Origin of the sequence: Paenibacillus macquariensis (assembly GCF_900156375.1) — a bacterium.
Lineage (GTDB): Bacteria > Bacillota > Bacilli > Paenibacillales > Paenibacillaceae > Paenibacillus_AQ > Paenibacillus_AQ macquariensis.
This window is the reverse complement of sequence record NZ_FTNK01000011.1, coordinates 57,672-173,014: the sequence shown is the minus strand read 5'-3', so window position 1 is coordinate 173,014 and position 115,343 is coordinate 57,672. Positions and strand designations below refer to the sequence as shown.

At 41.7% G+C, this 115,343-nt stretch carries 100 protein-coding genes and 1 riboswitch (2 of these 101 cut by a window edge); of the genes, 99 read left to right on the top strand and 1 reads right to left on the bottom strand.

Annotation, left to right across the window (positions count from 1 at the left end; genetic code table 11):
* From ychF to BW961_RS30645, 94 genes are all read left to right on the top strand, one after another.
* A protein-coding gene (ychF, locus tag BW961_RS19140; RefSeq protein ID WP_068583989.1) for a redox-regulated ATPase YchF crosses the window boundary here: on the top strand, positions 1-1,083 show its 3' portion. 18 nt of this gene lie to the left of the window's left edge; only the last 1,083 of its 1,101 coding nucleotides appear in the window; the start codon falls outside the window, past its left edge; the stop codon is at positions 1,081-1,083.
* A gap of 379 nt (positions 1,084-1,462) precedes the next feature.
* A complete protein-coding gene (prfA, locus tag BW961_RS19135) occupies positions 1,463-2,530 on the top strand; it encodes a peptide chain release factor 1 (protein WP_068583992.1) in 1,068 nt (355 codons plus the stop codon).
* Between the two features lie 25 nt (positions 2,531-2,555).
* A complete protein-coding gene (gene prmC, locus BW961_RS19130; protein WP_068584419.1) occupies positions 2,556-3,482 on the top strand; it encodes a peptide chain release factor N(5)-glutamine methyltransferase in 927 nt (308 codons plus the stop codon).
* Positions 3,483-3,562: 80 nt separating this feature from the next.
* Positions 3,563-4,750, top strand: a complete 1,188-nt coding sequence (locus tag BW961_RS19125; RefSeq protein ID WP_068583996.1) for an FtsW/RodA/SpoVE family cell cycle protein — start codon at positions 3,563-3,565, stop codon at positions 4,748-4,750.
* 253 nt (positions 4,751-5,003) lie between these two features.
* Positions 5,004-5,633 carry a stage II sporulation protein R gene (spoIIR, locus tag BW961_RS19120; protein WP_394327612.1) on the top strand — a complete coding sequence of 210 codons (630 nt, stop codon included), beginning with the start codon at positions 5,004-5,006 and terminating at the stop codon, positions 5,631-5,633.
* A gap of 178 nt (positions 5,634-5,811) precedes the next feature.
* Positions 5,812-7,023 carry an L-threonylcarbamoyladenylate synthase gene (locus BW961_RS19115; RefSeq protein WP_068584002.1) on the top strand — a complete coding sequence of 404 codons (1,212 nt, stop codon included), beginning with the start codon at positions 5,812-5,814 and terminating at the stop codon, positions 7,021-7,023.
* 155 nt (positions 7,024-7,178) lie between these two features.
* Positions 7,179-7,739, top strand: a complete 561-nt coding sequence (locus BW961_RS19110) for a manganese efflux pump MntP (protein WP_068584003.1) — start codon at positions 7,179-7,181, stop codon at positions 7,737-7,739.
* Positions 7,740-7,778: 39 nt separating this feature from the next.
* Entirely contained in the window at positions 7,779-8,357 is a 579-nt protein-coding gene (locus BW961_RS19105) for a low molecular weight protein arginine phosphatase (RefSeq protein WP_076576952.1), read from the top strand.
* A gap of 50 nt (positions 8,358-8,407) precedes the next feature.
* Positions 8,408-8,488, top strand: a riboswitch (ZMP/ZTP riboswitch).
* A 102-nt stretch (positions 8,489-8,590) separates the two neighbouring features.
* On the top strand, positions 8,591-9,046 hold the full coding sequence (rpiB, locus tag BW961_RS19100; protein WP_068584006.1) for a ribose 5-phosphate isomerase B: 456 nt from the start codon (positions 8,591-8,593) through the stop codon (positions 9,044-9,046).
* 13 nt (positions 9,047-9,059) lie between these two features.
* Positions 9,060-9,674 carry a TIGR01440 family protein gene (locus tag BW961_RS19095; RefSeq protein WP_068584009.1) on the top strand — a complete coding sequence of 205 codons (615 nt, stop codon included), beginning with the start codon at positions 9,060-9,062 and terminating at the stop codon, positions 9,672-9,674.
* Positions 9,675-9,960: 286 nt separating this feature from the next.
* Entirely contained in the window at positions 9,961-11,211 is a 1,251-nt protein-coding gene (locus BW961_RS19090; RefSeq protein WP_068584012.1) for a serine hydroxymethyltransferase, read from the top strand.
* Positions 11,212-11,628: 417 nt separating this feature from the next.
* Positions 11,629-12,264: a uracil phosphoribosyltransferase gene (upp, locus tag BW961_RS19085; protein ID WP_068584015.1), complete on the top strand. Its 636-nt coding sequence runs from the start codon at positions 11,629-11,631 to the stop codon at positions 12,262-12,264.
* Positions 12,265-12,285: 21 nt separating this feature from the next.
* Positions 12,286-13,443, top strand: a complete 1,158-nt coding sequence (wecB, locus tag BW961_RS19080) for a non-hydrolyzing UDP-N-acetylglucosamine 2-epimerase (RefSeq protein WP_068584017.1) — start codon at positions 12,286-12,288, stop codon at positions 13,441-13,443.
* 171 nt (positions 13,444-13,614) lie between these two features.
* Complete coding sequence (locus BW961_RS19075) at positions 13,615-13,848, top strand: ATPase F0F1 (protein WP_068584020.1); 234 nt, start codon at positions 13,615-13,617, stop codon at positions 13,846-13,848.
* Positions 13,841-14,218 carry an ATP synthase subunit I gene (locus BW961_RS19070; protein ID WP_068584025.1) on the top strand — a complete coding sequence of 126 codons (378 nt, stop codon included), beginning with the start codon at positions 13,841-13,843 and terminating at the stop codon, positions 14,216-14,218. The genes BW961_RS19075 and BW961_RS19070 overlap by 8 nt, the downstream gene beginning before the upstream one ends.
* Before the next feature lie 31 nt (positions 14,219-14,249).
* Positions 14,250-15,011, top strand: coding sequence for a F0F1 ATP synthase subunit A (atpB, locus tag BW961_RS19065; RefSeq protein WP_068584028.1), 762 nt, complete (start codon positions 14,250-14,252; stop codon positions 15,009-15,011).
* Between the two features lie 98 nt (positions 15,012-15,109).
* Positions 15,110-15,322 carry a F0F1 ATP synthase subunit C gene (atpE, locus tag BW961_RS19060; protein WP_036699216.1) on the top strand — a complete coding sequence of 71 codons (213 nt, stop codon included), beginning with the start codon at positions 15,110-15,112 and terminating at the stop codon, positions 15,320-15,322.
* Positions 15,323-15,490: 168 nt separating this feature from the next.
* A complete protein-coding gene (gene atpF, locus BW961_RS19055) occupies positions 15,491-15,979 on the top strand; it encodes a F0F1 ATP synthase subunit B (RefSeq protein ID WP_068584031.1) in 489 nt (162 codons plus the stop codon).
* Positions 15,976-16,527 (top strand): F0F1 ATP synthase subunit delta, encoded by a 552-nt coding sequence (locus BW961_RS19050; protein WP_068584033.1) that lies wholly within the window; start codon positions 15,976-15,978, stop codon positions 16,525-16,527. The genes atpF and BW961_RS19050 overlap by 4 nt, the downstream gene beginning before the upstream one ends.
* A gap of 11 nt (positions 16,528-16,538) precedes the next feature.
* Complete coding sequence (atpA, locus tag BW961_RS19045; RefSeq protein ID WP_068584036.1) at positions 16,539-18,053, top strand: F0F1 ATP synthase subunit alpha; 1,515 nt, start codon at positions 16,539-16,541, stop codon at positions 18,051-18,053.
* A 221-nt stretch (positions 18,054-18,274) separates the two neighbouring features.
* Complete coding sequence (gene atpG, locus BW961_RS19040) at positions 18,275-19,138, top strand: ATP synthase F1 subunit gamma (RefSeq protein WP_068584039.1); 864 nt, start codon at positions 18,275-18,277, stop codon at positions 19,136-19,138.
* A 102-nt stretch (positions 19,139-19,240) separates the two neighbouring features.
* On the top strand, positions 19,241-20,641 hold the full coding sequence (gene atpD / locus BW961_RS19035; protein WP_068584042.1) for a F0F1 ATP synthase subunit beta: 1,401 nt from the start codon (positions 19,241-19,243) through the stop codon (positions 20,639-20,641).
* Between the two features lie 91 nt (positions 20,642-20,732).
* On the top strand, positions 20,733-21,143 hold the full coding sequence (locus BW961_RS19030) for a F0F1 ATP synthase subunit epsilon (protein WP_068584044.1): 411 nt from the start codon (positions 20,733-20,735) through the stop codon (positions 21,141-21,143).
* 258 nt (positions 21,144-21,401) lie between these two features.
* Complete coding sequence (locus BW961_RS19025; RefSeq protein ID WP_068584048.1) at positions 21,402-21,659, top strand: DUF1146 family protein; 258 nt, start codon at positions 21,402-21,404, stop codon at positions 21,657-21,659.
* A gap of 323 nt (positions 21,660-21,982) precedes the next feature.
* Positions 21,983-23,335: a UDP-N-acetylglucosamine 1-carboxyvinyltransferase gene (murA, locus tag BW961_RS19020; RefSeq protein WP_068584051.1), complete on the top strand. Its 1,353-nt coding sequence runs from the start codon at positions 21,983-21,985 to the stop codon at positions 23,333-23,335.
* 199 nt (positions 23,336-23,534) lie between these two features.
* A complete protein-coding gene (gene spoIID / locus BW961_RS19015) occupies positions 23,535-24,998 on the top strand; it encodes a stage II sporulation protein D (protein WP_244555998.1) in 1,464 nt (487 codons plus the stop codon).
* Positions 24,999-25,057: 59 nt separating this feature from the next.
* Positions 25,058-25,795: a M23 family metallopeptidase gene (locus BW961_RS19010; RefSeq protein ID WP_068584054.1), complete on the top strand. Its 738-nt coding sequence runs from the start codon at positions 25,058-25,060 to the stop codon at positions 25,793-25,795.
* A gap of 216 nt (positions 25,796-26,011) precedes the next feature.
* Positions 26,012-26,299 carry a sporulation transcriptional regulator SpoIIID gene (spoIIID, locus tag BW961_RS19005; protein WP_068584057.1) on the top strand — a complete coding sequence of 96 codons (288 nt, stop codon included), beginning with the start codon at positions 26,012-26,014 and terminating at the stop codon, positions 26,297-26,299.
* 122 nt (positions 26,300-26,421) lie between these two features.
* A complete protein-coding gene (gene mreB / locus BW961_RS19000; RefSeq protein ID WP_068584433.1) occupies positions 26,422-27,420 on the top strand; it encodes a rod shape-determining protein in 999 nt (332 codons plus the stop codon).
* A gap of 74 nt (positions 27,421-27,494) precedes the next feature.
* Positions 27,495-28,379: a flagellar hook-basal body protein gene (locus BW961_RS18995; protein WP_068584059.1), complete on the top strand. Its 885-nt coding sequence runs from the start codon at positions 27,495-27,497 to the stop codon at positions 28,377-28,379.
* Positions 28,380-28,421: 42 nt separating this feature from the next.
* The gene (locus BW961_RS18990) at positions 28,422-29,243 is read left to right on the top strand and encodes a flagellar hook-basal body protein (RefSeq protein ID WP_068584062.1); all 822 of its coding nucleotides are present in this window, start codon (positions 28,422-28,424) and stop codon (positions 29,241-29,243) included.
* 13 nt (positions 29,244-29,256) lie between these two features.
* Positions 29,257-29,460 carry a DNA-directed RNA polymerase subunit beta gene (locus tag BW961_RS18985; RefSeq protein ID WP_068584065.1) on the top strand — a complete coding sequence of 68 codons (204 nt, stop codon included), beginning with the start codon at positions 29,257-29,259 and terminating at the stop codon, positions 29,458-29,460.
* 255 nt (positions 29,461-29,715) lie between these two features.
* Complete coding sequence (fabZ, locus tag BW961_RS18980; protein ID WP_068584068.1) at positions 29,716-30,147, top strand: 3-hydroxyacyl-ACP dehydratase FabZ; 432 nt, start codon at positions 29,716-29,718, stop codon at positions 30,145-30,147.
* 66 nt (positions 30,148-30,213) lie between these two features.
* A complete protein-coding gene (locus BW961_RS18975; protein ID WP_068584071.1) occupies positions 30,214-31,932 on the top strand; it encodes a phospho-sugar mutase in 1,719 nt (572 codons plus the stop codon).
* Positions 31,933-32,019: 87 nt separating this feature from the next.
* Entirely contained in the window at positions 32,020-34,035 is a 2,016-nt protein-coding gene (locus tag BW961_RS18970) for a DUF5693 family protein (protein ID WP_139331692.1), read from the top strand.
* The gene (gene csaB, locus BW961_RS18965; protein WP_068584077.1) at positions 34,011-35,156 is read left to right on the top strand and encodes a polysaccharide pyruvyl transferase CsaB; all 1,146 of its coding nucleotides are present in this window, start codon (positions 34,011-34,013) and stop codon (positions 35,154-35,156) included. The genes BW961_RS18970 and csaB overlap by 25 nt, the downstream gene beginning before the upstream one ends.
* Positions 35,153-35,917 (top strand): WecB/TagA/CpsF family glycosyltransferase, encoded by a 765-nt coding sequence (locus BW961_RS18960; RefSeq protein WP_068584080.1) that lies wholly within the window; start codon positions 35,153-35,155, stop codon positions 35,915-35,917. Before csaB ends, BW961_RS18960 begins: the two co-directional genes overlap by 4 nt.
* A gap of 115 nt (positions 35,918-36,032) precedes the next feature.
* On the top strand, positions 36,033-37,160 hold the full coding sequence (locus BW961_RS18955) for a glycosyltransferase family 4 protein (protein WP_068584083.1): 1,128 nt from the start codon (positions 36,033-36,035) through the stop codon (positions 37,158-37,160).
* 253 nt (positions 37,161-37,413) lie between these two features.
* Positions 37,414-41,523, top strand: coding sequence for an S-layer homology domain-containing protein (locus BW961_RS18950; protein WP_068584086.1), 4,110 nt, complete (start codon positions 37,414-37,416; stop codon positions 41,521-41,523).
* A gap of 135 nt (positions 41,524-41,658) precedes the next feature.
* Positions 41,659-42,000, top strand: a complete 342-nt coding sequence (locus tag BW961_RS18945) for a hypothetical protein (protein ID WP_068584089.1) — start codon at positions 41,659-41,661, stop codon at positions 41,998-42,000.
* Positions 42,001-42,415: 415 nt separating this feature from the next.
* On the top strand, positions 42,416-46,183 hold the full coding sequence (locus BW961_RS18940; RefSeq protein WP_068584091.1) for an autotransporter outer membrane beta-barrel domain-containing protein: 3,768 nt from the start codon (positions 42,416-42,418) through the stop codon (positions 46,181-46,183).
* Positions 46,184-46,513: 330 nt separating this feature from the next.
* Positions 46,514-46,726, top strand: a complete 213-nt coding sequence (locus BW961_RS18935) for a small, acid-soluble spore protein, alpha/beta type (protein WP_076576949.1) — start codon at positions 46,514-46,516, stop codon at positions 46,724-46,726.
* A gap of 245 nt (positions 46,727-46,971) precedes the next feature.
* Positions 46,972-47,382: a JAB domain-containing protein gene (locus tag BW961_RS18930; RefSeq protein ID WP_068584437.1), complete on the top strand. Its 411-nt coding sequence runs from the start codon at positions 46,972-46,974 to the stop codon at positions 47,380-47,382.
* Positions 47,383-47,659: 277 nt separating this feature from the next.
* On the top strand, positions 47,660-48,196 hold the full coding sequence (locus BW961_RS18925) for a hypothetical protein (RefSeq protein WP_068584093.1): 537 nt from the start codon (positions 47,660-47,662) through the stop codon (positions 48,194-48,196).
* 108 nt (positions 48,197-48,304) lie between these two features.
* Complete coding sequence (locus tag BW961_RS18920; RefSeq protein WP_068584097.1) at positions 48,305-48,577, top strand: alpha/beta-type small acid-soluble spore protein; 273 nt, start codon at positions 48,305-48,307, stop codon at positions 48,575-48,577.
* Between the two features lie 174 nt (positions 48,578-48,751).
* The gene (metK, locus tag BW961_RS18915) at positions 48,752-49,954 is read left to right on the top strand and encodes a methionine adenosyltransferase (protein ID WP_068584100.1); all 1,203 of its coding nucleotides are present in this window, start codon (positions 48,752-48,754) and stop codon (positions 49,952-49,954) included.
* 294 nt (positions 49,955-50,248) lie between these two features.
* Positions 50,249-54,235, top strand: coding sequence for an Ig-like domain-containing protein (locus BW961_RS18910; protein WP_068584103.1), 3,987 nt, complete (start codon positions 50,249-50,251; stop codon positions 54,233-54,235).
* Positions 54,236-54,467: 232 nt separating this feature from the next.
* Entirely contained in the window at positions 54,468-57,185 is a 2,718-nt protein-coding gene (locus BW961_RS18905) for a stalk domain-containing protein (protein ID WP_068584106.1), read from the top strand.
* Between the two features lie 58 nt (positions 57,186-57,243).
* Positions 57,244-58,398, top strand: coding sequence for a sensor histidine kinase (locus BW961_RS18900; RefSeq protein WP_068584109.1), 1,155 nt, complete (start codon positions 57,244-57,246; stop codon positions 58,396-58,398).
* A 4-nt stretch (positions 58,399-58,402) separates the two neighbouring features.
* Complete coding sequence (locus tag BW961_RS18895; protein WP_068595460.1) at positions 58,403-59,125, top strand: response regulator transcription factor; 723 nt, start codon at positions 58,403-58,405, stop codon at positions 59,123-59,125.
* A 118-nt stretch (positions 59,126-59,243) separates the two neighbouring features.
* Positions 59,244-59,675 carry a glycosyltransferase family A protein gene (locus BW961_RS18890; RefSeq protein ID WP_068584114.1) on the top strand — a complete coding sequence of 144 codons (432 nt, stop codon included), beginning with the start codon at positions 59,244-59,246 and terminating at the stop codon, positions 59,673-59,675.
* Between the two features lie 346 nt (positions 59,676-60,021).
* Positions 60,022-62,283, top strand: a complete 2,262-nt coding sequence (locus BW961_RS18885; protein ID WP_068584117.1) for an ATP-dependent helicase ComFA — start codon at positions 60,022-60,024, stop codon at positions 62,281-62,283.
* 65 nt (positions 62,284-62,348) lie between these two features.
* A complete protein-coding gene (locus BW961_RS18880) occupies positions 62,349-63,146 on the top strand; it encodes a ComFC family protein (protein ID WP_076576946.1) in 798 nt (265 codons plus the stop codon).
* Positions 63,147-63,290: 144 nt separating this feature from the next.
* Complete coding sequence (locus BW961_RS18875) at positions 63,291-63,701, top strand: TIGR03826 family flagellar region protein (RefSeq protein ID WP_068584123.1); 411 nt, start codon at positions 63,291-63,293, stop codon at positions 63,699-63,701.
* A gap of 130 nt (positions 63,702-63,831) precedes the next feature.
* Entirely contained in the window at positions 63,832-64,116 is a 285-nt protein-coding gene (gene flgM, locus BW961_RS18870; protein ID WP_068584126.1) for a flagellar biosynthesis anti-sigma factor FlgM, read from the top strand.
* Positions 64,117-64,125: 9 nt separating this feature from the next.
* Positions 64,126-64,626 (top strand): flagellar protein FlgN, encoded by a 501-nt coding sequence (locus BW961_RS18865; protein ID WP_068584129.1) that lies wholly within the window; start codon positions 64,126-64,128, stop codon positions 64,624-64,626.
* Between the two features lie 14 nt (positions 64,627-64,640).
* Entirely contained in the window at positions 64,641-66,203 is a 1,563-nt protein-coding gene (gene flgK, locus BW961_RS18860) for a flagellar hook-associated protein FlgK (protein WP_068584132.1), read from the top strand.
* Positions 66,204-66,222: 19 nt separating this feature from the next.
* On the top strand, positions 66,223-67,131 hold the full coding sequence (gene flgL / locus BW961_RS18855) for a flagellar hook-associated protein FlgL (RefSeq protein ID WP_068584135.1): 909 nt from the start codon (positions 66,223-66,225) through the stop codon (positions 67,129-67,131).
* Between the two features lie 90 nt (positions 67,132-67,221).
* On the top strand, positions 67,222-67,638 hold the full coding sequence (locus BW961_RS18850; protein WP_244555997.1) for a flagellar assembly protein FliW: 417 nt from the start codon (positions 67,222-67,224) through the stop codon (positions 67,636-67,638).
* Complete coding sequence (csrA, locus tag BW961_RS18845) at positions 67,638-67,862, top strand: carbon storage regulator CsrA (protein ID WP_068584142.1); 225 nt, start codon at positions 67,638-67,640, stop codon at positions 67,860-67,862. The genes BW961_RS18850 and csrA overlap by 1 nt, the downstream gene beginning before the upstream one ends.
* A 160-nt stretch (positions 67,863-68,022) precedes the next feature.
* Positions 68,023-68,790, top strand: a complete 768-nt coding sequence (locus tag BW961_RS18840) for a flagellin N-terminal helical domain-containing protein (protein WP_068584144.1) — start codon at positions 68,023-68,025, stop codon at positions 68,788-68,790.
* Between the two features lie 151 nt (positions 68,791-68,941).
* Entirely contained in the window at positions 68,942-69,313 is a 372-nt protein-coding gene (locus tag BW961_RS18835) for a flagellar protein FlaG (RefSeq protein WP_169810274.1), read from the top strand.
* A gap of 14 nt (positions 69,314-69,327) precedes the next feature.
* Positions 69,328-70,809 carry a flagellar filament capping protein FliD gene (gene fliD / locus BW961_RS18830; RefSeq protein ID WP_068584147.1) on the top strand — a complete coding sequence of 494 codons (1,482 nt, stop codon included), beginning with the start codon at positions 69,328-69,330 and terminating at the stop codon, positions 70,807-70,809.
* Between the two features lie 19 nt (positions 70,810-70,828).
* On the top strand, positions 70,829-71,218 hold the full coding sequence (gene fliS / locus BW961_RS18825; protein ID WP_068584150.1) for a flagellar export chaperone FliS: 390 nt from the start codon (positions 70,829-70,831) through the stop codon (positions 71,216-71,218).
* A complete protein-coding gene (locus BW961_RS18820; RefSeq protein ID WP_068584153.1) occupies positions 71,215-71,553 on the top strand; it encodes a hypothetical protein in 339 nt (112 codons plus the stop codon). Before fliS ends, BW961_RS18820 begins: the two co-directional genes overlap by 4 nt.
* A 22-nt stretch (positions 71,554-71,575) precedes the next feature.
* Complete coding sequence (locus BW961_RS18815; protein ID WP_068584156.1) at positions 71,576-73,555, top strand: glycosyltransferase; 1,980 nt, start codon at positions 71,576-71,578, stop codon at positions 73,553-73,555.
* A gap of 188 nt (positions 73,556-73,743) precedes the next feature.
* Positions 73,744-76,332, top strand: coding sequence for a methyltransferase domain-containing protein (locus tag BW961_RS18810; RefSeq protein WP_068584160.1), 2,589 nt, complete (start codon positions 73,744-73,746; stop codon positions 76,330-76,332).
* A 119-nt stretch (positions 76,333-76,451) separates the two neighbouring features.
* Positions 76,452-77,519 (top strand): tetratricopeptide repeat-containing glycosyltransferase family 2 protein, encoded by a 1,068-nt coding sequence (locus tag BW961_RS18805; RefSeq protein ID WP_082867423.1) that lies wholly within the window; start codon positions 76,452-76,454, stop codon positions 77,517-77,519.
* A 229-nt stretch (positions 77,520-77,748) separates the two neighbouring features.
* Positions 77,749-77,946, top strand: a complete 198-nt coding sequence (locus BW961_RS18800) for a cold shock domain-containing protein (RefSeq protein ID WP_068584163.1) — start codon at positions 77,749-77,751, stop codon at positions 77,944-77,946.
* A gap of 337 nt (positions 77,947-78,283) precedes the next feature.
* Positions 78,284-78,835 carry a ribosome hibernation-promoting factor, HPF/YfiA family gene (gene hpf, locus BW961_RS18795; protein ID WP_068584166.1) on the top strand — a complete coding sequence of 184 codons (552 nt, stop codon included), beginning with the start codon at positions 78,284-78,286 and terminating at the stop codon, positions 78,833-78,835.
* A gap of 332 nt (positions 78,836-79,167) precedes the next feature.
* Positions 79,168-81,675, top strand: coding sequence for a preprotein translocase subunit SecA (secA, locus tag BW961_RS18790; protein ID WP_068584170.1), 2,508 nt, complete (start codon positions 79,168-79,170; stop codon positions 81,673-81,675).
* Positions 81,676-81,871: 196 nt separating this feature from the next.
* Positions 81,872-82,991 (top strand): peptide chain release factor 2 gene (prfB, locus tag BW961_RS18785; protein WP_244555995.1). Its coding sequence is split into 2 segments (ribosomal slippage): positions 81,872-81,943 and positions 81,945-82,991, totalling 1,119 coding nucleotides; the frame shifts between segments, so codons are not numbered across the junction.
* 116 nt (positions 82,992-83,107) lie between these two features.
* Positions 83,108-83,995 (top strand): YitT family protein, encoded by an 888-nt coding sequence (locus BW961_RS18780; RefSeq protein WP_068584173.1) that lies wholly within the window; start codon positions 83,108-83,110, stop codon positions 83,993-83,995.
* A gap of 133 nt (positions 83,996-84,128) precedes the next feature.
* Positions 84,129-85,184: an N-acetyl-gamma-glutamyl-phosphate reductase gene (gene argC / locus BW961_RS18775; protein WP_068584176.1), complete on the top strand. Its 1,056-nt coding sequence runs from the start codon at positions 84,129-84,131 to the stop codon at positions 85,182-85,184.
* 16 nt (positions 85,185-85,200) lie between these two features.
* A complete protein-coding gene (gene argJ, locus BW961_RS18770; RefSeq protein WP_068584179.1) occupies positions 85,201-86,427 on the top strand; it encodes a bifunctional glutamate N-acetyltransferase/amino-acid acetyltransferase ArgJ in 1,227 nt (408 codons plus the stop codon).
* Positions 86,428-86,510: 83 nt separating this feature from the next.
* On the top strand, positions 86,511-87,350 hold the full coding sequence (gene argB / locus BW961_RS18765; RefSeq protein WP_068584182.1) for an acetylglutamate kinase: 840 nt from the start codon (positions 86,511-86,513) through the stop codon (positions 87,348-87,350).
* A 47-nt stretch (positions 87,351-87,397) separates the two neighbouring features.
* Positions 87,398-88,645, top strand: a complete 1,248-nt coding sequence (locus BW961_RS18760) for an acetylornithine transaminase (RefSeq protein ID WP_068584183.1) — start codon at positions 87,398-87,400, stop codon at positions 88,643-88,645.
* 53 nt (positions 88,646-88,698) lie between these two features.
* Complete coding sequence (argF, locus tag BW961_RS18755) at positions 88,699-89,661, top strand: ornithine carbamoyltransferase (RefSeq protein WP_068584187.1); 963 nt, start codon at positions 88,699-88,701, stop codon at positions 89,659-89,661.
* 89 nt (positions 89,662-89,750) lie between these two features.
* Complete coding sequence (locus BW961_RS18750; protein ID WP_068584189.1) at positions 89,751-90,983, top strand: argininosuccinate synthase; 1,233 nt, start codon at positions 89,751-89,753, stop codon at positions 90,981-90,983.
* Positions 90,984-91,087: 104 nt separating this feature from the next.
* Positions 91,088-92,509 carry an argininosuccinate lyase gene (argH, locus tag BW961_RS18745; protein ID WP_068584191.1) on the top strand — a complete coding sequence of 474 codons (1,422 nt, stop codon included), beginning with the start codon at positions 91,088-91,090 and terminating at the stop codon, positions 92,507-92,509.
* Positions 92,510-92,741: 232 nt separating this feature from the next.
* Entirely contained in the window at positions 92,742-94,073 is a 1,332-nt protein-coding gene (locus BW961_RS18740) for a sugar phosphate nucleotidyltransferase (RefSeq protein WP_068584194.1), read from the top strand.
* On the top strand, positions 94,070-94,315 hold the full coding sequence (locus BW961_RS18735; protein ID WP_068584197.1) for a hypothetical protein: 246 nt from the start codon (positions 94,070-94,072) through the stop codon (positions 94,313-94,315). Before BW961_RS18740 ends, BW961_RS18735 begins: the two co-directional genes overlap by 4 nt.
* On the top strand, positions 94,312-96,618 hold the full coding sequence (locus BW961_RS18730) for a cyclic di-GMP-binding domain-containing protein, MshE-related (RefSeq protein WP_068584200.1): 2,307 nt from the start codon (positions 94,312-94,314) through the stop codon (positions 96,616-96,618). Before BW961_RS18735 ends, BW961_RS18730 begins: the two co-directional genes overlap by 4 nt.
* 69 nt (positions 96,619-96,687) lie before the next feature.
* Entirely contained in the window at positions 96,688-97,677 is a 990-nt protein-coding gene (locus tag BW961_RS18725) for a glycosyltransferase family 2 protein (RefSeq protein ID WP_068584202.1), read from the top strand.
* 567 nt (positions 97,678-98,244) lie between these two features.
* A complete protein-coding gene (locus tag BW961_RS18720) occupies positions 98,245-99,570 on the top strand; it encodes a sugar phosphate nucleotidyltransferase (RefSeq protein WP_068584205.1) in 1,326 nt (441 codons plus the stop codon).
* Positions 99,567-99,812, top strand: a complete 246-nt coding sequence (locus tag BW961_RS18715) for a hypothetical protein (RefSeq protein ID WP_068584208.1) — start codon at positions 99,567-99,569, stop codon at positions 99,810-99,812. Before BW961_RS18720 ends, BW961_RS18715 begins: the two co-directional genes overlap by 4 nt.
* Positions 99,809-102,106 carry a cyclic di-GMP-binding domain-containing protein, MshE-related gene (locus tag BW961_RS18710; RefSeq protein ID WP_068584212.1) on the top strand — a complete coding sequence of 766 codons (2,298 nt, stop codon included), beginning with the start codon at positions 99,809-99,811 and terminating at the stop codon, positions 102,104-102,106. The genes BW961_RS18715 and BW961_RS18710 overlap by 4 nt, the downstream gene beginning before the upstream one ends.
* Before the next feature lie 56 nt (positions 102,107-102,162).
* Positions 102,163-103,167 (top strand): glycosyltransferase family 2 protein, encoded by a 1,005-nt coding sequence (locus BW961_RS18705; protein WP_068584215.1) that lies wholly within the window; start codon positions 102,163-102,165, stop codon positions 103,165-103,167.
* Positions 103,130-103,564 carry a GtrA family protein gene (locus BW961_RS18700; protein ID WP_068584218.1) on the top strand — a complete coding sequence of 145 codons (435 nt, stop codon included), beginning with the start codon at positions 103,130-103,132 and terminating at the stop codon, positions 103,562-103,564. The genes BW961_RS18705 and BW961_RS18700 overlap by 38 nt, the downstream gene beginning before the upstream one ends.
* A gap of 4 nt (positions 103,565-103,568) precedes the next feature.
* Positions 103,569-105,158: an ArnT family glycosyltransferase gene (locus BW961_RS18695; RefSeq protein WP_068584221.1), complete on the top strand. Its 1,590-nt coding sequence runs from the start codon at positions 103,569-103,571 to the stop codon at positions 105,156-105,158.
* Between the two features lie 153 nt (positions 105,159-105,311).
* On the top strand, positions 105,312-105,950 hold the full coding sequence (locus BW961_RS18690) for a YhbD family protein (RefSeq protein WP_068584224.1): 639 nt from the start codon (positions 105,312-105,314) through the stop codon (positions 105,948-105,950).
* A complete protein-coding gene (locus BW961_RS18685; protein WP_068584228.1) occupies positions 105,951-106,679 on the top strand; it encodes a hypothetical protein in 729 nt (242 codons plus the stop codon).
* Between the two features lie 28 nt (positions 106,680-106,707).
* Positions 106,708-107,451, top strand: coding sequence for a hypothetical protein (locus BW961_RS18680; protein ID WP_068584231.1), 744 nt, complete (start codon positions 106,708-106,710; stop codon positions 107,449-107,451).
* Positions 107,452-107,485: 34 nt separating this feature from the next.
* Positions 107,486-107,641: a hypothetical protein gene (locus BW961_RS30645; RefSeq protein WP_169810275.1), complete on the top strand. Its 156-nt coding sequence runs from the start codon at positions 107,486-107,488 to the stop codon at positions 107,639-107,641.
* Between the two features lie 279 nt (positions 107,642-107,920).
* Here the strand turns inward: BW961_RS30645 and BW961_RS18675 are convergent, their stop codons facing one another.
* The gene (locus tag BW961_RS18675; protein ID WP_068584235.1) at positions 107,921-109,360 is read right to left on the bottom strand and encodes a VanW family protein; all 1,440 of its coding nucleotides are present in this window, start codon (positions 109,358-109,360) and stop codon (positions 107,921-107,923) included.
* Positions 109,361-109,565: 205 nt separating this feature from the next.
* On the opposite strand from BW961_RS18675, the gene ftsE reads away from it, so the two are divergent.
* The 5 genes from ftsE to BW961_RS18650 all read left to right on the top strand — a co-directional run.
* A complete protein-coding gene (ftsE, locus tag BW961_RS18670) occupies positions 109,566-110,252 on the top strand; it encodes a cell division ATP-binding protein FtsE (RefSeq protein ID WP_068584449.1) in 687 nt (228 codons plus the stop codon).
* Complete coding sequence (gene ftsX / locus BW961_RS18665; protein WP_068584237.1) at positions 110,242-111,156, top strand: permease-like cell division protein FtsX; 915 nt, start codon at positions 110,242-110,244, stop codon at positions 111,154-111,156. The genes ftsE and ftsX overlap by 11 nt, the downstream gene beginning before the upstream one ends.
* Before the next feature lie 82 nt (positions 111,157-111,238).
* Positions 111,239-112,522, top strand: coding sequence for a murein hydrolase activator EnvC family protein (locus BW961_RS18660; RefSeq protein ID WP_068584240.1), 1,284 nt, complete (start codon positions 111,239-111,241; stop codon positions 112,520-112,522).
* Positions 112,523-112,627: 105 nt separating this feature from the next.
* A complete protein-coding gene (locus BW961_RS18655) occupies positions 112,628-114,100 on the top strand; it encodes a S41 family peptidase (RefSeq protein ID WP_068584243.1) in 1,473 nt (490 codons plus the stop codon).
* 160 nt (positions 114,101-114,260) lie between these two features.
* Positions 114,261-115,343, top strand: partial view of a PDZ domain-containing protein gene (locus BW961_RS18650; RefSeq protein ID WP_068584246.1) — the 5' portion only. The gene runs 306 nt beyond the window's last position; the window shows 1,083 of its 1,389 coding nt (coding positions 1-1,083); the start codon lies at positions 114,261-114,263; its stop codon lies off the right edge, out of view.

Here is a 115,343-nt window from a genome sequence, read left to right as displayed (position 1 = left end):
ATCGTCGGATTACCGAACGTAGGTAAGTCCACGTTGTTTAATGCAATCACACAAGCAGGAGCAGAAGCTGCGAACTATCCTTTCTGTACGATCGACCCGAACGTTGGGGTTGTTGAGGTACCGGATGAGCGTTTAGATAAACTAACTGAATTGGTCGTTCCTGATAAGACCGTACCTACAGCATTTGAATTTATAGACATTGCTGGAATTGTTCGTGGTGCGAGTAAGGGTGAAGGCCTAGGTAACAAATTTCTAGCACACATCCGTGAAGTGGATGCGATTGTTCACGTTGTTAGATGTTTTGAAGATGAGAACGTGACACATGTTGATGGAAAAGTGAATCCTGTCAGCGATATCCAGACGATTAACCTAGAGCTTATTTTGGCGGATATTGATAGTGTTGAGAAGCGTATTGATCGTTCGCGTAAAAATATTAAGAACGGTGACAAGAAGTATCTTCAAGAAGTTGAAGTGCTTGAACGTGTGAAGGAAGCTCTTTATAACGATATGCCAGCACGTAGCATAGAGTTAAGTGAAGACGATAAGTTGATCGTTCGCGATCTTCATCTGCTTACACTTAAGCCAGTATTATATGCAGCTAATGTTAGTGAAGATGGTGTTGCTGATGCTGATAGCAATCCATTTGTACAACAAGTGCGGGATTTCGCTGCTGCGGAGAATTCAGCAGTTGTGCCGATCAGTGCGAAGGTAGAAGCGGAAATTGCAGAATTAGAAGGCGAAGATAAAGCGATGTTCTTGGAAGAGTTAGGACTAGAAGAGTCTGGCCTAAATCGTCTGATCAAAGCTGCATATAGTCTACTTGGTTTGTACACTTACTTTACAGCTGGTGTTCAAGAAGTTCGTGCTTGGACGATTCGTAAAGGAATGAAGGCACCTCAGGCAGCTGGTGTTATTCATACGGATTTCGAACGTGGATTTATTCGTGCTGAAGTCGTGTCCTACGATGATCTAGTTGCAGCCGGTTCTATGGGTATTGCTAAAGAGCGTGGACAAGTGCGTTTAGAAGGTAAAGAATATCTCGTGAAAGACGGAGACGTTATGCATTTCCGTTTCAACGTTTAGAGTACTACCTTAAAGCACATGAATGAGTTTGCCTTGTATGGCAGGCTTGTTCATGTGATTTTAATTCATAGGGATACGTAATCTTCCCCATCTCAACATGAGGAGTATTACCATCATCCCTCCCACCTTTGCTCTAATCCTCGAATGATAGAATAAATAACCCAATTTATAGTTGTAATGGAACCAGGAACAGGACCCCAATAGGCGGATGCACGTGTAGATTAAGCGAAGCTTGGCATACTGTATGTACTAAGATAATCCATAATAGAATGACAAGCCGTGGAAAATATGATTCTTTATATTGAATATTATTAAAATGTGATATAATAAAGAGTCGAAATTGTATTGGTTTGATCTTGAATAGGAGAGGTGACCCCCAATGTTGGACAGATTACAATCCTTGGCGGACCGCTATGAAAAACTGAGCGAACTGCTCTGTGACCCTGACGTTGTCAGTGATAACACAAAGTTACGGGAGTATTCTAAAGAACAATCGGATTTGCAGCCTGCGTTTGAGGCTTTTACTGAATATAGAACGGTTATAGAAGAGTTAGATGCTGCAAAAGCAATGCAAGCTGAGAAGTTAGATGATGACATGCGTGAGATGGTTAAGATGGAAATTGATGAATTGACATCTCGTCACGAAGAGCTGGATAGTAAGATTCGGTTACTTCTTTTACCGAAGGATCCTAATGATGATAAGAACGTCATCGTTGAAATTCGTGGTGCAGCAGGTGGGGATGAAGCCGCTCTATTTGCAGCTGACCTTTATCGTATGTACACGCGTTATGCCGATGCACAGGGTTGGAAAGTAGAAATTATGGATATGAACAGCAATGACCTAGGTGGATTTAAAGAGGTGATCTTCTCCATTAACGGTCGTGGTGCTTATAGCAAAATGAAATTTGAAAGTGGTGCACATCGTGTGCAACGCATTCCAACGACAGAATCGGGCGGACGGATTCATACGTCAACGTCGACAGTGGCAGTTATGCCAGAAGCAGAAGAATTCGAGATTGAAATTCATGACAAAGATATTCGTGTGGATACATTCTGTTCTAGTGGTGCAGGTGGACAATCCGTTAATACAACGAAATCTGCTGTGCGCGTGACTCACATTCCTACGGGTATTGTGGCAACTTGCCAAGATGGTAAATCACAGAATAAGAATAAAGATTCAGCACTTAAAGTACTTCGTACGCGTATCTCGGATATGACGCGTCTAGAAGAAGAAGCTAAATACGCTGGTGAACGTAAAAGTAAAGTGGGTACAGGCGATCGCAGTGAACGGATTCGTACGTATAACTTTCCACAGAGCCGCGTAACTGATCACCGTATCGGTCTAACTATACACAAGCTAGAACAGATCATGAATGGTGATATGGAAGATATTATTTCAGCTTTAAGTATTGCTGAGCAAACAGATTTGATGGATAAAGGGGAATAATGCTTTGAATAACGTGGATTTTGTTATGAAACCAAAGCAAAGTATACGGGGAGCCTTTGTTGAGGCTTCCTCTTTTTTAACTCAATGCGGCGTAATGGAGCCGCAAAGGAATGCTCAGCTGTTGCTTGAGCATGTACTGGGCTTGTCTAGCACCGCCTATTATATGGCGTTGCCAGAACCCTTCCCAGAAGCAGCAGTCGCTGCTTGGGTAGACGCGGTCACCCGCAAAGCAGCGGGTGAACCTGCGCAGTACATTATTGGAGAGCAGGAGTTCTACGGCCTGCTCTTTACTGTAACGCCGTCCGTGTTAATCCCACGGCCAGAGACCGAACTGCTAGTCGAAGCCATTCTGCAGCAGGCTGAACGGCTATGGCCGGACCGCACAGTCGCATCTGCTAATGGCGACGCTACCTCTGCCACCAGTACGACTGAGCCGCTTGTGGTCGCCGACATCGGCACAGGCAGCGGGGCTATTGCCGTGACGCTCGCGTCGGAGGCACCGTACTTGCGCGTATACGCGAGCGACATCTCGCCGGAGGCGCTTCACGTAGCTGAGCGTAATGCGGCCAGCCATGCGGCAGCCGTTACCTTTCGTGAAGGCAACCTGCTGGCGCCGTTTGCCGACATGGCGTTGGACATTGTTGTGTCCAACCCACCGTATATACCGGCGGATACCATCGCCGGTCTGCAGCGTGAAGTGCGCGACTTCGAGCCGCGCTTGGCGCTAGATGGCGGTGAGGATGGTCTGTGGCCCTATCGCATCATGATTGAACAGATGGATCTGCTCATTGCCCCTCCACGAATCATTGGTTTTGAACTCGGAATGGGCCAAGCTATGGACGTTGCTGATATGTTACGTCAAGCGGGGCATTGGAATGAGATCATCATTGTGCCAGATTTAGCAGGGATAGATCGTCATGTTATTGGTGTAGATAGTTTATTTGAATTATGAAGTGATATTCCTATACAATAGAGCTTAAGTGCTCTAAGGGAGCACAAGAGGCAGAAAGCCTCAGCACTGGAGGGCGGCACATGCTTCGTAAGTTAAAAAAAATAGATTTAATTATAGTTGTTACACTATTTGCGCTTATGGCAATCAGTATACTATCTATATATAGCGTAACTAATGGAAGAGCCGGATATGATGGACATCACATTAAGATGTTGAAGTACTATGCCGTATCCTTTGTAGCTTTCTTTGCATTAGTCATGATCGACTATAGGATATTGATTAAATACTCCTTGTATATTTATTTATCTGGGATGGGGTTGCTTGGGGTTGTAAGTTTTATGGGAGAGTCTAAGAATGGTGCATCAGGATGGTTGAATTTTGGTGGACTATCATTGCAGCCTGCAGAACTTTTCAAACTTTGTTTAATCCTCTTCCTAACCTTTGTTCTTGTTCGCAAGAATAAGAATCAGCTAACCTTTTGGCGAGATGTTGTTCCGGTGGGTATGATAGCCTTTATTCCGTTTGCCTTGGTTATTCTGCAGAACGATCTTGGGAACTCAGGTAGTTATGTCGTCATTCTGATTGGATTAATTTGGATTGGTAATATTAAATTTACCCATGCGATGATTGCTGTAGTCATTATGATTGGATCTCTCATTGGCGGAATTCAAGCGTATACTCATTATCATGACAATATCAAAACAACGTTGGAATCTATCGGTAAGGATCACTGGATCGAAAGACTTGATCCGTGGCTTGTTCCTGATAAGGCGACAGCTAAAGCGAAGTACCATACCGAGAATGCGAAGCTTGCTATTGCTTCTGGAGGTATGGGTGGCGAAGGGTATATGAAGGGGACTTCTGTTCAATCAGAGCGTGTACCTTATACGTATTCTGACTCTATCTTTGTGCAGATCGCCGAGGAGTTTGGATTTGTTGGGGCATCGGTGTTGCTTCTACTGTACTTTATAATGATCCATCGCATGATTCTGATTGCATTAGAGTGTAAAGATCGAGCGGGGCCCTATCTCATTGTGGGTGTAGTTGCTATGATGTTGTATCAAATTTTTGAGAATATCGGTGCGTTTATCGGAATTATGCCTTTAACAGGGATCACCCTTCCTTTTATAAGTTATGGTGGAACGTCGTTACTTATTAATATGGCTAGTATTGGTATCGTTATGAGCGTACGAGTTCATAGTGAGGATGAAGAAGATGATTTCGTGGTTCAACCCGCGAACTATTCTAATACTGGGAATCAGAACTAATACTTATGTAATGTTTGGATGATTGGAACCACGCTTGTAAACCTGTTAGGTTTATGGGAGTGGTTTTTTTATTTTTACAATATTACTAGATTAATAGGTTTGGACTCTCTCAGAAACGGACATACTGACAAGTATGATTCGATAGAGTGGAGTGGTTAATATGAAATGGAATATTATAAAGTGGGACGAGCATAGATCAGACATATTACGCGTCGTAGTGAAGAAAGTAGCTATCATATTTAGTTTATTGTTTATGCTTGTGATGTCTTGGGATACGCAGCGGACAGATGCATCTGTTGTGGGTGGACCTATTCCGAAGGAATCCATTCGATTACGTATTCTAGCAAATTCTGATAATGTGGGAGACCAACTTGTCAAAAGAGAGATTAGAGACGCGATAGTAGCAGAAATGAATGGATGGGTAGGCGAACTTGCAGATCCACAAAATCTAGATCAGGCCAGAGAAACGATTCGTAATCATATGGAAGATTTAAATCAATTGGTGGGAAGAGAACTGAGAGATCGAGGGATCAGCTATTCTTATGCTGTAGAGCTAAGTGTAGTCCCTTTCCCAACGAAGTTATATGGTGGGACGGTATATCCAGCGGGGGATTATGAAGCCCTTCGTGTTACCTTAGGTGAAGGGAAAGGTCAGAACTGGTGGTGTGTACTATTTCCTCCCCTATGTTTTATTGATGCGGGAAGTGGAGATGCGGTAGCTACAACGGCTGAAGCAAAGGTACAAGCAATTGGAACGAACGATTCTAAAGAATTGGCAATCAAGCAGGTTTCTAGCGTGTCTACTCAAGAACCTGAAGTACGTTTCTTCCTATGGGATCTCCTTAGTGGAATTTTGGATTGGGTCACAGGATTGTTCTGGTAAGTCAGAATTTAATTACATTAGATTTTATGCTAACATAGAAAAGAAATTGATAGCTTAAGTGCTTCAGCCGGGAGGCTTTTGATATTACCCCGGTTTGGTCGCGCTTTTTCGCTATGTAATGAATATCAAATGCAAAGTAACAACACTGAAATTTATATAGAAAGCCTGGGATATAACAATGACGCATAGTCTTGATAAGGGAATGGATAACAGAGCAGAGCGGATAGGAATGACAACGGCCTATTGGAATGTGCAGTCTTTATCTGAAGAAGGTATAGAGTCTGCTAAACAAGATAGTACTACTCGACAAGCTATGGGTGAAGCAGCCGCACTTTTACGTAAGGGTGGGATCGTGGCTTTCCCCACTGAAACTGTATATGGTCTAGGGGCGGATGCTCGGAGTACAGCGGCAGTAGAAGCGGTATTTGCTGCTAAAGGACGCCCTTCTGACAACCCATTGATCGTTCATATTGCTGAGCGTTCGCAATTAGAGGAGCTTGTTACAGACATTCCTCCTGTCGCACTCACGTTAATGGACATGTATTGGCCGGGGCCACTTACGATCGTACTCCCTCTACGTCCCAATGTGCTCTCGACTCGTGTGACCGCAGGGTTGGATACAGTGGGAATACGTATGCCTGACCATAGGGTTGCATTGGCCTTGATTAAAGGGGCAGATTGTCCCATTGCTGCCCCTAGTGCGAATCGCTCAGGACGTCCAAGCCCTACACTTGCGTCACATGTACAAGAAGACCTGAACGGTCGGATTGATGGGATTCTTGATGGTGGTCCAGCCGGTGTAGGTCTTGAATCTACAGTAGTAAGAGTATTCTCAAATGGGGATATACAAGTGTTAAGACCCGGAGGTATTACGATAGAACAACTTGGGAAAGTGAAGGGTGCTAACGTTATTGTTGTAGGGGGAGCCGACGAAGAAGCACAGACTGCGATTTCTCCAGGGTTAATGACTGGGAGTGCGCACGTAAAGACTGTTGATTCTGAGGCTCCACGTTCTCCAGGGGTGAAGTACACGCACTATGCACCACAGGGCGAGCTGAGTATTGTAAGGGGTTCTTCACCGCAAGCTGTTGCGACTTCGATTAAATTGTTGTTAGACAAGGCTAGCCATGTTGGAACTGTGACGGGTTTACTTGCATTTGAAGAACATATGCCATTCTATGGCTTGAATCCTGCGAATGTAGTTATTTCTCTCGGATCGATAGATACTCCTGCTGAAGCGGCTCATAAGTTATATACATCACTGCGACTTTTTGATGAGATGGGTGTGGCTTATATGCTGTCTGAGGCTTGTCCGGAAGAAGGGCTTGGCGAGGCGATTATGAACCGACTTGTGAAAGCTGCGGGTGGGCGGATCATCGATATTGAATAGTAATTATCTATGAGACTTCCTTGCTAGTATGACCCCAGTTCGGGATACTTTTTCTTGCAGTGAGCGTAGGCGTTGTGCTGTTTCTAGACATGTTTCACTTCTTGTCCGCATATGGTTGTACAAAAGAAAGTACAAACGGACATGGAGGAATACTCATGCTAGAGAACTCTGCCGGATTGGGGCAGCTCATTACAATTTTTATTATGGCGGCAGCGTTGGGGATGGATGCCTTTTCGCTTGGTGTGGGTATTGGTATGAGAGGAATTCGACTGGTACACGTTCTTAGAATCAGCACAATGATCGGTGTCTTTCATATCATCATGCCCCTATTAGGAATGTTCACGGGTCAATACGTGGGCTCGCTACTGGGAAAAGTTACAGGATATGTCGCTGGTGGGTTACTAGTCTTACTTGGAGGCCATATGATTCTCAATGCTTTTCGTGGAGGATTTGCCAAACCTGTCAATCATCGTTCATGGGGAGGGATGATACTCTTCTCACTCAGTGTCAGTATTGATTCCTTTTCGGTAGGCGTTTCTTTGGGCATGTTTAAAAGTGATCTGATGTTGACCATTCTAACCTTCGGGTTCTTCGGTGGGTTAATGTCCATTATGGGTCTTCTCCTGGGGCGGAAAGTGAGTAGTAATCTTGGAGATTATGGTGAGGCGCTCGGGGGCGTGGTATTACTAGCATTTGGACTCATGTTTATCATTTGATACAATAGAGAGAAGATTTATATATGGAGGTGGAGATACGTGTTGCGTATTTTGTTTGTATGTACAGGGAATACATGCCGCAGCCCGATGGCGGAAGCTATTCTCCGGAAATTAGCTAAAGAGCGTGGTTTGCAACTTGAGGTGCAGTCTGCGGGTGTTGCTGCTAGCCAAGGGGCGCCTATCTCTCGACATGCCGAAGCGGTGTTGCGTGATCATAATATAGATGACAAGATAACTTCACAGTCATTGAGACTAGATATCGTACGTGAAAGTGATCTAATTCTTACATTAACGCAAGCTCATAAACAACATGTAATTAGAAATTTCCCGGAAATTGTGGGTAAAATCTATACATTGAAGGAATATGCTGAGGATGATCAACAGGTACTTCAAGATGTTGCAGAGATGGATACCCTATATGCGGCTTGGGCTATGGACAACGCATTGGGTAAACCTATGGAGAATAGGGAACGGATGATCGAGCTCCAACAGCGCATTCCAAGTTTCGATATATCAGATCCATTTGGTGGATCGCGAGAAGACTATGAATTGGCAGCGGCGGAAATACGTACAGCGATTGATCGCTTCTTAGTGAAGTTAGAAGTGAATCCTAGCTAAATGACCGTTGCATTTCATCGTCGTTTGTTTTATCATGAATTTAGAAGAATCGGTTCCGATGTAACTGGCGACGCTGTGGATTAACCACGATGGAGCATCGGGATATACGGCCGGTCGCCTGGGCACAAGAGCAATTCTACGGAGTACCGTAGACTGCTCTTTTTTCGTCTTTTGGCCATTTGAGGTATAATGGTACAAGGCAAAAGAGGAATAATTAGGAGGTTTTTCGACAGATGAGGATTGCTTTAGGAACAGATCATGGTGGTATTCGTTTGAAACAAGACATCATGAAGGTTATTGAGGAATTGGGGCATGTCGTTGTGGATGTTGGGTGCGATTGTTCGGATGCTGTTGACTACCCGGATTATGCTCTTCCTGTTTGTGAACAGGTGATATCGGGTGAAGCAGACCGAGGAATATTAGTGTGCGGGACGGGTATCGGGATGAGTATTGCCGCTAATAAGGTAAAAGGCATTCGATGTGCACTGGTTCACGATACATTCTCAGCTAAGGCGACAAGAGAACATAATGATACGAATGTACTTGCACTTGGAGAACGTGTCATTGGGCCTGGCTTAGCTTGTGAAATCGTCAAAGAATGGCTTGTTACAGAGTTCAGTGGAGAAGAGCGTCATGTCAACCGTGTGAACAAAATCAAGCGAATCGAAGATCGGTATACGCAAGTCTAAGGAGGGGTTCTGCATGGAACTGGAACAAAGCTCGATAGCAGCAGGTACTTCACTTAAACAACAAGTAGCCATTGTACTTCGTGAAATTGCTGAGGTTGCTCATCTCGGAGCGGGGAAATTACTCGTAGTAGGTACGAGCACCAGTGAAGTAGCGGGTAGCCGTATAGGCACAGCAGGGGCATTAGAAGTAGCTAACGAATTGCTTCTTGGTATCGAAGAGGTTCGAGAAGAGTTTGGCTTTCATGTTGTGTTTCAATGCTGCGAGCATTTGAACAGGTCGTTAGTGATGGAACGAACACTTTTGGAAGAACTACGTTTGACCGAAGTAGCCGCGATTCCTTATCCTACAGCAGGAGGTTCAATGGCTTCTGCTGCGTATCGGAATATGCTGGATCCTTGCCTTGCAGAAAGCGTGGATGCACACGCCGGAATCGACATCGGTGAGACCATGATTGGCATGCATTTACGGCATGTAGCAGTACCCTTTCGCCCGAGCATTCGTTATATAGGCCAGGCACGCGTGAATGCAGCCTATACTCGTCCGAAGCTGATTGGCGGCGAGCGGGCGCAATATCGATTGGAAGAGAACTCTTCTATTCAGCAAGGCAATTCTCATTCTTGTGATTAACTATAAAAAATGCAGTGACGAGTAAAAAATGGGTTAAAACTATTATCAGTACTTACCGAAAATAATGGAGTATGCATGAAGTAGCGAAGATGACGAAATTGTCCTGGAGAAGTGACAACGTTCGCCTTTGTCCTCTGATTTCTACCGCTATAGCGGTATATAATCAAGAAATCAGAGGGCAACAGCGATCGGAAGGACAATTCGTCATCGTAGCGGTCATCCTATACGAATGTTTTTCAGGTAAGGATTATAGTAATAAGCCAAAAAAACTTTTAGGAGGAACATTATCATGGAACAATTACGTAATTATGACCCAGCAGTACTAGAGGCTATGAACTTAGAACTTAAGCGTCAACGCAATAATATCGAACTTATCGCTTCAGAGAATATTGTAAGTGAAGCAGTTATGGAAGCAATGGGATCCGTACTAACAAACAAATATGCAGAAGGATACCCAGGTAAAAGATATTATGGCGGTTGTGAACACGTCGATATCGTAGAAGACATCGCTCGTGATCGCGCGAAAGAATTGTTTGGCGCTGAGCATGTTAACTTACAGCCGCATTCCGGTGCACAGGCAAATATGGCAGTCTATCTTGCAGCGCTTAAACCTGGTGATACTGTCCTTGGTATGAACCTTGCGCATGGTGGTCACTTAACACACGGAAGTCCTGTTAATGCTTCGGGTCTACTTTATAACTTTGTTCCTTATGGTGTTCAAGAAGATACTTTCCTAATTGATTATGATGAAGTTCGTAAATTAGCATTCAAACACCGTCCTCGTTTACTTGTAGCGGGTGCAAGTGCATACCCACGTACGATTGACTTTGAAGCTCTTGCTTCCATTGCTAATGACGTAGGCGCGCTATTCATGGTAGATATGGCTCATATCGCGGGATTAGTTGCTGGAGGTGTTCATCCAAGTCCAGTGCCACACGCACACTTTGTAACAACGACAACGCACAAAACACTTCGTGGTCCTCGTGGAGGAATGATTATCTGTAAGCAACCGTGGGCACAAGCCATTGACAAGGCTGTATTCCCAGGATCACAGGGTGGACCATTAATGCATGTTATCGCTTCTAAAGCTGTAGCTCTTAAGGAAGCTTTGGATCCATCATTTAAGATTTATGCACAGAACGTAGTTAAGAATGCTCAAGTGTTGGCTGAGACGCTAATTAGTGAAGGATTGAATATCGTATCAGGTGGTACAGATAACCACTTGATGTTAATTGATACACGTAGTGTGAATATTACGGGTAAATTGGCAGAGAAGGTACTAGATTCAATCGGTATTACTGTAAATAAGAATGCGATTCCGTTTGACCCAACAAGCCCGTTCGTAACGAGTGGTATCCGTCTAGGTACTCCGGCAGCAACATCACGTGGCATGGATGAGAAGGCTATGGTTGAAATTGGGAAGATCATTGCTCTAACGCTTAAGAGCCCAGAAGATGAAGCGGTGCTAGCGCAAGCTGCTGCACGTGTAACTGAGTTAACAGATCAATACCCGCTATATTCCGATTTGAAATACTAGGCGCTACAAAGGATTATTCTAAGAACTGGAGAATTTATTCCAGTTCTTTTTTTCTTGCACAACATTATTGAAAAAATATTCAACTCAGCATGCTTAACTTTATGTGAATAGGATGAAACTATGAGGAAAGTAGAACGTAGTTATTAGAATCTGTTTTGAAGTAAGTTGGGAACTATATGTGGGTATATTATAACGGAAGTGTATGAATATCCAATTTTAAGAAAATATGGTGACAACAATAATGCTTAATGTTACGTTAAGTCAGTGTAAGTACATCATTATTCTGAGGTTTTCTCGCCGGTAATTCGTTACTTCGATCTATGTGGGTGCAAATTGTTTTTACAGAATGCTATAATAGACAAGGTTTGAAAGCCAATAACAACAATAAGACATATGAATTAACCGGAGGGACTTACCATGGGACAAGGGAAATTGGTGATCTGTGATCACCCATTGATTCAACACAAGCTTACTTTTATTCGTGATGTAGAGACTAACACTAAGGACTTTCGAGAACTTGTTGATGAAGTAGCTACTTTAATGGCATATGAAATTACACGAGATATTCCGCTAGAGACCGTTACAGTACAGACACCAGTGGCTACAACAGAAAGTCGCGTTATTTCTGGGCGCATGTTAGGACTTGTTCCTATTCTGAGAGCTGGACTTGGCATGTTAGATGGCGTACTTAAGTTGCTTCCAGCAGCTAAGGTAGGCCACGTTGGATTGTTCCGCGATCCGGAGACACTTCAACCAGTAGAATACTATACGAAGTTGCCAACAGATGTTACGGAACGTGAATTGATTGTTATCGATCCGATGCTTGCAACAGGTGGTTCAGCTATTGCTGCTATTGATGTGCTGAAGAAGCGTGGTTGCACTCAGATTAAGATGATGAATCTCATTGCAGCACCAGAAGGTGTTAAGGCTGTGCAGGATGCTCATCCTGATGTAGATATTTATGTTGCGGCATTGGACGAACGCTTGGATGAACATGGTTATATTATCCCTGGATTAGGGGATGCGGGAGATCGTCTATACGGAACGAAGTAAGAAAAGAGGGGGAGTCAATTTATGTCAAAGATAAAAGTAATGACGATCTTCGGAGTTCGACCTGAAGCAATCAAGATGGCTCCACTCATCCTTGAATTGCAGAAGCACTCGGACAGAATTGAATCGGTTGTTTGTGTAACAGCGCAACATCGTCAAATGTTAGATCAGGTACTAGAGGTATTTAAGATCAAGCCCGACTACGATCTAGATATTATGAAGGAAAGTCAGACACTGAACGAAATATCAATTCGTGTATTGGCAGGTCTTGAACCTGTGCTCCGCGAAGCTAAGCCTGATATTGTACTCGTTCATGGAGATACATTGACGACCTTTCTCGCTAGTTATGCGGCATTCATGCAGCAGATTAAAGTGGGTCACGTAGAAGCAGGATTAAGAACGTGGAATAAGCAATCTCCATTCCCTGAAGAGATGAATCGTCAGCTAACTGGAGTCATTGCGGACCTACATTTTTCGCCTACGGATATGTCTGCAAACAATTTACTTTCTGAAAACAAATCAAAGACAAGCATATATATCACAGGCAATACCGTTACAGATGTGTTTCAATATACTGTACAGCCAGATTATCAACATCCAGTATTGGACTGGGCGTCAGGAAAAAGACTCATTTTGATGACAGCGCATCGCAGAGAATCACAGGGTGAACCACATCGTAATATTTTCAATGCTGTTAAACGAATTGCTGATGAATTTGAGGATGTAGCTATTGTATATCCGGTTCATCCGAGTCCAGCGGTTAAGGATCCAGCGCATGAGATTCTAGGTAATCATCCTCGAATTAAACTCATAGAACCGTTGGATGTCGTTGATTTGCATAATTTCTATCCTCATACTCATTTGATTTTGACTGATTCTGGGGGGCTGCAGGAAGAGGCGCCGTCCTATGGTATACCTGTACTTGTGCTTCGGGATACGACAGAACGTCCTGAGGGAATCGAAGCAGGAACACTAGAATTGATAGGTACGGATGAAGAGAAAGTATATGAATGGACTAAGCGTTTATTAACTGATTCTGCGGTGTATGATTCTATGAGTAAGGCTGCTAATCCATACGGTGATGGAAGAGCGTCAGAAAGAATTGTCAATGCGATTCTTCACAATTTTGGATTAGAAAAAGAACGTCCTGAAGAGTTTCACAGAATGTTCACAAAAAAATGAGATCATGCTATATTTTAATCAATAGAATAGTGTACAGTTATACTGTACGGTTTTCTTGTATTTGCTGAATATGCGACATGGTTTTCATCGCATTTTCACGCTTTAATGCGATGAAAACGTTTGATTGACAAACTCTTCAGTCATTCAGTAAAATAAGTTGGGATTAATGCTATGGACAACCCACAACGCAATGATAATCCTTGGTTTATGGCTCTTTATATTGGAGGAGCTGGAGGCATCCTAGCTACCTACATTCTCATTGGTTTTTTTGCAGCGAGATGGTTGGTTGGTATGGTGGAAGGACCAAGATATTGGATCGCAATTGGTACCATTTCAGGGCTAGTGTTAGGTTCCTTTCATATTGTTATGTTGATCAAAAAGATGATGGGAGAACAAGATGGATGATATAGCTTCCATTGTGAAGGGTGTCACCAGACTGTCGTTGGTCATTATGGCAGGATTACTATTGGGATGGGCCCTTCATCCGGAAACCAGGATTTATACGCTGGGAATGGTTTTAGGATTGGTTGGAGGTTTGGTAAGTGTTCGCCATCTAGGGTCGAAAACCCGGAAGGTTGCACATGCCGTAGCGACTGGGGAGTCGAGGGCTTTTAGCCTAGGCTTTATAAGCAGAATTTGTTTCGCTATTCTAGTTGTGATGTTCTCAGTGAGGATCGAACATTTCTCACTTGAACTAACCATAGCTGGAGTCTTCTTACCGCAGATCTTGACTATTCCTGTAGGCATATATTTGAGTGTGACAAAGAAGATTTAATATATTAAGTGAAAGGAGGAAATACATTTCAATGCATGAACATCCGATTATCCATGTGGGTGGGCTGAGTCTCGATCTATCCGCTATTTTTATGCTGTTGGTGAGTATGATTGTTGTATTCGTGTTCGTTAGGGTCTGCGTTAGTAATTTATCAGTAGAAAACCCTTCCAAACTACAGAATTTCATGGAATGGGTTGTGGAATTTGTTCAGAGCCTGATTGGAAGCGCAATGGACTTGAAGAAGGGTAAGCAATATATTTCACTAGGACTTACGCTAATTCTTTTCATTTTTGTTTCTAACTTGTTGGGACTACCGTTTTCTATCATTACTGAAGCAAGCGGTCCTACAGAAATCTTTGGTTATACGATTGAAGCTACAAGAAATTTAGTGGCTGGCGAGCATGCTGAGATTCTTTGGTGGAAATCACCAACTGCAGACATTAACATGACTGCTGGTCTTGCAATCGTTATTTTCATCTTAATGAACTATCTTGGGCTTAAGAACAACCGTAAACACTACTTGAAACACTATATCGAACCGTTTCCGATTTTCCTTCCATTGAATATTATTGAGAACTTAGCTAAGCCAGTTGCGCTTGCAATCCGGTTATTCGCTAACATATTCGCTGGGGAAGTACTGATTACCGTTATCCTGAAGTTAGGTATTATAGGGATTCCGTTTCTCGCGGTTTGGCAAGGGTTCAGTATATTTGTAGGTGCATTACAAGCCTTCATATTTGTAATTCTGAGTATGGTATACATCGCTCAAACAACGATTCATGAAGAACATTAATTAACTTCAGCGAACAGATTCGGTAATTACTGAATTCTTACGTAGAAGATATTATATTACACAAAATAATAAGAAGATTCAGAGGAGGATATTTTATAATGGAATTTTTAGCAGCAGCTATCGCAGTAGGTTTAGGGGCACTTGGTGCAGGTCTTGGTAACGGTATGATCGTAAGTAAGACAGTTGAATCTATCGCTCGTCAACCAGAAGCTCGTAACGCACTACAAACAACGATGTTTATCGGTGTAGGTATCGTCGAAGTTATTCCGTTGGCTGCAACAGTTATCGCTTTCTTGATCATGTTCACGTAAATAATATTGGTTGGCGGGGATGGCCGATGCCATCCACGCCTTCGTTTTGTTCAAATCATCAGTTGATATAAATGTAATTTATATTAACTCTAGTTTCATTAAGTAAACGCAAGAACGCGTTTATGCTTGGTAATTCGCACTTCGTGCTAACAGAAAGGAGTGACTTCATTGGATCTTCATTTGGAAACTATAATCATATCTATTGTCTCATTTCTAGTTCTTTATTGGGCGCTTAGTAGATATGCTTTTGACAAGTTATTTAGCATTATGGAGCAACGCCGTGTACTCGTTCTAAAACAATTAGAAGATGCTAAGAAAACACAGGAACAAGCAACTCAATATGTTGAAGATCAGAAGGCTGCGTTGAATGAAGCTCGTAAAGAAGCTTATGAAATCGTAGAGCGCTCTAAACAGACAAGTAGTAAGCAAGCTGAACAGATTCTTGAAGAAGCTAGCAATGCTGTGGTACGTCTCAAGTCTGAGGCTGTACGCGATATTGAAAGCGAAAAGAACAAGGCTGTCGAAGCATTGCGCAGCGAAATTGGTACGGTTTCTGTAAAAATCGCATCCAAATTGCTTGAGAAAGAAGTCAATATGGATAATACGCAAGAGCAACTTGTTGACCAATACCTCAAAGAGGTAGGGGGCAAATCATGAGTCGCGATACGGTAGTCGCTAAACGGTATGCTAAAGCACTGTTTGAAGTGGCCTCACAGGAGCAGGTAACGCTTGAAGTTGAACAGGATTTGAAGGCAGTTGTAGAAGCGGTTCAGTCGAACAAAGAGATTGAATTTTTCTTAACTACACCTAATATTTCCGATTCCAATAAATTGAATGCGCTCAATGGAGCTCTTCAGGGCAAGCTGTCACAGTCTGTGATCAATACCGTGGATCTACTTGTGAAACGGCGTAGAACTGATATATTGCCTGATCTTCTAGAAAGCTACATTAAGTTCAGAGGTGAAAGCCTAGGGATGGCGGATGCTGTTGTTTACTCAACGTATGCGTTAGATGAAGCAGCAAAAGAAGCAGTTGCGGCTGAATTTGGCCAAGTTACGCACAAAACGATTCGTGTAAATAACGTTATCGATAAGAGCTTACTTGGAGGATTAAAGGTTGTAATCGGTGATACGCTGTACGATGGTAGTATTTCCGGTAAGCTTGCGCGTCTTGAAAAATCTTTTAATGACAAGCACAGTAGATAGGGGTGAAAATATTGAGTATCAAACCTGAAGAAATCAGTACACTTATTAAAAGTCAAATTGAACAATATAAATCTGACATTGAAGTCGCTGAAGTAGGTACTGTCATTCAAGTAAGTGATGGTATTGCACGCGTGCACGGAATTGAGAACGCGATGTCCGGGGAACTATTGGAATTCTCCAATGGTGTTGTCGGATTGGTACTCAACTTAGAAGAAAGCAACGTAGGTGTTGTTATTCTAGGTCGTTATACCGAGATTAAAGAAGGTGACCAAGTTAAACGTACAGGTCAGATCATGCAGGTTCCCGTTGGTGAAGCCTTGCTTGGACGTGTCGTTAATGCTCTTGGTGAACCAGTAGATGGTAAGGGTCCAATTGCTGCTACAGAATTCCGTCCGGTAGAGAGTGGTGCTCCAGGCGTTATTGATCGTAAATCAGTACATGAGCCAATGCAAACAGGGATCAAAGCGATTGATGCAATGGTACCAATCGGTCGTGGACAACGCCAGTTGATGATTGGTGACCGTCAGACAGGTAAAACTTCGATTGCAATTGACACAATTATCAACCAAAAAGGTAATGGTGTGAAATGTATTTATGTCGCTATCGGTCAGAAACAATCTACCGTAGCACAAGTCGTAGAAACACTTCGTCGTCATGGCGCATTGGAATATACAATCATCGTTACTGCAGCGGCTTCAGATCCATCACCGTTGCTTTATATTGCACCATATGCAGGTTGTGCAATGGGTGAGTACTTCATGTATAAAGGTGAGCATGCGCTCATTATTTATGATGACTTAACGAAACAAGCTTCTGCTTATCGTGAACTTTCCTTGCTACTTCGTCGTCCGCCAGGTCGCGAAGCTTATCCAGGGGATGTATTCTATCTTCACTCCCGCTTGCTGGAACGTGCAGCTAAATTAAGCGATGCAATGGGTGGAGGTTCCTTAACGGCGATACCGTTTATTGAGACACAAGCATCTGACGTAGCTGCTTATATCCCAACGAACGTGATCTCGATTACAGATGGTCAGATCTTCTTGGAATCTGAATTGTTCTATTCAGGCCAACGTCCGGCTATCAACGTTGGGGTTTCCGTATCACGTGTAGGGGGTTCAGCTCAGATCAAAGCGATGAAAAAAGTCGCAGGTGGTTTGAAACTTGACCTTGCTCAATATCGTGAACTTCAAGCGTTCTCCCAATTTGGATCCGATTTGGATAAATCAACATTAGCACGTCTAAATCGTGGTGCAAGATTGATGGAGATTCTTAAACAAGGTGTTAACCAACCGATGCAGGTAGAACAACAAGTAATTAGCTTGTATTCAGCTGTTAAGGGTCATTTGGATGATATTCCTGTAGCAGATATCCGCCGTTTCGAGAAAGAATTCGTTGCTTTCGTAGAAAGTAATCATCCTGAAATCCCTCAATCTATTCGGGATACGAAGGATTTGATTGCTGACAACGAGGCTGCTTTGAAAGAAGCTATCGCGACTTTCAAAAAAGGATTTTCAGTATCGGCATAGACATATAACCGGGCCGTGAGGCTCGGTATCACTTTTTTATAAATGAACGAACGTTTACGATACTAGTGTGACTTCGTCAAAACTAAGTTAACGCTTACGATGCTAGTATGACTTCGTCAAAACCAAGTTAACGCTTACGATGCTAGTATGACTTCGTCAAAACCAAGTTAACGCTTACGATGCTAGTTTTGACTTCGTCAAAACTTTGAGGTGGTGAAAATATGGCAAAAGGTTTACGTGATATTAAACGTCAGATCAAGAGTGTACAGAGTACCAAACAGATCACTAAAGCAATGGAAATGGTAGCTGCTTCCAAGCTTAGAAGAGCACAAGAGAAGGCTGCTGCAGCCCGACCTTACTCAGATAAACTTAAAGAAGTGGTGTTCAGCATTGCGTCTGCTACGAAGGACATCACTCATCCGATGTTTGAGAAGCGACCTGTGAAGAAAACAGGTTACTTGGTTATTACTTCTGACCGTGGTCTTGCTGGCGGATATAATACAAATATTTTGAAAAAGGTAATGGTTACCATTGCTGAACGTCATCAGTCTAAAGACGAATATGAAATCTTCGTAATTGGTCGTAAGGGCCGTGAATATTTCCGTCGCAGAGAGCTTCCAGTCGTTGAAGACCTGACAGACTTGTCTGACACGCCTTCGTTTGCAGATATCAAATCCATCGCTTATGCAGCAGTTCAACGTTTTGAATTGAGTCATATCGATGAATTGCATATTTGCTATAACCGGTTCGTGAATGCTTTGACACAGATTCCTGAAGTGGATCAGTTGTTGCCAATGATAACGCCAGAGAAGAGTTCTGCTGTGAGCGCGTCTTATGAATATGAACCTTCCGCAAGTGCTGTATTGGAAGTGCTTTTGCCGAAATATGCAGAGACACTCATCTTTACTGCCCTGTTAGATGGTAAAGCTAGTGAATTGGGGTCGAAGATGACTGCCATGGGTAGTGCAACTAAGAACGCTACGAAGATGATCGGTGATCTACAGTTGACCTATAACCGTGCTCGTCAAGCGGCAATTACACAAGAAATTTCAGAGATTGTGGCTGGAGCAGATTCACAGTCCTAAGATTCATTATCTATATAAATTTCGTACCAAGGCCATATAGGGTATTTTAAGATATAACTTAAAGACGATGGCTGAAGCAAACTTGTAGGAGGGAAACAAAAGATGAATAAAGGACGCGTTGTCAGCATTATGGGTGCGGTTGTCGACATCGAATTTCAAAGAGGTCAACTTCCGGAAATCTACAATGCGATTAAAATTCAGGCTGTCTTGCCAAACGGAAGAGAGATTAACCTGACTTTGGAAGTTTCGAATCATTTGGGCGACAACCGTGTGCGTTGTATTGCTATGTCCAGTACAGACGGATTGGTTCGCGGAATGGAAGTTGTGGATTTAGGAGTTGCTATTACGGTTCCTGTTGGTCCAGCTACGCTAGGCCGTGTATTTAACGTATTGGGAGAGCCAATTGACCAAGCGGGTGAAGTTGTTTCTGAGAAATCAAGACCAATTCACCGTGATGCACCTAGTTATGATGAACTGTCAACGCAAGCTGAGATGCTTGAGACAGGGATTAAAGTTATCGATCTTCTAGCTCCATACCAAAAGGGTGGTAAAATCGGACTCTTCGGTGGTGCTGGTGTTGGTAAAACAGTAGCAATTCAAGAGTTGATTCATAATATCGCGCAAGAGCATGGTGGTATTTCTGTGTTCGCGGGTGTTGGTGAACGTACTCGTGAAGGTAATGACTTACTTCATGAAATGACGGACTCTGGCGTTATTAAGAAAACGGCAATGGTGTTCGGTCAAATGAACGAGCCTCCAGGCGCACGTCTTCGTGTAGCACTTACAGGTCTTACAATGGCGGAATATTTCCGTGATGAAGAAGGTAAGGACGTACTATTGTTTGTTGATAACATCTTCCGTTTCACACAAGCTGGTTCTGAAGTATCCGCATTGCTTGGCCGTATGCCATCAGCAGTAGGTTACCAACCAACATTGGCAACGGAAATGGGTCAATTGCAAGAGCGTATTACTTCCACTAAAAATGGTTCAGTTACTTCCATTCAAGCAATCTATGTACCAGCCGATGACTATACGGATCCGGCTCCGGCTACTACGTTTGCTCACTTGGATGCAACAACGAACTTGGAACGTAAAATTTCTGAAATGGGTATCTACCCAGCTGTGGATCCATTGGCTTCCAGTTCACGTATCCTTGCTCCAGAAATCGTTGGTGAAGAACACTATAACGTTGCTCAAGGTGTTAAACAAATCTTGGCTCGTTACAATGAACTTCAAGATATTATCGCGATTCTTGGTATGGACGAGTTGAGTGAAGATGATAGATTAGTGGTTGGTCGTGCACGCAGAATTCAACGTTTCTTGTCTCAACCATTCCACGTGGCTGAACAGTTCAACGGATTCCCAGGTAAATATGTTCCAGTTAAAGATACAATCCGCAGTTTCAGAGAGATTTTGGACGGTAAGCATGACAATCTTCCAGAAGCGGCATTCCTATTTGTTGGAGCTATTGAAGAAGCTGTTGAGAAAGCGAAGACACTTTAAACTGTCTATGTTATTCTAATGCTTTTGAATAGCTAAGGATATGCTTTCGAAGTAGCTATTCACAGAATAGCTTTTAAGGAGGGGAATAGATATGAACACTTTTTTATTAGAAATCGTAACGCCGGATCATTCAGCTTACTCTAATGAAGTTAATGGCGTGAGCGTACGTGGAATTGAAGGCGAACTAGGTATATTACCTGGTCACATCCCATTCATAACTCCTCTACAGGTAGCTCCGGTTAGAATTAAAATAGGTAATGAATATACCTCTATTGCAGTAAGTGGAGGTTTTGTGGAAGTACGCAAAGATAAAGTGGTTATTTTGGCGGAAAGTGCAGAGCTTGAGACTGATATTGATATTGAACGTGCAATTGCTGCGAAAGAACGTGCAGAACGTCGCATAGTTGCTGTAAAAAGTAACCAAGCAGATATCGATTTTAAGCGTGCTGAACTTTCCCTGAAAAAAGCTATGAATCGGATTGACGTACATTCCAAGAAATAAGATATTGTTAAAGAAACAGACAGGCTAATTCTTAGCTTGTCTTTTTTTTTATTACAAGAGATTTTGGAGTAATAATAGGTGGAAGAGGGCCCTAATGGAAGCCGGCATGCCCTTATTACCAATTATTTATCATAAATAAATTAAAAAGTTACAAATAAAGCGTTTGCAAAAGTGGATTCTTTTGTTCTGGGCAAGTATGATGGAAGAGTCGTATAAATAGCTTAAGAACTGGAATTCGGAAAGGATAAGATTACCGGTATGAATGAAGGGTTAGCAAATACGGTTTCTAGTGCAGTAAGCGTTAGTGGATTGGTATCGATTGTTGTATCTCTATTTTGTATTTGGCTGTCATGGTGGGCTTTGCAGAATCTGAAGTTAGATCTTGTCATTCGCAACCCCCAAGGAACTCAAGGTAAATTACTGCAGGTTCTTTTGGCCATCGTTCTAGGTCATTTTGTTGCTGGATTTCTGTTGGACTATTTGACGTGGAGTCAAATGATTCGTTATATGTTTTAAAGAGAACAGGATCGGTTATATAATCTTAGGATAAATTTTTGAACGAGGTATTATTCTTTCTTATAACAATCATTTTTGTCGAATAATATCTTTTTTTATGTCAACAATGGAAATAAGTAAATATTTTTCTTCGAACCTTTTATGAACTTACAACATAATGATAACTAACTGTTAACGGAGATATCAGGAGATATCAATCTGTAACTTTAAAAAACGCTTGTACAGCTGAAATAATCAATGCTATGATGGAAGTTGGGAAAATAAGAGTGTATATTCAGAAAGTTAGCATAAAAAGGAAAATTACGGACGCGGAGGGAATCAAGATGAGCAAATTTATCGTCCGCGGTGGCAATAGATTGATCGGAAATGTAAAAGTTAGTGGGGCTAAAAACTCAGTTCTTCCGATCATCGCTGCCTCTCTATTAGGGGGAGAAGGGGAAAGCACGATTTATGACGCCCCCCCTCTAGACGATGTGATTACGATTACCAAAGTATTGGAATCGTTAGGTGTAAGTGTAAGCTACGACAACGAAATATTACGCGTGAACGCGGAGCAAATCACAACTTGTGAGGCACCCTATGAGTATGTTCGCAAGATGCGGGCTTCTTTTCTAGTCATGGGACCATTATTAACTCGCATGGGTCATACTCGAATTTCTTTACCAGGTGGGTGTGCCATTGGTTCACGACCGATTGATCAGCACCTTAAGGGATTTGAAGCTCTTGGAGCAGAAATCAATCTTGGGCAAGGTTTTATTGAAGCCAAAAGTAACGGTAGACTACGTGGCGCTAAGATTTATTTGGATGTCGCAAGCGTAGGAGCCACTGAAAATATTATGATGGCAGCTACGATGGCAGAAGGAACAACAGTTATCGAGAATGCAGCAAAAGAACCTGAGATTGTTGATTTAGCGAATTACTTGAACAGTATGGGTGCCAAAGTTCGTGGTGCTGGTACTGGAGAGATTCGTATCGAAGGTGTCGAAAAAATGTTTGGTGTGAAACATACTGTCATTCCTGACCGTGTTGAAGCAGGTACATATATGGTAGCTGCTGCGATTACTGGTGGGGATGTATATGTTGAAGGTGCGATTGCGGATCATTTAGGTCCAGTCATCTCCAAGATGGAAGAGATGGGTGTGAAGATTGAACCAGACGAGAATGGTATTCGTGTTACTGCGAATCATCCTTTACGTTCGGTGGATATCAAGACACTTCCTTATCCAGGGTTCCCTACAGATATGCAGTCACAGATGATGTCACTTTTACTTGTCTCGGAAGGCACTAGTGTCGTGACGGAGACAGTATTTGAGAATCGCTTCATGCATGTGGACGAATTTCAACATATGAATGCAGAAATCAAGGTAGAAGGCCGGTCAGCAATTATTACGGGTCGCGCGAAATTGAATGGTGCAAAAGTATGTGCAACAGATCTGCGTGCAGGTGCAGCATTAATCTTGCTTGGACTTGTAGCAAATGGTACGACTGAGGTCAGTGGTGTACATCATATTGACCGCGGATATGTCCATATTGCAGAGAAGTTATCAGCGTTGGGTGCTGATATTTGGCGTATTTCGTTAGATGAGCCTGTATTGGAGCCTGTTTTAGAACATGCGGTTCAGCCGAAAGTGAAAGACGAAGTAAAACATTTTTCAGCTCAACCAACTTGGGTATAATATATTAGGAATTCGTATAAAGATTACTAAACCAAAAATCGAGCCTTTAAGGCTTGGTTTTTTGGTTTTTTTGCGTTGTAATCGTAAATCTCTTTCTCTCTCAAAATGGTTCTATCATATCTTCCAAATTCATAAGTATAAGGTAGATAGAACAGAAAATCATAGACATGTGATGTGAGTGAATGGAGGGTACCGTATTATGAAGGATCCGCGTCAGCAAATAAAAATTTCGATAGAGCCATTACGTAAAGAGAGGTTGCCCCAAGAAGTGACGCCATCGGCTTCACATGATCACCTCTCCTTAGTGCCACCTAAACTAACTGAGCCACCTATGAGACCTCCTTCGCGTAATACACCAGAGCAACCTCATAAAGGCTCTTCAAAGGAAAGCATGCTTATAAATGAACATCCATATCGAGCTCCAATGGAAGATACACGGATATCGACAACACCTAGGCAAGATTATCCTCAAGGGCATGAACAACACCTCGAGGATCAGGGTGAACTCGAAACAACGACAGACAAGGTAGCGTCCAATGTAGCTCGATTCAACGTGCGTAACAAGCGTCTTGTTTTCGGTTGGCGGATCCGAAGGCGCCCTATCAAGCCGTCTAAGCGACGTGTACCCACCGCAATTTGGGCTATGGCGGGGTTACTTGTGCTCGCACTCCTGTTACCGGCGTTAGTGGTGTTATTACGCCATCAGCCTGCGCCCCTTCCGACACCGGGGCAACCGATAGTTGTACCATCTCCATTACCTTCGTCGGTAGCGGAGGAAGAACCTCAGGTATCTGTTTATTTGTCCAAGCTTGGTCAAATAGAGACACTTCCACTTGAAGACTACGTGATCGGCGTTGTCGCAGCAGAGATGCCAGCGGAATTTGAGAGTAGCGCACTTACAGCTCAGGCCATTGCTGCTCGAACATTTATTGTGCAACGACTATTAGCTAAAGATAAGAGTGGCGTTCCCATAGAAGGCGCGGATGTAACGGATACGGTTGCTCATCAAGCTTATATATCTAAAGAAGTACTAGAGAAAGAGTGGAAGAATAATGGGAAGTCAATCGAATTAGCTAAATTGCAGCGTGCCGTGCAGGATAGTCGCAATATTGTTATGACGTATAAAGGGAAGCCGATCACTGCATCTTTTTTCTCTACTAGTAATGGATATACTGAGAATTCAGAAGATTACTGGAAGACGTCGATTCCTTACTTGCGTAGTGTATCGAGCCCTTGGGATAAGGAAATAGCTCCAGGTTATAAAGAGACGCTCACGATAAGTAAGAAGCAATTTCTAAGTGACTTAGGACTATCAAATATCGCTATACCAACAATAAAGAATGCTAGTTCTTCTCTCAACTCTCTCATTCATATTCTTTCAACAACAGAAGGTCATCGGATTAAAGAATTAAATATTGGTGGTGTTATCTTTAGCGGTCGGGAAGTTCGAGAGAAGCTTGGGTTACGTTCAAGCGAGTTCTCTTGGGCAGATTCAGGGAATGATATTGTCTTTACCACCTACGGTTACGGCCACGGTGTAGGGATGAGTCAATGGGGTGCGAATGGGATGGCCAAGGAAGGATATACAGCTACTCAAATTCTCAAACACTATTATACAGGGATAGACTTTCAACAAGTTACTAAACTACTCGCAAAAAAATAATATAAAGAAAAGGTATAAAAGAGTTCGTCTCGGTAACAATGATTACTGAGGTGATAACTATGAATGAACAAAACAAAAATCAATCGAATGGAGAAACTCCTAAACCATTAAAAGGAGGGCCTGTTAACAAGCCATCTTCATGGAAAAGGTTGTTGTCAAAACGTTGGGTTTACCCAGCAGTCTATATGGCAGCAGTCGCAATTATACTAACTTTAGTGTGGGTCTATCAGGATTCCAGTCAGAAAGCACTTAACTCAGACCCTACTACAGTATCTGAAAGTCTTGCATCAAAGGATACTGAAGTTGGTATAAACAAGTTGGACCCGGACGCGCTAGAAGTGATTGCTAAGGCAGAGACTATTGCATGGCCCGTAAGTAATGCCAAAGAAGTAAATGTTGTAAAACCGTTCTATGATCCAAAGGGTTCCGATGAGAATCATCAGGAAGCGATGGTTCAATACAAGGATACCTTTGTAACGAACACTGGGTTAGATCTAGCTCGTGAGGATGATAAACCGTTTGAAGTTAAAGCAGCTCTAAGTGGGAAAGTCACTCGTGTAGAGAAACACCCATTGATGGGTAACGTGGTGGAAGTCACGCATGCAAGTAACTTGAAGACAGTGTATCAAAGTCTGACGGATACCAAAGTGAAGCTTGGCGAAGAAGTAACTCAAGGAGCTACGATTGCAACAGCTGGACGTAGTGAAATGGAGAGTAGTCTCGGTAACCACGTACACTTCGAAGTATACGACAACGATGTATTGGTCAATCCTGCAGAATTACTTCCTGTGAAATAAATAAAGAAATTTTGCTCTGGTGTGCTCAAAGAAATGGTGAATTAAGTGGAAAAGACAGGGGAAACCCTGTCTTTTTGTTGATTTGAAATGACATCATAAATAACATGTCCACAAAATAAATGAGCATGACCAAGCTTGTCAAGCATTTAAACTGCGAATATATAGGCACGCCCCTCATATAATGTACCAAACTATCCACAGTAGGGAGGCGGGGGCGTGCACGATTACATTAAGGAGCGGACGATCAAAATTGGTCGTTGTATCGTGGAGACTAGGCAGACGGTCCGAACCATTGCGAAGGAATTTGGCGTATCGAAGAGTACGGTGCACAAAGATTTAACCGAACGACTGCCCGAGATCAATCCCGATCTAGCTGATCAAGTGAAGCACATTCTCGAATACCACAAATCAATCCGCCATCTTAGGGGAGGCGAAGCCACCAAAATTAAGTATAAGAAAACGAATAACAAAAAAAGAGAGGCAGTCGGTACAGGAAAATCGTAAAATGTAGTTAGACACGGATATTTCCCCGTTGAATCCATCCCCTGAAGTATGATATGTTAAAAGATGGTATAGGGTCGAATAGTGTCTCTTACCATAAAATAACACTTTGGGGGCTCTTCATGATGTTAAGCAAGGATATTGGAATAGATCTCGGCACGGCGAATGTGCTCATTTACGTCAAAGGGAGGGGTGTGGTATTAAACGAACCTTCAGTTGTGACGATTGAAAGGGATACCAAGAAAGTTCTTGCTGTCGGGGAAGATGCACGTCGTATGATTGGGCGTACTCCGGGCAATATAGTAGCGATTCGTCCGTTGCGTGATGGGGTTATTGCTGATTTCGAAGTAACTGAAATGATGCTTAAATATTTTATCGACCGCGTGGGGGGACGTACTTGGTATAGTCGCCCTCGTATCCTCATTTGCGCACCAACCAACATTACTTCCGTAGAACAGAAGTCTATTCGTGAAGCAGCTGAACGAAGCGGAGCTAAAGAAGTATATCTAGAAGAAGAACCTAAAGCGGCAGCCATTGGTGCCGGGATGAATATATATGAGCCGAGTGGTAACATGGTTATCGATATTGGCGGCGGAACGACGGATGTTGCTGTTATTTCTATGGGAGATGTCGTTACCGCATCTTCTCTTAAAGTAGCGGGGGACAAGTTCGATGAAGCTATTATTAAGTACATAAAGACTAAATATAAATTGCTTATTGGAGAACGTACGGCAGAAGACATCAAGGTGAATATCGGAACTGTACGCCCAAGTGGCCGTAAGGCAGAGATGGATATCCGTGGAAGAGATATGGTATCTGGACTCCCTCTAACGGTTACCGTATCATCTGGCGAAGTACAAGAAGCGTTATGGGATCCGATTTCCTCTATTGTTTTAGCAGCTAAATCTGTACTAGAACGTACACCGCCAGAGTTGTCGGCAGATATTATAGACAGAGGGGTAATCTTGACCGGGGGAGGAGCATTATTGAACGGACTGGATGAATTATTGTCTGATGAATTACGTGTTCCTGTACTGGTAGCGGAGGACCCGATGCACTGTGTTGTCAAAGGGACTGGCATCATGCTGGACAATTTAGATAAAGTGATTAAGAAAAGGTTCTAATCCGCCGATATATAACTTAGAAGATTAATAAATCTAGGTAGTAACGATAGATGCTGGAAAGGGGGATTTCCTTTATGCTAAGAGGGTTATATACGGCTGCATCCGGAATGATAACGCAACAACGTCGCCATGATACTGTGACGCAGAATATTGCTAATATCAATACCACGGGATACAAACAGGTTGATAGTGTAGCCCGCTCATTTCCTGAGGTACTCATTTCTGTTACGGGCGGAGATCCGAATAATAATGATCGTAAGGTAGGCAAGCTTAATACAGGTGTATTTATGGAGGAGAGTCTCTCCATGTTCTCACAAGGTGATGTTACCGAGACTAATAAGTCGACTGATTTTGCAATTCAATCAGATCTAATCGTAAATGATCCAGCTACGGGCCAACCGATTCCATTTGATGCAAATGGTAAATATGTGGACGCAGATGGAAATACGATGTACCAACCGCAGTCCTTCTTTACTGTACAGGACGACCAGGGGCAGGTTAGATATACACGTGATGGCAATTTCAAAGTGAATGCCGATGGTTTCTTGTTGTCTTCAACGGGGTTCCAAGTATTAGGCGCGAACAATCAACCTATCCAAATAAATGGGTCTATCGACAATCTTAAAGTGGATGGACAAGGTCGTATCATCAATACGACGACAGGGATGCCTACGGGCACTTCATTAGCGATAAGCGTTGTAAGCCAGCCCTATGAAATGGTACGAGAAGGTAATGGTGTGTTTCGTATAGATAATGCAGATGCTGCTGGTGTTCGATTACGCGCATTGGGTGATAATATGGATGTGCGTCAAGGTTATTTGGAGAGATCCAACGTGAACTCTACACAAGCTATGGTGGATATGAACTTAGCCGCACGGGCCTACGAATCGAATCAGAAGGTTATTCAATATTATGATAGAAGCTTGGATAAGGCTGTGAATGAGATCGGTAGAGTATAATAAGCTTATGAAGTAATTTGTACTTGAGGAGGTTAGACTAGAATGAATAACTCCATGATTAGTGCCGCAGTATCTATGAATAGTATGCAGTCGAGACTCGATCTGATTGCTGATAACATAGCCAACATGGATACGAATGGATATAAACGCAAAGAGAACTCCTTTGAGGACGTTCTGACTCGTGTACAAGAGCATCCCAAAGATTTCCGTAGTTCAGTAAGAGCCACGCCGCTAGGATATAACTTAGGGTATGGGGTGAAGCTTGCTTCTGTATCAACCAATATGGAGCAAGGAGCGCTTTTAAATACGGGAGTTCCTACGGATCTTGCGATTGAGGGCAACGGGTTATTCGCTGTAAAGAGCAATGGCACAATTGCCTATACGCGTGAAGGTGCATTTCACTTTGTTCCAGATCCAACAGATGATACCTCTATGGTGTTAGTGAATAATGTTGGGGACAAAGTTCTTGATCGGACGGATAATCAAATTAAGGTGCCAGCTACTGGGAAAGTAGCTATTGATGCCGAGGGTAGAGTATGGACTTCAAATGGTGTTGCACCAAGGGTACAAGCGGGTCAGATTCAAGTGGTTGAACCTCTAAGACCTGAAGGGTTAGTTCAAATGGATGGCAATAAATTTGTTCTGGCAAACGGTGTAACGAATAATGATGTATTTGGGACGAAGAAGGCACTCTTGCCTGAGGATCTTGTATCTATACGTTCAGGATATCAAGAGAAATCTAATGTGGACCTAACGGTAGAGATGACAGATATGGTTCAGGTTCAACGGGCATACCAACTTATGGCTCGTTCATTAACCTCCAGCGATACCATGATGGGCCTTGCCAACAATTTGCGAGGGTAGGGAGGAGCTAATCATGAGTGAGGAACGTAAGCCAACACAGAAGTCACCAACACCTAGATGGCGAATTGTACTAAGGTTCATGATTCCGTTGTTTCTGCTATTAGCCTTAGTGGGCGGTATGATGGTAGGGTACGTGGTTATGGGTAAGCGGAGTATGAGTGAAGTGTTCATCTGGGACACGTGGAAACATGTCTTTGATCTTGTATTCGCCCCTTAATGGCGGTTCGTAGTATGAGAAATGAGATCAAATTAAAGAAAACTCCGTTCAAGTGGGAGTTTTCTTTTTAGGTTCGATAACTGTATAATGATGGGGGACTCTTACTTATATTCGGACAAAAGGACCCTCTCTATTAGACAATGATTGTCTCAAAGAGAAAGTCCCTTATCTGAACCTCCATGTTCTGCAGAAAATGAAGGATATTACATAGTATTACCGTAACATATTAGGCTTATTCGAAGGGAGTTTTTGATTATGTTAGATGTGAATCAGATTCAGGAGATTATTCCGCATAGACCACCATTTTTACTCGTTGACCGTATTATTGAACTTGAGGATGGTAAGCGTGCGGTAGGGATTAAGAATGTGACCATTAATGAACCGTTCTTTACGGGACATTTCCCAGGGTATCCTGTTATGCCAGGAGTTCTCATTACTGAGGCGTTGGCTCAAGTTGGGGCTGTCGCTATTTTGAATGTGGAAAGTAACAAAGGGAAGATTGGATTCCTTGCAAGCCTTGATAATTTCCGCTTCCGAGGTCAAGTCGTACCAGGAGATACATTAAGATTAGAAGTTGAGATTATTCGATTAAAGGGAAGCTTTGGTAAGGGTAAGGCAGTGGCTACTGTAGAAGGTAAGGTTGTTGCAGAAGGCGAGATTATGTTTGCATTATCAGATCCTAAATAACAGATGGTTGTCCTTGTATGTAATCCAATTTGAATTCATTCATATAAAAGTGAAGGGGGACTTTACATGTCTCAGTTAAGTGAACGGTCCATAAATAACATCGAACAATGGCTTCAAGATTCTCATATCGATGAGGACACCAAGCAGGAACTTCGTAATTTAGAGCAGGACCCACAAGAATTAGAGGATCGTTTCTACAAGGATCTAGAGTTTGGTACGGGAGGACTTAGAGGTATCATTGGTGCAGGTAGTAATCGCGTGAACCGCTATACGATTGGTAAAGCCACACAGGGATTTGCACAATTTATAGTTGGATCTTATGGGCAGGCAGAAGGTAAACCTTCTGTTGTTATTGCTTATGATTCCCGTCATTTCTCCCCGGAGTTTGCTTTGGAAGCAGCTCTTGTTCTTGCAGGTAATGGGATTGTAGCTAAGTTGTTCCCTTCACTTCGCACGACACCACAGCTTTCATTTAGTGTACGTGATTTGGGAGCGACGGGTGGAATTGTCATCACTGCAAGTCATAATCCACCAGAGTATAATGGTTATAAGGTGTACAACGCTGAGGGCGGACAGCTCATCCCACATGAAGCGGAACAAGTCATTCAATACATTAAAGAGGTTGAAGGATTCTCAGCTGTGAAGAAGCTAACTCAAGCGGAAGCAGAAGCCCAAGGACTGTTGGTGTGGCTTGGTGAAGCAGATGACGAAGCATTCGTACGTACGGTTGCACAGCAAAGTATGAACTCGGAACTCATCCGTACCTCTTTAGGTGAAGATTTCCGTATTGTATATACACCGTTACATGGTACAGGAAATATTCCCGTACGAAAGACACTTGAAGCCATTGGATTCACCAATGTTCATATCGTACCAGAACAAGAACAACCAGATGCAGAATTCTCAACGGTTAAATCTCCGAATCCCGAAGAGCGGGAAGCATTTACACTAGCCATGAAGCTTGGACAAGAATTGGATGCAGATATATTGATTGGGACAGACCCAGATTGTGATCGTATGGGCGCGGTTGTTAAAGATAAAGATGGTAAGTATGTTGTTCTTTCTGGAAATCAATCTGGTGCAATTATGATTCACTATCTGCTAAGCCAATTGAAGGAATCAGGTAAGATGCCTGACAATGGTATTGTAATCAAGACAATCGTAACGAGTGAGATGGGCGCATCCATCGCACGCCATTATGGAGCAGAAGTGATTAATACTTTGACTGGATTCAAATATATCGGTGAAAAAATGACTCAGTATGAACAATCAGGTGAATACACGTATTTATTCGGATATGAGGAAAGCTATGGTTACTTAGCCGGAAATTACGCTCGGGACAAAGATGCGGTCCTTGCCGCTATGTTGATTGCTGAAGCAGGAGCTTACTACAAAGGTCAAGGCAAGACGTTATATGACGTATTGGAAGAACTATATGAGCAATTTGGCTATTTCCAAGAAAGATTGAAATCTCGTACATTGAAAGGCAAGGATGGACTTGCACAAATTCAATCGAAAATGACGGATTGGCGCAGTCAGCCTCCGCTTGAGATTGCAGGAGTTCAAGTGAAGGAAGTTCTTGACTATTCAATAGGGCTTAATGGCCTTCCACAAGAAAATGTATTGAAATTCATGCTGGAAGATGGATCGTGGTTCTGCTTACGGCCATCAGGCACGGAGCCGAAGATTAAAGTTTATTTTGCAGTACGTGGTGAGTCCTTGCATCATGCAGAAGAGCAGATTGCGAAGTTGGTTCAAGAAGTGATGTCGCGCGTGGATGCTTAAAAAGATTGCTTAGATAGTTTCAGGACAGATGGGCATTCAAATAGAATGTCCATCTGTCCTGAATGAGACATGAGGAGGTACTTGTCAGTGCAGTATAATTGGAAAAAGTGGAGTATACTCTCCCGTAAATGGTTATGGATACTAGTTATAGTCGGTATTGTAGCGGCTATGCCTGTGGCGTATGACCGTTTTAAGACAGAGACATCCGCTAATCAAGTGGAGTTTGTATTCGATTACCGTGATTTGGTGGACATTGCTGCTTATGAAGCCCACCCTGTGGATTACATTAATGAACAATTGGATCGTCTGAAAGAGGCTGGCGTGAGCAGTATGGCCATGTTCGAAAGTACGTTAGATGAATTCCAGAGATCACGGCGGATTACGCTCTATAATAGTAAAGATATCGCCAATAAGACAAATCAACTAATTCCCGTAAATGAAAACTTTACGTATATTGTATTCACTAATGAAGAGAATGCAAGTAAGATAACACCTCTGATCGAGGAGACATTCAATAGGCTTGAGTTGGTTGTGAAGCCATGGACATTTGAGAATCATAAGGGGCTTATCATTGAGACTCCTCTAGAGAATGCTGTGATGAAACCTATGCGCTCAGATCCAATTACGTTTGAAATGTTACGTAGCAAAGGCTTTAACATTGTACCTCGCATGGGAGATAGTCTTCCCTATAATCAAGAGTATATGGAGGATTTGATTTCCGACTATGCCGCGGCAGGAGTAAAGCGTATTCTCTTCGAAGGGGAGTCCGTCAAAGGCTACAATGACAATGGAAGTATGAATAGCTTGGACGCTTTTGCTGAGTTACTTAAAGAACACGGTATCGGTATTGCGGCGATTGAGAATTTAAAGAAACCTCAATTGGGTTTCAACAAATTAGCATATGACCTTGATTATAATGTCGTGCGAATATATTCCCTAAGTGAAGGCGATGCTACTCTCGATGTGAAGAAAATTGCAGATCGATTTGCTCTTGCTAGTAAAGATCGCAATATTCGTATGTTTTACTTGAACGCAGCCCCAAGTCGTAATAGTTCTAAAGCAATGATTACGAATTCTATGGATAATTTGATCCACAGTCTTTCAGAACCAGGTAACGCCATTGATAAGCTCAAGCACGACGGATTTACAATTGGCCAAGCTAAAGCGTTTGATATTGCAGACTCGTCCTATCAACGAATATTGAAGATGGTAGTAGTCCTGGGTGCTGTTGCTTTTATATCGCTATTAGTATCCTATTTCATCCCACTACTTACGATCTCTGCTTTTGTATTAGGGATGATAGGTAGTGCGGGACTATTCGTTCTAAGACCTACATTATTTGAACAGGGACTTGCGTTACTTGTGGCAATCAGCGCACCAACGATAGCTATGGTGCTTGCGATTCGTAAGATTAATGAATTAAATGCGCAAACGAATGATATGAAGTTAAGCCGTCGATTGGCGCATGCACTTGTCTTGTTCGTGAAGACATCCATTATTTCTTTAAGTGCGATTCCTTTCGTTGTTGCACTGCTGAACAATATTACGTATGAATTAGTTCTTAATCAGTTCAGAGGAGTAAGTCTACTCCACTTTGGTCCTATTGCGCTCACAGCGCTGTATGTTGTCCTTTATCGTGGAGGAAATCTCCGTCAGAAATTGAGTACAATTCTACGCAGTCGAATTACTGTGTTGGGTGTCATAGTGGTTGGGATTATCGGTGTGTTAGGATTGTATTATTTAAGCCGTACAGGTAACGGTGGGTCGGTAACATCACTTGAGATGTCATTCCGTACATTCATGGAGAATACATTCGGTGTTCGCCCACGTAACAAGGAATTCCTTATGGCACATCCATTGTTGATACTTGGTGCTTTCTTATCCATTAAGTATCGTAATGCGATCTACATTATGATCATTGCGGTCATTGGACAATTGTCTATGGTAGATACATTTGCTCATATTCATACACCTCTCACAATATCTCTTATTCGTAACCTGTTAGGGTTGGGATTGGGACTTGTTATTGGACTTATGGCAATCTTCGTATGGCAGATTGCAGAAGGGTGTTGGAAACGATGGTCACCACGCCTCAGACGATAGTTATATCGGGGTATTACGGATATAAGAACAGCGGGGACGAAGCTGTCCTTCAGTCTATTCTAACTGCTCTAGAAGAACAATCTAAGGCGTTGGGATTAAATCTACAACCTGTTGTACTATCTATTGACCCCGAGTGGACCAAGTTAACCTATGGTGTTCAAGCTGTACATCGCATGAAGCTTGGCGAAGTGAGACAAGCTATTAAGAGTAGCAGTGGATTAATAAGCGGTGGTGGAAGTTTACTTCAAGATGTTACCAGTCCCAAGACGATCCCATATTACTTGGGGATTATAAAGTTGGCTCAATGGATGGGAAAACCTACATTTATTTATTCTCAGGGCGTAGGCCCTGTGAGTCGGGGATTGTTTCATTCGATGATTAAATTGGTATTTAAGAAATGTACTTACATTTCAGTTCGTGATCACGAATCCGCTGAGTTACTCCAGAAGATGGGATTACGAGGTAAATCAATTGATGTCGTGCCTGATCCCGTAATGGGGCTACATCCGAAGGAACAACATAAACCTTTGAATGAAGTTACGAATGGGCATGGAAATATGGATTTACCCGTGATTGGTATCTCAGTTCGTTATTGGGAGAAAGAACGTACTGAACTGCTGAAGATCGTAGAAGGGTTACAAATGGTCATGCAGAAACAGCCTGTTCATTTGAGATTCCTGCCGTTTCATCTTCCAAGCGATGTAGAAGCATCACAATACATGATCGACCAGCTTGGGGATGTTTCATCTACAGGAAGTCGCATCAGTCTGTGTTCAGATGCCGTCCATCCACAGGACATGTTATGGGAGATCAGTCAGTGCCAACTTGTGATTGGAATGAGGCTCCATAGCTTGATCTATGCTGCTAATGCTCGCATTCCGATGATTGGTATCTCCTACGACCCTAAGATCAATCACTTTCTAGAAAGACTTGGACTTCAACCCGTAGGTGATACGTCATCATTAGCACCATCTGCATTATCTTCTGAGATCGCACGTGTATTGTTTCACGAAGAGGATTGGCGAAAAGTTCATGCAACACAAATTGATCAATTGAAGCAAGAGGCACAGGTGCCTGCACAAAGAATTGTAGAATATATCTTCAAAGGTGATTATAAATGAACGATAAATCGTTAAGAGAAGTACCTACTGTCCCGATATTTGGGATCGAAGTATGCAAGTGGGGAATGTCTGATACCGTTAAGTATTTAACTGAAGTTATTACATCACGCACACCACATCAGGTGATTACTGCCAATCCCATTATGGTCATGACTGCAATGAAGGATCCTAATTATCGAACAGTCATGGAACAGGCAGAATTAATCGTTCCTGATGGAACCGGTGTTGTGTGGGCAGCTAACGTAGGTGGGGAACCTGTACAGGAACGTGTTGCAGGATTCGATCTACTTCATGAGCTGATGGGAGCCGGTGAAAGCGAGCACTGGAGAATATACTTACTTGGTTCCACGTCAGAAGTGATTCAGGAGACTGCATCGAGGTTACAATTGCAGTATCCAGGAATTATAATAGCTGGATATCGCGATGGATTTTTTGGTCCAAAGGAAGATGATATCGTGATTAAGCAGATTAGGGATACTAACCCAGATATTCTCCTCGTAGCGCGTGGTGCGGATACTCAGGAACCATGGATCTTTCGTTATAAAGAACAACTGGCCGTCCCAATCATGATGGGCGTTGGAGGCAGTTTTGACATCATTTCAGGGAAGACAAAACGTGCTCCTATTTTATTTCAAAAGCTTCGCTCCGAGTGGTTATATCGGCTTCTAAGTGAGCCTACGAGATTCCGAAGAATGCTTGCATTGCCGCAATTCGTAGTTAAAGTACTCCGTGATAAAGGAAACGTGACAAAACCTAACTAAAATGGGCGATATCGAGCTAATAACACGGTAAATTGCTGAAATACAGAGTTGGTGTTTATTTTTCGAACGGAGTATAATTCATTCCGTTAGAGAAAATGGAGGTTGAACACTTAAAATGTTAATGATATCTATCATCGGATTTGTCTTGTCCTTAGGGCTGGCACTCTTATTTACGCCTCAAGTGAAGAAATTTGCTTTTAAAGTAGGCGCTATAGATGTTCCTGATGCCCGCAAAGTGCATACGAAAATTATGCCTCGACTGGGTGGACTCGGAATTTATTTAGCTTTTGTGATAGCTCTTTTATTGGCACTACCATTCGTAGCGAGTGATTTGTCGCTCCGGGATACTAATTTCATCAAAGCATTTCTTATTGGTGGAACCATGATTGTACTTATTGGTGCACTAGATGATCGCTTTCAATTATCAGCTAAGCTGAAATTTGTAGCTCAGATTGCTGCTGCATGTGTCGTGGTTTTTGGATTTGATATATCAGTGAACTTTGTAAATATACCTTTTAACGATACTTACTCTTCATTAGAGAGCTGGATTTCCATTCCGCTTACGATCTTCTGGATTGTGGGAGTAACGAACGCTATTAATTTGATTGACGGTTTGGATGGACTGGCTGCCGGCGTGTCCGCTATTGCCATTGGGGCGATCCTTGTGATGTCTCTTCTTATGGGCAACATGATGATTGCACTACTATGTATGATTCTTCTTGGAGCTATTATTGGATTTCTATTCTTCAACTTCCATCCGGCTAAGATCTTTATGGGGGATTCGGGATCATTATTTCTTGGTTTCTGTCTAGCCATGTTGTCATTGCTAGGATTTAAACAAGTTGCGGTAGTATCACTTATCACTCCTTTAATTATTATCGCCGTGCCATTATCCGATACATTCTTCGCCATTGTACGTCGCTGGGTGCAGAAGAAACCTATATTTGCTCCTGACAAAGGTCATCTACATCACTGCTTAGGAGAACTAGGGTTTAGTCATCGTCAAAGTGTATTGATTATTTACGGAATTGCTACTTTCTTTGGAGTACTAGCCGTCATTCAATCATCTGCAGCACTATACGATGCGAACTGGGTTACCTTCGTCGTGATTTGTATCATGACATTCTTCCTACAGATTGGAGCTGAACTGATCGGACTCATCGGTAAGACGAAGCGGCCTTTATTGAACCTAATCGCAAGATTGCGTATGAAAGAGAATGCTGAGACAAGATCGAAATTGTAGACAGCATCGAATAACTTAAATAAATATGTAATCCCAAAGCGCAGCTCCTTTTTAGAGGGGTTGCGCTTTTTTTTAAAATTATTTTACTAATATTAACTAATCTAGGGGACTTATTTAAACATATTTCGCTATTTCCCTAAAAAATTCGACCTTCAACACCGATAATTAAAGTAAGTGACGCTATTGGACGGTTCCTGATTGTGTTGTAACAGGAGCATCAATAAAATCAACACGGAGAAGGAGAGATTTATACATGCAACGCTTTAAGAAATCGATAGTGTGGATAGGCTTGTTATCATTAATAATGGGATTATTTCCAATAGGGACCTTTTCAACAGCTTCTGCGGCTGACCTAGTCTCAACTACTTATTTTGCTCCAGAAGACCGAGCAATCTTAGCTACTGCCAATCTTGATCCTAACACGATAGGGAATGGTTCAGATCTTAGAACCAAAGTGAAAGTAACAAATAGTCCTACGATTGCTATTAGCGGTACTTTTTCTAAAGTATCGAGTAACAGCCTGAGTGCCCAGATTGACCTTATGTCGTGGGATACTTCTACGAAGAGTCCTACATGGATAGCTGATAAGGTACACTCAACGCCGGGTATTGTTATGGTGGATAACAATAACGATAAACGGTTTAATGCTTCTAGTCTGACCTTGTTTCCCGGATTGAACCGAATTACTTTCAAAGGAAAGTTTGGTAGCCTAGAAGGGTCTGAGACCTTTTACGTATTGTACGATAAAATCCCTTACTTCTCTAAGCTCTCAATAATGGGTAGCGGATTTCCTTACGATATCAGTCTGAATGAAGGTACAAGAGTAGTAGTCAAGAACCCTCAGATTTATCTAGCTGGGGAAGTTTATAATGCTACTAAGGCAACAGTTACCGTCAACGGTGGTTCTCCGTTGTCAGCTGATATTTATGATAACCAACTAACGACATCACCACTAAAGCTTAATGCTGGTCTGAATAAATTGTCTATTAAGTTTACTAACGGCTCAGATTCTATAGAAATTACCCGTGACGTTTATTATTTCACGGATAAGGATCCGTTTATTGATCTACGTATTATAGATAATAACAATGGAGCGAAGACGTATGACTTGCTGAATAATGTTCCTGTTCTGAAGGACAGTGCTAGTTCAGCTCCAAATGACTTGATCATCCAAATGATGTTGCCATATTCTGCGAGTGGTAAGAGTTTTGAAAAAGATCATGTCGTTACAATAGATAAGAAAGATTATTCTATTACTATGCTTGCGCCGAATCTTTATAATGATAAAGGGGAATTTGCGATTCCCACGGCTGATGCTGAAGAAGTAATTATCGACGATTCTACAGGCCCTCTATATCGGCTTGTAACCTTTCAAGTTAAAGGTGTTGCTTTTAAGCAGGATATTACAGGGACTAATAATGTAATACAAAAACCAGAGATTCAAGTGAATTATGGGGCGAAGGCAACTACTCCAGTAACTTGGAACTTTACGGCATCGTATAATCCCTCTTATAAATTGTCTGGAAAGACTGCAATCAAGAGCATGAAGTATCTCCCGGATTACACGGATGCTGATGCAGGTAAAGTAACATCAGTTAGTCAGCTTCCTCTGAATAATGCAAAAGTTGCGAAGAGTGATTTTTATATTATGGTGGAAACAGATGGAACAGTTAACAATGCATTAACAGGACTAAAAGGTAAATATTTACCATTAGGAAATAAAGAACTGACAATTGTAGGTGGAGTTGCTGCTTTAGATAAGGATGGAACTGTAATTCCTAATACTTATATTTACAAAATTTCTGGGTTTGCAACGGGAGAACAGAAGTTAAGATTCGAATATGCAGATTCCTCTCCTTATGATGTTACTATTTCGTATTCATCCATTAGTGGTATCCTTGTGGATAATCTGCAGGATGGCCAGACCTATTCTTTTAATTCATCTAAGGATGGCGGTAAGACGGACTTTGTTATTTCAGGTGAATATTTTGGATTTAATAGCCTAGATATGAAAGATCTTAACCCTGAGTATTTCATCAACGGACTAAATATTGAAAAAGAACCTGTAGCTAATCATAAAGATTACGGTTCAGATGTTATATTAGTTGACACTAAAACTGATCCGATATTCCCGAAATTCAAATTATCAATTTATATTGCTAAGGCTGGTCCGCTCGTAGCAGGTGAGAATACGATCGAGTTCAGAGGTCAATATAGAGATGCAGCAGGGAATCTGGTTCCTGTTTCTAAGAAATTACGGATATACATTGTTGACGAGAACGTTGCCAATGTTGCTCAATTTCATCCAGGTAAGGTTCCACAAACGGTTTTAAGTGGTGAACAAAGAGCTCCCTTCCCAACGGCAGATCAATTCAAGTTGCCTGCAAATCATCCGGATAGACCGGCAGCTGATGAGATGATTAAAAAAATACTTGCTATACCTACTGAGTTTACCTACAAAGACGAGAAATATACGACAAGCGAGCTAAGTTATGATCTGGTCTTGCGTGGAAGTGGAGCAACTAAAATCAATTTGTTATTCGGAACAGAACAAATATTCTCTGTTGATGTACCAGTGGATGGATTTAAGAATGGATATTACCCTGAAACTGGAACTAATAAGTATTTCTATGAGATTATTGGAACTACAAGTGATTTCTTACTTCGGGTTAGAAATAACCAAGAATTAGGTGACTTTCGCTTTGATGCAGAAACCACGGGAACACACGTCTATAACTTAGAGTTGATCAACAAGACAGGTGCGCGAACCAATCAACGTTTAGAAATCACACGGGAACTGGCTCCTTACCGATTATTGGCACCTCAACCTACGGTTGGTGACCAATATGTAGTAAATAAGAACTTTGTTCGCTTTGACATTGAAGCAGAAGGGGCAACTAAAGTTATTATAGGTAAGGAAGAGGCTATCCGTCGTACAGAACCAGATAAGCAAAATCGCTTCACATTGGACTATGTAGGATTGAAGGCAGATAAGTCCAATAAAATTAAAATTCAGATCGTACGTGGAACGACAACCATCAATGATACCATCGATGTGTTCTATACGAGTCAGGTGAATATCGATTCTCAATTTATGGTGGAGAAACCAACGACAAAGTATTCGATATTTAACAAAAAGTTAGAACTGACCTTTCCAAAAGGAACAATTATGCAGTCTGCAGCTTTGAATAGTAATCGGGTTACGAAGTATTATCCGGATACGAAGTTATTATTTGGTATAGCAGATCCGAAAGATGGCGTAGTAGAGAGACGTAATGATTATGGAGTCTATATTGACAAGAATACAGAGATTAACAACAATAATAATCTACTGGATTCTTATAAGAGCAACTTTACATCAACTGCCCAAACGTTTAACTTCACACGCGTATCGGACATCTACTGGATTAGTGGTGGTGTAGGAGAGCTCGGTGATAAAGGTACCTTAACAGGATACAAACCAGCTACCAATGGTTTGGCACCCTATTCCACAGAGGGAATATTCACAGCATTTGAAGCTGAACGTAAAATAGTTCCTTCCCAGCGTGGTACTTTGAAAATTTCTTACGACAACAATGTTGTAGATGAAGCTGGGACATTGGTAACGGTATTTAAATATACAGATGTAGGCGGGGTAGGCAAGTGGGCACGTGTTCCTGGTGAAGTGAACTCGAAGGCGCACACAGTCACTGTTCCTTTTGATGAATTTGGTTACTATGCAGTGTACAAATTAAATAGAAGCTTCAGTGATATTACGAACCATCCGTGGGCAAGAAATATCTTGAACGCTCTTTATTCTAAAGGGATTATGGATTACCTGCGTGCGGATGCATTTGGAGCTGATGATCAGACAACACGTGGCGAATTTGCTACATTAATTGTGAAAGGTCTCAATTTGCCAATTAATACGAGTGGAGACAAACAAACGTTCTTTGATGTTCCATATGGAGCTAAGACAACGACATGGGACTTTGAACATTTGGAGACGGCTTCTAGAGCAGGGATCATTACTGGTCGGACAGAAGGGTTCTTCTCCCCTAATATGCCGATTACTAGACAAGATGCGGCTGTAATGATTGCTCGTGCTCTTAAGTTGAAACTTTCCGTAAATGATCAGAAGCTCAAGGATAGTATGGCAACCTCATTCCTTGATTCTGGGAAGATTGATTATTATGCTTTACCAGCTATACAGGCAGTAACGAAAGCTAAGATTATGTCAGGTAACCCAATTACGCTACCAGGTGGGAAAAAACCTTCGTATAACTTTAATCCAACTAGTAATATGACCCGTGCAGAAGCTGGGAAGATTGCAGTTGAATTGCTTAAAAAGTCTACGAATATATTCCCTAAAAACTTTAATTAATGAAAGAAGAAGCTTTTGTGTAGTTCAATTGCACAAGAGCTTCTTCTTTTCCATTTTCATATCTTTGTAATTTTCTAGGTATTACGATATAATGTTTGGGAACTTAATTTTTTTTCTAGAGGGTGAAGGTTACTTATGAAATCAATCTATTCTAAAGCTCAAATGGATTATATGAAGGCAAAAACAGTATTTGAGGGTAGAGCTAGTGTACTAGAGAAGACAATTGAAAAAACAAGTAAGACAAGAGAGATTACTCAAGAAGTAATGGAAGGGCTTGTCCTAGAGACTGGATTCCACGCTGCGTTCAACGAACTGTTAACAGCTGAGAATAACCTCATCGAATGGTCGCATGTTACTATAAAGCACGAAAAAACCTATCGTGAGAATAAGCAGCCGATCGAATCAATGTATGAACAGTTAAATGGAAGTCCTGAAATGAGAGCTCAAATTATTCAATTGGCAATGAAGATCCGGTAACAAAATGTAATAACTATATTATGAATACAAAGAACGTATGGCGCCGAAAGGCGTCTTTTTTTATGAGTGTATGGTTGCGATATGGAGAATAAGGGTAATAAATCATAAGTTGCTACTAGAATTAGTAACAAAAATGAAATTATTTAAAAAAAGGTGCAACTTTTTAGAAACTCGTGCGTCTAAGATATAGAGTCATTTAACGATGGACAAATGCCATAGGATATCCTAAAGAAGAAAAAGATCTATAAATTAGAAAATTTTTCTTTACGGCAACTTGGACCCATTGTATAATACTTAAAGTAGGCTTGGATACTAGTCTATTTCCGTTGAATTTCCGTTTACCAGTTTCTGTGATACCCGTCACAGACATCATTTATATTTATTTGCTCAACTCGAGGAAGGGGGTGTACGACTAATGAGTAACACGAGCTACCCATTTCAAGAAAATAAAAATAATGTTATGCACGCCCAAGGAGGAGAAAAAAAGGTTATGAAGAAAATTTTATCAGTAGCACTTTCTACAGCAATGGCATTCTCAATGTTTGCTTCTGTAGCATTCGGGGATACAGCAAAACTATCACCACAAGACAAGTTCGATGCATTGAAAGTTAAAGGTATTTTCTCAGGTGACACTGACGGTTTAGCACATCTTGAAAGAGATATGACTCGCGCTGAATTCGCTAAAGTAATCACTAAGGTTATGGGATTGAAAGAAATAACTGGTACTTATTCTTATAATGACAAAGGTTACAACAATCCTAAGAACTGGGCAGCACCTTTCATCGAAGCAGTATCTGCTGCTGGAGTTATGCAAGGTAAAGACCTAACTAAGAAATTGTTCGACCAAAAAGCTAATGTAACAGTTCAAGAATTGGCTGAAGTATTGGTTAAAGCAATGAAACTTGAAATCCCTACAAAGATTGATAACACTGCAACTGAATGGGCTAAAGGTTCTGTTCAAGCAGCAATCAACGCTGGATTGCTTAGCAAGGATCTTAACTTCCAAGCAAATGCAAATCGTTCATTGTTAGTAGAAGCAGCATTCGCAGCTGAAGCAGCATTGAATCCAGTTGTTCCTGTAGTAACTACTGCAACTAAGGTTGAAAAAGTAAGTGCAACTAACCTTAAAGAAGTAACTGTTGCTTTCGACGGTACTGTTGATGAAGATACTGCTACAGACGTAACTAACTATTCTTTGAAATCAGGTAAAGCACTTAAAACTGCTGTACTATCTGATGACAAGAAGACAGTTACAATTGAATTAGTAGGCACTCTTAACAATAATAAAGTTGACTATCTAACTGTATCAAACATCAAAGCTGGTACTATTATAGTTAATGCTAAGGATTCTGAATTCTCCATCGCGGACAATGAACTTCCTAAAGTAGAATCAGTTAAATCTTTAGGTACTAAATCCGTTAAAGTAGTATTCAGTGAGCCAGTACAATTGCCAGCACAAGGTAACTTTGAACTTGATGGTAAAACATACTTCGGTAAAATTACTCAACCTACGCTTAGAACAGTTGTATTAACACCATACAACACATCAGCTCTTTCTGTAGGAGATCACAAACTTGCTGTAGTCGGAGTTAAGGATCACGCTGGATTTGTTTCTCTAACAACTTCACATGATATTAAAGTTGTTGAAGACAAAGATGCTCCAACAATTACTGCTGCAACAGCAACTTTGGAAAGTGTAACTCTTACATTCTCTGAAGAAGTTGACCCAGAAACACTTGATGCTGATAATGTATACTGGAAATCAGGTTCAAGCAAACTTACTGCTACTGGATCTGCAACAGCTTTGGCTGACAACAAGTATAAATTTACTTTTGACAAAGCAAACTCTCTTCCAACTGGTGCAGTATTGATCTATGTTGATGGAGTTAAAGATTACTCCGGCAACCAAATTGCTAAGGATACTTCAATATCAGTAAATGCTGAAATTGATCAAACTCGTCCTGAAGTAAGAAAAGCAGAAGCGATTGACTCTAAACATATTCAAGTTACTTTCTCCAAGGCTCTTCTAGAAGATTCTGTTAAAGAAATCAAGAACTACAATGTACTTGATAAAGACGGAAAAGTAATTTCTGTGAAAGAAGCTAAAAGAGGTGGTAAAGATAACAACGTCATTACTATCGAATTGTATACTGCTTTGTCTACAGGTGGTAATAATGCGGTAACTATTAAAAACATCAAAGATAACACAAGACTTGGAAACACAATGCTTGATTTCAGTGGAAAAGTAAATTTAGCTGATGTTACGAATCCTAAATTAGATTCTAAATTGGTTAACAAAAACAGCCGCACTGTAATTGTTGGTTTTGATAAGAAAATGGATGCTGCTACACTTGCTGATCATTCTAACTACCATGTACAAATCAACGGTGATAGAGTTACTTTGACTCCTGAACTTGCTGATATTACTGTACTAAATGATAGCAACGCAGTATCAATTAAATTTGTTGAAACATACAAAGGTCAAGATGTTATATTCGCAGCTGGTAATTCTACATCAGCAAAACATATTCAAAAATTGTATGTTCTTGGTGTGAAAGATACGGCTGGTAACTTGGTAACAGAATTCAGTAATAACTCTGGTGACAATGTAATTCCTACTGATGCAGATCTTACTGTAGGATTGTCTACTATTGATAAAGACTATGCTGGATTTAAAGCGGCTCTAACAGCACAAAATACTATTGAAGTGAAACTATCTTCTGGTGTAACTAATGCTCCTAAAGAAGCTTTCACTGTTACTAGTGGTGGTACTGAAGTGAAAGTTAAGGAAGTTGTACTTAATGGAACTTCTACAGTTAAATTAAAATTGGTGGATGATTTCGGTACTGATGCTAGCTCTTTGAATGTATCTGTTGATGTTAACAGACTACAAACTCTAGCTGGAGTTTCTGCAGGAGTTCTACCACAATCAACTGCTGTATTGGATAAAGTAGCTCCAGTTGCTAAGTCTAATGTATCTGGTGGATACAAAAACCTTCAAGTAAGTGGTAATGACATTAAAGTTGAATTCTCTGAGCTAATTGACTTGGATAGATCAGCTAATGAAGATCTGCTTGCTAAAGACTTTGAAGTTATCCGTTATTCCGATAATAAGAAGTTGGTTGCTGGTATTGGGTTTGTAGTAAATGTTAATGCTCAAGATGTTACTATAACTCTTAAAGATAGCGCTGATAGAACTGCTGCTACTAAGTACACTGTGAACTTTGCAGGATCTAAGTATCTTACAGATAGATCTGTTGTGAAGAATGAAGTTGCTTCCTTTAGTGGTAAAGAAACTAATATGGATGTAGCTTTTACAAAAGCTGCAAAATTGACTGTAACAGGTCCTAGTACAATTGCAGTTGTTAATCCTGCTGTTCCTGTACAATATACTACTGTAGTTAAAGATCAAAATGATGTTGTAGATACTCATGCTACTGTGTCTTATGCAATTGTTGGTGCAGGTGCTACTGTTAGTGCAACTGGTGTTGTGACAGTAAACCCTACGGCAACAGCTGGATCTGTAATTCTGAGAGTGACTTCGACTTCAACATCGACTGCTACTCCTCCAGTTACTACTACTGGAACTACAGATTATACAATCTCCCTTACTAAGGGTGCTTCTGTAGTATCTAATGTTGTAGTATCACCTGCTACTAGTACTTCTGTTGCTGGTACACCAGTAACAAAAACATTTACAGCTGCTGTAAATGATCAATATGGTGCAGCTATAGTTGGTAGTGCAGTGAATTGGAGCCTAGTTGGTGCACCTGCTGGTGTATCGTTGTCAACAACAGGTGAATTGACTGTTGCTGGTTCTGTTGCTGCAGGTTCTTTCCAAGTAGTTGCAACATCAGCTGTTGACAGTTCTAAGTCTGGTTCTGTAGCACACACTATAACTGCTGCTCCATTAGTAGCAACAACAATTGATATTACAGGTGCTGCCGGAATCACTAAAGCAGCTGGAACTGTAACTGGAAATTATGTTGCATCTGTTAAAGATCAGAATGGTGCTGCTCTTGCAACTCAACCAACTGTTGCTTGGACAGTAACTGGTGATCCTGCTGTTACTGTTTCATCTACTGGTGTAGTTAGCGTTGGACCTACTGTAACTGCTGCTTCAGTAACACTTACAGCAACTGTAGGAACAATTACTAAGAATTTCACAATTACTATTAACTAAATTCTAGATGAATTGAATTTATTGTAGTAGTAAATTATCAAAAAGCGTGTTCTTGATCCTTTGATCAGGAGCACGTTTTTCCTATTTTGAATGAACCATTTAATATAATAACCAAGTTAACATGAAGAATACACCATAGCCTTCTTCATTGGTATGTGGTCTTTCATGTCTTATAGGAGTAGTGTGTCCGAATAGGATAAATACATACATTAAATGTCAAGCAAATAAACTGTACATCATATACAAAGGGAATAAACTTTATGTCGGTTATGAAAACGTGAGGTGCGCACAATGCTCCTATCGAGAAAAAACCGATGAAGGTGTAGCATAGTGGCTAGAAATAATCGCACAAGCGTACCGGAAAGTTGCAATATGATTAATCAAATGAAATATGAAATTGCTACTGAATTCGGATTAAATATAGGTGGAATGAGCAACAGAGATTGTTTCAATGGAGGCCATCTGAACTCAAGGGGGAATTGGCTCCGTTGGAGAGAGATTACGAGGCGCTTAATCCAGCAAGAAAGGCAGATTTTAATATAGAATAATAAATAATATATGAATCAATTTCATAATTCCAAATTCTAATTACTCTATAGTTTTTAGAGTGCAAGAAAACTGAATTCATTAGAAAGACAAGTTTATATTATAATCATGTATAAGATGAACATCAGCCCTAATTCCCTTCGAGGAGTTAGGGCTATTTCTATTTCAAGGAGGAATGAAGTTTGAATCATTACAAAGCTTCACAATCAAAGCCATTAGATCGACTAGAAGGAGAATTGGAAATGAAGAAACAGCCACAAAAGAGAATAAACATCGTTAGTGTTAAGTTGGTGAAGGAGTCAAGCCTACTGTACAAGGAAAGATCCATCCAATCACCGGAAGATGGATACAAACTAATAAAACATTTCCTAGGCGACTTAGACCGTGAAGCCTTCATCGTCATAAGTTTGGATACAAAGAATTCACCCGTCTTGATAAACATCTGTCACGTCGACAGCCTAAATGCTAGTATCGTTCACCCTAGGGAAGTAATGAAAGCGGCTATCCTCTCCAATGCGGCATCCATTTTGGTAGGACACAATCATCCTAGCGAAAACAGCTCCCCATCAAGAGAAGACATTGAAGTCACAACACGACTGGTAGAAGCCGGAAAGATCATCGGCATAGAACTGTTGGATTACATCATCGTTTGATAACTATCAATGAAAGAAGAGGGCTCACTGAAAGTAAGTGAAAATAGTGAAGGAACTGGATCGGTTTGTAACCACATTAGAATATGGATTTCAAGTAGAAGTGTATAGACAAGGAGTAAGCTATGGACGTAATGTTCGATAGTAAAGAAGGTGCAGAAGAGCTATGGATATGTCATGCTAAAATAGCCTCTGGAGGTGTAATATAATATTCTACTTGTTTTAAGGCTCTAATATCTCTATCATTAATAGAAATAAACAATCATAGAGGAGGAACATCATGAATAAAGCATGGAAAGTTGTAACAGCAGCAGTAATGTTCAGCAGTGTTGCTTGGGTTGGATCGATTCTGAATACAACAGCTAGTGGAGCAGGTTCTATTACACAACCGGGAACATCCGAGGACCCAGTTGTCACTAAGAGCTACGTAGATCAACAAATTCAAAAGGCATTGGGTGGAGGTACGACAATACCGACTCCAACGCCAGTCCCAACACCAACGCCAGTTCCTACAAATCCAACAGATAACGGAAATTCAAGTGCTAATGCACTTGTTGTCGTTGACGTTAAGCCTGGAGAGACGCTTATCGCTAATGCAGGAACTGAATTTATAGTACGAAATGGTAAGGCGGTTATTTATAGTCCCGATGCTAATGGAGTGCCTGACTTGACGGCTGGATTAGATATCAAGAGTGGACAACCAGTAACAACAAACCATTTATTATCCTTCCCAAGAGAAGGGCGCGGTATTACGGTTCAAGATGGACAGAAATACGGTTTAGTTGTTATGGCCCGCGGTAGTTATATTATCCAATAAGGTTATCCGTATTATTGCCAGTAGTAGCAATCTTTTATACGTGTAATCCGAATCATTATGCAAATAATACTCTTGCAAGTACTTTTATGCGAAGAGGTGTTCATTATAATGACAAGAAATAATCGGACAGTTGTACCGGCGAGTCGGAAGATGATTGATCAAATGAAGTATGAAATTGCAGCGGAATTTGGTCTACATGTAGGTGGATATGGAAATACAGCAGGATTAGATACTGAGTTTGCTTCGGATCTTGGTTCTGTTGGAGGCCATACCAATCATGGACGGGAAAGCTGGGGTCATTTGACATCAAGAGAAAACGGATCTGTTGGTGGAGAAATTACGAAGCGTTTAATTCGCCAAGCTGAGCAAAGTTTTTTATAAATGCACTTCATTAATAGGTTATGTATCACAGCATTGTTAACGCTATCATGCTATACGTTGGGATTCAGATTGATTGACACCGTTTGACAAATAAGTTAATATGACCTTTGAGGATTGTTAGCGACCTTTTCCAATTGGGAAAGGTTCATTTTTTTCTTATTGGGAGGTTACATTATGTCAATTAAAGGACGTCATCTGTTTACATCTGAGTCCGTTACCGAAGGACATCCAGATAAAATATGCGACCAGATTTCTGATGCTGTGTTGGATGCATTCTTGGCGAACGATCCAAATGCACGCGTTGCGTGTGAAGTGGCTGTAGCTACGGGGTTAGTTCTAGTTATCGGGGAAATTAGTACGAATTCTGATTATGTTGATATTCCATCCATCGTTAGAAACACAATTAAGGAAATTGGATACACACGTGCTAAATATGGTTTTGACTATAATACATGTGCTGTACTCACTTCATTGAATGAACAATCTGCAGATATAGCTCAAGGTGTAAATGCAGCGATAGAAAACCGTGATCTTGATCAAATGGATAAGGAAACGGCAGATATCGGCGCAGGAGACCAAGGACTAATGTTTGGTTTTGCAACGAATGAGACACCAGAACTTATGCCACTTCCTATCGCATTAGCACATCGTATTTCACGTCAACTCTCAGCTGTACGTAAAGATGGTACGTTAGATTACTTGCGTCCAGATGGAAAGACACAAGTGACGATTGAATATATAGATGATAAGCCAGTACGTGTTGACACGATCGTTGTATCTACACAACATGCTGAAGAAATAACATTAGAGCAGATTCAAGCTGATATTAGAGAACACGTGATTCTTCCGGTTGTTCCTGCAGCATTGCTCGATGAGAATACTAAATACTTTATCAATCCAACAGGACGTTTCGTTATTGGTGGTCCTCAAGGGGATGCAGGTCTAACTGGACGTAAGATCATCGTTGATACATACGGTGGTTATGCACGTCATGGAGGCGGAGCATTCTCTGGTAAGGATCCTACGAAGGTAGACCGTTCAGCTGCTTATGCAGCACGTTACGTTGCTAAGAACCTTGTAGCAGCTGGTCTTGCAGATAAATGTGAGATTCAATTGGCTTATGCCATTGGTGTAGCTACGCCGGTATCGATTAATGTGGATACTTATGGTACGGGTAAAGTGAGTGAAGAGAAGTTAGTGGAGCTAATCCAGAAGAACTTTGATCTTCGCCCAGCAGGCATCATTAATATGCTTGACTTACGTCGTCCGATTTACAAACAGACAGCAGCTTATGGACATTTCGGTCGTACAGATCTAGATGTACCTTGGGAGCAAGTCGACAAAGCGGATCTATTGAAGGAACAAGCCGGACTGTAAGTGTTTGGTTTGAAATATAAAGCGGATATCTTTTCCCTTGAGGGAAGGATATCCGCTTTTGTGTATTTATTTATCAATTTACATGGACGAACTCACTACTAAGGCTGGAGATTTAGGGGTTCTTTGGTTATCACTTCCTACCTCCATGGCAATATCGGATCCATTCTATCAATATTATACGGCGGTTTCTAAACTTGTAGGCACATTTGACCGTTAATATATGTAGGTATGTCCTTGAAGATAGAGCGGCGAGAAATATACATAGAAGGTTTAATTGAAAGGGGAACGTAAGTAATGAGGAAGAAGATTTCTATAGGAATTGTATTAATGATGGTGGTAAATATGCTACTTGGAGCAATGGTATCCGTAGCCGGAGCGGCAGCTGGGGGAAATCCGATTGTAATTACGATGGAACCAACGAATGGAGCAAAAGGGGTTCCGGTGGACACGAAGCAAATTCAACTGACTTTTGATCGAAATGTGAAGATGAGTGAGGGTGTAATTGAAGTGTCGGTTGATAAAAGTGCAGCTGTAGTTACTCAGTCCATTACAGCGCAACCCTATGTTATACGCGGATACGATGTAACAATACCTACTAATACTTTAGTTAACGGTACTACTTATCATGTGAAGATAAAAGCTGGAACATTTGTAGAGGCAAGCACAGGGCTCAATCCAAATGAAGACTTTGATATGTCATTTACTACGCTTTCCACCCAAGGTAGTATAACGCAACCTGTGATTAGCGTAAGAACTCCGGATATTGGCAAGATAGTTAGCGGAGATTCGACATATTTGAAGATTACTTTTGATAAAGCTGTTGTTCATAATACGGGATCTGTGTCCGTTATTCGGGCGTCTGATAACCAGATTTTATCCAAAACGTCCGTAGAAGACGCATCCATAAAGATCGATAGCATTGACAAATCGGTTTCTTGGACAGTTACTGGTCTGAGTCCTGGTGAACGGTATTATGTTCTGATTGACAAGGGTGCGTTCAAGGACATAGATGATCATCTGTTTGCGGGTATCAATAGTGCTCAGGAATGGTATTTCAATGTTAAGGGAAATCCGGTGTCATGGGATGTTACGGTTCCTACGGTACCAGCTGCAAATGTAACAGGTATTGCAACTACAGGTAGCATTTCATTGAACTTCAGTCGTCCTGTATATCCAGATAAGGGAATAATCTTTCTAGAGACGGAAGGGAAGCTTGTAAAGGGGTTTGAAGTGACTTCATCTGATGTGAAGGGTGGGGGAACAAATAAGATAACACTTACGCTACCAACGAATATGTCATACAACAAGACATATACAGTTACTGTACCGGAGGGATCTTTTAAAGATAGTGATAATAATGCTCCGTTGAAAAAGGTTTGGTCCTTTACGACTGGAACAACAACGTCGACTGTATTGACATTGAGTTCATTGTCTCCCAACGACCGAAGTACCAATAATGGGATTACAACAAGTATAGAAGCTACATTCAGCCGAAATATAGCAATACAGAATGCTTCGGGAGTTACACTTAAGAAACAAGGTACGACTACAGCTATTCCTGCTTCGGTAATTGCTTCAGGTAAGCAATTAATAATCAGGCCATCCGCTAATCTTCAAGAAGGAACGACATATTATGTCGATATAACAAACGGCGCAATTACAGATCTTGCAACAGGTGAGTTATTTGTGGGTCTTAGTGGTACGTCAGGTTGGACATTTCAGACGATGGTATCCGACAAAACAGCACCCGTCATTCAGAACGCAACGATGTATAGTAATTCGGTCATACGACTGCAGTACAATAAAACGCTGGATTCCTCGATCAATTTGTTGACGTCCAGTTTTAACGTGACTGTGAACGGAGAGACGCGTCCACTCAGCAGTGCCTATGTTTCTGGTGAGAGTGTATATGTTACTTTGGTCACAGGGGTGGCTGTTGGGCAGGTCGTGCGAATTACTTACACTGGAAACAGTGTCAGACCTATACAGGATTTGTCTAAGAATATAGTAGCATCGCTATCTAGTAAGGAAGTGACGAACGGTATAGATACGGTGTTACCGAAACCGACCGACGGATACGTATCGGGAAGTACGCTAACGCTAACTTTTAGCGAAAGTCTCAATAGTCTTTCCAATAGTAGTTATGCATATAATCAATTTTCGGTTATAGCTGACGGGTATTCGAAAGGGATAAGTAGTATTTATCAGAGTGGACGAACGGTTACGTTATATCTATCTAGCTCAGTATCAAATGGGGAAATTGTGAAAGTGTCCTATTCACCAGGATCTTACCCATTGCAAGATTATCGGGGACAGAATATTTCCGCGTTTAATGATTATTTTGTAAGGAATGCATATGATACGAAACCTCCTGAATTGACCGGGATAGAAGGAAGTAGTAATAAAGTTATACTTACCTATAATGAAGCATTGAGGACGAGTGGAATTCCGATGAAGAGTCAATTCTCGGTTCTCGTAAATAACGCGGCTGTATATGTGACAAATGTGGAGATCCTGTCGAATCAGGTATTCCTTACACTCGCGTCTTCTTTTACTGCGGATCAAGGTGTGACGTTATCGTATGTATCTGGCGTCGGTGGGATTGCGGATTTGAACGGAAATCTGGCTGGATATATTAATCTGCAACCCATCAATTATAGCTTGGTGGCAGAAGGAATCCGTTCAGCAACCGTTCGGGGTGATACGATTACGATCGTATATAATAAGACGTTGAAATCAATGGCGCTTCTACCGGTCAACCAGTTCTATGTGTCAGTCGATAAGGCTGATCGTGGAGTACAGACTGCGACAGTAAGCGGGGATACCGTCACATTGAAGTTGAGTTCAGCGGTTACATCTGGGCAAGTCGTACTGTTATCTTATATGACAGGGTCTACACCCTTATATGATAATCAGGGGAATATAATCAAAGCCTACAATGGCATGCCAGTTCAGAACTTAAGTGGTGCGGGGACGACGACAGGCAATGTGAATCAGCCTGACTACATTACGGTGATTTCTACTGGAGATTTCGGCAAGGGTGGTTATTTGCTAAATTCTGGCGCGGCACAGGCGTCAGAGAGTCGTTCTCGCAGTGGACAGAGTATTAGGAAATACACGCTTGATCAAGTAAAAGTACTAGGTGGATTGAAATATATAACTAATAATAACGTAAGTAAAATGCTCGTCTTTGAGGTCCCTTCTACCGAGAAGGCGGCTGAAGTAACGATTCCATTAAGTGCATTAATGGAAGTGTATAGTACTGGGAAGAGTAGCTCCATTGCGATTAGATACAAGGATGTTATGTACGAGCTCCCAATCGATAAGATTGGTTATACGGAAATCGCACGGGTACTGGGGACATCATCGTTGAACACGGTAAACCTGACAATTCAAATGGAATCGGTACCTAGATCTCGATTGTCAGTGGTAACTTCGAACAATGGTGTTACGACGACGCCTCTTGTGGACCCGATCGAGTTATTTATTACGGCACACAACGGATCATTCTCTTCGAGTGCGGGAGCAATATCACATACAGGGCAGCTTTACTTACGCGCTTCGAGTAATTTAGCATCAACTAAGGAGGCTTTATTGGTTAAGTACAATGCAGCGGCGGGTTCCCTTTCATTCGTACCATCAAGTGTAACTGGTAGCCCAACAGCCATGTTATTCAGTGGTAAGGTCAGTGGGAATTCTGTTATCGGACCAGCAATCGGATACAGCTATTACTCGGATACGATGAAGCATTGGGCTAAAGAAGCAATTTTGGAGCTATCCCAGAAATTGATTGTGGAGTCGCGCCCAAGCTCCGGAGATAAGTTCGAACCGGACAAAAATATTACACGAGCGGAGTTCGCTGTATTTATTGCGAAAGGATTGGGTCTGGCTGGAGAGGAAACAAGTCGTTTCCCTGATGTGACATCGGGCACGACTGGAGCATATATCGGGGCTGCAGCTAAGGCAGGAATTATTACAGGTAACTCTGACGGAACGTTCAAGCCGAACAGCAACGTTACACGTGAGCAAATGGCCTTAATGATGGTACGGGCTATGGAGTACGCTGGGCCTAGTATTTCTCTTAACGGAACATCTGCTCAGACATTAGCAAGATTTAAGGATGCTGCGAAAATCCAGTCCAAAGATTTAGTAGCAAAAGCCGTGAAGGAAGGTATCATTCAAGGCATCACGATCAACACCTTCCAGCCACAAGGTAATGCAACTCGCGCACAAGCGGCAGTCATGCTGAAACGTGTCTTAGACAAATTGAAATACTTATAGTAAGTAGTACAAGAATGAGAAACACCTATTGCCATTAATTTGGTTTTGGGTGTTTCTTTTTGCTTATGGCGTTAATGATTAGTGAAGTCATTTGCGAGATTATAGAACAAGTTGGGGAATTATCGTAACTTTTCCTCTTAAAAGTAGTCTATTATATGTAACCTATAATAATTTTCGGTAATTTTGCGTGCAAATATATGATATCGCTAACAAGATGGGAGATTAATCATTCATGAACAGAAACGTACAACAAATTCAGAACAAAGTGGCAATTTTAAAGGGGAAGAAGTGGATTGTCGTAACGCTGGCAGGTCTATTATGGATCGCCCCAATTGTAGGAGAGGGACTTTCATTACCAGGTACAACGAAAGGTTCAGTAGCTAACGCAGCGTCCACATCCGTCAAGAAGCTCGGAGAAGAGATCATTACTTCCGGAGCTATCCTATACAAATATCAATTTTCTTCGACACGTTCTGGTAAACAAGCTACTGCACTCGCGGATGTCATTCGAGTAGATTTGCAAAATTCAAATGTGAAAATCGATGCTATGAATGGTGTAGGTGGCAAGTTTACGACAAGACAAAGCACACAAGGTATGGCCAAGGAAAATGGCGCCGTAGCTGCAGTGAATGGAGATTATTACATTACAAGTGGTCCTGGAGCACAATGGGCTCCTTTGGGTGGTCAAATAACGAATGGTGTATTGATGGCTACACCTGCAGATTTGAAAGGGATGTATTCCTTTACGGTGTCTAAAGACGGGAAACCGATGATTGATGAGTACGCTTTTAACGGATCTGTAAAGGCTCAAGATGGTTCGGTATTCCCATTATCAGGAATTAACAAGACGACTTACTCTCCGGAAGGTACGAGTTCGCCTTACAGTCATGTGAATGCGATGTATATGTATACAAGTAACTGGAAATCATTAGATCGTCCTAGTGATAGTTCGACGACTGCTACTGAAATTCTTGTACAGAATGGCATCATTTCGCAAATATCTTATAAAGCTCCGTTGAGTATATCTGTACCAGAGGATGGTTATATTCTTCGTGCACACGGAACAGCTGCTGAATTTGCCAATACGCACTTTGTTATCGGCCAGCCATTGAATGTAAGTTCTTCGCTCTTATCAGAGACGACAGGCCAACAGGTTGATCCTGCCAGTCTTCAAATGATGATCGGTGGACATACGCTTCTTGTCAACGGAGGGAAGGCATCTGCTTTCACTAGAGATGTAGCAAGTATTGGAGGATATCGTGCTCGAACAGCACTTGGGTATTCACAGGATGGGCGATATGCCTATATTGTGACTGCAGAGGATAATAGCAATAGCTCAGGGATGTCATTACCTGAACTTCAAGCATTTATGGTGAACATCGGCGTATGGAAAGCGATGAATCTAGATGGTGGTGGATCCACTACGATGGTTACCCGCCCTTTAGCTGAGAATAACGCGACACTTACGTTTAATACGGAATATGGTACGACACAACGAAGTATCGTCAATTCTCTTGGTGTATTTAGTACGGCACCTAAGGGACAATTGTTAGGATTTAAAATAAGCGGAAGTGATGCTCTATTAATCGGGCAAGAGAGTTCTTATAGTCTGAAAGGGTATGACACTTACTATAACCCGATAGATTCGTCACAGATCAACCCTACGTGGACGTCTAGCAATGGTAATGTCAAAGTAAGTGGAGGCAAGATCATTGGGGTTCAACCGGGTACAGCGACCATTACAGCGGTTAGCGGGTCAGCAAAGGTAAGTACGAAAGTTACCGTTCTAGGAGCAGATGAACTAACAAGTCTGACTGCAGCGAATTCAACAGCACCACTCACAGTAGGTACAACCGTATCTATTCCTGTGACTGCCGTGACAAAGAGTGGACAAAGTATAGCGATTCCTGCTAGCTCTTTGAAATGGGAGTTCGTTGGGTTTAAAGGAAATGTACAAGGAGATACCTTGACCATGACTTCCGTTAATGCGAATGCGAAGGTTGGGTATGCTATTGGTCGATATAATGGATTCAGTACAGTCGTAGTATTATCTGAGGCTGGTAATAGTATGTGGGAGAACTTTGAGAATGTTAGTTATCCTATTCAATTCACAAGCAATCTGAACGAAGTGAAAGGTTCCGCTACCATTACCCAAGGAACGGGTGATCATGCGAAATCTAAAGTGATGAGTCTTCAATATGATATGACACAAGGACTCGGCAAAATGTATGCGTACGCGCAATTAAATGGAACAGTAGGGAAGGAAGTCTCTGCGGCAGCCACTACAATGTCAGTAGATGTACAAGGAGATAAGAGTCTGAATTGGCTTCGCGCAGAGCTGACGGATAAGTCAGGTAAGACGATCTATGTGGATCTTGCGAAGGTGATTGATTGGGAAGGTTGGAAGACTCTCAATATTGATTTAAGTGGACTTAATATTCAATATCCAGCGCAGCTGAAACGATTCTATGTTGTGAATGTGGAAGAAGGACAGGATGAACGCGCATTGACTGGAACCGTTGCCTTTGACAATATTCAGTTTATGATCCCATCATTATCTGGCGATGCAGGTCTTCCTCAAGCGCAAGCAGTCATGACCATTGGTCAGAAATCGATGACGGTTAACGGAACTAAGAAGGCCATGGATGTTGCACCGATCGTTCAAAATAACAGTACGTATGTACCGATTCGTTATGTTGTCGATGCATTTGGAGGAAGTGCGAACTGGGATGCTGCTAATCAGAGAATTACTGTGTTACGGGGTGCGAAATTATTAGATCTTACAGTGAATAAGAAAGAATTCATTCTTAACGGTAAACGTTCTAGTGCTATAGTAGCACCCATTGTGAAACAAAGTAGAACATTAGTCCCTCTTCGGTTAGTTTCTGAACAATTAGGTCTAAAAGTTACGTGGAATCAGGTCACGAAGACCATCACAATTGATTCGTGATATGTTATGATATGGAGTAGTGAATGAACATTGAAGTAAGAAATGGAGTAACACTTGAGTGGACTTTCAAGCTGAAGCTATAGACCGTGTCATTAAAAATGCCATCGAAGTGGTGGAAAATAGTAAACTTCAAATGTTTGAGATTCTAGAGAGTGCTCGAGATGAGCTGAACACGCTGAATCAAGAGCTTCAGTTCGTGGTGAAAGAAACGGTAGACACCTTAGAAAAGGTAGATCTACTGGAGCTAAGCTATCGGCGTTCACGTATCCGACTCACGGAAGTGAGTCGGGACTTTGTTCGCTATAAGGAAGAGGACATTAGACAAGCGTATGAGAAAGCGACTCAGCTCCAACTTGATGTGATGATTTATCGTGAGAAAGAAATGTATCTCAAAGCGAGACGTGATGAACTACAAATCAGAACTCGAAATGTAGAGAATTCAGTGGAACGTGCTGAAGTCATTGGATCACAGATGAGCGTTGTCATGGAATATTTATCGGGAGAAATAAGTCAAGTAGGACGTATTATTGAGACTGCTAAGAATCGTCAGCTTATAGGGTTGAAGATTATCTTGGCACAAGAAGAAGAACGCAAACGAATTGCCCGAGAGATCCACGATGGTCCTGCTCAATTGCTCGCCAATCTAGTGCTTAGGACGGAAATTGTAGAAAGAATGCTAGTGAAGCAGGAATTTAAGATGGTTCAGGACGAAATAGTAGACTTGAAGGGACAAGTACGTGCGAGTCTCGAAGAAATACGGAAAGTTATTTTCAATCTACGTCCAATGGCTTTGGATGACTTGGGCCTAATTCCAACACTCCGTAAGTTTATTTATGATTTTGAGGAGAAAATGAGAATTCGTACGTTGATTGAAACAAGAGGTAAAGAACATCGTCTATCCTCTGCAATGGAGGCGGCCATTTACCGGCTTGTACAAGAGGCTTTAACGAACGTCGCTAAACATGCACAAGCGTCTTATGTTGTTGTGGAGATGACCTATCAAGCGAAAATGGTGAAGATCGTTGTACAAGACAATGGTTGCGGGTTAAGGCTTGATCAATTAGAAAAGAAAAGTCAGGATCATTTCGGTATCATTGGGATGCGTGAAAGGGTCGAACTCCTTGACGGGAGAATGGAGATCGAGTCTGCATTGAACGATGGAACCAAGATCATAATCCATATCCCTACAAACGTGGATAAGAGAAAGGGGTAACGCAATGGACAATCGGGATTCTGGAAAAACAACCATAAAAGTTCTCTTAGCTGATGATCATCAATTGTTTCGCGAAGGTCTGAAGCGTATTCTGAACATGGAAGAGGATATGGAAGTCATCGGAGAATGTGGCGATGGAATTCAAGTACTTGAGTTCTGTAATGAGGTTAAACCTGACATTGTACTGATGGACATTAATATGCCATTAGAGAATGGTGTAGAAGCAACAGAGAAACTTCGAGGACTATTCCCAGACATCAAAGTCATCATCTTGTCTATTCATGATGATGAGAGTTACGTGTTTGAGACACTGCGTAAAGGTGCCAATGGATATTTACTGAAAGACATGGAGGCAGAGTCTCTTATTAATGCGATTCGCTCGGTACATCAAGGGTATGCCTTTATTCATCCTAAAGTAACAGGTAAACTGATTCAACAGTTACGCCGTATGACTTACGTGAATGAAGCTGGGGCCGTGAATGAAAGATCGGACAAGGAAGCCGGTGTGAAATTTGTAGGTGGAGAGAATAATCCACTGACTCGCCGTGAAGCTGAAGTGTTGCGTCTTATGGCTGAAGGAAAGAGTAATAAGATGATTGGGGAATTTCTCTTTATCAGTGAAAAGACAGTTAAGAATCACGTCAGTAGCATCCTTCAAAAGATGGAAGTTGATGATCGCACGCAAGCGGTTATTAATGCCATTAAATATGGTTGGGTAACCCTTTAACAAATTACATATGAATGTAGCCGTTCCTTTTCTCGAAGGTGTGGGCGGGATGCTCATATCTTGTCACCGAGGCTTCTCTATCAGCATATATTGTTGGTGAAGAGGGAGGTGAAGCTCCATGGTCATCCAATTAATCTGGATTGCTGTCATTTATGGGTTGGCAATTGCCATCGTTCATGGATTATACGCCACAACCTATAAAGTGAAGGGGAATCGACGAAAGGAATATCATAACGATTATATACTTGTAACGTATAACCATGAACGTAAGATTGAATGGTATATACGTGCGTTGTGGTTGTATGCTTTTCAGAAAGGTAAGACATTGCGTGTTCTGGTTATTGATCAAGGCTCAAGTGATGAAACAGTGAGTATGATTCACACCATGCGTGATTGGTCAGGACTTGATCTATCTGTAAAAGTCTGTGCAGGAGTCGTAGATGGAGATGATATGTTAGGCTATTTACCACTCACGAGCACTGAAGGACCCATATGGATAGATTTAAGAATACCGCAGGAGGATAGGCGCATTCCCTATGTGCAGGGTTAATAATATATGGTGGTGTAGATGACGGGTAGCAATTGTATAGGTAGATAGATTGAACTAAAGACGAACTCCCATAATCATGATTCCCATTAGGAATGATTGAACGTGTGAGCGCATACTTTAGTTCAATCTATAACGTAAGGTGTGAAGCACACTCTCCAAGATCAGGACTCTGGGAGAATGTGCTTTTTTGCGTCCCAATAAACATTTATAAGAAAAGTAAACCACAGGATACTTTATATCTGCAGGTAAGAAATTTAGTACCTGTATGTAAAGGCAAGTGGGTATATGTTCGGATTTTGTGATGTAGACGAGTTGTTCTATTGCACTAGAGGAAGGAGTTGGGGGAATGAGGAGTACTGTATATGTTATTCGAAATGCGGGAATCTGGGAGATTAGAATATCGTTAGATATAAGAGTGGATTTGTTGTGGTGGGCTAAAGTGAGTAGCGATCCGTTATGTAGGATGGTGTTACTGGCGAAGGATATTCCACTAGGATGGGCACTGAAGATGGAACAATTGGATGTACAAGTGAGAGGGATGGATTCGTGGAATGTGCATCAGTGGAAACAGTATGCCATTGGAGCTCTCCAAGAAGAACTTGCGGAAGAAGCCAAGTTTAATTCAAATAGAAGTTGTATAAGTGAGAAATCCATGTGGATATGGCAGGTTAAAGGTGAAAGTAATGTGACTAGATGCTTAGATGTTCATTCACAGACAAAGATGGAGCAGGGACAAAGGAGTATGGAGCTAGGGAACAGTGCGGTGTCGGAAGAGCTGAAGGGTAATTCAATGAAAGGAAGGGAGCGTATAGAACAAGTCAATGAGCAGCGGTTAAGCGAAGAAAAGATTCAGGTGTTGTGGGATAGTTCAGGGAAGGATGCCGGACGTGGGCGTAAAGCGGGTGACTTGCGACATGGTGGAGTCATGCAGGAGATGATCAGCGAAGCGAACGAACTAGCAAGAGTACTCCAAGGACGCTCATTGTTGGCGGCAGAGGTTGATGGATTGCTTGCGGAGGCCGCGCCATCCCTAGCCGGCGCTTGGTTCACTGCCGCACAGCTGGCCTATCTCCAGGGCCAGCTTGTGCTTGGCGCAGGCGTCGCTCCTGCCGCCAAGCCTAGTCGCGGCGCGCCGTGGCAGCGCCGCCGCAAGGTCCCCGGCTGCCGCCGCTGCGGTAGCGTTGCCCTTGGCCGCACGGCATGCGCCACGTGCGGCAGTGCGGCTTGCGCCTACTGCGAGGCATGCCTCGCGATGGGGCGCAGCCGCGCTTGTACGCTGCTGCTTCGCGGAGCAGCGCAGCCTGCCGTGCGGGGCACGGCAGGGGGTTCCCCCACCGAGGCCATGGGCCGGTGGGGGCTAAGTGCAGCGCAAAGCGCAGCCGCAGACGCGGCGCTGCGGTTCTTGGCGAAGCCGCCCGCAGGGGGCGGAGCTATGCCCATGCGTGCCTCTCAATCTCGCGGCGGATTAAATCAAAAGCCCGAAACTGGGGGAACCCTCAGTACCTCAAATAGCTCACGTCCTTCATATTCTTCAAGCCTCTCCCCGATCTCATGGGCTTGCTTAGGCCGAGTGAGGCTGAAGCGATACGTTTCTATGCCGTCCACACCCGATCGCTTCCTCCTTTGGGCGGTCACGGGAGCGGGCAAAACAGAAATGATATTTCCGTTACTCGCTTCGATTCTAGAGGCTAGGGGACGTGTACTCGTCGCCACGCCCCGGAGGGATGTCGTGTTTGAACTTGCACCAAGGTTAGCGCGAGCTTTTCCAGATGAAAGGATAGTTACATTGTATGGGGGTAGTGAAGAACGGTGGAGACCCGGGACAATGACTCTCGCGACAACCCACCAATTAATGCGCTTCTATCAGAATTTTGATCTCGTTATCATTGACGAAATTGATGCTTTCCCATTCCATAATGATCCGATGTTGGCCTATGCGGCACAGAATGCTTGCAAACCGGATGGAAAGTTCGTCTATCTGTCGGCAACACCTCCACATCAACTACAGAGGGAAGCATCGCGCGGTATACTACCTCATGCGAAAGTACCTGTTCGTTTCCATGGACACCCTCTACCTGTGCCTAGACGGCACGATATGAAATCGGTGGCTCATTGTCTGCAACAACGGCGGATTCCCCTTAAGCTTCTTCACAACTTGGAACGATCTATTAAGCGAGGCGCACAATTGTTTGTGTTCGTCTCCCGTATTCGCCATATCGAACCGTTCGTGGCGTTATTACGGCGTTATATCCCTGGAATTCGTATAGAAGGAACTTCATCGGTAGATCCAAAGCGATCAGAGAAGGTGGTAGCCTTTCGTGATACGCAGATTAGACTATTGATCACGACAACGATTCTAGAAAGAGGAGTGACTGTACCCCGTAGTGATGTATTTATTCTGGACGCGGATAGTGGTCTATTTGATGAGGCGTCACTAATCCAAATGGCTGGGCGTGCGGGTAGATCTAAAGACGATCCTGCAGGTAACGTATTCCTAGCCTCGGCCCATTGGACAAGCTCACAGAAGGGTGCCATATCACAGATCAAGAAAATGAACCGTATTGCACAAAAGGGTGGCTATTTAACTCGTGATCCTATGAATAGATAAGTGTCATTACATCATTGAGTGTGAACCAATCCATGACTAACCTTTAATTTGAAAAGGAGAGAACGATGATCTGGCGAAGAATATTAGATCCGCTACACCAACTACTTGCACCCCCAGTGGCGACATGTCTCACTTGCGGAAGAATGACGAATAGATCTACACAAATTCATGGGATATGCAGAGATTGTTACAATGAGATACCATGGATTAGGCAACCACGTTGTAGAACTTGCGGACGGCACATCGGTTGTCCGGATTGTACGCGTACGGGTGGGCATGAACGTTTCTTCATATGCAATCGTAGTGCGGTGGCGTATAGTCCTGTAATGCGTGAATGGCTGGGACAATATAAGTATCGAGGAAATGAAAGATATAGTGAGCTACTGATTATGATGCTGGGACAAGCATTTGATAGAATGAGGAATGAACATCGACATACGGACTCACAATGGACGATAGATGTCATCACTTGCGTACCCGTAAGTTCAATCAGGCTTCAGGAACGTGGATTTAATCAAGCGGAGGTATTAGCTATTGGAGTAGCGGGTCTTTCACAAATTCCATTTCGACGACTGATTATAAGGGAGCGTCATACGGATAAGCAAAGTCTGAAGAATCGGAGCGATCGTATTCGTGATATGATGAACACATTTGAAGGTGATCCTGACATCATAAATAGTATTCGAAATATTCTTGAATCTCGACATAGATCACGAGTAAATAGTCCTTTACGTATTTTAGTCATCGATGATATCTATACAACCGGAAGTACAATAAATTCGTGTGCACGAGTATTGTGGGGAGCGGGTGAAGTCATTGGACATCTACTGGAGATCTACAGCCTCACATGGGCGCGATCTTGATAAGTGGGGTTATTCGCCAATTACATACATGTTTTGACAATTTGTTCTGCTAAAAAGATAGACGGAGTATGCTCATATAAGTTAATCTGTATATATTAGATAATAAGGGTATGTGTATTATATGGATTAAGGGAGTGGAAATCGATGAATCTTGGAAATTGTCCGCGGTGCGGAAAGCTTTTTGCTATGAACTTTAGAGATATTTGTCCGGATTGTACGAAGAAGATCGAGCTTGAATATCAGGCATGCGCCGAGTTTTTAAGAGAGCATAGAGGTTCGACGATGGAAGAATTGTCTGATGCTACAGAAGTAACGACACGGCAGATCATTAAATTCATACGAGAAGGTCGTATTTCCGTCATTGATGCTCCTAACCTTAGCTATCCATGCGAAGTGTGCGGGACCACTTTTATCAAAGAAAGTAACATGTGTCCTTCCTGTAGAACCCGACTGACCAAGGAATTAAGTCAATCCGTTAAAGATGGGCAAGCTAGAAAAGAAGCTGATCTACATGGTAAAGGTGCTTATAGCGCGGTTAATAAATACAATAAATAGCAGAATACTTAAACTAGCTATTAAATATGTTTCAATTCAGACCGATAAACTTAGTAAAGGTTATCGGTTTTTACTTTTTTATTGACTTACAAGGTTGAACCTTTATGAAATGAACAGGAAGGTGATTCTTATGAAGATTAACGAGACCGGACGTGTAGGAGCTATAAATTCCTACCAACGCAACATAGAGTCAGGACATAAGACAGAAGAGAAGAGAAGTCGACGTAAGGATGAGGTTTCTATCTCAGCTGAAGCGATGGAAATGCTACAGGCTAATGAGCGTAGCGCCAATTCAGAACGTACGCAACAAGTACAGGATTTGAAACAGCAGGTGGCTTCTGGAACGTATCAAGTAGATAGTAACAAGCTTGCTGAGAAGCTGCTACCATATTTCAAAGAAAATCCTGAGAACTAGGTGAATGACATGGCATTAGAAAAGCTTATCAATGTTTTGGAGAGGTTGAACGTTGAGCATCAAAATTTGATCGAAACGGGGCAACTCAAAAAAAATTCCATAATTGCAAATGAAATGGACCAAATTATTTCATTTGTAAACACGGAATCAAAAATAGTGAAAAAGATTGAGGAGCTTGAAGTAGAACGATTGAGATTTGTTAATCTCTTTTTGAAAGAAAAAGGAATTAAATCAAATTTGAATCTTAATTTAATTGAGGTTTCTAGACTTGTGTTTGTAATGGAAGATAAGCTTCGACTTCAAACGGCACATATTCAATTAAATGAGACTCTAAATAAATTAAAAGTGTTAAATGATATAACTCAGCAATTGATCCAACAAGCATTATCTTATATTGATTTTTCAATTGATGTGTTAAAGATCTATCCTGAACAAGAAGCATTTTATCAGCATCCGTCTGACAAAACTCATGGGATAAATCGCCCTGGTGTTTTTGATACGCGTGCGTAATTGAGGAGGAACATATGACATCTACCTTTCATTCTATAGAAACGGCAAAACGAAGTCTCTTTACCCAAACGGCTGCGTTGAGTACAACAGGACATAATATTGCAAATGTTAATACCCCAGGTTATTCTCGACAGGTAGTAAAGATGACAGAATCAATACCAATGGCACCCTTTGCCTTTCTACGTTCAACGGCTCCTGGGCAATTGGGAACCGGATCTGAATTTGTATCCATCGAACGCATACGTGAATCGTTCTTAGATGATCAGTTCCGTAAGGAGAGCTCTTCTCAGGGAGCATGGGATGTTCGTCTTTCAACTTTAGGGAAGTTAGAAGCCACACTTAATGAGCCTTCGGACAGTGGTCTGGCTAAAGTCATTAATAACTTTTGGGATGCTTGGTCTGATTTCAGTAAGGATCCGCAGGATATCACAAATCGCAAAATTGTAAAAGAAACAACCTTGGCTCTCACAGATTCAATTAATCAAATGAGTCGTCAGATGAATGACTTATCTAGTGATTTGACGAATAGCGTCGACCTACAAGCTTCAAGTATGAACTCGTTATTGAGTCAAGTAGCTAGCTTGAATTCTAATATCAATAAGATCGAGAGTCTAGGGGATAATGCCAATGATCTTCGAGATCAACGCGATTATGCTATGGATCAGTTGTCCAAATTAGCTAATGTTCAAGTAGCTCCTTTGGAGACGGGTTACCAAGTAACACTAGCTGGACAGATTGTAGTTAGTGGAGATACGGTAACTACTCCGGTTACCGCGGCAATGCTGCAGGCAGGATATGAGGGTGGGACTTTAACGGGGGGGGAGACTTTCGGAACACTTTATTCTAAAGATGTTTATGTTGCAGATTATAAGAATCAGTTGAATCAATTGGTTAATACGTTGGCTAATGGCCAAGTCGAGATCACTCTTCCAGCGGGTTCAGTCTTACCTGAAGGAACTATGCTCAATAATGTTCTTTATAGTAATGCTAATAATAATAGAACACTTGGAAGTGACTTAAAGGTCACGGTTAATGGGATTAATGGATTGCATAAGCTCGGTTACACTTTAGCAGGTAATTCACCTGCAGCGGGTGGAGACTTTTTTGTTTCAAAAGATGGTTCTCCACTTTCAGCGGATAATGTTACATTAAGTCAACTCATTAAGGATGACCCGAATTATATTGCTTCTTCTATTCGTACGGCCGGTACAGGGGCAGATGAAAAGGTGGTATCTGGAAACAATTCGTTGGCGCTTCTTATGTCTGGACTGAAGATTAGTAAATTTGATTTTGGTGCAGCGTTTTCAAAAACAGCTACTATTGACGATTTCTTCACCTCGATTGTTGGACAGATTGGGGTTGAAAGTAAAGAAGCAGAACGACAAGTACAGAACGCAGTGTTACTAACAGATCAAGTAAATGGAAGTCGTCAATCCATAAGTGGTGTTTCCTTAGATGAAGAAATGAGTAATTTAATTAAATATCAGCATGCCTATGGTGCAGCTTCGAGATTCATGACAACAACAGATGAATTATTAAATAAACTAATTAACAGTACGGGAATCGTAGGTCGGTAATTAATAAGGGGGGTAAATGGTGTCTATTCGTGTAACTTCTGGCATGATGAACTCACAGTTGCTGAGTAATCTTAATCGCAATAATTACAGTATGAATAAGATGGAGAACCAAATATCTACGGGGCGTAAACTAAACAAACCTTCAGATGATCCAGTGGGTGTAACGTATGCACTTCGATATAGATCTGATCTAGCTTCTAATGAACAGTACAAGACTAGCACGGATGCTGCGATAGGTTGGCTGGATACAACGGATACGAACATGTCTCAAGCTAGCGAAGTTATGCACCGCATCAAGGACTTGACTGTTCAAGGTGCAAATGGAACTTTACCGCAATCTGGAATGGATGCTGTCGATCAAGAAATTAAAGAGTTGAAGCAGCTCTTGGTTGGTATAGGGAATACGCAAATACGAGGGAAATACATTTTTAATGGTCAACAATATGACAAGGCACCGTACCAGCTTACAGATACAGTGTTGAATTTTTCTGATATCAATCCAGATACAGCTGCCGTTGAATACTCCATAGGAGATGAGGTTACTTTCCGTATGAATACCTCTGGAAGTGAGTTCTTTGGAACAAGTACTGATGCGGATAATGTGTTCAAGGTGTTAGATGATCTCTCAGCGGCTTTAGCTAGCGGAAATACTGCTGCTATTAGTGCGCAGTTAGTGAACATCGAATCTAGATCAACCAAGATGCTTGCTAGCCAGACTGAGGTTGGGGCTAGGACGAATAGAATAGAATTAGTGCAGAATCGTCTAACAGATGGTAATCTTAATTTGACGACGTTGCAATCCAAGGTTGAAGATGCTGATATTGCGAGCTTGCTGATCCAAGCAACATCGGCACAGACGATATATCAAGCAGCGCTGAAATCATCGGCGCAGATTATGTCTACAAGTTTAATGGACTACATGAGATAATGAATAAGATTGAATTTAGAGCTGTTAGAGCTATGGGGATGTTATGATCCATAGCTCTTTTGGTTCATAAACACAATGGAGGCTTTAACTATGGAGAAACACTTAAGTGTTGTTACCTTCCCGAAGGGATTGCCGGGGTTTGAATTATTAAAAGAGTATAAAATACAGCAATACGATGAATTGTTTAGTGTTTTGATTTCTGTAACAAATCCATCTGTAGCATTTATTATTGTGAATCCGTTTGAGTTCTATCCCAACTATGAACTTGATGTGCCTGATGACCTTCTTGAGGAAATTGAGATAACCAATCGTGATCAAGTGAATATTCGATGTATCGTGACATGGAATAGTGATCGCAATAAGGTGACATTGAATTTACTTGCCCCGATTATTATTAATTTTGACAGACATAGCGGCAAACAGATTGTATTACAGAATGTACCGTATACAACGAAGCATTTACTGTGGATCAATGGGATAGGGGATTCCGAAGGCGGTGAAGGTTAATGTTAGTTCTATCAAGGAAAAAGGGAGAATCTATCGTTATCCAGAATGATATTGAGATTACCATTCTCTCAGTTGAAGCAGATACTGTAAAGGTAGGAATCTCGGCGCCTAAGACGATCGATATCTATCGTAAGGAGATTTTTGAAGCTATCCAGCAGAATAATCTGGGGGCTGCAATTGATGTGAATCAGCTGCAGAAGATAATGGATGGATTATCTGAGTAAACCTTTGAAATAAATAAATAAAATAATTATAAAATACTATAAACATTTGGATGTGAACCGTCGATATATACTTTAGAGCGATAATCTTCAGGGCGGCCGACCGTGAAGATGCTCATACCACATGGATGTGGGAACAAACCATTTCAAGGAGGAAATTATAATGATTATCAATCACAATATTCCAGCTTTAAACACACACCGTAACATGGGTCTAAACACTAATGCAACAAGCAAGAACATGGAGAAATTGTCTTCCGGTCTACGTATTAACCGTGCAGCTGACGATGCTGCTGGTCTATCCATTTCCGAATCCATGCGCGGTCAAATCCGTGGTCTAGAAATGGCTCAACGTAACACTCAAGATGGTATTTCATTCGTACAAACAGCTGAAGGTGCAATGAATGAAGTGAGTTCTATGCTGACTCGTATGAAAGAACTGAACGTACAGAATACAAGCGGAACATACAACACTAATGACAAAGCTAATATTGGCCAAGAGTTGACTCAGCTGAGTGCTCAGATTAAAGATATTATGGAGAACACCACATTTAACGGTACATCAATTACTGCCGGTGCAACAATTACTACTAATGACAAAGGTGGTTCTATTGCAATCGGTTCTATTACGACTACTGACTTTACAGCTTTGACTTCTATTTCAACATTGGCTAACATTGAAACTGCAATCACTTCTGTATCTACAGAACGCGCTAAGCTTGGTGCTGTGCAGAACCGTTTGGAATATACTTCCAACAACTTGGGTACAACAGTAGAAAACTTGACAGCTGCTGAATCACGTATTCGTGATACAGATATGGCTAAGGAAATGGTTGCTCTTTCTAAGAACAACATCTTGTTGCAAGCATCTCAATCGATGTTGGCACAAGCGAACTCTGCGCCACAAGGTATTCTATCTGTACTTCGTTAATCTTTACGTTATTCTTCGAAGAGACCTTGAAATTCAAGGTCTCTTTTCTTTTTTTTTGTCTTCATTAACCTAGATGGTTTTCCGATATATATAGTAACAACTCAGATGTGGACATATTGATTACTCGAATACATATGAGGAGGAGCGATCTGTGAATAATAGTATAGTATCTGGATTTAGGCATGATATCGGAAGTAAGAATATTTCACCGGTGAAGAGTAATAGTGATGATATCCAAGTGTCGAGAGAAGTAAACAGTAGCCAATCTTCTACGGCAACAGATATTCGCCAAATAGTCGGGAATGAACAGCAGGTTCAACAATTAGAGAACGTCATTCGGGCGTTACAGGGTCCGGAGAAGTCATTTGAAATATCAGTTCATAAGGCAACCAATGTGATTATGGTTAAGGTGTTCGATAAGCAGACGGGTGATCTGATTCGTGAGATTCCATCGGAGAAGATATTAGATGTCGCAGCAGATATGATGAAACTGAACGGGCTTATTTTTGATGAACGGGCATAAAGGAGGAGTTAATTATGGTAATGAGAATTGGTGGTCTAGCTTCGGGTATGAATATTGACGACATGGTGAAGAACTTAATGACTTCGGCAAAGTCTCCATTGAACAAGCTGAATCAGCAAAAACAGCTTATGGAATGGAAGCGTGAGGGGTATCGCCAGGTAAGTACGACATTAGTGGGTCTAAATGATAAGTTATCAACATTTAGCCTTAGCACTTCAATCAACTCCAAGAAGGCTACGGTTACGGGTGCTTCCAATGTGACAGCTACAGCTACAGGTACGGCTACTAACTCGGTTATGAATATTAGTGTGAGTAAATTAGCATCTGCTACAACTGTTATAGGTTCGAAGCTTAGCTCGACTGCATCTGATAGTTTGCTTTCTGATATCTATAAAGGATCAGATACTAGTATAACTATTAATGGAACACAGATTGACTTTGATAAGAGTACAGATACTATCGCTTCATTAGTTAGTAAAATCAATAGTAGCAAAGCTGGAGTCACAGCGGTGTATGAAGCATCTTCAGGGAAAATGTCTTTGACTAATAAAGAAACTGGAAGTAAGGATATAACCTTAAGTGGAGGGTTACTAGATAATATCTTTGGTGTGAATCCTGCAAAAGTAGCCGGAAGTGATGCAACAGTAACTATCAATGGGATAGAAACAACTCAATCCTCAAATACTTTTACAGTCAATGGAGTCTCAATATCGATAAGTGGTACAACACCTGCTGGCCAAACATCGCAAATTCAAGTGGCTCAGGATACAGACAAGGTGTTTGATACGATTAAATCTTTTGTAGACACTTACAATGCAACCATAGCGACATTGAATCAGAAGACATCAGAAGAGCGTTATAGAACATATACTCCGTTAACCACTGAGCAAAAGGCAGACATGAGTGAAGATGAGATTAAGCTATGGGACACGAAAGCAAAGAGTGGTATGCTGAAAAGTGATTCTATTATAGACAAAACACTCAGTGACATGAGAGCTGCGATTGTTGGCAATGTAGTTCTGCCTGATGGTAGTGAAATCAACATCACGAAAATAGGTATCACAACTGGAAATCATAGCGAAAAAGGTAAACTTATAATCGATGAATCCAAGCTTAGAGCAGCGCTTTCGGATAATCCTGAAGATGTATATGCTTTATTTGGACAAGCAGATCACAATCCGAAATTAGAAGGTAGTACATCTGCATATACCTCGAGTGACGGTATCTTTAGCCGAGTGAAGAAGATTGACAATGTGGCATTGACTTCATTATATGACAAGGCAGGGACTTCCAAGTATAGCGCGGACTTAACGACAGCATTCCTTGTTAACAGCCAAATGGGCGCACAATTAACGTCCTTTGATACACGTATTGCGGATGTGAATAGACGATTATCTATGCTAGAAACGCGTTATTATACTCAATTCTCAGCTATGGAAAAAGCAATGAACAAGTTTAATAGTACGTCGTCTAGTTTGACGAGTATGCTATCTTAATGTAAGGGAGAGAGTTCTTTTGATTACATCACCTCACCAAAGGTATCAACAAACCCAACTACACACTGCGTCCCCAGCCCAACTTCTGCTGATGCTTTATGATGGCGCGATTCGTTTTGTGAGAATGGGTGTCTCCGGGATCGAAGAGGGGAATTTTGAAAAAACAAATACGAATCTATGTAAAGCTCAAGCTGTTATTCATGAATTGACAGCAGCCTTAAATTTCGACTATCCAATTGCTAAGAACCTCTCTCAGGTCTATGAATATATGATTCATCAACTGATTAATGCAAATATGAAAAAGAATAAAAAGCCTGCGGATGAGGTTCTTTCTTATCTGTTGGATTTACGTGAGGCGTGGGATACGGCAAGTAAATCATTAGGTGCTAGTCAGGAACAAGCCAAATGAGGACTATTGATGAGCAAATTACTGAACTGGAAGAAATGACGACTACATTAATTAAGCGGCTCAAGTTGGTAGATTATGAAGAGCTAACTGCGTTCACTGAGCGCAGAGAGCAGCTTGTTCATAAGATGCAGATGGGTCAGGAAGATCTTACTGTTGAGGATAAACAACGTCTTCGAAAGTTAATCGAGCATGATGAGGTCATTCTTTCAACAATGAACTCTTTGAAACAGAAAGCCGGTGAATGGTTATTGAAACAAGAGTCGGTCAAAGAACAAAAGAATGCTTACGGTGCGAGTTATACTGTAGAAAGTATGTTTATTGACCATAAGAAATAATGTAAAGGGTTGAGTTAATGTAATGAAGCGACTTAGCGTATGTATGATAGTGAAAAACGAAGAGGAGTTACTGTCCCGCTGTTTGGATAGCGTAATGAGGTTAGCAGATGAGATTATTATAGTTGATACAGGGTCAACGGATCGGACTAAAGAAATTGCTGGGGAATATGCGGCAAAGTTGTTTGATTACACTTGGTGTAATGACTTCGCCGCTGCCCGTAATGAATCAATCCGACATGCATCAGGAAAGTGGATATTAGTGCTCGATGCAGATGAGTATTTGGCTGAGAACGAATATGACAAGTGGAATGAGTTTTTGAATAATGCACAATCTATGGACTATCTTGCTTATACTATGTCTGTGATTAATTTTACAGGAGATAAAAAAACTCAAGAAGAGATTTCAACAATGCCTGTAACCAGATTATTCCCTAACTTTAAAGGGATTTATTTCGAACGACCGATTCATGAGCAATTGACAAGAGGACAGCATGGAGAACTTTATCATAAACAGATCGCTCTGAATATTTATCATACAGGTTATCAGACTCAGCGAGTGACAGAGAAAAATAAGCATGAGCGAAATATGTCGATCTTTAATGAGATGAAGAAACACGACAGTATGAGTGATTATGACTGGTATACAATAGGTAACGAGTATCGCAATGCGGGGGAAGTGGAAGAAGCCATTCGGTGTTATGAGCAGGCATTCAAGGAGAAATACTCTAAATTAGCTTGGTATCCTTTTTGTCTGGTCGGACTTATAAGTCTGTATTCTCAAGAGAGCCGATGGCAACGGGTTGAAGAACTTACTAATAATCAACTATCTGAATTTTCCGATTATGCTGATTATCATACAATTAAAGGAATTCAGTATGAAACGATGGGATGGGTTGATCAGGCTATTGCCTGCTTTATTGATGCGATCAATGTTGCGGAGCAAAGGGCCAGTAATGATCAGGAGATCTGGCTTGTCGAGCCTGCGTATAGTTTTGAGAAACCGGTACTGCAGCTAGTTGAATTATACTTCCAATTAAACGATAATCAGCAGGCTATTTATTGGCTATCTAAATTACTTCATAAGAATAATAAAAACCCACAAGTGCTGTTAAAGCTGGTAGAGTGGCTTTGTCAAAATGAGAGTCCAGATTCAGTGATCATTTTGTTAAACAAAATATATGATGTTACTGATAAATCTAACTGTAATTTACTATTTATAGTGTCTCTTGTGCTTGGACAAGCTGAATTAGTTAAGTATTATGTGAAGTATATTGATTCATTAGATCATCTTAGTCTGTTGGATCAAATCCGTTTTGCTGTCATTTTGGATTATAAAGAGGAAGGGTTAGCATTATCGTCTTCGGATCAACAACTTGATGTAGATGACCAACTGCAGCTTTGGGTTCAAACGGCAGTCGGGGCGATCCGTTGGAATGACTACTCTGGAATTATCCAAATTAAGGATGAATTTAAGACTGATGAGATCTCTAAATTGACTGAACTTATTGTTTCTATGATTACTAAAGAGCATCTTCCAGATGAGCAAGACTTGAAGAGTCACTCGAGCTCATTATTCTTAGTGGCGAAGCAACTGTTCTTAATCAAAGATTTTGAAAAATTTGATGAATTCATCAATTTTATGAGATCATCTGAACTGGTCAATCAATTGGCTAACTACTTCTATAAATTGAATTTGACAGAAATGGCCATGAATTATTACTCCATACTGCTATCAGAACAGCAATTGGATTTCACAAGTTTGATAAATTTAGGAAGGTATCATGTCAATCATCATTATTATGATGAAGCCGTGGAATTTTTCAGTGAAGCAGTGAAGCTGGAGCCGACGACTAAAAGTCTTTATTATTCCTTAATACGACATGCTAAGAACGAACAAAAGGCTGAGTATATCAACAAATTTATTGCGGATTTTCCTGATTTCGTGGGTATAACATTCGTAGATGATTTCCTTCATCAAGAGAAGGAACTGATACTATATTAGAATATAAATAAGGTGCTGCCCTCAACATTATTAAATAAATGGGGTGCTCCTTTTTTTATGAGTTAAAAAGCTAACCTTTAATGTTATCAGGTATATACTTCTGGAGAATATGGAACGATATGGACCTTTAAATCTGTGAGCTTTTAAGTAACAATGAGTTAATGTGCTATCAAAAGGGGATGGTTTTTTTGAAGACAAGTATTATTATTTTGACACATAACCAATTGGAATTCACTATTGGATGCATCGAAAGTATTCGTAAATTCACAAGACTAGGTACCTATGAAATCATAGTGGTCGATAACAAATCTACGGACGGGACGAGAGAATGGCTATCCAATCAACATGAGCTGTTAACGATCTTTAACGATGAAAATTTAGGATTTCCAAAGGGATGTAATCAAGGGATAGAAATCTCAAGTGGGGAGTATATCTTATTATTGAATAACGATATTGTAGTAACAAAAAATTGGTTAGAGAATCTGACTAACTGTATAGAGAGTTCTGACAACATTGGAGCCGTAGGCCCTATAACCAATAATAGTACATACCACCAAAGTATTGAGGTCGATTATCATACAGATGTGGAAATGCACGCTTTTGCAGAGAGTATAAATATTTCGAATCCGGAAAAATGGGAAAAAAGGTTGAGATTAATCGGTTTCTGTATGTTGATAAAACGTGAAGTGGTGGATAAAATTGGATTTTTAGACGAAATATTCTCTCCTGGAAACTTTGAGGATGATGATTACTCATATCGAATCATACAAGAGGGGTATCATTTAGTGTTGTGTAGAGATACTTTTATCCATCATTATGGTAGTGTCTCTTTTAAAGAAAAGCCACAAGCTTATAATGAACTATTACAGCGGAATAGGCAGAAATTCATTGAAAAGTGGAGTTTTGATAGTCCATCTTCATCATTTATGAGATATGATATTGTGAAATTAATGGATGAGCATAATAAAGAAGCTTCACTTAATGTTTTAGAAATAGGGTGCGGCTGTGGTGCAACACTGTTGCTAATTAAGAATCTCTATAAGAATGCAAGATTGTATGGTATTGAAAATAATAAAAACGCTGCATCGATTGCTTCTCTGTTTGCAGACGTAATCTCGGCAGATGTGGAGAAGCTACTGGATTACCCGAATGAATTGTTCGAATATATTATTCTAACAGATGTAGTGGAACATTTATATAATCCTTTGCAAGTTCTGAAAGATCTCAAGAAACACTTGAAGCCAAACGGAAAGATACTAGCCAGTATTCCGAATGTTATGCATTATAGTGTTCTGAGAGACGTTATCAATGGTCGATGGAACAGTACTGATGCTGGGTTGCTTGATCGAACACCTCTCCGTTTGTTTACATTAGATGAAGTGAATAAAATGTTTAAAGAGGCGGAATACGATAATATTAGTTATAATGTGAACGTAACAGCTATGAATAAAGAAGATGAGCAATGGATTCAGAAATTAAATGAGTTAAGTAATCTTCAAGATGAAACTCAATTTAAGGTGTATCAATATTTGGTTAAAGCTAGTAAGACAATCATTGATCGAGAGAAGGCAATAAAGATGGAATTGAATGAATATAATAGGGTTTCTGAACTACTACAAGAAATAGATAAATCTGTGAATCTTGTGGAGAATAGTCAACAATTAATCGATGAATTACAGGAGAATAAGTTTACTATAAATGAAGTGTTTATGATTATTTCGGATGAAATAGGTAATAAAATTGATGTTTTGAATTTTTTAGCCGTAAGTGCGTTTAATGAAGGCAGTTACGACTTTATTATTCCTTTTCTTCAAAAGGCATTGGAATATGATCCGTTAGATAAAGGAACCTTGAAAAATTTGGGTGAAGTTCTAGATTTATTTGGTGAAACCGAAATGGCTTTAGAATATGTTAGTAAAATTGAGGACCAAAGCCAAGATATACTAGAATTGATTGAAAAATTAAAAATTTCAAACGAATCAAAAAAAAGTATCTCTGAGGAGATTTTGAGTATAGAGCAAAATGATGTACCTTTTACAGGGGAAAGATTAGTAATAAATCAACAAGTAAAAAACAATTTTAATGATGTACTTGAAGAGCATATGGTGAGATATGAATTAGCGTGTAAATATGTAAAAGGTAAGTTGGTACTAGATGCTGCTTGTGGTGCGGGTTATGGCTCCAAGATGCTTCAAAAGGCAGGAGCTTCTTTTGTAATAGGAGTTGACGTTGATGAGGAAAGTTTAGAAAATGCTAGAGGAGTTTACGCTGCTGATAATATAAGCTTCAGGTACGGCGATGTGAATGGGCTAAGCTTAGAAGATAAGAGCGTAGATGTTGTTGTTTCATTTGAAACAATTGAACATATTGATAAAGGTTCCGAATGGATAAAGGAATCTGCCAGAGTTCTTAAAGATGATGGAATATTCTTGGTATCTACACCTAATCGAATGGTTACTAACCCGGGCCTATATTACGAAGAGCAACCACTTAACCCACATCACCGATTTGAATACGGAATAATAGAATTCATTGGGGAATTATTGAAAGAATACGAATTGTTGGAATTATATGGACAAAGCTATATCCAAGATAATGTGAGTTACTATAATCAAGTGATGAGACAAGCGAGAGGAATAAATAGTGAGTTTTTACCCTCCCAAATCTTGCAACAAGAAAATCATGCATTGCTTTCTTTGGGGGAAGTAAAAGATGCACAGCCTATGTATGTAGTCGCAGTGTGTAAAAAAAAGAAAAATATCACCGATGAAACGTAAGAGGATTGAATCAATGGATAGGCTCAAATAACTCTTTTGTAGAAAATTTAGTGATTTATTTAAAACTACGTAGGGTATAAATTACGTTCTAAAATAAAGTTTGTGTTAAGGTGGCTATAATGAGGATATCCTTGGTTATGATCGTGAAGAACGAGGCGCGTACGTTAAGACGCTGTTTGGAGAGTGTTTCAAATTTAGTAGACGAAATTGTAATTGTCGATACGGGATCGACAGATCAGACACAAATGATCGCTTCTGAATTTCAAGCTAGAATATTCCAATACGAATGGCAGAGTGATTTCGGAGATGCACGTAATTTTGCTTTGGGCAAATCAACATGTGAGTGGAGTCTGGTGCTAGATGCAGACGAATATATATCTAATGATTGTGCAGATGCTATTCATGAATTCATTCATCAAGGCTCAGCTATTGGTAAAATCAAATTAGTAGATAAATTCATGTCTAACGATCGCATCAACTATGAGCTAAGCTATAACTCGAGATTATTTCCATCGAACTGCCGCTATTCAGGAAAAATTCATGAGCAGGTGGAGTCGGACCTTCCAAGGCGTAGGGTGGATATTGAAATCCAGCATGACGGGTATCTGAATCAACTAAAAACAGATCGAAACATACCTATTTTGTTGAAAGTTATTGAAGAGAATCCAGAGGACCCCTACTACCATTATCAGATCGCAAAAGAGTATCGTGGATTGAATAGCCATGAGCAATCTTATGTTCATCTTAAGCGGGCTTACACTACAATAACTCGCAAAGAGGGATATGCCCCGAGCCTCATAGTAAATTATCTTTATGCTATTATGGCTTCCGGAAATCTAGCTGAGGGTTTGTCTGTTGTTGAGAACGAACAAGATTATCTTAGTGATCATCCGGATTTTCACTTTGTATCTGCTCTTTATTTGTTAGAACTTATTCTAAGTGATCCCAATCAATATGGCGAATTGATGCCTTACATCGAACGTTTTTATCTGAGGGCTTTAGAGATTGGGGAGACAGCTCAGGAGGGTAGCGTGATCGGAACAGGCAGCTTCGCAGCACATCATAATTTGGGTGTATTCTATGAGGTAACAGGCGATATTGAAAAGGCAGAGAAGCAATATATGTATGCAAAGGAATATGATTATGCTCCCTCTATTGAGAGGTTGTCGAGTTTAAAGAGTTCCTAACCAGGTGTCTCTCCACAAACATTGAGGTCATATTTCTTTAACTGGTTGTATTTATTTTCATTTCCAATTGTGATTGGACAACTTTTGAAAGAGTCAGCAATGGCGTCTATTCATCTTAAATTGTTGTAGAAGTATTTATCCTATGTTTGACACCACCCCCATCTGGTGTTATATTCCTAAAGTAAGCGCTTGCTTAATTTATCTTTAAAAACGAAGGGAATGTTTATTTATGCAAGGAAAAGTGAAATGGTTTAACGCTGAAAAAGGTTTTGGATTCATTGAAACAGAAGATGGTGGCGATGTATTCGTACATTTCTCCGCAATTCAAACAGACGGTTTCAAAAGCTTAGACGAAGGTCAAGCTGTTGAGTTTGATGTTGTTGAAGGCGCTCGTGGACCACAAGCTGCTAACGTAATCAAATTATAATCCATCTGGCATAAGCCGACTCAATAGAGTTGGATCAATTGAATAATAATTTTCAGACCCTGGACCTGACTCCAGGGTCTTTATTTGTCTATTCATCTCGCATAATATTATTGTGGAAATATTAACCATGTTTCTTCCTTCTTAATTGGGGGTAATGAAGAGTAACCATCAGGTTATTAATGTAGTTAACATTGAGATTGATCTACCTATATTTTATTGGTTTATTAGTTTTACGAATATAAAATGAAAGAGTTTACATGGACTTTAGACACAGAATTACCTTTTTACTTGGCGTTAACAATTGTGATATAATGGTGTTGCAAAGGAGGAGTGCCTTATGAATTTCAGTATTCGAGGTCAACAAATTGAAGTGACAGATGCTTTGAAGGAGTATGTTGATAAGAAGTTCAATCGACTTGAGAAGTATTTCGATGCACCTACTTCAGAAGGATATGTTACTCTGGGTGTCATTCGAGGATTACACACTGTAGAGGTAACCATCCCATTGCCAGGCGTGATGCTTCGTGCAGAAGATCGTAGCGATGATATGTATTCATCCATTGATGCGGTCGTGGACAAGCTAGAACGTCAGATTCGTAAGCATAAGACGAAGCTTAACCGTAAGTTCCGTCAAGAAGGAAGTCTGAAGACGCTATTCACTGAAAGTTCTGGTGCGGCGGGTTCAATCGTAAGTGGCGATCCAGAAGACGAATTAGAAGTAGTTCGTACGAAGCGCTTTTTCCTGAAGCCTATGGATGTTGAAGAAGCTATTTTGCAAATGAACATGGTTGGACATAATTTCTTTGTATTCTCTAATATTGATAGCCAAACTGTAAATGTTGTGTATAAACGCGATGATGGCAAGTATGGTCTGATTGAGCAAGATTAGTGTTGAAGTGAAATAATCCATCTATTCCTAAATATTAATGAAATAGAACCCTATCCGCGCAACGGATAGGGTTCTTTATGCGTATATATAGAATGATCTAAAGAAACTAGCAGGATATCTTGGAATAATATGTAGCTAAAGTAGTCCGTAGTTCATTGTATAATACGTAGAGTTATGTGAAATGGCTGTAAATAAGAGACAGACTGTGTTGCGGCATCTCTTGCAAACTGTTACAATTTATGCAAACCAATCATTAAAGAATCAATTTCATTATTAACCCTCGAAGTTATGAAGTTGGTTCCACCATCTGTTTCGAACGAAAGGGGTTAACCATGCTAGGACTAGTCAAAAAAATCTTCGGCGACACCAACGAACGTGATGTCAAACGTCTTATGAAGACGGTCGAACTAATCAACCAAATGGAACCACAATATGTTGCACTCTCAGATGAACAATTGAAAGCGAAGACGGATGAATTCCGTGCTCGACTTGAGAAGGGTGAAACGGTAGAAGAGTTGTTACCAGAAGCATTTGCAACCATACGCGAAGCTGCTAAGCGTGTTCATAACATGCGTCATTTCGATGTACAGTTAGTTGGAGGTATGGCACTCCACGAAGGTAGAATTGCGGAGATGAAGACCGGTGAAGGTAAGACTCTCGTAGGTACGCTTCCTGTGTATTTGAATGCGTTGGCGGGTAAAGGTGTCCATGTGGTCACGGTTAATGATTATCTAGCACAACGTGATAGCCAGCAAATGGGACTTATATATGAATTTTTGGGAATGTCGGTTGGGGTCAACTTGAACGGTATGGACCATGCAGATAAACAATTAGCTTATGCGTGTGACATAACGTATGGTACGAACAATGAGTTTGGCTTCGATTACCTACGTGATAACATGGTGCTTTACAAAGAGCAAATGGTACAACGTCCATTATATTTCTGCATCATAGATGAAGTGGATTCTATCCTTGTCGATGAAGCTCGTACGCCGCTGATTATCTCAGGACAAGCTGAGAAGTCAACGGAGCTGTATTATACAGCAGATCGCTTCGTGAAGCGTCTAGTAGCTGAAGAAGACTATACCGTTGATATTAAGGTTAAGTCGGTTGCTCTTACGGAAAAAGGGGCAAGCAAAGCGGAGAAGGCGTTCGATATAGAGAACCTATACGATCACGCTAACGTAACGTTGAATCATCATATCGTACAAGCTCTGAAGGCCAATGTAATCATGCGTCTGGATGTGGACTACGTTGTTGCTGAAGAAGAAGTAATGATCGTAGATGAATTCACAGGCCGTCTGATGGCGGGTCGTCGTTATAGTGATGGCTTGCATCAAGCGATCGAAGCGAAGGAAGGCCAAGAGGTACAGAATGAAAGTATGACGCTTGCTACGATTACTTTCCAGAACTACTTCCGTATGTACCTCAAGTTAGCAGGTATGACAGGGACAGCGAAGACGGAAGAAGAAGAATTCAAGAAGATCTATGGCTTGGAAGTTCTTCAAGTGCCAACGAATAAGCCGAATAGACGTGAAGATATGCCAGATGTGGTGTATAAGAGCGAGAAGGGCAAGTTCAAGGCGGTTGTTGAAGAGATCGCTGTACGTCATGCGAAGAACCAACCTGTATTGGTAGGTACCATATCTATCGAGAATTCAGAGCTAGTCTCCGAATTGTTGAAGCGCAAAGGGGTTAAGCATCGTGTTCTAAATGCTAAATACCATGCGGAAGAAGCGGAAATTGTCTCCCAAGCAGGCCAAGCAGGTACGGTTACGATTGCTACGAATATGGCAGGTCGTGGTACGGATATCGTGTTAGGCGAGGGTGTATCAGAACTCGGTGGGTTGCATATTATGGGTACAGAACGTCATGAATCTCGTCGAATTGATAATCAGCTTCGTGGACGTGCGGGTCGTCAAGGTGACCCTGGATCTACACAGTTCTATTTATCGCTTGGTGATGAATTGATGAAACGTTTCGGTGCTGATAATGTATTGAATATGATGGATCGTCTCGGATTTGAAGAAGATCAACCAATCGAGAGCAAGATGATATCTCGTGCTGTGGAATCGGCTCAGAAACGTGTCGAAGGAAATAACTTTGATGCGCGTAAGAACGTACTACAATATGACGATGTTATGAACCAACAACGGGGAATCATTTACAAGCAACGACGTGAGATTCTTGAGTCTGAGAATATTAAGCAGGTTGTTATGGAAATGATTAAGAACGTTGTTGACCGTGTTGTTGCTGCACATTGTGTGGATGACATTCCAGAGAACTGGGAGCTTCAAGAAGTAGCGGATTATGTGAATAGTAAGTTGCTAGACGTAGATGTTATCACTCGTGATGACCTATGGGGTAAGGAATTAGAAGAGATCATTGATTATTTATTCAGTCGCGTTGAGGCGAAATATAACGAACGTGAAGAGCGTATTGGTGGGGAACTAGTACGTGAATTCGAGAAAGTTATCGTACTTCGCTCTGTAGATAGCAAATGGATGGGTCATATTGATGCGATGGATCAGCTTCGTCAAGGGATTCATTTACGTGCATATGGCGGTACCGATCCGTTGCGTGAGTATCAATTCGAAGGCTTCGAAATGTTTAATGAGATGACGGCTAATATTCAAGAAGAAGTCGCAACTTACGTGATGAAGGCACAAATTGAAGGTAATCAGGAGCGTCAAGCGGTCGTTGAAGAGAATAAGGTATCAACGAATGGTGAACCTGCAGTACACAATCCAATCCACGTTGGCCAACAGATTGGGCGAAATGATCCATGCCCATGTGGTAGTGGTAAGAAATTCAAACAGTGTCACGGACAAGAATCATAAGATAGGTGAACTTTCCCGATTGTATGGGTAATGTACACAAGTAACTCCCTTAAGCTAAGGAGGTTCTACAGTTAAAGTCACTCTCCGTGTGAGAGGTGGATCTTATGAACTGAGGTTCCTTCTGGTTTGAGGGAGTTTGTGATATTATAAGCTGAAATAGAGTTGTTCTACTCGATGAAGAGGTGACGAGAAAATTATGATCGATCCAAGTATTAGACATGATTTACGTGAAATGAGTACGAAACTTACCAACCTTAGGGGGTCTCTTTGACTTAGATCTTAAGCAAGAGATGATTTCGAACTTTGAAGAAAAGATGTCTGCACCTGATTTCTGGGATGATAGTGAGAAGGCACAGAGCCTGATTGCCGAACTTAATGGTGTGAAGTCTTCCATAGATGAATACGAGAAACTTCAACGTGAGTTCGACGATGTTGAAATGATGGCTGAACTTGCTGATGAAGAGGAAGATGAAGCGTTATTCGCAGAGATTGTGGCGTCTACGATGAGTCTGAAGAAGAAGTTAGATGATTTTGAATTAGGGTTACTTCTTAGCGAACCTTACGATAAAATGAATGCCATTCTAGAGCTTCACCCAGGTGCTGGTGGTACCGAATCTCAGGACTGGGGAGAAATGCTACTTAGAATGTATACACGCTGGGCAGAGAAGCGCGGCTTCAAAGTCGAAACGATGGATTACCAAGCGGGTGATGAAGCAGGGATTAAGAGTGTTACTTTGCTCATCAAAGGATTCAATGCTTATGGGTATCTGAAGGCTGAGAAAGGTGTTCACCGACTGGTGCGTATTTCACCTTTTGACTCATCAGGTAGAAGACACACTTCATTCGTCTCATGTGATGTGGTACCTGAGATTACAGAAGATGCTGAAGTGGAAATTCGCACAGAAGATTTGAAGGTTGATACTTACCGTGCCACAGGTGCGGGGGGACAGCATATCAATACAACGGATTCAGCAGTACGAATTACGCATATACCAACAGGTGTGGTCGTGACAAGTCAGGCTGAACGTTCACAGATCAAGAATAGGGCTTGGGCGATGACCGCACTACGTTCGAAGTTAGTAGAGAAGAAGCTCGAAGAACAACGCAAAGAGTTGGCAGAAATTCGTGGAGAACAATCGGAGATTGCATGGGGAAGTCAGATTCGCTCCTATGTGTTCCATCCCTATAGTATGGTAAAGGATCACCGTACTTCCGTGGAGACGGGTAACATTGGTGCAGTGATGGACGGCGATGTGAATGCTTTTATCGATGGTTATTTACGTAGTCAACTTAAAGTAGCAGATAGTGAAGAATAATGAATTTAGAATTCCTACACGGTATATACGTGTGGGAATTTTTTTATGGAAAATAAGAGCAATATTAAGTAACATAGCAAGGTAGATGTTAAGAATGAGAGGGGAACAACAATAGAATGACGCAATTAATTCGTGATCGGAGATTTCGTAAACCGATTCCTTTGAATGGTCCTGTGAGGCATATTTTAGACAGCATATTTATTATTATCGGTTCCTTGATTATCTCCATAGGATTTAATCTATTTTTCCTACCTAATGGGATTGCTTCTGGGGGCGTATCTGGACTATCGGTTCTAGCGAAATCTTGGCTTGGATTAGAACCTGCATTTACGCAATGGGCTTTGAATATTCCCTTATTTGTATTGGGGTTCCTGTTGTTAGGTACCAACTATGGTATTCGGTCATTACTCGGAAGTATGATTTTACCGCTATTTGTATTGATGACGAAAGACTGGCCAATCCCAACGGCTAATCCTTTGCTTGCTTCGATTTATGGGGGGATCTGCGTTGGACTCGGCATTGGGCTCGTATTTCGTGGAAGGGGATCAACGGGAGGACTGACGATACTCGCACAAGTGATTCAGAAGTTAAGTGGTCTGAGCTTCTCACTATGTGTGGTGTTACTAGATGGTACGGTTATTATTCTAGCGGCGTTTGTTATGTCCATGGAACAGGCGTTGTATGCACTAGTTGCTCTTTACGTGACTGGAAAAGTAATAGATACCGTAGAGTTAGGATTTAATTATACGAAGGTCGCATATATTATTTCGGATCATACGGAGTCTCTTTCGGATGTCATTCTGAAAGATCTAGATCGGGGACTGACTAAGCTTCATGCTCAGGGTGGATATACAGGCGATGAGCGGACAGTGCTGATGGTCGTTGTCGGGCAGAATGAAGTGACACGATTGAAGACGTTGGTCCAATCGGTGGATCCGGGTGCTTTTGTCATCATTAGTAATGCTCATGAAGTTCTTGGGGAAGGATTCAAGTTACAACGGTAGAATGAGGAAGATAAGCGGAAATATACGTCCGAATGGTCAAAAAGTGTTGTATTTATATTAACTCGGACGTATAATAATACATAATTATAAAAGGGTGTTGATCAAGTAAGGTCTGAGAGGGGAACAGAGGATAATGACAGTAGATTCTAAGATTAGAGTAGCCATCGTTGGTTCTACAGGATACGGTGGTGTGGAATTAATTCGCTTGTTACAGGGGCATCCTCGTGTGGAGATTACCTCAGTTATTTCAACTTCAAGTGCAGGAGTACCGATTTCTAAGGGTTTTCCACATTTAACAAATATTATTAATCAGGATTTGGATGGTCTCGATATTCCTAGTATTGCGCAGAAGGCAGACGTTGTATTTACAGCTACACCATCTGGCATAAGTACTCCGCTGGTTCCTCAGTTACTTCAGGCAGGTCTTAAGGTGATTGACTTATCAGGTGATTTCCGTATAAAAGACGGCGCAACATACGAACAGTGGTATAAACACCCAGCAGCTGATCCTGTCTATCTTGAACAGGCAGTATACGGGCTTAGTGAAGTATTCGGTGAAGACGTAGTAGGCAAGGATTTCATATCTAATCCGGGGTGTTTCCCAACAGCTACACTACTTGGACTTGTACCAGCAATCATAGCAGGATGGATCGATCCATCTACCATTATTATTGATGCTAAATCGGGAGTATCTGGTTCAGGACGTGGAACGAATTTGACGGTACATTATGCAGAGATTAATGAGAATCTTCGAGCATATAAAGTGAATAGGCACCAACATATACCTGAGATTGAACAAGTGTTATCTGAACTGACAGGTGAGAAGGTCACGGTAACGTTCACGACGCATCTTACACCGATGACACGAGGCATTATGAGTACAATGTATGCCAAAGTGATCGGGGAGCATAGCCAGGCTGATTTTGTTGACTTATACCGTCAGTATTATGAGGGTCGTCCTTTTGTCAGAGTAAGAGACACGGGTGAGTGGCCAGCAACGAAAGAAGTAACGGGTTCTAATTTCTGTGACATGGGACTTTTGGTAGATGATAGAACGGGTAGAATTACGATTATTTCAGTCATTGATAACATCGTGAAGGGTGCATCTGGCCAAGCGATTCAGAATTTGAACCTGATGATGGGATGGGAGGAAGATCTCGGCTTAGGTTACACGCCTGTGTATCCATAAGTTGGGGCAATCAATTATGGGAAAAGATAACTTTAATATAATAGATGGCGGTTCCATTATATCGCCGAAGGGTTTCTCCGCAGGGGGCGTGCACTGCGGATTGAAGAAGACGGAGCGCTATGATATCGGCGCGATTGTATGTGAGGTAGTGGCAACAGCTGCGGCTGTGTACACCACAAGCGTGTTCCAGGCGGCGCCACTGAAGGTGACGCGCGAGAGTCTTGTAGACGGCAAGCTGAAGGCCGTCGTGGTTAATAGCGGCAACGCCAATGCTTGCACAGGGCAGCAGGGCGAAGCAGATGCCTATGCGATGCGCGCAGCAATGGCGAAGCAACTTGGCGTAGCGGAGCAAGATGTGGCTGTCGCTTCGACAGGCGTAATTGGTGAGCTACTTAAGATGGACTGCGTACACGCAGGCATCGAAGTATTGCCATCACGTCTTAGTAATGAAGCGGTCGGCGCGGAGGACTTCTCACAAGCCATCCTCACCACAGATTTGGTGAAGAAGGAGGCTTGTGTATCTGTCTTAGTCGATGGCAAGGAAGTTATCATTGCCGGAGCGGCAAAGGGGTCAGGGATGATTCATCCGAATATGGCTACGATGCTTGCTTTTATGACGACAGATGTCCATATCGATCAAGATGTATTGCAACAATTGATGCGACAAGCTACGGATCTTACATTCAACATGATTACCGTGGATGGTGACACGAGCACGAATGATATGCTCATTACGATGGCGAGTGGATTGGCTGGCAATGAGGCGATGAATAGTTCTCATCCAGATTGGTCTGCATTTGCTGATGCTTTCACTTATGTGTGTCAGAAGCTCGCTATGGCGATTGCTCGTGATGGCGAAGGCGCTACGAGATTGGTTGAAGTTGTTGTCCAAGGTGCAGTAAGTGACAACTCCGCAAGAGCTATTGCTAAGACGATTGTTGGTTCAAGTCTAGTGAAGACTGCGATATTTGGAGCAGATGCCAACTGGGGACGCATTATCGCTGCCATAGGGCGTGCTGGAGAACCTGTAAACCCAGAGCAAGTAGATATTCAACTGGGACATATTACGGTGCTCAAGGGATCGCGTCCTGTGGTATTTGATGAAGAAGAAGCATTAGTATATTTGAAAGGTGACACTGTACGTATATTTGTAGACCTGCATGGTGGGGCTGGGCAAGCAACCGCATGGGGCTGCGATTTAACATATGATTATGTACGAATTAATGCGGCATATCGGACTTAAAGATTGAAAGTTCAACAAGTTGAAAGGACGACATCGTAATGTCGTCTCAATCTTGTTGGTATGAGAGGGGAATCATACTTATTATGAGAACGATATTGGAGAGTCATGAGGCGGGAGAGCTTCAAGCGGCTACTGTCCAAGGGAGTTTTGTGATGAAATGTGGTGGAAGTACGCTTGCCGCATTGCCGGATTCCTTCTTCCATGATTTAAGACAATTGCAGGAGAGTGGGGTTCAACCTGTCATCGTTCATGGTGGCGGGCCAGCTATCTCAGATAATCTTGCGAAGCTTGGTATTGAAAGTGAATTCGTTCATGGATTACGTAAGACGACAGAAGATGTTCTTGATGTGGTAGAGATGGTGCTATCGGGCAGCATCAACAAACAGATTGTTCGTCGAATTCAGAACGTAGGTGGTCGTGCATGGGGCCTTTCCGGTGTAGATGGGTCACTTATTCAAGCGAAGCCTGTTGCCAATAACGCAGAGGTTGGCTTTGTTGGAGAAGTTACTCATGTTGAAGCGAGCATCATACAAGGCGTGCAAGACATGGGGTATATCCCAGTGATCGCACCGATTGGTATCGATCTATCCGGTCAGCGTTATAACATTAATGCGGATACGGCGGCAGGAGCGGTGGCTTCGCATTTAGGCGTTAGCCGTATGATTGTCGTGACAGACGTTCCAGGGATTATGAAGACAGTGAATGGCGAGAAAGTGGTACTGTCCTCCGTTACCGTGCAAGAAATTGATGACATGATTGAGACTGGCGAAATCTATGGTGGGATGATTCCGAAAGTACGTGCAGCGATGAGCTGCATTCATGGCGATGTTCAAGAAGTCGTAATTGTAGACGGAAGCGAACCGAAGGTGCTTAGCCGGGTTATGCAAGGTGAGATCATCGGGACTCGCATTGCTCGTGGATAGAGACGTTAAACCTTAATCATATAAATAGATTGGAGTGAAGATGAGTGATGGGAATACAGGAGAAACAGAGTGATGTTGTAAATAAGTCTGCAGCGGTAGGAGCAAAGAGTCAAACGACGAGTTCGTTGTTTCCAACGTATGCGCGGTATCCAATTAGCTTGGTTAAAGGCGAAGGTAGCTGGTTGTGGGATGATGAGGGCAACAAATATTTAGATTTCATGAGCGGATTAGCGGTAACGAATCTTGGTCATGCCCCAATAAAGGTAAAAGAAAAGTTGAAACAGCAACTCGATGAGTTATGGCATGTATCTAACTTATTCCAGATTCCGAATCAGGAGAAGGCTGCTACTCTACTGACATCCATTTCATGTGGAGATGCTGTTTTCTTTTGTAACAGTGGTGCAGAGGCGAATGAAGCTGCAATTAAGCTGGCCCGTCGTTATCATCAGAAGACGAAAGGAAACGGACGTTATGAAGTGATTACGTTCAATCAATCCTTTCATGGACGGACGTTGGCTACACTTACAGCAACAGGTCAGGATAAAGTGAAGGAAGGTTATCTACCACTCCCTGCTGGATTCAAGACGGTTCCATTACATGATCTAGAAGCACTGAAAGCTGCTATTAGTGATCAGACAGCTGCAGTAATGATAGAAATGGTTCTTGCCGAAGGCGGCGTTCATCCTGTTGAACCTGAATTCTTGAAGGCCGTTGCTGAATTATGTAAGCAAGAAGGATTATTGCTTATCTTTGATGAGGTTCAGACGGGAATGGGACGTACGGGTAAATGGTTTGCGCATGAACATTACGGTGTTGAACCTGATATCTTCACAGTTGCCAAGGGTCTTGCAAGTGGATTCCCTGCAGGTGCGATGTTAGGTAAGGAATACTTGCGTGATACATTTACAGCGGGTAGCCATGCCACGACGTTTGGTGGAACGCCACTAGCAACCGCAGCGATCATTGCAACGATTGAGACGATGATAGAAGATAATATTCCTGAGCGTGCTGCGAAGATGAGTGAGTACTTATTTAAGCAGTTGCATGAGAAGTTGGCTGGGGTTTCTTTTGTCAAAGGAATAAGAGGATTGGGCCTACTGGTTGGTATCGAGTGCGAGGAGTCTGTTGCTAACATCGTGTTGGCAGGACAGAAACGGGGACTGTTATTTGTAAATGCAGGTCCTAACGTGATTCGCCTGTTGCCGAACTTATATGTAACTGAGCAAGAAATTGATCAAGCTGTGGCAATTGTAGCAGACCTGATTCGCGAACATATAGCAAGTAAGAATGTCTAAATGATAACTCTTTCAATTTCATAGATAATCCACATTAAAGGAGGATACCAAGAATGACACAGACGCAGATTGAGCAGAACCACGCGAATAACTTAAAAGGACGTGACTTCATCGAAATGGATGATTTCACACCAGATGAGATTCAATATTTAATCGATTTGGCGATTGAAATAAAGCACAAACAGAAGAGTGGAGAGGTGTATCAACCTCTTAAAGGCAAGACGATCGGACTTATTTTCGAGAAATCCTCAACACGTACGCGTGTATCTTTTGAAGTAGGGGCTTTTCAATTAGGAGCTCATGCACTCTTCCTAAGCAAGAATGATATACAGCTGGGTCGTGGAGAGATCATTAGTGATACAGCACAAGTGTTATCTCGTTATTTAGATGGCATGATGATCCGAACGTTCGGACATGACAATGTCATTGACTTAGCACGTTATGCTACTGTACCTGTTATTAATGGGCTCAGTGATCTAGCGCATCCTTGCCAAGTGTTGGCCGACTATCAAACGGTGTACGAACACAAAGGGAAGTTAAAAGGATTGAAACTTGCCTATATCGGCGATGGTAATAACATGGCACACTCCCTGATGATTGGTGGCGCTAAACTTGGCGTTCATGTATCAGTAGCAACACCTGAAGGATACGAGCCTGATGCGTCTGTTGTGAAGGAATGCCTTGAGATTGCTCGTGAGACTGGGGCTCAGATCGTAGTAACGCGCAGTCCGCAGGACGCTGTTAAAGATGCGGATGTTATTTATACAGATGTTTGGGCAAGTATGGGATTTGAGGAAGAGCAGAAGATTCGTGAAGCTGCCTTTAAAGACTATCAAGTGGATGAACAACTTGTCCAAGGGGCTAAGAGTGACTATCTCTTTATGCACTGTCTACCAGCACATCGTGGTGAAGAAGTGAGTGAGGGTGTCATTGACGGAGTCAATTCAGTTATATTTGATCAAGCGGAGAACCGTCTACATGCACAAAAGGCCTTGATGGCTGCATTGATGGGATAAATGATTCATAGTATTATTAATTCATAGATTGAATTAATATTCAGTATAAGAAGTTCATATAAGGATTTAGGGGAAGGAAGTTGTAGGTTATGGCAAAAGAAAAAATAGTACTCGCATACTCCGGAGGACTTGATACATCGATCATTTTGAAGTGGCTTAAAGAAACATACGATGCAGAGATTATTGCTTTCACAGCAGATATTGGTCAAAAAGAAGAATTAGATGGCTTGGAGGAAAAAGCACTAGCGACAGGCGCATCCAAAGTCTATATTGATGACTTGCGTGATGAATTCGCGAATGACTTCATCTATCCGATGTTCCAATCGGGCGCTCTATACGAAGGACAATACCTATTAGGTACGAGTATTGCTCGTCCATTGATCGCTAAACGCATGGTGGATATCGCACGTGCAGAAGGTGCAACTATGATCGCTCACGGCGCAACAGGTAAAGGGAATGACCAAGTTCGTTTTGAGCTTGGCGTAGCTGCACTTGCACCTGAGATCAACGTTATTGCTCCATGGCGTCTAGAGGAATTCCGTAATGAGTTCCCAGGACGTGCTGAAATGATCGCGTATGCTGAGAAACATGGTATTCCAGTAACAGCTTCTGCAGCGAAGTCCTATTCCATGGATCGCAACTTGCTACATATTAGTTATGAGAGTGGCGTGCTTGAAGATCCTTGGTTCGATGCTAGCACACCTGAGAATAAAGACATGTTCTTATTGAGCGCATCCCCTGAGGACGCACCAGATGAGGCAGAATATTTGGAGCTTGAATTCGTACAGGGAGATTGTGTGGCTCTGAACGGCAAGAAATTGACACCACTACAAGTGATGGAGCAATTAAATGACCTTGGTGGTAAACATGGTATTGGCCGTGTAGATATGGTCGAGAACCGTTTCGTTGGTATGAAGAGCCGCGGGATCTATGAGACACCAGGTGGAACCATTCTATTCACTGCTCATCGCAAAATGGAGTCCATCACGATGGACCGTGAAGTGATGAACCTACGTGATAGTCTAATCACTCGCTATAGTACACTTGTCTACAATGGCTTCTGGTTCGCTCCAGAACGTCTTACACTTCAGGCACTTGTGAAAGAGAGCCAGAACAACGTTACCGGTACTGTACGCGTTAAGTTGTACAAAGGAAATGTGATTAGTGCTGGTGTGAAGAGCCCAGTGAGCTTATATAACCCAGAAATCGCAACGATGGAAGCTGATCCAACGCAAGCTTACGATCAAGGGGATGCAACAGGATTCATTCATCTGAATGCTTTGCGCCTTAAAGTAGCAGCTGGCGTACAACAAAATAAATAATTAACATGCAATAATAAATAGAGCACAAAGACAGTAATTGGCCGTTCCTTGTCGGTTCACGAGAAGGGACGGCCCTCTGTTGTCATAAGAAGGGAGAACATATCATGAGTAAATTATGGGGAGGGCGCTTTACGAAGCAGACCAACCATTTGGTAGAGGAATATACAGCTTCCATCGGATTCGACAAGGCGCTTGCAGAGGAAGATATTCAAGGTAGCTTGGCGCATGTAACGATGCTAGGCAAATGCGGTATTGTTCCAGAGGAAGATGCGGAGACGATACGTCAGGGTTTGAAGAAAGTATTAGATAGAATTCGTTCTGGAGAGATCAAGTTCTCTGTTTCGGACGAAGATATTCATATGAATATTGAGAAGAATCTTATTGATGAGATCGGACCTGTAGGCGGTAAGTTACATACAGGACGTAGCCGTAATGACCAAGTGGCTACAGATATGCACTTGTACTTACGCAAGCGTGTCGTAGCTCTTACGGCAATGCTACAAGAACTTCAAGCTTCACTAATTACTCAGGCGAAAGACAACGTGGATACCATCGTTCCAGGATATACACATTTGCAACGTGCACAACCTATTCTTTTCGCTCATCATCTCATGGCGTACGTGTCTATGTTCGGACGTGATGCCGAACGTTTGATGGATAGCTATAAACGTATTAACATTCTTCCACTTGGTGCGGGTGCACTTGCAGGTACAACGTTTCCAATTGATCGCCATTTCGTGGCAGAGCAACTTGGATTCGATGGCGTATACGAGAACAGTCTGGATGCAGTAAGTGATCGCGATTTCATCGTTGAGTTCTTGGCGAATGCTTCACTCATCATGACGCATTTGTCCCGTCTAAGTGAGGAACTCGTACTATGGAGTAGCACAGAGTTCAGCTTCGTTGAGTTGGATGATGCTTTCTGTACAGGTAGTAGCATTATGCCACAGAAGAAGAATCCAGACGTGCCAGAATTAGTGCGCGGCAAGACGGGTCGTGTATACGGGAATTTGATCGGACTTCTTACAGTATTGAAGTCACTTCCTTTGGCTTATAACAAAGATATGCAAGAAGACAAAGAAGGCATGTTCGATACAGTGGCTACACTCGAAGGAGCACTTCAGTTGTTTGCTCCAATGATCGCGACCATGAAAGTGAACAAAGGTCGTATGCGTGAAGCCGTGAACAAGGATTTCTCTAATGCAACAGATATTGCAGATTTCTTGGTTAACAAAGGATTACCTTTCCGTCAAGCGCATGAGGTTATCGGTAAGACAGTACTTTACTGTATTCAGAACAGTAAGTATCTGTTAGATCTCACACTTGAAGAATTCCAACAGTTCTCAGAATTGTTCGATGACCGAATCTACGATGTGCTTCAACCGGAAGCGGTAGTGAACGCTCGTAATGTATATGGTGGAACAGCAACGGTACAAGTTGTAGCGGCTATTGAACGTAGTGAAGCTGCCCTTCAGTCTGCGAAGACGTGGGTTGAAGAACACGACGAAGAGTCGTACTTATCTTAAATATAATAAATTCATAATAAAAAGCGACTGCTAACTTAAGCGGTCGCTTTTTATTATGAATTTATTCTGATCGTTAAGAATTGGGTAATAAGATAGCATACCATATTTGATGATTCATTTCTTAATACAATAATTGTAATTAATAAAAATCGACAAAATATGCTATGGTGAATTCTTATGAGAAATATTAATAAAATTCAAAATAACAATCTAGCAAGTGCAGAGGTGCAATATGAGAATAATTCTATTATCTGGGGGCGAAGGTAAAAGGTTATGGCCCTTATCCAATGCGTTAAGATCCAAACCGTTCCTTCGTCTTTTACAGGATCAGAGCGGCGAAAGAATATCTTTGATTCAGAATACGATGAAAGAACTAGACTCACTCGGATATAGTGATAATACGATCGTAGTGGCATCCGCCACACATATTGAACAAGTGCATGAACATCTTGGGCGTAAAGTACAGAGTCTTGTGGAGCCGCAAAGACGAGATACGTTTCCTGCTGTAGCATTAGCAACCTCGTATCTTCATGATGAATTGGGAGTAGACAGGGAAGAGATTGTCATCGTAATGCCTGTTGACAGTCAGGCGGATCAGTCATTTTATCAGTTGCTTCCCATACTCGAACAGGAATTATCCAGATCGGTAGAGACTAAGTTGGGTTTGATTGGCGTTAAACCACTGTCCGCTTCCGTTAAGTACGGTTATATATCGCTTGAACATGGAAATAAGAAGGGGCTTCTATCTCCCATTCAACAATTTCGTGAGAAGCCCAATGAGCAGAACGCTAAGGAATTGGTCGCAGAAGGAGCGCTATGGAACTGTGGCGTATTTGCCTTTACTGTGGGTTATTTGTTAGATCTATTGAAGCAACGTGGGTTACCGCAAGATTATAGTACTCTGAATGATAGATATGAAGATCTTCCGGCAAATAGCTTTGATTATGAAGTGTCTGAGCATGAAGAAGCTGCTGCATGCCTTTCCTATGATGGGAATTGGAGGGATGTGGGTACATGGGATGTACTCTCCTCACGGTTGGAGGAGCAAGTATATGGTAAAAGTGTGATTAACGGAAGGTGCTCAGGTACTCATGTTATCAATGAACTGCCCATTCCAATAGTCATATCAGATATTCCAGATGCAATTATAGTTGCGGGTATAGAAGGCATCTTAATTAGTAGTAAAAAGAGTTCAATAGATCTCAAGTCTTTACTATCTAAGTTAACCTCTGTCCCTTCTCAGGTCGAATTCCGAACCGAAGGGAAATGTTTCTTGATTGATCGGCACAATGTAACAAGTGATGAGCTAGTCATAGAGACAAGCCGTATTCATTTGCTTAAGGGAGAACAACTGGTAACTCATTCGAAGGCCGTTAAGACGATTTGGACATTGACGATGGGAGCGGGCATCTTTACATCTAGCGACACACATTTTCCACAATCTGATGTGTCGGCAGGCCAGACGCTCCAATTACAGGATTCAGATCTATTTACAGCATCGACAGAATGTATGTTGATTGAGATTACAACGTTAAGTACCGTGCAAGACGAGGTATTGTTATGAGATCAAAGCGCCGAACACGTTACCAAACAGTCTTACTTGGTAATCATATAGCCGATGTTGAGGGAATCGTGAAATCACTTCAGGAAGCAAAGAGAGAGACAGAGCAGAAATTGATTGAGGAAAGAGAAGCCTTCCTCTTTGAGTATACAAGCAAGATGAATGAAATTGAGGAGTTGCGATTGCAACTAGATAAGGCTCAGGCTAAAGAAAGATCCTTAATCGAGGAGGCGTCTCTACGATGAAGGACAAGTTGCGATGGCAGCTGGGTGGTATCTCATTCATCCGATCCAAGAAGATGATTAGCAAGGAAAGAACAGAACTTGAGAAGTGGCATCAGAAGCTTGAGTCTGAGCAACAAGAACAGACAGAGAGTATTCAGCAACTTGATTTCGAAATAGCAGGGTTGAACCGACGTCTTAGCGAAACAGAGGTACGCATTCAACAACTTGAGATGGATACGAAATCCATAATTCGTGAGGAACCTATCCCAGTAGGTGGGAAGGAAAGAATGGGTGAAAGGTTAGTCACTCAGGGGATCATCACCGCAGCTCAACTTGAAGATGTCATGCTTAGCCAGAAGCAGTATGGAGGTCGACTAGGTAATATCTTAGTCGATATGGGATTTGTAACGGCTGATCGAATAGATAAAGCGATGACAGAGTCAAGGCCGAAGGAAAGACTTGGCACAATGCTCGTTCGCTCCAAATATATTACACAAGACCAGTTGGAGCGTGCACTTTCCTTCCAACGAAAGAGCGGGGGCATGCTCGGAGATATTCTATTATCACTGCAAATGCTTGAACCTGAGGAATTGTATCGGGCAGTGGCAATCCAGAATCAGATTGGACGCATTGGTGAAGATATTGATATGAATATACCCTTTAAATTGCCTGAACAATGGGCTCAGGACAACGGTGTAGTTGTAGTTCATCAGTATCTTGATCGGTATCTCGTAGCGGTAAGTAATCCTCTTCCTGAGAATCTTTATGAGGAACTTGAGACGTTGTTGGGTAGGCCATTTGAGCAAGTGCTTGCGACAAAGGAAGAGCTAGAGCAATTGTTCACGCGTATATATGGAGAGGATATGCTTAAGCAGAGCACTTCGAGGCTACTTGAAGAGCAACCTCATAATTCTGCAAGTACGACCTTTACCACGTTTCAAATTATGATGTTCATCATCATAGGGTTATCCATTGTGGTCGGATTAATCTGGAATGCATGGAGAACCGTATTGTTCGTCAATGTATTAATTCAGGTATTTTACTTCGTCATGACGATATTTAAGTTTGCAATTATTTATTTGGGATCACGGAGAGATTCGCAGATTCGATTCACACCAGACGAGATTGCGGCGATGGATGAGAGAGAACTCCCGATCTATACGATTCTAGTTCCAATGTATAAAGAGGTGGATGTGATTCCGCAGCTTATTCGTAATTTGGAGAAGCTAGATTATCCCAAATCGAAGTTAGATGTAAGATTGCTGATTGAGGAGGATGACACGGAGGCCAAAGAATTGTTAACTTCTATGAACCTTCCTGCCTATTACACAACACTTGTCGTACCCGATAGTCTACCCAAGACGAAACCTAAAGCGTGTAACTATGGGCTTATTCGAGCTCGGGGAGAATATGTCGTCATTTACGATGCAGAGGATCAACCCGATACGGATCAGTTGAAAAAAGTAATGGCAGCATTTAATTCACTTCCAGAGGAATACGTGTGTATTCAAGCGAAGCTGAATTATTTCAATAGCTCACAGAATCTACTAACTCGTTGGTTCACTCAGGAATATAGCATGTGGTTCGAACTGCTGCTTCCTGGCATTATGCAATTGAATATGCCGGTACCGCTGGGTGGGACATCCAATCACTTTAAGGTATCTGTGTTAAAGGAAATTAATGCATGGGACCCATATAACGTGACGGAGGATGCTGATCTAGGGATTCGGCTGTATAAATCAGGTTATAAGACGGCCATTATTGACTCACGTACGTGGGAAGAGGCCACTAGCCAAGTAGGGAACTGGATACGTCAGCGTTCCAGATGGATTAAAGGGTATATGCAGACTTGGCTCGTGCATATGCGTAGTCCGATCAAGTTATACAAAGAGCTCGGTTGGAAGGGGTTCCTCGGATTCCAAGTGATGATTCTTGCAACACCTCTGTTACCTCTGTTAAATCCGATATTCTGGGTGATGATCATTTTATGGTTCGGTTGGAAGGCAGCATTCATTCCGCAATTATTTCCGGGATTTCTATATTACTTATCGGGCGCAGAGTTTTATATTGCTAATTTCCTGTTTGTATTCAGTAATGTAGCCGGTGTGTATTGGGTAATTAGTGAGCTGGAAGCAAAGGGAGAACAGAGATTTTCATTCTCCTTGGTCAAATACGGATTGTCCACTCCGATCTATTGGGTATTAATGAGTATTGCGGCTGTGAAAGCAGCATGGCAACTGATTACTAAACCATTTTACTGGGAGAAAACGGTTCATGGTCTGACCGATATGCATGAAGATCCAAAGGTTGATGTAGAGGTTTAAGATTTAAGGAAGATCTGAATGTTGTATGGATATGGGATGATTATTGTTTCAATAAAAAGGAGGATGATGATGGACAAGCATAAGCCTCTCCTCTCTGTTGTAGTTCCAATTTATAATGAAGGATCTCATATCGTTAGCTCGTTAAAGATTATTGTAGAGACGGTATCCCAAATAACTTCTACCTATGAGCTGATTGTGGTAGATGATGGTTCTAAGGATGATACATGGAAACATTTAGATCAAGCAGCTAAAGATATGCCAGGCGTGATCGCTCTACGGTTGAGTCGCAATTTTGGTAAGGAGATTGCAGTATGTGCAGGACTTGAGAATGCATCTGGAGATGCCGTGATCGTAATGGACGGGGATCTTCAACACCCTCCGACACTGATTCCAGAAATGGTGCGTCTATGGCATGAAGAAGGATATGAGATCGTTGAATGTGTGAAGGAAACAAGAGGCAAAGAACCGATTGGTAAAAAAATAGGTGCCTCTGTGTTTTACTCAATGTTAGATAAATTAACGGGTTATGATCTGAAGGGTGCATCTGATTTTAAATTACTAGATCAAAAGGTGCTGAAGGCTTGGATGGATATGCATGAACGAGTACCCTTTTTTCGTGGAATGACGGCTTGGCTTGGATTCCGTAGAGTGGAACTTCCATTTAATGTGGCTGAACGAGAAGTGGGTCGTAGTCGTTGGGGCGTTCTTAGTCTAATTCGGCTTGGAGCTGAGGCTATCGTATCATTCTCCACGATCCCGTTGAGAATGGTCAGTCTGGTTGGTATTGGCTTCTTCGTCATATCTATCGTGCTGGCAATTCAAACATTGATGCAAAAGATACAAGGCAATGCGGTTACGGGTTTTACTACAGTCATTCTGTTATTGCTTATTACTGGGAGCATTCTAATGATATCTATAGGTATCGTAGGTGAATACATTGCGGCCATCTATCATGAGGTCAAGGCAAGACCACGGTATTTAATTTCTGATAAAACAATCCATTCCGACCTGATTGGGACAGATAGGGAGTTAAAGCATGACCATACGTTCGTTACTTAAGCTTCCCATCATTAAATATGGCTCTGTAATTTATTATTGGCAAAACATTATGGTACTCAGCGCCATTGTTTGCAGTGTTAGAGAAAGTGATTGCCCTTCTTCAACTCGTAATAATACAACTTCTTTCTTTATTTCTTCCGTATACTTTGTAAACTGCTGTCCCTTGTAGCCATAAAAAAATTCCCTCTGATCAACAGTGTTAAGTCCATAATATCCATGAACTCTTTTTTCACTGTCTACCGTAAGGGGATAATATCACTGATGGAAAGGTGATCGCTTTTTTGTCGTGTTTATGTGGTTTGGTGACGAATAACATACTATTATGTCATATCTTTAGAACAGAATTCTAAAGATAGGACAAATGGAATAGAAAATGTTTATATACCATATTAATCCAGTAACTTGTGTGGTAATATAGAACCGAATTCAGGCAAAATAATTCGATTATTTGTTGTTAGACGAAATTATTAGCGAAATATAGTTCGATTGAACTGAATCATAAGACTCAGGATCAATGCTAAATAAATACATAATATGATGCATTATTTAAATATTTGGAGGTGTGATATGAGAATAGTCCTATTATCTGGCGGGGCCGGCAAGAGACTATGGCCTTTATCAAGTGAGGGGAGATCCAAGCCATTTCTTCGTGTAATGAATGATCAAACGGGACGTAAGTTATCTATGATTCAGAATACGATGGAGGAGCTAGAGGCTATAGGGTTTAGTGAAAGTACATTAATTGTAGCTTCGAACAAGCATATTCAGCAGGTTCATGAGCATTTGGGTCATAGCGTACATAGTTTAGTAGAACCTCGGCAACGTGATACGTTTCCAGCGATAGCCCTTGCCGCTGCCTATCTTCATGATGTGCTAGTAGTTGACAGGGAAGAGGTCATAGTAGTTATGCCGGTGGATGGTCAAGCGGATAGCGCATTCTATCGTCTTCTGCCGATACTTGCTCAAAGTGTCTCCAGTGAAGCCAAGCTAGGCTTGATTGGTGTAAAGCCTTTATCGGCATCTGATAAGTATGGTTATATTGTTCCTGATGCTGCCTCAGATGTGGACAAGCTACTGTCCATTCGCAAATTCCAAGAAAAGCCAGATGAGCAAACAGCACAAGCTCTTATTGAACAAGGAGCATTATGGAACTGCGGTGTATTTGCATTTACCATTGGTTATATGCTTGATCTGTTACAAGTTCGTGGCTATCCACAAGATTATGCAAGTCTGAATGAAACATATGATAATCTACCTGCGGTTAGTTTTGATTATGAAGTATCTGAACGTGAACGTTCTGCGGTATGTCTTCCCTATGAGGGTCACTGGAGGGATATGGGGACATGGGATGCAATATTTTCAAATATGAAAGAGCCTTTGTATGGTAATGGTTTGTTGGAAGGGGATTGTAATGGTACACATGTTATTAATGAATTATCTCTGCCTATCATTGTCTCTGGTATACCTAATGCGATCATTATTGCAGGGCAAGAAGGGATATTGATCAGTAATAAGAAGAGTTCTTCGAATATTAAGAAAGTTCTTCATCGGTTGTCCGAAATATCCTCTCCAGTTGAAGTTCGTACGGAAGGTAGGTGTTCTTTACTGGATAAGCACACCAAGGTTGATTTCGGAATAACGATTGAGACGAACCGTATTCTTATACCATCTGATGGGCAACTAACGACACATCCAAAGGCCAGAAAGACGATATGGACACTATTGATGGGCTCAGGGAACTTCATCCCTACCGATAGTAAGAGTGAAGTACTTCAATTTGATATCGATCAATCCATTGTTTTGCATGAAGCGGGACGATTTATTGCATCGGATGAATGCTTACTCATTGAAATAACGACGTTAGATATGGTTGACGACAAGGTGCTCTTATGAGAACAAACGGGATAATTGGTAATGGAACGGCATGGTTGGGCTATCATGCTGGTGATGTAGAAGAAATGATGAAGTTAGTTGCAGAATCACGACAGGAAGTGGAAAAGATTCTAATGGAGGAAAGGGAAGTTTATATCACTGAATCTGCAAGTAAAACAAATGAAATTGTGGAGCTCCGCTCCTTATTAGAAAAGGTCCAGGCTGAGGAAAGGGCCATCATCGGAGGGGAGATTCCCAAATGAAGAAAAGACTTCGATGGCAAGTACGAGGATTGTCCTTCGGTCAAACGAATAGACACCTTCTTGAGGAACGAATAGAACTTGAGCAACTACAGCAGAGGCTTGACGATCAGCGACAAGAACAGGCAGCAGACATCCATAAGTTAGATTTTGAAATTGCAGGGTTGAATCGCCGAATTGAAGAAACCACGAACCGTATTCATCAGATTCAGAAGGAAGTTAAATTGCAGGAAACCGTACCTACTGGTGGTAAAGGTAGGATGGGGGAAATGCTTGTTAGTCGGGGAATCATTACGGCCGCACAACTTGAGCATGTTATTCTCAGCCAGAAGCAGTATGGCGGTCGTCTCGGTGATATATTGGTGGACATGGGATTTGTAACGCCCGAACAGATGATTCAAGAAATGTCAGATGCACGTCCGAAGGAAAGACTGGGTGAGATGCTTGTTCGCTCTGAATATATTACACAGGAGCAACTAGAGCGTGCACTTTCTTTCCAAGCCAAAAGTGGCGGGATGTTAGGCGATATTCTTTTGTCATTGCAAATGCTTGAACCGGAGGAATTATACCGTGCTGTTGCGACTCAGAATCAGATTGGAAGACTTGGTGAAGAGATTGATCTCAATGTTCCATTCAAGCTTCCAGAACAGTGGGCACAAGACAATGGTGTAATTGTAGTTCACCAATACCTTAATCGCTATCTTGTGGCAGTAGGGGATCCGATTCCGGTGGAGCGTTACGCTGAGCTAGAGGAATTGTTAGGGATGCCATTTGAACAGGTTTTGGCTACCAAGGAAGAACTTGAGCATTTGTTCTCTAGTAATTATGGAAATGAGATGTTAAAGCAGAGTACCTCCAAGCTCAAGGAACAGCAGCCAGAGAACTCGGCTAGTACTACTTTTACATTCGGTCAGATTATGATTTTTGCGATTGTGAGTCTATCGATTATAGTCGGCTTAATCTGGAATGTATGGGGTACAATATTGGTCGTTAATTTATTGATTCAATTATTTTATTTCATTATGACGATATTTAAATTTGCTATTATCTATCTCGGTTCACGTACGAATTCACAACTTCGGTTCACACCAGAAGAAATTGCTGCTTTGGATGAGAAAAGCCTACCCATCTATACAATACTAGTGCCCATGTATAAAGAAGCGGGCGTTATTCCTCATTTGATTCGAAATTTAGAGAGACTTGATTATCCTAAGTCTAAGTTAGATGTAAGGTTGCTGATCGAAGATGATGATATTGAAACAAAGGAACTGTTGAGCTCAATGAATCTTCCTGCATATTACACAACGCTAGTTGTTCCTGATAGTCTTCCAAAGACCAAACCTAAAGCGTGTAATTATGGTCTTATCCGTGCGCGGGGAGAATATGCGGTCATATACGATGCAGAGGATCAGCCAGATGCAGATCAGTTGAAAAAGGTGATGGCAGCATTTAATTCTCTTCCGGAAGAATATGTGTGTATTCAAGCCAAACTGAATTACTTCAACAGCTCCCAGAATTTGTTGACGCGTTGGTTCACGCAGGAATACAGCATGTGGTTTGAGTTACTACTTCCGGGGATTATGAAACTCGATATGCCAGTTCCGCTAGGTGGAACATCTAACCATTTCAAAGTATCTGTGCTAAAAAATATCAATGCATGGGACCCTTACAATGTGACAGAGGATGCTGATTTGGGCATTCGGTTGTATAAGTCAGGATACAAAACGGCGATTATTGATTCGCGGACGTGGGAAGAGGCGAACAGCCAAGTCGGTAACTGGATTCGCCAACGTTCCCGTTGGATCAAAGGGTATATGCAGACATGGCTTGTTCATATGCGTAATCCCTTCAAGCTTATAAAGGAAATTGGATGGAAAGGTTTCCTTGGATTCCAAGTGATGATTCTTGCGACACCGTTACTCCCACTGCTCAATCCTATCTTCTGGGTATTGATCTTGCTATGGTTCGGTTGGGAAGCCGAATTTATACCAAAATTATTTCCAGGATATCTATATTACATAGCGGGAGCAGAGTTTTATGTTGCGAATTTCCTGTTTATATTCAGCAATGTAGCCGGCGTATATTGGATCATCAATGATATGGAAGAGAAGGGCGAGAAGCGATTCTCATTCTCTTTGGTCAAATACGGATTATCTATACCCCTCTATTGGGTGCTAATGAGTATTGCTGCTATAAAGGCAGCTTGGCAACTGATTACGAAGCCTTTCTATTGGGAGAAAACAGTTCATGGTCTAACCGAAATGAACGAAGAGAACCTATTGCAAGAAAAGTTGTAATGTCTTATGAAATTTGGATTAGGCAGCTAGTGCTTCGATAAGAAAGGAGAATGATTATGGAGATAAAGAAGCCCCTTCTCTCTGTTGTAGTTCCGTTGTACAACGAAGGTGCGCATCTGGTGAGATCACTACGTGTGATTGTAGAGACACTTTCTAGAATAACACCCTATTATGAACTTATTGGCGTGGATGACGGATCAAAGGATGATACCTGGCAACAGTTAGAGAGGGCAGCGGAAGAGATACCAGGGGTCATTGCAATACGTCTTAGTCGTAACTTTGGTAAAGAGCTTGCGGTATGTGCTGGACTTGAGAATGCCTCTGGTGAGGCTGTTATTGTCATGGACGGTGACTTGCAGCACCCACCTGAACTTATTCCTGAAATGGTTCGATTATGGCAAGAAGAAGGATATGACATCGTTGAATGTGTGAAGGAAAGTCGTGGTAAAGAGTCATTAGGCAAAAGGTTAGGCGTTTCTGTTTTTTACACTACGCTCGATAAATTGACTGGATATAATCTGAAGGGTGCATCCGACTTCAAACTATTGGATAAAAAGGTATTAGAAGCATGGATGAATATGCCAGAACGGATTCCATTCTTTCGAGGAATGACCGCATGGCTTGGATTTCGTAAAGTAGAGCTACCTTTCCATGTTGCAGATCGTGAAGTTGGTATGAGTCGTTGGGGTATATTCGGTCTCGTCCGGCTTGGGGCGGAAGCCATTATTTCCTTCTCCACCATTCCACTCCGCGTGGTCAGTCTGATGGGTATTGGATTCTTCATTGTGTCACTCGTACTAGGGATTAACACTTTAGTACAGAAGTTTCAAGGAACTGCCGTTACGGGGTTCACGACAGTTATTCTGCTCCTGCTCATTATAGGAAGTATTCTGATGATATCTATTGGCATTGTGGGCGAATACATTGCAGCCATCTATCATGAGGTGAAGGCTAGACCCCGTTACTTGATTGCTGACAAAAAAAATCATCCTGACCTGATTGAGGAAGATAGGGAGTTAAAGCATGACCATTCGCTCGTTACTTCGGCTTCCGCTCATTAAATATGGCCTTGTAGGTGGACTAGGAACAGGTATCCATTTTGCAGTGCTAATTATGTTAGTCGAGATGTGGCACATGAATCCCATTGTAGCTTCTATTGTTGGTTTTATCGTTGTACTTATTATTTCTTATTTGTTGAACAGAATGTGGACATTTGAGAACCGGCAGAGTGGCTATGTGAAACAATTTGTGAAGTATGTGATCGTATCTTGTGCAGGTATGGTCATCAACACTCTAATAATGTATGTAACGATAGAGTGGATTTCCATTTCTTACATCATCGGACAGTTAATTTCCACTGTAGTGGTTCCTATTCATAATTATATATGGAATCGACGTTGGACATTTACGCCAGTGACAACTTCTATGAAGACTAGAAGCGGGGAGGGGAAATCGTAATATCATGATGAATCGAAAAGGAAAATTACTGCTTTTTATTCTGATGTTTGGGATGGAATTTGCTTTAGGATTTTATATCAGTTATGTCCTTGGATATATGCACTCTGATGCAATTAGCCGCGTGGCTAACGCGTTCTATGTATTGTACAGTCGAGATCCCCATTTGGGAGCCATCGGTTTTGTGTGGAATCCATTGCCAAGTTTAATGGAACTAGGGTTACTGGTATTCTATCCGCTTGTTCCTGCACTAGCAACCTATGGATTGGCCGCGGTACTCATGAGTAGCATTTTTGCCGCATTGACCTCGGTATTGTTGTATAGCTCAGGTAGGAAGATGGGAATAGGAGCGGGGATTAGCCTGACGATTGCCTTATTGTATAGCTTAAATCCGTTTGTGTTCTTGTTTGGAGCGAATGGGCTTAGTGATGCACCTTATATTTATTTCATTATGTATACGGTAATTGAATTTTGTTTCTGGCTAAAATCACGGAGTGCGAGCAGTCTTATCTTGTCGGCGTTTGCGCTCGCTATGGCCTTCTGGACTCGTTATGAAGCTGTTCCACTAGGCGTGGCTTTGGCGGTAGGCGTTGTTATAGCTGTGTTCTGGATGCATCGAAATTATTATTCAACGGGTCCTACGTTAAGGGAAAAAGCATACAAGGTGGAAGCTACATGGATATTATTGCTCATACCTGCCGTATTCTCAGGCCTGTTATGGATTTTCTTTAATTATATTATCATGGATAACCCGTTCTACTTTCTGAATTCGGAGTATTCTAACGTCGCACAATCGGGTCAACTGCAAAGTGATCAGAGTTTTGTTGAACTGTTCAATAGTCCATGGCTTGCTCTGAAATTTATTGCGGGTAAGACACTTTGGTACTCGGCGCCATTGTTTGCGGTATTACTCATTCGTCTGTTCACTAAGCGATTATTTCAGGGTGGTACGCTAATAATCCTGCTTATGTTCGTATCGGTGCCAGCCCTACAATTCGTATTATTGATGAGAGAGTCATCTTTCGGATGGTTCCGCTACTTCATGTATGTATTTCCGATTACGGTTGCATGGCTACCATATGAGTTGAGTCTTGTACGTGATCGAGGAAGGAAATTGGCATTTGCTGTCGTTGTATTGAGTATGCTCGTGACAGCAGGATTGTTATCGTATGCTATGACAGATCCGAGTATAGCACCAGATGAGAACAACTTTATAAATATGGCGGATAATGAACATCTAAAGGAGCAAGAACTGGATAGATCCGTGGGAGCTTGGATTGATAGCAATATGAATGATGGGACGAATATTATGACGGACTCTTATTCTGCGTATAACCTATTGGTGAGTAGTGATAATCTAAAAAGGTACCTGATAACTAGTGATTACAAATTTGAAACGGCATTGAATGATCCCCCAGGTAATGATATTGACTACATTCTTATTCCAAAGCCATTGCCAGGTATACCAAAAAGTGCAATTAATAAGCTGTATCCTAACATGTTCGAGCATGGAAATGAATGGGCTACGCTCTATCATGACTTTGATGGTAAATGGCGATTGTATAAGATTAAGAAGTGGGTTGCACCGCAAGGGTAGTTGTAGATCGATAATCGTATTTGCCATAAAAGAAGGTGCTTCTTTTTGGAGGGTACCTTCTTTTGATATGCTGAAGATGGTATCCTAACGGACTAATATTGTTTTACAACGTAACAATGTTATGTTACATTGGTATTGAAGGAGGAGATTACATTGGATGACGATTTAATATCTAAGAAAGAACTGCTAGAAATCACCGGAATCTCATATGGACAGCTGTATCGCTGGAAACGGAAAAGTCTTATCCCGGAGGATTGGTTTATCCGTAAATCTTCCTATACAGGACAGGAAACTTTTTTTCCTAGGCATAAAATTATTGCACGCGTAGATAAAATAATTAATATGAAAGATGATCTTTCCTTAGATGAGCTTGCGGATGTCTTCTCACCTAGCGCTGGAGAGACGTCACTTCGGTCGACCGAGTTGATAGAACGTAACATTGTGTCATTGTTGACATTGGATTTATACGTTGAAATTTCAGGGCAACAGGAAGAGTTCACATTCGATCATATTCTTTGTATATACATACTAGAGAAATTGCTTAAGAGTGGTGAACTATCGCGTGAAGAGGGGTTATTGCTCGTCAGAACGATGGAAGAACACTACGGTAAATTGGCTGGAAAGAATGCTGAATTGGTGCTTATACGTAAGATGGGCGTATCTATCCTCTTTCTTACAGAATCAGCGGATCAATTGTATTTCGACAAAGGTGTAAAGTGGGTTATTCGGCTACCGATTGCATCTAGCATTGAAGAGTTGAAATTGAAAATGAATGAAAGAGAGGAAGCATAGATGGAGCAGAAACAGCAACCTAGGCATGATCTGAACATATCTGGTATGGGACGAACCGGCGGTGGAGTATATAAGGACGTTAGGATTGATGGAATGGGTAAGGTTAGTGGTGATATCGATTGCATAACGTTCACAAGTAATGGGACTGTAGGGATAGAAGGATCGCTTCATGCAGAATCAATGAACATCAATGGGACGGCAAAAGTAGAAGGACCAGCTATGCTGGATAAGATGGTCATTGATGGGATGTCTACATTTAAGGATCAAGTCCAGTCTCGAACTGTCTTCATTAACGGGAGAGCGACCTTTGATAAGAGTCTAAAGAGCGATACGGTGGAAGTAGGAGGCATACTGAAGACTAAAGAGGGAGTACAATGTGAGAGCTTTTCGGTGAAAGGTCATTTCACGATTGATGGATTGTTGAATGCAGATCAAGTGGATATTAAGATGAATTTGTCTTGTTCCGCACAAGAGATTGGGGGAGAAAACATTGTCGTGAGGAAATGGAAAAGTTCAAGTTTCTGGGAACAACTTCATCATGGTTTCTCTACCCGATTGACGGCACATATCATTGAAGGAGATCATATTGATCTTGAGTATACGGAGGCAGATACCGTTCGAGGTAACGATGTGAGAATTGGTCCAGGGTGCACAATTCGTCTAGTGGAATATCAGAATACAATATATCAAGATCCCGATGCTAAGGTGGGCTCTTGTGTTCAAATATAACGACAAACATGGAAAAGGGGGAGCTTAAATGAAAGTCAGCGGAGCGAGTTCTACTTCAGCACAGCTGAATGACTTGAGAATTACAGGCAATGGTAGTTCAGGGGGAGGTAGTTACGCAAAGATTAAAATAATGGGAGATAGCATCATTCATGGGGATGTGGAATGTTCACATTTCAAATGTATGGGAACGGCATCTATAGAGGGATCTCTCAAATCAGGTAACGTGAGCTGCACAGGGAATATGAAAGTCCACCAAGGCATGCACAGTGAAGATATTTCAATCATGGGAGAACTAGAAGTGATGGGGGGATTGAATGCCCAAACGTTAAAGGTAAATGGAGAGGTTCGAGTTGAAGGTAGTTTAAATGTGGAAAAGGTGAAAGGTCAAGGTACCCTAAGTATTTCAGGGGATTGCCAAGGGGAAGAAATTATTATACGTGGCTCAGTGGATATTGGAAACATGTTGAACGGGGAAGTAATTGAAATTAAGCTGTACGGACCAAGTCGTGCCCGTGAAATTGGCGGAGGTAAGATCACAATTAATAAAGCAATGATGATTCCCCTTATTGGAAAATACGCGCCTGGTGCAAATGGTGCCTTGCAGGCAGATAGCATTGAAGGCGATGAGATTCGTTTGGAGAATACAAAGGCAGCAGTGGTTCGTGGACGTAATGTTTATATTGGCGCTGGTTGTGAGATTGGCCTTGTTGAATATAAGAACGAATATAAGCAGGATAATGGAGCAGAAGTCGGTCAATATAATAGAATATAGAAATACACGTTCATAACAGAAGGAGCGATTGCGCATGAAAATAATCATATCTCAAACTGAAGCTATCGAAAAAGGTGTCTGGGATGATATTATCATCCTATTCGGTTTAGATAAGGAGGCTGAATTTTGGCCTACGGAGGAATTTATCTTAACCGAACAGCAAGCCAAGCAGCTCGGAATCATTTGCTAAGAGATGTTCATGATCTTGTAAAAAGATAAACGACGATCCGAGTAGGAGCGCCGTTTTTTTTGTTATTTTTAGTTCAATTGACGGCCACTATGTAGTAGGATAGATTTTTTCTTGATCTTGTTTCTGCAATGCTGTTCTTATGCCTAGGATGAGTTGTGCCCCCTGGAGCGCCGATAGGCGAACGCCTTTAAAACCGGGAAATCCCCTTCATCTCCAATCGAATCGTCTTTCCCGGTTTTAACAGCGGCGGAAGGGGATACAACGCATCTCACGAATCTTTTAAAAATTTGGCCCACTCACACCATCCTCAATAATCGACTTTTCCTTAGGAGCGAGCGGCGCGTCTTGATCCATCTGGTTATCGGGGTGAATGCCAATCAGCGTCTTCTGTGGGAGATACGTATCATGGGAGATTCGCTTACGTTCTTTGACGACACCATCAACCTTTTTAATTCGATAAGTATCAATGATATAACCAGATTTTCCATTTTGGATGACTTCTTGGCCTCCAACGGGAAGTGTTGAATTGTGAACATATTTGTTAGAAGGCGTAAGTGTCTCTACCGTAATGGATTCAATGTCATATGTAACGTCTTTAGGGAAGGTACCAAAGAACTTAATTGTGAGTATCCTTCCTTGAACGGAAACGTGAATCAACAAATGTTTACCCGTATTATTCTTGAAACGAAAGTTAATTGAACCTGTTGCGAAAGTCGCATCTTGGCCTTTTGGCAAATAACGAACAGGTAGCGAATGATTTCTGCGTTCCACAATGTCCATCCCCGTACGAATCGCTGCACTATAAATTGTACTCGACACTTGGCAGATACCTCCGCCAATTCCTGGAACCAGCTTACCATTCAGAATGACAGGGGCTTCTCGGAATCCGTATTTGTCCTCTGCTAAGGCAATAATTTTTCCATAATCAAACACATCTCCAGGTTTCAATAGTAAACCATCGGTTGCTTGTGCTGCTGAATTCACATTAAATAGTCTGCCCTCACTACTGGAGTCTAGAGAAGTTGAGAATTCCATGATTTTGCGTTCTATGCCTTCTGCTTTCAAATCGATAACGCTGATTTCAGGATTTGCTACCATCACAGGAAGTTGTATCTTAAGAGGAAGATTCGAGGGAGACGCTAACCTCTTGAAATCTTGTGGAATCAAAGAAACCATTCGATTGGTTAGGGACTCCCAATCTAGTCGCAATGCGGACACTTCAGGTGTATATACAATTTGATCATCGGCTGTAATTCGCCGTGTCGCATTGATAGGTACACCGAACAGACCTTTCTCCCACGCCTTATTAAATTTTAATTTCATAGGTGTAGGATTCCAGTGTGGAGTTATAGCAAAACTTCTTTCGAAATGCCAACGATAGGATACACGCTCAAACAAGTTGCCTTCTTTTAATTTGCTGATAGCAAGACGAAATGTATCCGCCTCGTATCGAACACCAGCCTCAGTCAGTGTCCATTCACTGTCTGATAACTTTTGATTCTCCACGGAGACATGAAGAGGTGTCTGTCCAAGCTGTTGAGACTTAAGTTCGAGTTCTTTCAGGACGACATCTGTTTTCATACCACCTACAGCCCAACCGGATATTTTTACTCCTTGGGGAAGCGTATCTTGGTGTACATAAAGGTGGCATAAGCCAAAGAGAACGGACACAATCAGTAGGGCGATGGATAGAATTAGGGTAAGTTGATTTTTTTTCATATGTCACACCTTTTCTAACTTCTTATTAGTCGTTATTCATACACTTGTCTATGTATATGTAAGGAAAATGGGAAAATTTCGGGTACTCAAAAGGTAACAAATTTGTTACAATAAATATTAGTGGTGAAATTTATACTTTTTTAAAGGAAATGGATAGAACATGTCGAAATAATATTGTCTGATTATGGAATTAGGACGTGATAATGTGATAGAGATGCAAGATGTATGGAAGACATATAAGAATGGAACGAATGCCCTACAGGGTGTAACCGTAAAGATTGACCGTAATGAGTTTGTATATGTTGTTGGGCCCTCTGGCGCAGGTAAATCGACGTTTATGAAGCTTATCTATAGAGAAGAAGTTCCAACAAAAGGCCAAATATCGGTAAATGGGTTTAACATTGGTAAGCTTAAACCACGTAAAATTCCTTACGTTCGCCGTAATATCGGAGTTATTTTTCAGGATTTCAGACTCCTTCCTCGCATGACAGCTTACGAGAATGTTGCATTCGCTATGGAAGTTATCGAAACGCCGAAGAAAGTAATCAAGAAGCGTGTTATGGAAGTATTGGATCTCGTGGGACTCAAGAATAAAGCTGGACGTGAACCAGATCAACTCTCTGGTGGGGAGCAACAACGGATAGCGATTGCTAGAGCTATTGTGAATAATCCTGCTGTTATTATAGCGGACGAGCCTACGGGGAATTTAGATCCTGAGACTTCATGGGGTATTATGCAGTTGCTTGACGAGATTAACTTTCGTGGGACAACGATCGTCATGGCTACTCATAACAAAGATATCGTGAACAAAATGCGTAAACGCGTTATTGCAATCGAGCAAGGGAACATTGTGAGAGATCAATTGAGAGGGGAATATGGATATGAGTTTTAACACCTTCTTGCGGCATCTGCGGGAAGGGTGCAAGAACATATTCCGTAATGGTTGGATGTCTATTGCTTCCATTACATCTATTGTGGTCTCTCTTTTCGTTCTAGGTGTATTTGTTTTATTGGTTGTAAACGTGAATCAGTTAGCGGATGAAGTGGATAGTCAAGTTGAGATTAAGGTGTATTTGAATCTCGAAGTAAATGAGCAAATGCGGGGAAAGATGGAGACAGAGATTGGACTTATGCCTGAGGTTAGCAAGATTACCTTCATATCTAAAGAGCAGGGATTGAAAGAATTCAGTGAGAGCTTAGGTGCAGACGGTAAGGCACTACTTGAAGGTTTCGATAAAGACCATAATCCTCTACCAGATACATTGTCGGTGGAAGTGGTTGAGGCAACGACAGTTGCACATGTTGCGGACAAAATCTCTGCACTTAACGAAAGTCATCCTGAAAAGCCGATTATGAAGGTGAAGTATGGTGAGGGCGCTGTTGAGAAGTTATTCAAAATTACACGTGCTGTGCGTAACATCGGATTCATATTTGTTGTAGGTCTTGGTATCATGTCGATGTTCTTAATATCGAATACGATTAGAGTCACCATATTAGCGCGTCGTCGTGAGATTGGCATTATGAAATTGGTAGGCGCGACGAATTATTTCATCCGCTGGCCTTTCTTTATAGAAGGTGCACTTATCGGAGGTATTGGATCATTAACCACTGTGGGGCTATTGCTCTTTGGTTATGATCAGTTGTTCAAGGCGTTTAGTGGAGACATTACGCTAGGAATAGTATTACTTCCTTTATCAGATATTTGGATGTTTCTAAGTGCATTGTTATTAGCAATCGGTATTTTGATTGGCATCTGGGGAAGTACCGTTTCCATTCGTAAATTTTTGAAGGTATAGCTGAGAATCACGAGCTTCTTTGATGGCCTACGTTGACGACATATATACGTAATAGAGTTTAGTAAAGGATGGCGAACCCAATTTGAAAAAGTTTAGTCTTATAATAGCTGTTATTATGGTAGCGACCTTCATATTTCAACCTGTGGATGGTTATGCCAAAAAGAAAACAGTCAGTGATATCGAACATGAATTGAAAGTGTTACAACAACAGGCGAAAGCTGCTAGAGTAGAACAGGAAAAAGCCTCTTCAGACAAGCAGGAAGCAGAGCACTATAAGAATAAAACAACAGAATATTTGCAGACTGTAATGATGCAAGTAGATACCGTTAAGAGTAAGCTTTCGGATATTTCGAAGCAACTTAACAACACCAAGGAAAGTTTAACATTAGCGGCGACAGAACTAGATGCTGCGGAAGAACGTATTGCCTCTCGGGAAGTTATGCTTGAGTCTCGCGTAAGACTTATGTACACGGACGGGTCTATCTCTTATCTAGAGGTGTTGATGTCTTCCAGTAGCTTTAGTGACTTCCTTGTTCGAGCCGATTCTCTAAAGATGATTGTTGATCAGGATCAGAACTTACTTGTTGAACACAAAAAGGATAAAGAGACTGTCGTTGAGAAACAGAATGAATTAGAATTACAATATGCCAAGGCTGAAAGTCTCTATTCTGAAATGGAGTCACAGAAGAGCATATTGAGCGTGAAAGAAGCGGAGAAGAAATCTTTGATTGCTATGTATGATAAAGAAATTCAGCATTCCGATGAGCTAACAGAAGATCAGGAACAGAAGCTCGTAGCGATGGCTAGTAATCGATCAGTTCTATTACAGCAGAAGAATACGTTGGTAGCTGAGGAAACGGCACGTGTTAAGGCAGCGAAAGCTGCTGCTAAGAAGCGTGCAGCAGCGGCGGCGGCAGCCAAGAAGTCTTCCAAAGGAACTAGTAATGCAACAGCATCCTTTAGTGGTAGTGGAGGTCCGTTATTGATGCCAGTAGGAAGTGCCCGGATTTCTTCTGGGTTCGGTAGACGAACACATCCAGTGACGGGTGAAGTAGGTAAGATGCATACAGGTGTTGATTTCGCTGTAGGACAGGGAACATCCGTTCATGCGGCGGAAGCGGGAACCGTTATTTTGGCAGAGTGGTACAGTGGTTATGGAAATGCTGTTATCGTTGATCATGGCGGCGGTATGTGGACGTTATACGGTCATCTTCGCAATGGAGGTACCAACGTTAAAGTAGGAGACCGTGTTAGCAAAGGTGAGAAAATTGCAGAGTCCGGAAGTACAGGCCAGAGCACAGGACCTCATTTACATTTTGAAGTACGTATCAATGGTAGTAGGGTTGATCCTATGCCTTACCTATAACATCTAAATCATGCTATGATTATAAATATTCCTACCCATTCGTACATATACTAGGTTGGGTAGGTTAGTGATAGTCTGACAAGAATAAGGCGGTGAGCATTAGCGATGTTAAAGAAACGTACGGCCGTATTACTGATGGTCGCTGCCATGATTTGTGGCAGTCTACTGACATTTTTCTTGAGTAATGGGAATAGTTATGCAGGAAAGGCAGTAAGCGGCGAAGGCTTACTTGCAAGCATAACAACCAGTACAGGTCTGAAGAAAGAAGAAGCTCAGAAAATTGGGACTGCACTCGACCTTATCAAAGGGAACTATTATAAGGATATTGATCGTAGCGTATTAGTAGATGGTGCGATTAACGGAATGATGCAATCACTTTCGGATCCATATTCCACTTATATGGGACAAGAATCCGCTCAGCAATTTGAAGAGTCGATTGAAGGGTCTTTTAGTGGGATTGGTGCAGAAGTTTCCTTGAAAGATGGAAATGTCACCGTCGTATCACCGATTAAGGGGTCTCCTGCTGAGAAAGCTGGCATCCGGTCTCTGGATATGATCCTTTCCGTAAATGGGGAGTCTCTTGAAGGTCTTGAATTAAATGCCGCTGTTTCTAAGATTAGAGGCGTCAAAGGGACAACAGCTAAAGTGGTAGTGAAACGTGAAGGTGTGGCCGAACCAATTGAATTCGCTATTGTTCGAGATGATGTGGATTTAGAAACGGTAAATGCTCGTATGGAGAAAGATGGCGTAGGGATTATTGAAATCACTCAATTCTCCTTAAATACAGCCGACCGATTCAAAGCGGAATTGTCCAACTTGGAGAAGCAAGGTATGAAGGGTCTTGTTATAGACGTTCGGAACAACCCAGGTGGTGTGCTTTCCGTCGTTATTGATATTGCGCAACAATTCGTACCTCAAGGCGAACCAATCGTTCAGGTGGAGAATAAAGAAGGTAAGCGAGATAAGAGCTTATCCAAGGGATCTAGTAAGTCGTATCCGATAACGCTGCTAATGAATAAAGGGTCTGCAAGCGCGTCTGAGATATTGGCAGGAGCGTTACAGGAATCGGCTGGTGTGATCTTGATGGGTGAGAATTCATTCGGTAAGGGAACAGTTCAGACGAGCTTTGACAAACAATTGGGTGATGGTAGTTTACTGAAGATTACCATTGCTAAGTGGCTTACACCTAAGGGTACTTGGATTCATGAGAAGGGTATTAAGCCTGATATTGCTGTATCTCAGCCAGATTACTTCTCTGTATCTCCGATTAACAAAGAGAAAAGTCTACAATACAATATGAACAGTGAAGACGTTAAGAGTGCTCAAGTCATGTTGAAAGGACTTGGATTTAATCCGGGGCGAACAGACGGGTATTTTGACCAAGCGACTGAGAAATCCGTCAAGAGCTTCCAGACAAGTAAGAAGCTTAAGGCAAATGGCATTATTGATGCTAAGACAGCGGTAGCTTTGGAAAGTGAGCTCATTAAACACATCCGAGACCCGTTAAATGATACGCAATTGAAACAAGGGATTGCGGAAGTACAGAAGGAAATAAAGGCAATGGCGTCGAAGAAGTAGAAGGCTGAACGTTAGCCTTCTTTTTTTTCTGAATATGGGGAAGCATACGCTTCATGAAGGACAGCGGAGTTGGTACTGTCTATGTATATATCGATGTAGTTGGACATTAGGGACATTAGTCATTATATGGTGTCGAGCCTTGGAGGAGTGTGAAGAAACTTTGGATGTAGCTTTAGAATTGTTATGGAATGTGACAGACGGTTTATTACAACTGTTGATTCAGCCCTTTTATTATATTTCAATCCTGTTTATTATGTTGTTTTATCGTCAACAAGTGTTGATGGAGCGGAAGTTATTCAGTGTAAGGTTACATAGTTGGGGACTTCAAGCTTGGCGTACGTTTGTAGGAGGGCTAGTAGCAGGCGTTGGTGTTTCATTAGTGATTGCTTTTCTAGGGATATCTTTAACACAGGAAGCGATTGTATGTATCTGGGTTGTGACGTTGGTGTTGTTATTCTTACGCGTGAGATACTTTTGTTTCGCTTATGCGATTGGGCTATTAGGTGTAATACAATTTATCGTGGATTTCTTTCCGAGATGGCAGCCGGGGTCATTCATGGGAACCATTGTTGGAACCGTAAGGGAGCTTGATATTCCTTCTCTTCTAGCTTTAGTTGCAGTGCTACATTTGGCAGAAGCGATTCTGGTAAAGAAACAAGGGGCTTCATTCGCCATGCCTCTGTTTGTGGAGAGTAAACGTGGAAAGTTAGTCGGAGGATATCAGATGCAAGCCTTCTGGGCGCTACCACTGTTCTTACTCATTCCAGCCCAGACGACGGGTAGTATATTGCCTTGGACGCCATTACTAGGAGGCGCTGGTTGGAGTGGCGGATTCAGTCTGTTAGCTCTTCCTGTTGTCATTGGATTTGGTGAGATGACGCAGAGCTTGCTACCTCAACAGAAAGCAAGCGTCACTTTCAGTAGACTCCTATTGTACAGCGTAGTTCTGCTTGCACTCAGCTTGCTTTCTGCTTGGTGGAGTCCACTTATGATTGTCGCAGCACTTGCGAGCTGCTTGTTGCATGAAGGATTGATTTGGTTCAGTCGCATAGAGGAACATCAGCGAAATGCAGTGTTCGTGCATCCCTCTAAGGGGTTACGTGTACTTGCTATTGTGCCTAACAGCCCAGCAGAGGAACTTGGTATTGTACCTGGAGAGACCTTGCTGAAGGTGAATGGCATTATGATCCATAGCACAGAACAGCTACATAGCTGTTTACGTATGAACCCTGCATTTTGTAAG

What these genes read in the sequence shown, in the direction of transcription:
- flgM (WP_068584126.1), top strand. Translation starts at nt 63,832, where the DNA reads ATGAAGATTAACGAGACCGGACGTGTAGGAGCTATAAATTCCTACCAA.
- BW961_RS18675 (WP_068584235.1), bottom strand. Translation starts at nt 109,360, where the DNA reads ATGAAAAAAAATCAACTTACCCTAATTCTATCCATCGCCCTACTGATT.
- BW961_RS18710 (WP_068584212.1), top strand. Translation starts at nt 99,809, where the DNA reads ATGAAGAAAAGACTTCGATGGCAAGTACGAGGATTGTCCTTCGGTCAA.
- BW961_RS18735 (WP_068584197.1), top strand. Translation starts at nt 94,070, where the DNA reads ATGAGATCAAAGCGCCGAACACGTTACCAAACAGTCTTACTTGGTAAT.
- csrA (WP_068584142.1), top strand. Translation starts at nt 67,638, where the DNA reads ATGTTAGTTCTATCAAGGAAAAAGGGAGAATCTATCGTTATCCAGAAT.
- BW961_RS30645 (WP_169810275.1), top strand. Translation starts at nt 107,486, where the DNA reads ATGAAAATAATCATATCTCAAACTGAAGCTATCGAAAAAGGTGTCTGG.
- BW961_RS18925 (WP_068584093.1), top strand. Translation starts at nt 47,660, where the DNA reads ATGAATAAAGCATGGAAAGTTGTAACAGCAGCAGTAATGTTCAGCAGT.
- BW961_RS18985 (WP_068584065.1), top strand. Translation starts at nt 29,257, where the DNA reads ATGAGTGAGGAACGTAAGCCAACACAGAAGTCACCAACACCTAGATGG.
- argJ (WP_068584179.1), top strand. Translation starts at nt 85,201, where the DNA reads ATGGGAAAAGATAACTTTAATATAATAGATGGCGGTTCCATTATATCG.
- BW961_RS18655 (WP_068584243.1), top strand. Translation starts at nt 112,628, where the DNA reads ATGTTAAAGAAACGTACGGCCGTATTACTGATGGTCGCTGCCATGATT.
- BW961_RS18780 (WP_068584173.1), top strand. Translation starts at nt 83,108, where the DNA reads ATGACGCAATTAATTCGTGATCGGAGATTTCGTAAACCGATTCCTTTG.
- BW961_RS18715 (WP_068584208.1), top strand. Translation starts at nt 99,567, where the DNA reads ATGAGAACAAACGGGATAATTGGTAATGGAACGGCATGGTTGGGCTAT.
- BW961_RS19070 (WP_068584025.1), top strand. Translation starts at nt 13,841, where the DNA reads ATGGATGATATAGCTTCCATTGTGAAGGGTGTCACCAGACTGTCGTTG.
- wecB (WP_068584017.1), top strand. Translation starts at nt 12,286, where the DNA reads ATGTCAAAGATAAAAGTAATGACGATCTTCGGAGTTCGACCTGAAGCA.
- BW961_RS18850 (WP_244555997.1), top strand. Translation starts at nt 67,222, where the DNA reads ATGGAGAAACACTTAAGTGTTGTTACCTTCCCGAAGGGATTGCCGGGG.
- BW961_RS19025 (WP_068584048.1), top strand. Translation starts at nt 21,402, where the DNA reads ATGAATGAAGGGTTAGCAAATACGGTTTCTAGTGCAGTAAGCGTTAGT.
- murA (WP_068584051.1), top strand. Translation starts at nt 21,983, where the DNA reads ATGAGCAAATTTATCGTCCGCGGTGGCAATAGATTGATCGGAAATGTA.
- BW961_RS18920 (WP_068584097.1), top strand. Translation starts at nt 48,305, where the DNA reads ATGACAAGAAATAATCGGACAGTTGTACCGGCGAGTCGGAAGATGATT.
- atpB (WP_068584028.1), top strand. Translation starts at nt 14,250, where the DNA reads ATGCATGAACATCCGATTATCCATGTGGGTGGGCTGAGTCTCGATCTA.
- BW961_RS19075 (WP_068584020.1), top strand. Translation starts at nt 13,615, where the DNA reads ATGGACAACCCACAACGCAATGATAATCCTTGGTTTATGGCTCTTTAT.
- flgK (WP_068584132.1), top strand. Translation starts at nt 64,641, where the DNA reads ATGACATCTACCTTTCATTCTATAGAAACGGCAAAACGAAGTCTCTTT.
- BW961_RS18940 (WP_068584091.1), top strand. Translation starts at nt 42,416, where the DNA reads ATGAGTAACACGAGCTACCCATTTCAAGAAAATAAAAATAATGTTATG.
- atpG (WP_068584039.1), top strand. Translation starts at nt 18,275, where the DNA reads ATGGCAAAAGGTTTACGTGATATTAAACGTCAGATCAAGAGTGTACAG.
- csaB (WP_068584077.1), top strand. Translation starts at nt 34,011, where the DNA reads ATGGTCACCACGCCTCAGACGATAGTTATATCGGGGTATTACGGATAT.
- BW961_RS18930 (WP_068584437.1), top strand. Translation starts at nt 46,972, where the DNA reads ATGAAGAAACAGCCACAAAAGAGAATAAACATCGTTAGTGTTAAGTTG.
- prfA (WP_068583992.1), top strand. Translation starts at nt 1,463, where the DNA reads ATGTTGGACAGATTACAATCCTTGGCGGACCGCTATGAAAAACTGAGC.
- BW961_RS18760 (WP_068584183.1), top strand. Translation starts at nt 87,398, where the DNA reads ATGGGAATACAGGAGAAACAGAGTGATGTTGTAAATAAGTCTGCAGCG.
- BW961_RS19010 (WP_068584054.1), top strand. Translation starts at nt 25,058, where the DNA reads ATGAATGAACAAAACAAAAATCAATCGAATGGAGAAACTCCTAAACCA.
- BW961_RS19095 (WP_068584009.1), top strand. Translation starts at nt 9,060, where the DNA reads ATGGAACTGGAACAAAGCTCGATAGCAGCAGGTACTTCACTTAAACAA.
- ftsX (WP_068584237.1), top strand. Translation starts at nt 110,242, where the DNA reads ATGAGTTTTAACACCTTCTTGCGGCATCTGCGGGAAGGGTGCAAGAAC.
- BW961_RS18800 (WP_068584163.1), top strand. Translation starts at nt 77,749, where the DNA reads ATGCAAGGAAAAGTGAAATGGTTTAACGCTGAAAAAGGTTTTGGATTC.
- BW961_RS18720 (WP_068584205.1), top strand. Translation starts at nt 98,245, where the DNA reads ATGAGAATAGTCCTATTATCTGGCGGGGCCGGCAAGAGACTATGGCCT.
- BW961_RS18680 (WP_068584231.1), top strand. Translation starts at nt 106,708, where the DNA reads ATGAAAGTCAGCGGAGCGAGTTCTACTTCAGCACAGCTGAATGACTTG.
- BW961_RS18815 (WP_068584156.1), top strand. Translation starts at nt 71,576, where the DNA reads ATGAAGCGACTTAGCGTATGTATGATAGTGAAAAACGAAGAGGAGTTA.
- argF (WP_068584187.1), top strand. Translation starts at nt 88,699, where the DNA reads ATGACACAGACGCAGATTGAGCAGAACCACGCGAATAACTTAAAAGGA.
- BW961_RS18865 (WP_068584129.1), top strand. Translation starts at nt 64,126, where the DNA reads ATGGCATTAGAAAAGCTTATCAATGTTTTGGAGAGGTTGAACGTTGAG.
- rpiB (WP_068584006.1), top strand. Translation starts at nt 8,591, where the DNA reads ATGAGGATTGCTTTAGGAACAGATCATGGTGGTATTCGTTTGAAACAA.
- metK (WP_068584100.1), top strand. Translation starts at nt 48,752, where the DNA reads ATGTCAATTAAAGGACGTCATCTGTTTACATCTGAGTCCGTTACCGAA.
- BW961_RS18885 (WP_068584117.1), top strand. Translation starts at nt 60,022, where the DNA reads ATGAGGAGTACTGTATATGTTATTCGAAATGCGGGAATCTGGGAGATT.
- atpD (WP_068584042.1), top strand. Translation starts at nt 19,241, where the DNA reads ATGAATAAAGGACGCGTTGTCAGCATTATGGGTGCGGTTGTCGACATC.
- BW961_RS18840 (WP_068584144.1), top strand. Translation starts at nt 68,023, where the DNA reads ATGATTATCAATCACAATATTCCAGCTTTAAACACACACCGTAACATG.
- fliD (WP_068584147.1), top strand. Translation starts at nt 69,328, where the DNA reads ATGGTAATGAGAATTGGTGGTCTAGCTTCGGGTATGAATATTGACGAC.
- BW961_RS18975 (WP_068584071.1), top strand. Translation starts at nt 30,214, where the DNA reads ATGTCTCAGTTAAGTGAACGGTCCATAAATAACATCGAACAATGGCTT.
- BW961_RS19125 (WP_068583996.1), top strand. Translation starts at nt 3,563, where the DNA reads ATGCTTCGTAAGTTAAAAAAAATAGATTTAATTATAGTTGTTACACTA.
- BW961_RS18905 (WP_068584106.1), top strand. Translation starts at nt 54,468, where the DNA reads ATGAACAGAAACGTACAACAAATTCAGAACAAAGTGGCAATTTTAAAG.
- argC (WP_068584176.1), top strand. Translation starts at nt 84,129, where the DNA reads ATGACAGTAGATTCTAAGATTAGAGTAGCCATCGTTGGTTCTACAGGA.
- BW961_RS18725 (WP_068584202.1), top strand. Translation starts at nt 96,688, where the DNA reads ATGGACAAGCATAAGCCTCTCCTCTCTGTTGTAGTTCCAATTTATAAT.
- BW961_RS18685 (WP_068584228.1), top strand. Translation starts at nt 105,951, where the DNA reads ATGGAGCAGAAACAGCAACCTAGGCATGATCTGAACATATCTGGTATG.
- BW961_RS18730 (WP_068584200.1), top strand. Translation starts at nt 94,312, where the DNA reads ATGAAGGACAAGTTGCGATGGCAGCTGGGTGGTATCTCATTCATCCGA.
- BW961_RS18955 (WP_068584083.1), top strand. Translation starts at nt 36,033, where the DNA reads ATGTTAATGATATCTATCATCGGATTTGTCTTGTCCTTAGGGCTGGCA.
- BW961_RS18990 (WP_068584062.1), top strand. Translation starts at nt 28,422, where the DNA reads ATGAATAACTCCATGATTAGTGCCGCAGTATCTATGAATAGTATGCAG.
- spoIIR (WP_394327612.1), top strand. Translation starts at nt 5,004, where the DNA reads ATGCTTGTGATGTCTTGGGATACGCAGCGGACAGATGCATCTGTTGTG.
- BW961_RS19115 (WP_068584002.1), top strand. Translation starts at nt 5,812, where the DNA reads ATGACGCATAGTCTTGATAAGGGAATGGATAACAGAGCAGAGCGGATA.
- hpf (WP_068584166.1), top strand. Translation starts at nt 78,284, where the DNA reads ATGAATTTCAGTATTCGAGGTCAACAAATTGAAGTGACAGATGCTTTG.
- upp (WP_068584015.1), top strand. Translation starts at nt 11,629, where the DNA reads ATGGGACAAGGGAAATTGGTGATCTGTGATCACCCATTGATTCAACAC.
- BW961_RS18805 (WP_082867423.1), top strand. Translation starts at nt 76,452, where the DNA reads ATGAGGATATCCTTGGTTATGATCGTGAAGAACGAGGCGCGTACGTTA.
- BW961_RS18700 (WP_068584218.1), top strand. Translation starts at nt 103,130, where the DNA reads ATGACCATTCGCTCGTTACTTCGGCTTCCGCTCATTAAATATGGCCTT.
- prmC (WP_068584419.1), top strand. Translation starts at nt 2,556, where the DNA reads ATGAAACCAAAGCAAAGTATACGGGGAGCCTTTGTTGAGGCTTCCTCT.
- BW961_RS18910 (WP_068584103.1), top strand. Translation starts at nt 50,249, where the DNA reads ATGAGGAAGAAGATTTCTATAGGAATTGTATTAATGATGGTGGTAAAT.
- BW961_RS19110 (WP_068584003.1), top strand. Translation starts at nt 7,179, where the DNA reads ATGCTAGAGAACTCTGCCGGATTGGGGCAGCTCATTACAATTTTTATT.
- secA (WP_068584170.1), top strand. Translation starts at nt 79,168, where the DNA reads ATGCTAGGACTAGTCAAAAAAATCTTCGGCGACACCAACGAACGTGAT.
- atpE (WP_036699216.1), top strand. Translation starts at nt 15,110, where the DNA reads ATGGAATTTTTAGCAGCAGCTATCGCAGTAGGTTTAGGGGCACTTGGT.
- mreB (WP_068584433.1), top strand. Translation starts at nt 26,422, where the DNA reads ATGTTAAGCAAGGATATTGGAATAGATCTCGGCACGGCGAATGTGCTC.
- BW961_RS18880 (WP_076576946.1), top strand. Translation starts at nt 62,349, where the DNA reads ATGATCTGGCGAAGAATATTAGATCCGCTACACCAACTACTTGCACCC.
- BW961_RS18875 (WP_068584123.1), top strand. Translation starts at nt 63,291, where the DNA reads ATGAATCTTGGAAATTGTCCGCGGTGCGGAAAGCTTTTTGCTATGAAC.
- BW961_RS18820 (WP_068584153.1), top strand. Translation starts at nt 71,215, where the DNA reads ATGAGGACTATTGATGAGCAAATTACTGAACTGGAAGAAATGACGACT.
- BW961_RS18960 (WP_068584080.1), top strand. Translation starts at nt 35,153, where the DNA reads ATGAACGATAAATCGTTAAGAGAAGTACCTACTGTCCCGATATTTGGG.
- BW961_RS18890 (WP_068584114.1), top strand. Translation starts at nt 59,244, where the DNA reads ATGGTCATCCAATTAATCTGGATTGCTGTCATTTATGGGTTGGCAATT.
- BW961_RS18895 (WP_068595460.1), top strand. Translation starts at nt 58,403, where the DNA reads ATGGACAATCGGGATTCTGGAAAAACAACCATAAAAGTTCTCTTAGCT.
- BW961_RS18950 (WP_068584086.1), top strand. Translation starts at nt 37,414, where the DNA reads ATGCAACGCTTTAAGAAATCGATAGTGTGGATAGGCTTGTTATCATTA.
- fabZ (WP_068584068.1), top strand. Translation starts at nt 29,716, where the DNA reads ATGTTAGATGTGAATCAGATTCAGGAGATTATTCCGCATAGACCACCA.
- BW961_RS18995 (WP_068584059.1), top strand. Translation starts at nt 27,495, where the DNA reads ATGCTAAGAGGGTTATATACGGCTGCATCCGGAATGATAACGCAACAA.
- spoIID (WP_244555998.1), top strand. Translation starts at nt 23,535, where the DNA reads ATGAAGGATCCGCGTCAGCAAATAAAAATTTCGATAGAGCCATTACGT.
- BW961_RS19030 (WP_068584044.1), top strand. Translation starts at nt 20,733, where the DNA reads ATGAACACTTTTTTATTAGAAATCGTAACGCCGGATCATTCAGCTTAC.
- BW961_RS18945 (WP_068584089.1), top strand. Translation starts at nt 41,659, where the DNA reads ATGAAATCAATCTATTCTAAAGCTCAAATGGATTATATGAAGGCAAAA.
- BW961_RS18740 (WP_068584194.1), top strand. Translation starts at nt 92,742, where the DNA reads ATGAGAATAATTCTATTATCTGGGGGCGAAGGTAAAAGGTTATGGCCC.
- BW961_RS18695 (WP_068584221.1), top strand. Translation starts at nt 103,569, where the DNA reads ATGATGAATCGAAAAGGAAAATTACTGCTTTTTATTCTGATGTTTGGG.
- argH (WP_068584191.1), top strand. Translation starts at nt 91,088, where the DNA reads ATGAGTAAATTATGGGGAGGGCGCTTTACGAAGCAGACCAACCATTTG.
- BW961_RS19050 (WP_068584033.1), top strand. Translation starts at nt 15,976, where the DNA reads ATGAGTCGCGATACGGTAGTCGCTAAACGGTATGCTAAAGCACTGTTT.
- argB (WP_068584182.1), top strand. Translation starts at nt 86,511, where the DNA reads ATGAGAACGATATTGGAGAGTCATGAGGCGGGAGAGCTTCAAGCGGCT.
- BW961_RS18750 (WP_068584189.1), top strand. Translation starts at nt 89,751, where the DNA reads ATGGCAAAAGAAAAAATAGTACTCGCATACTCCGGAGGACTTGATACA.
- BW961_RS18705 (WP_068584215.1), top strand. Translation starts at nt 102,163, where the DNA reads ATGGAGATAAAGAAGCCCCTTCTCTCTGTTGTAGTTCCGTTGTACAAC.